General features: G+C 39.9%; 103 protein-coding genes and 2 pseudogenes (2 of these 105 running past the window's edge). 60 read left to right on the plus strand and 45 right to left on the minus strand.

The features are described from left to right. The 11 genes from CMT41_RS18465 to CMT41_RS02535 all read left to right on the plus strand — a co-directional run. Positions 1-77, plus strand: partial view of a DUF4266 domain-containing protein gene (locus tag CMT41_RS18465; protein WP_083494192.1) — the end only. Its footprint begins 163 nt before the window's first position; only the last 77 of its 240 coding nucleotides appear in the window; the start codon falls outside the window, past its left edge; its stop codon occupies positions 75-77. Then, a complete protein-coding gene (locus CMT41_RS02490; RefSeq protein WP_058026248.1) occupies positions 43-1212 on the plus strand; it encodes a DUF3570 domain-containing protein in 1170 nt (389 codons plus the stop codon). The genes CMT41_RS18465 and CMT41_RS02490 overlap by 35 nt, the downstream gene beginning before the upstream one ends. A gap of 95 nt (positions 1213-1307) precedes the next feature. Continuing rightward, complete coding sequence (locus tag CMT41_RS02495; RefSeq protein ID WP_058026249.1) at positions 1308-1868, plus strand: hypothetical protein; 561 nt, start codon at positions 1308-1310, stop codon at positions 1866-1868. Positions 1869-1874: 6 nt separating this feature from the next. Beyond that, on the plus strand, positions 1875-3956 hold the full coding sequence (locus CMT41_RS02500) for a hypothetical protein (RefSeq protein ID WP_058026250.1): 2082 nt from the start codon (positions 1875-1877) through the stop codon (positions 3954-3956). Continuing rightward, positions 3956-7165, plus strand: coding sequence for a tetratricopeptide repeat protein (locus CMT41_RS02505; RefSeq protein ID WP_058026251.1), 3210 nt, complete (start codon positions 3956-3958; stop codon positions 7163-7165). Before CMT41_RS02500 ends, CMT41_RS02505 begins: the two co-directional genes overlap by 1 nt. After that, the gene (locus CMT41_RS02510; RefSeq protein ID WP_058026252.1) at positions 7140-8060 is read left to right on the plus strand and encodes a tetratricopeptide repeat protein; all 921 of its coding nucleotides are present in this window, start codon (positions 7140-7142) and stop codon (positions 8058-8060) included. The genes CMT41_RS02505 and CMT41_RS02510 overlap by 26 nt, the downstream gene beginning before the upstream one ends. Continuing rightward, entirely contained in the window at positions 8053-8382 is a 330-nt protein-coding gene (locus tag CMT41_RS02515) for a hypothetical protein (protein WP_058026253.1), read from the plus strand. Before CMT41_RS02510 ends, CMT41_RS02515 begins: the two co-directional genes overlap by 8 nt. Before the next feature lie 132 nt (positions 8383-8514). Further along, positions 8515-9168, plus strand: coding sequence for a MotA/TolQ/ExbB proton channel family protein (locus tag CMT41_RS02520; protein WP_197410241.1), 654 nt, complete (start codon positions 8515-8517; stop codon positions 9166-9168). 4 nt (positions 9169-9172) lie between these two features. Then, a complete protein-coding gene (locus CMT41_RS02525; protein ID WP_058026254.1) occupies positions 9173-9751 on the plus strand; it encodes a biopolymer transporter ExbD in 579 nt (192 codons plus the stop codon). Next, the gene (locus CMT41_RS02530) at positions 9748-10278 is read left to right on the plus strand and encodes an ExbD/TolR family protein (protein ID WP_058026255.1); all 531 of its coding nucleotides are present in this window, start codon (positions 9748-9750) and stop codon (positions 10276-10278) included. The genes CMT41_RS02525 and CMT41_RS02530 overlap by 4 nt, the downstream gene beginning before the upstream one ends. Before the next feature lie 2 nt (positions 10279-10280). After that, positions 10281-11216 (plus strand): AgmX/PglI C-terminal domain-containing protein, encoded by a 936-nt coding sequence (locus CMT41_RS02535; protein ID WP_058026256.1) that lies wholly within the window; start codon positions 10281-10283, stop codon positions 11214-11216. A gap of 153 nt (positions 11217-11369) precedes the next feature. Here the strand turns inward: CMT41_RS02535 and speD are convergent, their stop codons facing one another. The 10 genes from speD to CMT41_RS02585 form a co-directional block, all read right to left on the minus strand. Continuing rightward, the gene (gene speD, locus CMT41_RS02540; RefSeq protein ID WP_058026257.1) at positions 11370-12140 is read right to left on the minus strand and encodes an adenosylmethionine decarboxylase; all 771 of its coding nucleotides are present in this window, start codon (positions 12138-12140) and stop codon (positions 11370-11372) included. A gap of 14 nt (positions 12141-12154) precedes the next feature. Then, on the minus strand, positions 12155-12559 hold the full coding sequence (locus CMT41_RS02545) for an OsmC family protein (protein ID WP_057179599.1): 405 nt from the start codon (positions 12557-12559) through the stop codon (positions 12155-12157). 136 nt (positions 12560-12695) lie between these two features. After that, positions 12696-13046, minus strand: a complete 351-nt coding sequence (locus tag CMT41_RS02550; RefSeq protein WP_057179639.1) for a DUF3802 family protein — start codon at positions 13044-13046, stop codon at positions 12696-12698. 131 nt (positions 13047-13177) lie between these two features. Then, on the minus strand, positions 13178-14335 hold the full coding sequence (gene astE / locus CMT41_RS02555) for a succinylglutamate desuccinylase (protein WP_058026258.1): 1158 nt from the start codon (positions 14333-14335) through the stop codon (positions 13178-13180). Further along, positions 14336-15814: a succinylglutamate-semialdehyde dehydrogenase gene (astD, locus tag CMT41_RS02560; protein ID WP_058026259.1), complete on the minus strand. Its 1479-nt coding sequence runs from the start codon at positions 15812-15814 to the stop codon at positions 14336-14338. A 149-nt stretch (positions 15815-15963) separates the two neighbouring features. Beyond that, a complete protein-coding gene (gene astA / locus CMT41_RS02565; protein ID WP_057179602.1) occupies positions 15964-16980 on the minus strand; it encodes an arginine N-succinyltransferase in 1017 nt (338 codons plus the stop codon). Between the two features lie 98 nt (positions 16981-17078). Then, a complete protein-coding gene (locus CMT41_RS02570) occupies positions 17079-18290 on the minus strand; it encodes an aspartate aminotransferase family protein (protein ID WP_057179603.1) in 1212 nt (403 codons plus the stop codon). A 362-nt stretch (positions 18291-18652) separates the two neighbouring features. Continuing rightward, positions 18653-19798, minus strand: a complete 1146-nt coding sequence (locus tag CMT41_RS02575) for an HDOD domain-containing protein (RefSeq protein ID WP_083494193.1) — start codon at positions 19796-19798, stop codon at positions 18653-18655. Positions 19799-19925: 127 nt separating this feature from the next. Beyond that, positions 19926-20525, minus strand: a complete 600-nt coding sequence (locus tag CMT41_RS02580; RefSeq protein WP_057179604.1) for an anthranilate synthase component II — start codon at positions 20523-20525, stop codon at positions 19926-19928. 191 nt (positions 20526-20716) lie between these two features. Further along, the gene (locus tag CMT41_RS02585) at positions 20717-21916 is read right to left on the minus strand and encodes an alginate export family protein (RefSeq protein WP_058026260.1); all 1200 of its coding nucleotides are present in this window, start codon (positions 21914-21916) and stop codon (positions 20717-20719) included. A 289-nt stretch (positions 21917-22205) separates the two neighbouring features. Between CMT41_RS02585 and CMT41_RS19445 the strand changes: the two genes are divergently transcribed. From CMT41_RS19445 to CMT41_RS02600, 3 genes are all read left to right on the plus strand, one after another. Further along, entirely contained in the window at positions 22206-22301 is a 96-nt protein-coding gene (locus CMT41_RS19445; RefSeq protein WP_232300000.1) for a glutaredoxin family protein, read from the plus strand. 409 nt (positions 22302-22710) lie between these two features. After that, positions 22711-23049, plus strand: a complete 339-nt coding sequence (glnK, locus tag CMT41_RS02595) for a P-II family nitrogen regulator (protein ID WP_057179606.1) — start codon at positions 22711-22713, stop codon at positions 23047-23049. Between the two features lie 12 nt (positions 23050-23061). Then, entirely contained in the window at positions 23062-24342 is a 1281-nt protein-coding gene (locus tag CMT41_RS02600; protein ID WP_057179607.1) for an ammonium transporter, read from the plus strand. Between the two features lie 358 nt (positions 24343-24700). Here CMT41_RS02600 and CMT41_RS02610 read toward each other — a convergent pair whose 3' ends face one another. Further along, positions 24701-25492, minus strand: a complete 792-nt coding sequence (locus CMT41_RS02610; RefSeq protein ID WP_058026262.1) for a peptidylprolyl isomerase — start codon at positions 25490-25492, stop codon at positions 24701-24703. A gap of 347 nt (positions 25493-25839) precedes the next feature. On the opposite strand from CMT41_RS02610, the gene CMT41_RS02615 reads away from it, so the two are divergent. From CMT41_RS02615 to CMT41_RS02630, 5 genes are all read left to right on the plus strand, one after another. Then, entirely contained in the window at positions 25840-26235 is a 396-nt protein-coding gene (locus CMT41_RS02615) for a hypothetical protein (RefSeq protein WP_057179610.1), read from the plus strand. Between the two features lie 897 nt (positions 26236-27132). Continuing rightward, the gene (ltrA, locus tag CMT41_RS02620) at positions 27133-28332 is read left to right on the plus strand and encodes a group II intron reverse transcriptase/maturase (RefSeq protein WP_232300001.1); all 1200 of its coding nucleotides are present in this window, start codon (positions 27133-27135) and stop codon (positions 28330-28332) included. Between the two features lie 316 nt (positions 28333-28648). Then, positions 28649-28798, plus strand: a complete 150-nt coding sequence (locus CMT41_RS18920) for a hypothetical protein (RefSeq protein ID WP_157447785.1) — start codon at positions 28649-28651, stop codon at positions 28796-28798. A gap of 424 nt (positions 28799-29222) precedes the next feature. Continuing rightward, positions 29223-30419 carry an IS4 family transposase gene (locus CMT41_RS02625; RefSeq protein WP_083494194.1) on the plus strand — a complete coding sequence of 399 codons (1197 nt, stop codon included), beginning with the start codon at positions 29223-29225 and terminating at the stop codon, positions 30417-30419. 33 nt (positions 30420-30452) lie between these two features. Then, the gene (locus CMT41_RS02630; protein WP_157466256.1) at positions 30453-30626 is read left to right on the plus strand and encodes a hypothetical protein; all 174 of its coding nucleotides are present in this window, start codon (positions 30453-30455) and stop codon (positions 30624-30626) included. A gap of 113 nt (positions 30627-30739) precedes the next feature. Here CMT41_RS02630 and CMT41_RS02635 read toward each other — a convergent pair whose 3' ends face one another. Beyond that, positions 30740-32542, minus strand: coding sequence for a tetratricopeptide repeat-containing diguanylate cyclase (locus CMT41_RS02635; protein WP_198149778.1), 1803 nt, complete (start codon positions 32540-32542; stop codon positions 30740-30742). Between the two features lie 450 nt (positions 32543-32992). Here CMT41_RS02635 and CMT41_RS02640 point away from each other — a divergent pair, with 450 nt between their 5' ends. Beyond that, positions 32993-33307 (plus strand): hypothetical protein, encoded by a 315-nt coding sequence (locus CMT41_RS02640; RefSeq protein ID WP_057179612.1) that lies wholly within the window; start codon positions 32993-32995, stop codon positions 33305-33307. Positions 33308-33470: 163 nt separating this feature from the next. Here CMT41_RS02640 and CMT41_RS02645 read toward each other — a convergent pair whose 3' ends face one another. The 13 genes from CMT41_RS02645 to CMT41_RS02705 all read right to left on the minus strand — a co-directional run bounded on the left by CMT41_RS02645 (position 33471) and on the right by CMT41_RS02705 (position 50923). Next, positions 33471-34979 (minus strand): sensor histidine kinase, encoded by a 1509-nt coding sequence (locus CMT41_RS02645; protein ID WP_058026267.1) that lies wholly within the window; start codon positions 34977-34979, stop codon positions 33471-33473. A gap of 28 nt (positions 34980-35007) precedes the next feature. Next, positions 35008-35784, minus strand: a complete 777-nt coding sequence (locus CMT41_RS02650) for a response regulator transcription factor (protein ID WP_058026268.1) — start codon at positions 35782-35784, stop codon at positions 35008-35010. Between the two features lie 92 nt (positions 35785-35876). Further along, the gene (locus CMT41_RS02655) at positions 35877-36632 is read right to left on the minus strand and encodes a spondin domain-containing protein (RefSeq protein WP_198149779.1); all 756 of its coding nucleotides are present in this window, start codon (positions 36630-36632) and stop codon (positions 35877-35879) included. A gap of 9 nt (positions 36633-36641) precedes the next feature. Continuing rightward, entirely contained in the window at positions 36642-37361 is a 720-nt protein-coding gene (locus CMT41_RS02660) for a spondin domain-containing protein (RefSeq protein ID WP_058026269.1), read from the minus strand. 295 nt (positions 37362-37656) lie between these two features. Beyond that, positions 37657-38952, minus strand: a complete 1296-nt coding sequence (locus CMT41_RS02665; protein WP_057179616.1) for a hybrid sensor histidine kinase/response regulator — start codon at positions 38950-38952, stop codon at positions 37657-37659. Position 38953: 1 nt separating this feature from the next. Continuing rightward, the gene (locus CMT41_RS02670) at positions 38954-39565 is read right to left on the minus strand and encodes a chemotaxis protein CheB (protein WP_057179617.1); all 612 of its coding nucleotides are present in this window, start codon (positions 39563-39565) and stop codon (positions 38954-38956) included. Between the two features lie 24 nt (positions 39566-39589). Continuing rightward, a complete protein-coding gene (locus tag CMT41_RS02675) occupies positions 39590-40465 on the minus strand; it encodes a CheR family methyltransferase (protein ID WP_083494195.1) in 876 nt (291 codons plus the stop codon). Positions 40466-40510: 45 nt separating this feature from the next. Continuing rightward, the gene (locus CMT41_RS02680; RefSeq protein WP_058026270.1) at positions 40511-44905 is read right to left on the minus strand and encodes a response regulator; all 4395 of its coding nucleotides are present in this window, start codon (positions 44903-44905) and stop codon (positions 40511-40513) included. A gap of 110 nt (positions 44906-45015) precedes the next feature. Next, entirely contained in the window at positions 45016-46311 is a 1296-nt protein-coding gene (locus tag CMT41_RS02685) for a sensor histidine kinase (RefSeq protein ID WP_058026271.1), read from the minus strand. Between the two features lie 2 nt (positions 46312-46313). Then, positions 46314-47051 carry a response regulator transcription factor gene (locus CMT41_RS02690; RefSeq protein WP_438819278.1) on the minus strand — a complete coding sequence of 246 codons (738 nt, stop codon included), beginning with the start codon at positions 47049-47051 and terminating at the stop codon, positions 46314-46316. Positions 47052-47306: 255 nt separating this feature from the next. Next, positions 47307-47744, minus strand: coding sequence for a DUF3019 domain-containing protein (locus tag CMT41_RS02695; protein ID WP_058026272.1), 438 nt, complete (start codon positions 47742-47744; stop codon positions 47307-47309). Beyond that, positions 47734-48690, minus strand: a complete 957-nt coding sequence (locus CMT41_RS02700; protein ID WP_231732953.1) for a MipA/OmpV family protein — start codon at positions 48688-48690, stop codon at positions 47734-47736. Before CMT41_RS02700 ends, CMT41_RS02695 begins: the two co-directional genes overlap by 11 nt. Positions 48691-48829: 139 nt before the next feature. Further along, complete coding sequence (locus CMT41_RS02705) at positions 48830-50923, minus strand: TonB-dependent receptor (RefSeq protein WP_058026273.1); 2094 nt, start codon at positions 50921-50923, stop codon at positions 48830-48832. A gap of 242 nt (positions 50924-51165) precedes the next feature. Here CMT41_RS02705 and CMT41_RS02710 point away from each other — a divergent pair, with 242 nt between their 5' ends. Both CMT41_RS02710 and CMT41_RS02715 read left to right on the plus strand, forming a co-directional pair. Next, positions 51166-52392, plus strand: a complete 1227-nt coding sequence (locus tag CMT41_RS02710; protein WP_442855062.1) for an acyl-CoA dehydrogenase — start codon at positions 51166-51168, stop codon at positions 52390-52392. A 270-nt stretch (positions 52393-52662) separates the two neighbouring features. Further along, positions 52663-52863, plus strand: a pseudogene (locus CMT41_RS02715) (transposase); the annotation flags it as partial. A 2-nt stretch (positions 52864-52865) separates the two neighbouring features. Here the strand turns inward: CMT41_RS02715 and CMT41_RS02720 are convergent. After that, positions 52866-53786, minus strand: a complete 921-nt coding sequence (locus CMT41_RS02720; RefSeq protein ID WP_057179627.1) for a hypothetical protein — start codon at positions 53784-53786, stop codon at positions 52866-52868. Between the two features lie 259 nt (positions 53787-54045). Between CMT41_RS02720 and CMT41_RS02725 the strand changes: the two genes are divergently transcribed. Next, complete coding sequence (locus CMT41_RS02725; protein ID WP_058026275.1) at positions 54046-55020, plus strand: transposase; 975 nt, start codon at positions 54046-54048, stop codon at positions 55018-55020. Between the two features lie 539 nt (positions 55021-55559). Next, positions 55560-55664, plus strand: a pseudogene (locus CMT41_RS18470) (transposase); the annotation flags it as partial. A gap of 155 nt (positions 55665-55819) precedes the next feature. On the opposite strand, the gene CMT41_RS02730 reads toward CMT41_RS18470, so the two are convergent. Beyond that, positions 55820-58015, minus strand: a complete 2196-nt coding sequence (locus CMT41_RS02730) for a S46 family peptidase (protein WP_058026276.1) — start codon at positions 58013-58015, stop codon at positions 55820-55822. A 317-nt stretch (positions 58016-58332) separates the two neighbouring features. Here CMT41_RS02730 and CMT41_RS02735 point away from each other — a divergent pair, with 317 nt between their 5' ends. The 7 genes from CMT41_RS02735 (at position 58333) to argR (ending at position 68653) form a co-directional block, all read left to right on the plus strand. Further along, positions 58333-59751 (plus strand): imelysin family protein, encoded by a 1419-nt coding sequence (locus CMT41_RS02735; RefSeq protein WP_058026277.1) that lies wholly within the window; start codon positions 58333-58335, stop codon positions 59749-59751. A gap of 206 nt (positions 59752-59957) precedes the next feature. After that, positions 59958-61652: a di-heme oxidoreductase family protein gene (locus tag CMT41_RS02740; protein ID WP_058026278.1), complete on the plus strand. Its 1695-nt coding sequence runs from the start codon at positions 59958-59960 to the stop codon at positions 61650-61652. Between the two features lie 15 nt (positions 61653-61667). Then, positions 61668-63185 (plus strand): di-heme oxidoreductase family protein, encoded by a 1518-nt coding sequence (locus CMT41_RS02745; RefSeq protein ID WP_232300002.1) that lies wholly within the window; start codon positions 61668-61670, stop codon positions 63183-63185. 42 nt (positions 63186-63227) lie between these two features. Further along, a complete protein-coding gene (locus CMT41_RS02750) occupies positions 63228-64385 on the plus strand; it encodes an imelysin family protein (protein WP_198149780.1) in 1158 nt (385 codons plus the stop codon). 10 nt (positions 64386-64395) lie between these two features. Then, positions 64396-66735 carry a TonB-dependent receptor family protein gene (locus tag CMT41_RS02755; RefSeq protein WP_058026280.1) on the plus strand — a complete coding sequence of 780 codons (2340 nt, stop codon included), beginning with the start codon at positions 64396-64398 and terminating at the stop codon, positions 66733-66735. A 163-nt stretch (positions 66736-66898) separates the two neighbouring features. Beyond that, on the plus strand, positions 66899-68035 hold the full coding sequence (locus tag CMT41_RS02760) for a DUF1513 domain-containing protein (RefSeq protein ID WP_058026281.1): 1137 nt from the start codon (positions 66899-66901) through the stop codon (positions 68033-68035). Between the two features lie 141 nt (positions 68036-68176). Continuing rightward, entirely contained in the window at positions 68177-68653 is a 477-nt protein-coding gene (argR, locus tag CMT41_RS02765; protein WP_057179647.1) for a transcriptional regulator ArgR, read from the plus strand. A gap of 119 nt (positions 68654-68772) precedes the next feature. Here argR and CMT41_RS02770 read toward each other — a convergent pair whose 3' ends face one another. Together CMT41_RS02770 and CMT41_RS02775 are read right to left on the minus strand one after the other, a co-directional pair. After that, positions 68773-70014, minus strand: coding sequence for an outer membrane protein transport protein (locus CMT41_RS02770; RefSeq protein ID WP_058026282.1), 1242 nt, complete (start codon positions 70012-70014; stop codon positions 68773-68775). A gap of 107 nt (positions 70015-70121) precedes the next feature. Beyond that, entirely contained in the window at positions 70122-70361 is a 240-nt protein-coding gene (locus tag CMT41_RS02775) for a hypothetical protein (protein ID WP_058026283.1), read from the minus strand. A 382-nt stretch (positions 70362-70743) separates the two neighbouring features. Between CMT41_RS02775 and CMT41_RS02780 the strand changes: the two genes are divergently transcribed. Further along, the gene (locus tag CMT41_RS02780; RefSeq protein WP_058026284.1) at positions 70744-71397 is read left to right on the plus strand and encodes a fumarylacetoacetate hydrolase family protein; all 654 of its coding nucleotides are present in this window, start codon (positions 70744-70746) and stop codon (positions 71395-71397) included. Positions 71398-71491: 94 nt separating this feature from the next. Continuing rightward, the gene (locus tag CMT41_RS02785; RefSeq protein WP_057179650.1) at positions 71492-71890 is read left to right on the plus strand and encodes a YacL family protein; all 399 of its coding nucleotides are present in this window, start codon (positions 71492-71494) and stop codon (positions 71888-71890) included. Between the two features lie 633 nt (positions 71891-72523). Here the strand turns inward: CMT41_RS02785 and CMT41_RS02790 are convergent. From CMT41_RS02790 to CMT41_RS02810, 5 genes are all read right to left on the minus strand, one after another. After that, positions 72524-73795, minus strand: a complete 1272-nt coding sequence (locus CMT41_RS02790; protein ID WP_058026285.1) for an AmpG family muropeptide MFS transporter — start codon at positions 73793-73795, stop codon at positions 72524-72526. A gap of 113 nt (positions 73796-73908) precedes the next feature. Next, positions 73909-74238, minus strand: coding sequence for a hypothetical protein (locus CMT41_RS02795; protein ID WP_057179652.1), 330 nt, complete (start codon positions 74236-74238; stop codon positions 73909-73911). A gap of 241 nt (positions 74239-74479) precedes the next feature. Further along, on the minus strand, positions 74480-75070 hold the full coding sequence (locus CMT41_RS02800) for a peptidylprolyl isomerase (RefSeq protein ID WP_442855077.1): 591 nt from the start codon (positions 75068-75070) through the stop codon (positions 74480-74482). Positions 75071-75108: 38 nt separating this feature from the next. Then, complete coding sequence (locus CMT41_RS02805; protein WP_058026287.1) at positions 75109-75678, minus strand: YajG family lipoprotein; 570 nt, start codon at positions 75676-75678, stop codon at positions 75109-75111. Between the two features lie 17 nt (positions 75679-75695). Then, the gene (locus CMT41_RS02810) at positions 75696-76886 is read right to left on the minus strand and encodes a methyltransferase (protein WP_058026288.1); all 1191 of its coding nucleotides are present in this window, start codon (positions 76884-76886) and stop codon (positions 75696-75698) included. Positions 76887-77024: 138 nt separating this feature from the next. On the opposite strand from CMT41_RS02810, the gene bolA reads away from it, so the two are divergent. Together bolA and fabV are read left to right on the plus strand one after the other, a co-directional pair. After that, positions 77025-77339, plus strand: coding sequence for a transcriptional regulator BolA (gene bolA, locus CMT41_RS02815; protein ID WP_058026289.1), 315 nt, complete (start codon positions 77025-77027; stop codon positions 77337-77339). Positions 77340-77494: 155 nt separating this feature from the next. Next, positions 77495-78685, plus strand: coding sequence for an enoyl-ACP reductase FabV (fabV, locus tag CMT41_RS02820; protein WP_058026290.1), 1191 nt, complete (start codon positions 77495-77497; stop codon positions 78683-78685). A 153-nt stretch (positions 78686-78838) separates the two neighbouring features. Here fabV and trhA read toward each other — a convergent pair whose 3' ends face one another. After that, positions 78839-79498, minus strand: a complete 660-nt coding sequence (trhA, locus tag CMT41_RS02825; RefSeq protein WP_057179658.1) for a PAQR family membrane homeostasis protein TrhA — start codon at positions 79496-79498, stop codon at positions 78839-78841. Positions 79499-79623: 125 nt separating this feature from the next. Then, positions 79624-79842, minus strand: coding sequence for an EF-hand domain-containing protein (locus CMT41_RS02830; protein WP_057179659.1), 219 nt, complete (start codon positions 79840-79842; stop codon positions 79624-79626). Between the two features lie 345 nt (positions 79843-80187). On the opposite strand from CMT41_RS02830, the gene CMT41_RS02835 reads away from it, so the two are divergent. The 12 genes from CMT41_RS02835 (at position 80188) to ribB (ending at position 90981) form a co-directional block, all read left to right on the plus strand. Beyond that, positions 80188-81702, plus strand: a complete 1515-nt coding sequence (locus CMT41_RS02835) for an alpha/beta hydrolase (RefSeq protein WP_058026291.1) — start codon at positions 80188-80190, stop codon at positions 81700-81702. A gap of 2 nt (positions 81703-81704) precedes the next feature. Then, complete coding sequence (locus tag CMT41_RS02840; RefSeq protein WP_057179661.1) at positions 81705-82451, plus strand: ABC transporter ATP-binding protein; 747 nt, start codon at positions 81705-81707, stop codon at positions 82449-82451. Next, positions 82451-82600, plus strand: a complete 150-nt coding sequence (locus tag CMT41_RS18925; protein ID WP_157466258.1) for a hypothetical protein — start codon at positions 82451-82453, stop codon at positions 82598-82600. Before CMT41_RS02840 ends, CMT41_RS18925 begins: the two co-directional genes overlap by 1 nt. Continuing rightward, positions 82600-82749: a hypothetical protein gene (locus tag CMT41_RS18930; RefSeq protein ID WP_157466260.1), complete on the plus strand. Its 150-nt coding sequence runs from the start codon at positions 82600-82602 to the stop codon at positions 82747-82749. Before CMT41_RS18925 ends, CMT41_RS18930 begins: the two co-directional genes overlap by 1 nt. Beyond that, positions 82749-83924 (plus strand): ABC transporter permease, encoded by a 1176-nt coding sequence (locus CMT41_RS02845; protein ID WP_058026292.1) that lies wholly within the window; start codon positions 82749-82751, stop codon positions 83922-83924. The genes CMT41_RS18930 and CMT41_RS02845 overlap by 1 nt, the downstream gene beginning before the upstream one ends. A 60-nt stretch (positions 83925-83984) precedes the next feature. After that, positions 83985-84617, plus strand: a complete 633-nt coding sequence (locus CMT41_RS02850; RefSeq protein ID WP_058026293.1) for an RNA polymerase sigma factor — start codon at positions 83985-83987, stop codon at positions 84615-84617. Next, entirely contained in the window at positions 84610-85335 is a 726-nt protein-coding gene (locus CMT41_RS02855) for a hypothetical protein (RefSeq protein ID WP_058026294.1), read from the plus strand. Before CMT41_RS02850 ends, CMT41_RS02855 begins: the two co-directional genes overlap by 8 nt. Positions 85336-85798: 463 nt before the next feature. Then, on the plus strand, positions 85799-87058 hold the full coding sequence (gene glyA / locus CMT41_RS02860) for a serine hydroxymethyltransferase (protein ID WP_057179665.1): 1260 nt from the start codon (positions 85799-85801) through the stop codon (positions 87056-87058). Positions 87059-87291: 233 nt separating this feature from the next. Beyond that, positions 87292-87789: a transcriptional regulator NrdR gene (gene nrdR, locus CMT41_RS02865; RefSeq protein WP_057179666.1), complete on the plus strand. Its 498-nt coding sequence runs from the start codon at positions 87292-87294 to the stop codon at positions 87787-87789. A 1-nt stretch (position 87790) separates the two neighbouring features. After that, complete coding sequence (gene ribD, locus CMT41_RS02870) at positions 87791-88999, plus strand: bifunctional diaminohydroxyphosphoribosylaminopyrimidine deaminase/5-amino-6-(5-phosphoribosylamino)uracil reductase RibD (protein ID WP_058026295.1); 1209 nt, start codon at positions 87791-87793, stop codon at positions 88997-88999. Between the two features lie 28 nt (positions 89000-89027). After that, a complete protein-coding gene (locus tag CMT41_RS02875; RefSeq protein ID WP_058026296.1) occupies positions 89028-89714 on the plus strand; it encodes a riboflavin synthase in 687 nt (228 codons plus the stop codon). Between the two features lie 157 nt (positions 89715-89871). After that, positions 89872-90981, plus strand: coding sequence for a 3,4-dihydroxy-2-butanone-4-phosphate synthase (gene ribB, locus CMT41_RS02880; RefSeq protein ID WP_057179669.1), 1110 nt, complete (start codon positions 89872-89874; stop codon positions 90979-90981). Between the two features lie 59 nt (positions 90982-91040). Here the strand turns inward: ribB and CMT41_RS02885 are convergent, their stop codons facing one another. Beyond that, positions 91041-92171 carry a hypothetical protein gene (locus CMT41_RS02885; RefSeq protein ID WP_057179670.1) on the minus strand — a complete coding sequence of 377 codons (1131 nt, stop codon included), beginning with the start codon at positions 92169-92171 and terminating at the stop codon, positions 91041-91043. Positions 92172-92293: 122 nt separating this feature from the next. Beyond that, entirely contained in the window at positions 92294-96079 is a 3786-nt protein-coding gene (locus CMT41_RS02890; RefSeq protein ID WP_057179671.1) for a hypothetical protein, read from the minus strand. A 597-nt stretch (positions 96080-96676) separates the two neighbouring features. Between CMT41_RS02890 and CMT41_RS02895 the strand changes: the two genes are divergently transcribed. The 3 genes from CMT41_RS02895 to CMT41_RS02905 are packed head-to-tail and all read left to right on the plus strand — an operon-like array spanning position 96677 to position 99423. After that, positions 96677-97891, plus strand: a complete 1215-nt coding sequence (locus CMT41_RS02895) for a hypothetical protein (protein WP_058026297.1) — start codon at positions 96677-96679, stop codon at positions 97889-97891. Positions 97892-97904: 13 nt separating this feature from the next. Next, positions 97905-98669, plus strand: coding sequence for a PepSY domain-containing protein (locus CMT41_RS02900; RefSeq protein ID WP_232300003.1), 765 nt, complete (start codon positions 97905-97907; stop codon positions 98667-98669). Then, positions 98656-99423 (plus strand): PepSY domain-containing protein, encoded by a 768-nt coding sequence (locus CMT41_RS02905; RefSeq protein ID WP_058026299.1) that lies wholly within the window; start codon positions 98656-98658, stop codon positions 99421-99423. The genes CMT41_RS02900 and CMT41_RS02905 overlap by 14 nt, the downstream gene beginning before the upstream one ends. Before the next feature lie 217 nt (positions 99424-99640). On the opposite strand, the gene CMT41_RS02910 is transcribed toward CMT41_RS02905, so the two are convergent. From CMT41_RS02910 to pepA, 4 genes are all read right to left on the minus strand, one after another. Further along, complete coding sequence (locus CMT41_RS02910) at positions 99641-99850, minus strand: cold-shock protein (RefSeq protein WP_011041587.1); 210 nt, start codon at positions 99848-99850, stop codon at positions 99641-99643. A 475-nt stretch (positions 99851-100325) separates the two neighbouring features. After that, on the minus strand, positions 100326-103196 hold the full coding sequence (locus tag CMT41_RS02915; protein ID WP_058026300.1) for a valine--tRNA ligase: 2871 nt from the start codon (positions 103194-103196) through the stop codon (positions 100326-100328). Positions 103197-103376: 180 nt separating this feature from the next. Beyond that, positions 103377-103859 (minus strand): DNA polymerase III subunit chi, encoded by a 483-nt coding sequence (locus tag CMT41_RS02920; protein ID WP_057179675.1) that lies wholly within the window; start codon positions 103857-103859, stop codon positions 103377-103379. Between the two features lie 98 nt (positions 103860-103957). Then, the gene (pepA, locus tag CMT41_RS02925; RefSeq protein ID WP_057179676.1) at positions 103958-105463 is read right to left on the minus strand and encodes a leucyl aminopeptidase; all 1506 of its coding nucleotides are present in this window, start codon (positions 105461-105463) and stop codon (positions 103958-103960) included. A 228-nt stretch (positions 105464-105691) separates the two neighbouring features. Between pepA and lptF the strand changes: the two genes are divergently transcribed. Genes lptF through lptG form a run of 7 tightly spaced genes read left to right on the plus strand, consistent with a single transcriptional unit; the run spans position 105692 to position 108580 of the window. After that, complete coding sequence (lptF, locus tag CMT41_RS02930; RefSeq protein ID WP_058026301.1) at positions 105692-106873, plus strand: LPS export ABC transporter permease LptF; 1182 nt, start codon at positions 105692-105694, stop codon at positions 106871-106873. Next, complete coding sequence (locus CMT41_RS19675; protein WP_257721032.1) at positions 106873-107001, plus strand: hypothetical protein; 129 nt, start codon at positions 106873-106875, stop codon at positions 106999-107001. Before lptF ends, CMT41_RS19675 begins: the two co-directional genes overlap by 1 nt. Continuing rightward, positions 107001-107129 (plus strand): hypothetical protein, encoded by a 129-nt coding sequence (locus CMT41_RS19680; protein WP_257721032.1) that lies wholly within the window; start codon positions 107001-107003, stop codon positions 107127-107129. The genes CMT41_RS19675 and CMT41_RS19680 overlap by 1 nt, the downstream gene beginning before the upstream one ends. Next, complete coding sequence (locus CMT41_RS19685; RefSeq protein ID WP_257721032.1) at positions 107129-107257, plus strand: hypothetical protein; 129 nt, start codon at positions 107129-107131, stop codon at positions 107255-107257. The genes CMT41_RS19680 and CMT41_RS19685 overlap by 1 nt, the downstream gene beginning before the upstream one ends. Further along, positions 107257-107385 (plus strand): hypothetical protein, encoded by a 129-nt coding sequence (locus CMT41_RS19690; protein ID WP_257721032.1) that lies wholly within the window; start codon positions 107257-107259, stop codon positions 107383-107385. Before CMT41_RS19685 ends, CMT41_RS19690 begins: the two co-directional genes overlap by 1 nt. Next, positions 107385-107513, plus strand: a complete 129-nt coding sequence (locus CMT41_RS19695) for a hypothetical protein (protein WP_257721032.1) — start codon at positions 107385-107387, stop codon at positions 107511-107513. Before CMT41_RS19690 ends, CMT41_RS19695 begins: the two co-directional genes overlap by 1 nt. Then, positions 107513-108580, plus strand: a complete 1068-nt coding sequence (gene lptG / locus CMT41_RS02935; RefSeq protein WP_058026302.1) for an LPS export ABC transporter permease LptG — start codon at positions 107513-107515, stop codon at positions 108578-108580. Before CMT41_RS19695 ends, lptG begins: the two co-directional genes overlap by 1 nt. A gap of 120 nt (positions 108581-108700) precedes the next feature. Here lptG and CMT41_RS02940 read toward each other — a convergent pair whose 3' ends face one another. Then, positions 108701-109201, minus strand: a complete 501-nt coding sequence (locus CMT41_RS02940) for an RDD family protein (protein WP_057179679.1) — start codon at positions 109199-109201, stop codon at positions 108701-108703. Between the two features lie 400 nt (positions 109202-109601). Between CMT41_RS02940 and CMT41_RS02945 the strand changes: the two genes are divergently transcribed. Further along, on the plus strand, positions 109602-110039 hold the full coding sequence (locus CMT41_RS02945) for a hypothetical protein (RefSeq protein ID WP_058026303.1): 438 nt from the start codon (positions 109602-109604) through the stop codon (positions 110037-110039). A 123-nt stretch (positions 110040-110162) separates the two neighbouring features. On the opposite strand, the gene CMT41_RS02950 is transcribed toward CMT41_RS02945, so the two are convergent. Continuing rightward, positions 110163-113246 (minus strand): efflux RND transporter permease subunit, encoded by a 3084-nt coding sequence (locus tag CMT41_RS02950; RefSeq protein WP_058026304.1) that lies wholly within the window; start codon positions 113244-113246, stop codon positions 110163-110165. A 20-nt stretch (positions 113247-113266) separates the two neighbouring features. Next, positions 113267-114367, minus strand: a complete 1101-nt coding sequence (locus CMT41_RS02955) for an efflux RND transporter periplasmic adaptor subunit (protein WP_058026305.1) — start codon at positions 114365-114367, stop codon at positions 113267-113269. A gap of 201 nt (positions 114368-114568) precedes the next feature. Here CMT41_RS02955 and CMT41_RS02960 point away from each other — a divergent pair, with 201 nt between their 5' ends. Together CMT41_RS02960 and CMT41_RS02965 are read left to right on the plus strand one after the other, a co-directional pair. Then, positions 114569-115189: a TetR/AcrR family transcriptional regulator gene (locus CMT41_RS02960; protein WP_057179683.1), complete on the plus strand. Its 621-nt coding sequence runs from the start codon at positions 114569-114571 to the stop codon at positions 115187-115189. A 17-nt stretch (positions 115190-115206) separates the two neighbouring features. Further along, on the plus strand, positions 115207-115343 hold the start of the coding sequence (locus CMT41_RS02965) for a DNA alkylation repair protein (RefSeq protein ID WP_058026306.1). Its footprint extends 988 nt past the window's final position; the window shows 137 of its 1125 coding nt (coding positions 1-137); it begins with the start codon at positions 115207-115209; its stop codon lies beyond the right edge, outside the window.

The raw sequence follows: 115343 nt of genomic DNA on the forward strand, positions 1-115343 counted from the left end.
TTGCTCATGTTTATGAGGCAAGGGAGTCTTCAAGGGGCGCCGATGGCACAGGCGGGGGCGGCTGTGGTTGTAACTAATATGCGTTGGCTGATACTGTTTTCTCTGCTGTTATCTTACCTGCCTTATGGCAAAATCACTGCCGCGGTATTATCGCCGGATCGCGTCGATGTGCTTTATCATAGCTATGATGGTGGTGGTATGAGAATTGATGGACCAGCGATATTATTACGCAAAAAAACCAGTGAAACCCTGGCAGTATCGGCTTATTACTATGTAGATAGTATATCGTCAGCCTCTGTCGATGTGATGAGTACCGCCAGTCCTTACCTTGAAAAACGTAAAGAAGTACAGCTCAGCCTCGAGTATTTACACGACAAAACCTTAATGGACATTAGCGTTAGGCAAAGTGATGAAAGTGACTATTTAGCCAAATCGATCAACCTTAATATATCTCAAGATACCTTTGGTGATTTAACCAATTTAAGTGTCGGGCTAGCGTACAGTGATAATAAAATAAAGCGTAATGGTGATGAGTTTTTCGCTGAGCAAAGTCAGCAATATCGTGTCAGAGCTGGCATCAGTCAAATATTAACGCGCAACCTATCAATGAGTTTAAACTTTGAGGCGGTCGCCGATGAAGGTTATTTAAATAACCCTTATCGCAGTGTCCGTTATATCGATAATAGCCAGCCTGCCGGTGTTGGCTATCAAAGCGAAGTTTATCCTAATACACGTAACTCTTTTGCCAGTAAAATTTCAGCCAGTTACTACCTGCCTTATAGAGCGGCTCTTTTTGTTCATTACCGCTACTTTAGTGATAGTTGGCAAATTGATGCCACCGATATTGAAGTCTCTTATCGGCATCCCATAGCGGATGTTTTTGAAATTGAGCTGAAAATTAGGCACTACCAACAAACACAAGCAAGTTTTTATAGCGACTTATTCTCCTATCGTGATGCACAGAATTACTTAGCAAGAGATAAAGAACTGAGCGAGTTTGAAGATCTTACCTTAGGTTTATCTTTGACTTATCTAGTGCCGCAAAAGTATTCTTTTGGTGACCTACGCTCTGAGGCTTCATTACAATGGGATTATATTAAATTTGATTATAAAAACTTTAGAGATCCTACTGCTGGCGAAGGTATAGGGACAGAGCCTCTTTATGGTTTTTCAGCGAATGTTATTAGGATTTTTTATAGCCTTTACTTTTAAACGTATTTTAATTTAGTTTTAATTTAGTTTTAAATAAGTTTTTACACAAGGTTTAAAGGCCATTTTAAAAGTGGCCCTTTAGGTAGTTAATAAATATGAAATTATGTAATTTGTTCAAAACACTCACTGTCTTGGTCTTGGCACTTAGCTTTAATAGCGTTAGTTTTGCTGAAAGTACTGCCAACGCTAAGAAAGCAACAGAGTCGAGTAGTGAGCTGGCGCAACAACTAGAGCAGTTGAAGTCACAAGTAATACAACTCAATAGGGAGCTATTTATTCTTGAAGAGGATTTATTGTTTCCAGCCAGTACTCAAATCGCTATTTTTGTTTCTGTGGACACTGGCCGATTTTTTGCCCTTGATAGTGTCGAAGTTAAAATTAACGATAAAGATGTTGCCGGCTTTTTATATACCAAACGGCAACGCCAAGCATTGGAGCAGGGCGGTATTCAAAAGCTATATTTAGGCAATTTGAAAATAGGGCAATACCAATTAACCGCAATTTTTACCGGTGTGGACTCGGACGGGCGAATGGTAAAACGAGCCGCAGAGTATCAATTTGACAAAGATGATGAAAGCTTGATGATTGAGCTTAAGCTTGTTGATAATACTAAAAATTATCGCAGCCAAGTTGTTATTGAAGAATGGGTTTTATAATTTACTATGGGCATTAAAGTAAGCTTTACTCTTTTGGCAAAAATGTTGCTGCTGGTATTATTCAGTCAAGCAACGGTTAGCTATGGCCAAAGTAATCAGTACGGCGAAAGTGCTCAAAGTGATGAAAGTAAACTAGTTCTGCAAACAGATCTGCAAGATAAGTATTACCGCCAAGCACTTTATTTTTACTTTCAAGGTGATCATCAGCAAGCTTTAGTGCAAATAGAGCAGAGTAAGGCGAAATTAAAGCGCTTAGATAGTCGTGCCACTTTATTTGCTGCGGGTTTGCAACTTTCTGCAGGCTTATTACAGCAAGCGAAAGCTACCTTAGTCAATTTTGATGCTTTGCTTAACGTTGAAAAACAGCGAGAAAATAGTAGTGAAAAATCAGCTAAGGCGAGTGAATTACGCTTGATTGCTTTACTTTCATTAAGCAATGAATATCTTTCCCAAGGGGAGATAACACAGGCAAAAGATAGCTTAGCTAGCATTGAGTCAGTTTCCTCTACCTATTACCAAGAATATCATGTCCTGACTCAACTGGCTTATTGGCCAGATGATAGTCGTTTATTGTTAGTTAAACCGATCTCAGACCTTGATGATACATCTGCTTATATTCTGCTCAATGAGGCATTACGTCTTATTGAAACGTCACAATATGATTTAGCCATTAACGCATTAAAGACCATTAAAAATAACCAATGGCACCAAGAAGAACATGGCTTTTGGCAGACATTATTTTTAAATGAGGCAAGTTTTTCTTCTCAACGTGATGAACAGCAAATGGCCATTTTACAAGGTCAAGCAATTCAGGATTATGCGCAACTACTGCTGGCACAAATATATATCAGTCAACAACGCTATGACTTGGGCTTCAGTGAATTAAAAACCTTCCCAGAGCAAAGTCCCTATGCAGAGTCAGCATTATTTTTATTCGCTTTTGCTAGCCAGCAAGTGCAGCAATATGATATCGCTTTTAATTTATTAAATTTGCATTATAAAAATTATCCTTACTCCCAACTGGGTTGGCAGTCGGCTGAGTTAATGGCGCAGCAAGTCAGTGACCAGCAATCACTTGCTCAAGGTGTCAGTGCTTATCAAACCGTGGAAAGCTTCTTTCTATTACGCCAGCAAGACTTAGACACGTTTTCCATGGCTTTTAATCAAAGTATTAATTTACTCGATTTCTCACCATCGAGCCAAGGAAGTCAACATAGTCAGCATAAGCCTGAAGGCAATGACCACTACTTGCCCGAGTCGGTTTGGCTACAGCAAGCGCTTTATGATGCCCAACTTGCTAACTTATACCAAGGAGTGATCGCCATTGATGAACAAGCGCAGCAAGTGCAATCATTACTCGATAAAACAACCTGGCTAGCTGAGATTATTACTCTTAATCAAGCACGTAAGAAAAATATTATTGCCGCTCAAGTCGCACAAGCACAGCAAGGTGCTTTTGCACTGTTAAAAACTGAGCGAGACCGTTTAGCTAAATTACTTAACCAACAATTAGCTAACAAGCAAGCTTCAGCGTTTGCCAATGCAGAAGAGCGACAATGGTTAACACGGATAGCGAGGAGCCATAGCGCTTTGACCCAGATTGCTGATAAGAAAAATACAGCAGACTATAAACAGCGTTTAGCGCGAGTAGAGGGCGTATTGTCATGGCAACTAGCACAACAATATCCTCAGCGTGCTTGGCAGCACCGCAAACAATTGTCGCAAGTAGATAATGCCATTGCTGGCGTTACTGCTCAGCAGCAACAATTAGATAAAATAGCCAATTCTCAGCTCTCCCTCGAACTTAGCATCAAAAAGCAACAACAAAGTGTTAAGCAGCTTAACTTGTTATTAACGCAACTGGCTCAGTTACGAGAAAAAATCAGCGTGAAAATAAGGCAGAAAGTTAAACTTTATATCGATGAACAAGGTGTTGTTTTAGCGGAACACCTGCTAAGTACTCGCCAAGGTATGGCGAAAGTTTTAGAGCGTATGGCAAAAGCAGATAAAAGCTTAGCTATTAAGTTAGCGCCGTCTGCTAAGTTAGCTGCTGCTGAAAAAGTATCGACTATAGCGGGTACTTATTAATGTTGTTTTTTTGTCACTTATTCCGCCAGCTTATATCGGTATACTCTTGGTGGCTAAAACTAATCTGTATTGTTGGTTTTTCTGTCGCCCTAGTCGGTTGCCAAAGCACCGAGCAAAATGGCAGTTCGACGCGAAAGACTCTAGCCGACTTGGCTAATGAGCAAGGGCATAGTGACATTGAGAGTATTACTTTAAGTCGCTCACAAAGAGCCAGTAAACTCGCTGAATTATACCAAAACATACTTACCTTAGAGCCTGATGTGGAAGTGAGGGCACAAATAGAATACCGCTTAGTACAAATGAGCAGCCAAGCTTATGAAAGCATTGATGAGCAAGAGTTGACTGATGAGCAAGCCTGGCAAAAATCCGATGATGCACTTAATGCCTTGATATTATCCTATCAAGACTTAATCAGCCGTTTTCCTGAGCGTAGCGATAATGAATGGCTGCAATACCAATTGGCTAAAGCACTTGATTTACAAGGAAAGTCTAAAGCAAGCTTGCAGCAAATGGAGATCTTGCTGGCTAAATACCCAAACAGTCAATACAGCGCCGAGTTGCACTTTAGACGTGGTGATATTTATTATACTTTTCAAGAGTATCCCGCAGCCCTGCAAGCCTATTCCTCGGTAAGTAAGGCTGTTAGTACGGCGGAAAATCATGACGCCTATTATATCAATAGTCGCTATATGTCAGCTTGGGTACTGTTTAAGCTCAATCGTTTAGCCCAAGCTGATATTGAGTTTATCTCCTTACTTGATTATTTAGTCGCTCAGCAAAACCGGCCAGATTATCAGCATGATTTCAGTTTCGATACGCTGGACTCGCGCTACGCTAGCTTAGTGGTAGATGTACAACGGGTATTAAGTATCTCTTTAAGTCAGCAGCAGCAAGCTAAATCCTTAGTTTCCTTGGTAAAGCAGCAACAAGGGCTCACTAACTTAAAGCTATATCAGCATATTCTTTTCAAGAATTTAGCTGAATTTTTAATGAGTAACGAGCTTAAATATGATGCCGAATTAGCCTATCAAGCCTATATCGATATAGCGCCGAATACCATTTGGGCCGCGCGCTATTCGCTGGCATTGATGGCGCTACTTGAACAACAAGGCAAATACCGGGCCAGTAGAGTGTTAAGGCAAAACTACGGCAAACAATTTGGTCTTAATAGCCGGTTCTGGCAGCAGGCATACGCAGCTAAAGGCCATGGGAATTTAACTCAGCGTGAGATAGAGCATGAAATTTTACCTAACTTATTGCGCTTTAGTTACCAGCATAGCCGCCGACTTTATGCGCATGCTCAAGGCTTAACTGCTAAAAGTAAACGCCGTAAAGCTTTTGTAAAGACCAGTCTAGCCTTGGCCACTTATTTAGAGCTGGCGCAGCTGCCACAAGCCAATTACCTGCAGAATAAGCCTAAATTAAGTAAAAGTTTATTAGCGGATGAGTTGTTATTTGCCGATGCCAATTTTGAGGCGCAACAGTATCAACAAGCGTTAACCGCGTACCAAGTTATTGCCTATCGAAAAGAACTAAAGGTTAACTTACAAAGTAGTGATGCTAATAGTAGCCTGCTGCTCAATAATGAACTTACCACAAAAACATTTAAGACAACGGATAACGCTGGAGCTAGATTACGTCTTGAGGCTGCTTATGCAACGACCTTAACTATCCGGGCAATGCTGCAAGTTGCCAAAGTAAAAGCAACGGATACTTTGCAAACCTTAGGCTTGCATGATGAACAAAAAGTGCTGATCTTGACACGTAATCAGTTAGACCAACTTTTTGTCGCCAGTTATCCAAAAGATAGCCGTGTAGTCACCTTAGCAATACAAGCCGCTCAAAACGCTTATAGTGCTAAAGATCATCTAGCGGTCAAATATTACAGCGACTTTATTTTGCAAAGTCATTCAGTAACCTCTAGGGAAAATCCTGCTTCAGCACAACAAATCTTTGTGGCAATTAAGTTAGCTAAAACAGCCTTGAAACAAGTACAAATTGCCAGTCAATTACAGGCGAATAGTCTTTATCGAAGAAAATATTATGTCAAAGCTGAAACGGCTTACCAATTAGCCCTAGCTTATGTAGACAAGACTAATAACGCCCAAGTAAATAAGCGTAAAGAAATGCGTGAGTTATTAGCTTCATGCATTTATTTTCAGGCACAAGGCTTAGCAAAAGAGCAACCACTTTTAGCGGTGGCCGATTATTTGCGCGTGGCTAAAACTGTGCCTGAATCTTCATATGCTCTAACTGCTGACTTTGATGCCGGTAATATATTATTGGCGCAGAAAAAATGGCGACAGGGCATTGAGGTATTATCCCGCTTTAAAAAACGCTATCCAAAGCATGAATATAGTCGCTCCATTTCAGCAAAATTAGCCAAAGCGTATGAAAGTACCGGCCAGTGGCAGTTAGCCGCGGCGCAATTGTTAGCCATGATTAATGGACCAGCCGCTACTGGCTTTTCAGACCAGTTAAAAAGAGAGGCACAATATACCGCGGCAGAGTATTATCAAAAAGCGGGCAATACCGATAAAGCGTTAAGCACTTATCGAACTTATGCCCATAAATACCCTGAGCCTTTTGTGGTTGCCCAAGAAGTACGTTTAAAACTCAGTGAGTTTTATCAACAAAAAAAGGATACCAATAAGCAGTACTTTTGGTATCGAAAAATTGTTAAATACCATGATCGAAAAGTCAGGAATTCGCTAAGCAGTATTACCGCAAGAACAGCATACTTGGCTTCCTTTGCCGCCTTAGGATTAGGTAAGGCTCATCAGCAAACTTTTACTTGGGCAAAACTTAAATTGCCACTGAATAAAAGTTTACAGCGCAAGCAATCGGCAATGAAGTCGGCGATTGGCTACTATCAAAAAGTATTGTCGTATCAAATGGCCGAGTTTGTCCCGCAAGCCTCATTCAATTTAGCCATTATGTATAGCCTTTTGGCGAGTGACATTATGTCTTCAGAGCGGCCAAGGGATCTTGATGAGCTAGCGCTAGAAGAGTATGAATTTTTGCTTGAAGATATTGCCATGCCCTTTGAAGACAAGGCCATTGAAATACATGCCAATAATGCTCAGCGAGCTTGGCAAAATGTCTTTGATGTTTGGGTAGAACAAAGCTTTAGCGCCTTGGCTGAACTAGACCCTGCGCAATATAATAAACAGGAGCGCACCAGTGCAGCTATTCAAACTATTTATTAGCTCGACTGGCGGTAAGCCAGTTTTTCCTTCGGCTAAAATTGTTGTTACGGCTATAACATTATCATTATGCTTAGGTGCTTGTGCCTCAAAGCCAGCAGTGGATAACAGTCAACAAGAAAGTGTCGCAACTGCGGTTGTTACCGATAAAAACCAAAGTATTACCGATAGCAAGGCTAAAGAAAACCACGTCAATAGTAACCATGTTAAAGGCGGTAAGGCGTACAGCAAGTCAGTGCCAGCGATAAACCGTTACTTGCTGCAGCAACAAGCGCAGCAAGCAACAGCTGTGCCTGCCAAGGTACTTAAAGATTACCAACAAGCCCTTAGCTTGATGAAAGCAAAAAAATGGCGGCAAGCACAAGCCTTATTTGACCAAGTAATACTTAAACAGCCACAATTATCAGGCAGCTATGTCAATAAAGCCATCATGGCCAAGCAGCAAGGTCAGCTAGTGCCAGCGCAATTGTTACTGGATAAGGCTCTAGCAGTTAACGACCTTAATCTGTATGCCCACCATTTACAGGGACAAGTTTACCGTTTACAGGGGCAGTTTGATAAAGCTGAGCAAAGTTACTTAGCGGCTTTAGCCATTTGGCCGGACTTTGCTGAAGCTCATGCCAGTATGGCTATTTTATTAGAGCTTTATCGTGGTCGTTTACTTGCTGCCCATGGTTATTATCGCTCTTATCTTTTGCTAAAGAGTGATGACGATGAAGTGAAACGTTGGCTGGCCGGATTAGAGATAAAATTAACACGAGCAGGACTAGACGTTCCTAGCGCTGAACAATCTACACCGCAGATAGCAAAACCGCAGTCCACTGAGCTGCAATCAGTGGCTGAACAAAGGGTTGATAATCAAACTGCATCGCCAAGCAAGGAGCTGAATCATGGATAAGTTTTTACCACCTACAGTGTTAGTTTTGACTGCTGTTATCTTGCTGACTCAAACGGTAAAGGCTGTTGAAGCCAGTAACGTAACCAGCAGTAGCAAGGTTGAACCACTGATCATTCACAGTCAGGTAAAAGGCTCGCAAGAGCAACCCAATGTTATTTACATTATGCCTTGGCAGGGTGTTGATCAGGTTATTGAAGTAAAAGGCAAAGCGCGAACGATAAGTTTACCTCACTTCAAACCGATAAACCCTAGGGTGTTTAAAGAGCAAGTACGTTTTTTTGCTAGCAAGCAATTAGCAGTAAAAGTTGCAGCAACTAAATAGCACTAGCATCAGCACAATAACAACGCTGACTTAAGAATAAAGAATAAAGAATAAAGAATAAAGAATAAAAAATATTAGAAAAATCAGGTAAAACTACAGCAGTAACTGCATAAAAATATAAAAGGAAGCACCATGGGTATTATCGACAGCATCATCAATTTTTTACAAACCGGCGGAGCATTTATTTATCCAATCGCCTTAGTGTTAGTCATAGGTTTAGCCATTACTATAGAGCGTTGGCTTTATTTAAGTTCGGCATTAAGACGTAACCGTAAAGCGTTTTCGCTGTTGCAAGACTCATTAAAAAAAGGTGATCTCGCGGCAATTAGTCAATATGCCAAAGAACATTCGGCGCCAGTACTGGATGTGCTGCAATCTGGTATCGCTCGTTTATCGTCAGTAAAGCGAAGAGAAGATGTCGAATATGCCATGGAAGAAACCATGATGGAATATATGTTACGTCTGGAAAAACGTACGCCATTTTTGGCGATATTAGCGAATGTCGCCACATTACTGGGCTTACTTGGCACCATTATGGGCTTGATTGCGGCTTTCTCTGCGGTTGCCAATGCCGATCCAGCTGAAAAAGCGAACTTGTTATCTGCTAGTATTTCAGTGGCAATGAATACCACGGCTTTTGGTTTAATTACTGCCATTCCGCTTATCTTATTTCATAGTGTCTTAATGGGAAAAACGGCGGCAATTGCTGACTCACTAGAAATGGCAGGGATCAAATTATTAAACTCGCTTTCTTTTGGTCAGTCGTCTGACGAAAAAAGAAGCTAAGAGCATGAGACGTCGTCGTCGCATTAATCCGCCAGAGGCAGAGCTCGACATCACCTCATTTATGAACTTGATGATAGTGCTAGTACCGGTATTACTGTTAAGTTTGGTGTTTTCTCAGGTGCGTATTTTAAACTTACAGCTACCTGTTGCCGGGCAAACCACAGATAACCCCAATGATGAGCGGCAAGTACTGGAATTAGTGATAACTCAAACAGGCTTTGAGTTGAATTATCCCGCGGGCATTTTATTGAAGAAATTTGCTAAAACCGATAGCGGCTATCAGTTTGCTAAGCTATCGCTTTATTTACAAGATTTGAAATTAACTTTTCAGCAAAATAAGCACGAAAAAAGTGACATTGTGTTGTTACTTGCCCCGGAAATTGATTATCAAACCATAGTTTCTACCATGGATACGGTACGCTCTTTTAAAGCCGTAGTTGCGGCCAACTTAGTTGATGCAGAGCTTTTTCCACAGATATCTTTAGGTGATGCACCCGCAAGCATAGCGAACTCTCAAGAAGGCACTAATGCAGGGCTTCAAGCAGGGACCAACGCAAGGACTCAATCAGGAGGAAAGCCATGAAACAGTCTTTTAAAGCGAAACGTTTAGCTAAGCATCATAAGCGTTTTAGTGCTGGCGCTAAATTGAACCTAGTTTCGTTAATGGATATTTTTACTATTTTGGTGTTCTTTCTTATTGTTAATCAATCAGAAATTCGTGTACTGCAAAATATCAAGGAGATAAACCTTCCTGTTTCTATTGCCAAAGAATTACCCGCTGAAAATGTATTAATTACTGTATTACCCCAGCGCATAATGATACAAGAACGAGTCGTTTGGCAGCAAAATAGTGCCTTAACTGAGGTTGGCGTAGATATTAATAGTGACCTTATCGATGCGGTGAAAACCGAGTTGAGTTACCTCGCGACTAAGCGGCCGGTGTTAACTGAAACGGAAAAAGAAAATGGCAGAGCGGTAACTATCATAGGTGATGCCAGTGTGCCTTATCAAGTGTTAAAGCAGATCATGTCAGCTTGCGCGGACAGTAATTACCGTAATATATCGTTAGCGGTTAAGCAAATCGCTAAAAGTAAGTTAAGAGAGGGCTAAATATGACGTCAGCCACTTTCGCAACTAATAGCAATGATGATGTTACTAACGTATTTCAAAATACCGCTCAAGATAAAATTTTCACTCGGATTCTGCAGATACTGATAGGAATTTTTTTATTATTTTCCGTGGTGATACCTTTTATTGAACAAGTTGAAATATCACGCGAGGTGAAAGAGAGGGTTCCGCTGCAACTGGCAAAAATTATGCTTAAGGAAAAGCAATTGCCTAAGAAAGTAGAAGAAAAGCCAAAAGAAAAGCCGCTAGAGAGAAAAAATTCTGAGCAAATAAAAGATAAAGCCGAGCCGCCTAGGACCAAGCGACAAGCAGCGAAAAAAAAAGCACAAACGTCAGGCTTAGCAGCAATGAAAGATGAACTTTTTGCTATGCGTGATGCCTTTGAAATTAAACCGGCTAGCACAACTCAGTTAAATAAAAGCAGTGCTGCTGAGGTTAAAGTTCAGCGTAAGTTACTGGCCAGTACGGCGAGTATACAAAGCAGCAACTTATCTGTGGCTAAAACAACGCAAACAGTGGCGAGTGCTGAGCTGACTAGTCGTAATACTCAACAAGTACGTTTATCTGCAGAAGAAGTGTTAGCCAGCACTGATACCGCTGCTGCCGAATCATTGGCGGCGCAAAAGTCAGGGCATCGCTCTGAAGTAGCATTAAGGCGAACACTAGAAGCGAATAAATCTCGGCTCTATGCACGCTATAATCGTGCCTTGCGTAAAGACCCATTTTTAAAGGGCAAGGTCTTGTTTGAGCTGGTAATTCTGCCTTCTGGCAAGGTCAGTAAAGTAACCATTAAATCAAGTGAATTAAATAATGCCAAATTAGAGCGTCAACTTAGTGCTATTTTACGTGCTATTAAGTTTAGCGCAGAAAATGTAGGCACTGTCGTGACTATCTGGGTAATTGACTTTTTACCGAGTTAGTATCGCTCAGTCGAATTTGGTATAAGTTGTTAACGAGTAATGTCTAAAAGCAGCTAGCAGCTAAGTTAGTTATTTCTTATTAAGCTAACTTAGCTACTTTTCAAGAAAAGCAAAGTTAAATAGCCGGTGTTGACTTAGTTGCTTTTAAGCTCGCTATTTTCCGACAAATAGTTCATCTAACTCTCTGCTTAGTTGTGCGGTTACTTGCCTTGCCTCGATAGCAGTGATTTTATTCATCTTGAAGCCTAGCGCTATGTGTGCGCCTGAGTTGAAAATATGGTGTTTTAAGTCAATAGTCCGCTTGGCTAATTTACAATGAAACAAGTTATTCGTTGCCATAACACTGTCTTTAACTTGGTATTTCTTCAGAGTGTCTTTAGTTAAATGCTCACTGATTTTGACAATGTCATGATCACTGAAGCACTTATCGCCACGCTGATCACGTGTCATGCCTCGGACCCGATAATCTATATCGATAACATCAGCTGAGAAAGCCTCAATGACATAATCTAAGACCTTTAACGGTGAAATGATGCCACAAGTTGATAGCTCAATATCGGCTCTAAAAATGGCAATGCCTTGCTGTGGAGTTTCTTCTGGGTAGGTGTGTATACACAAGTGGCTTTTATCTAAGTGAGCGACTAAAGATTCAGGTTTTGCTTCTTCTGAAATCATTAAGGTGACACTTGCGCCTTGTGGCGTGTAATCTTGGCTCGCTATATTTAAGACATTACCGCCAATGGCATGACAAATCTTAGTAAGTAACACGCCAAGGTGCTCACTATTATAGCTTTGATTGATGTAAGCATTATAGTGAGTAACGGACTGAGCTGACGGTAAATAATGTACTCGGTATAATGAAAAGCTTAAACTTTTGGTTAAATTATTGAAGCCATACAGGGGGATTTTATTGGCGCTATGCATACCGTGATAATTACTTACTGAGTTATAATTTCAAAATCATGAGTAATGTCAACTTTGGCATTAAGCATTAAAGCGACTGAGCAATATTTATCAGCAGATAAACTCACCGCCCGCTCGACATGTTTCGCCGCTATATCGCTGCCGGTAATAATAAAGTGTAGATGTATTTTTTCGAACAGCGCCGGTACGCCATCAACCCGTGTGCCATTTATTTCGACTTGACAGCCAGTAATGTTTTGTCGAGATTTTTGTAAAATACTGACAACATCCACTGAAGAGCATCCGCCTAAAGAAATTAACACCGCCTCCAAAGGGCTAGGGGCTAGGTTACCAGCATTAGCGTCTAAAATCATAGTATGACCACTTGCTGAGGTGCCCATGAATAATTCTTCACCTAACCATTTTACTTGTGCTTTCATTGTTGACTCTATTTTGAATGAATATAGGGGATTCTATCTAAGTTACCGCAGCACCACCAGTGGTAATATGTAATTGAAGATGAGCAGACAATAACGCCGAACTGCCAGGTTAAATAGGGGGGAGAACTTATGCTATTTAGGATTTATCGTTATGAATGACGCTATCAAAGAGGTTTTTGATTAAACCAGCAAACTCACGAATGAAGGCCAATTGCTCATCATTAACCGGATTGTTGATAACACCAGAGAGGATCTCTTCTAGATCATAGACAATGGCATCAACTTCACGAATTATGGCATTACGTTGATTAAAGGTTAAATCCTTATTTTGGCTACAAACGTTAATGATTTGTCCACACAACTCAACTTCAATGGCGGACATTACGGTTTCACTCGCGTGTTCTGGCGCGATTGCATTTTCAAATAAACTGAGATGTTCGGTAAGGTACTCAATGATTTGAATATAACCGTCAGTGTCTGTAACCATAATTGTCTTATTTACCTTTGCCGATGAATTGTACTTTTGTTTGAGTATAGCAGCTAGTGTAGCGTTTTTAGATAAGGCTAAGCAAGCGCCCCCTTTACCTTTATACAAAAAGGGCTCTTAGTATAAAACACTTATAATAGTGTTGTTGGTACCACCATTAACACGGCTCGCTGACCATTACCGACCTTGGCATTAGGGAAGACAATGCTCTCACCTGGTTGCGTAGTACGGTATTCTGCGCCAGTATCGGTTGATAACAAGGTATCAACGGGGTAATCGGTAAAGTTACTGATTTCATCACCGATAAATAGTTTGAAATTATCACTAACTTTAGTGATGTCACCTAGGACTTTAAATAAGTTAAAGTCTTCATTGTTAAAGCTTTTTAAAGTGATTTCATTACCACAGATGAGTGCGCTTAAGTTGTCAGTCATGGCTTGGAAATTAGCCATATTGTTTTCACCAAAGGGTCTGACTTTGCCCAGCTCGACGGTAAAAGCATGTGCGGAAAACTTTGCACTACTAAAATATGAAAAAGTACCTGAAGGACCATGACCAAATAAAATAGTATTAACACCACAAGCAGCCATAAAGGTTAACTGCTCTTTATCCCAGGGTTTATCACCTTGGTAAGGATAAATGGCAAACTTTTCATATTTAGAGTCACGAATAGCGGTATGTAAATCGTAGTGATAGTTAGTTACTTCGTTATTACTATTATTACTACGATTAGTCGTCGCACTTGTGCCTTTATCAGCGCCAGCATTAAAAAAGTCACTAACATAAGTTTCTAACTTTTCAGCGCGATATTTTTCAAAACAAGGGGCTATCTCTTGGTGTTTACCACAAAATAAGCGGTTTAAATTTTCTGTTTGAAAGCGCTTGGAAATATTCATGGCCACGGGGTTACCCATAATGAAAAGGGTAGCATGTTTGACCGGTATTTTTTTCGCAATAATATCACTGATAAGTTGCTGAACAATTTCAATCGGGGCAGTTTCATTACCATGAATGCCCGATGAAATTACAATACTCTTACTTGGCTTCTCTGACGTTGCTGAGCTTTGTGGCTCAATCAACAAAACACCGCTATCAAGTAGACTAACTTTGGCACCATTAACACTAAAGTTAAGGGTATTATCCTTGCCAGTTTGTTTAAAACCTTGCTCAAACTGACGGGTTAACGAGATAAAGTCGCCTTGTTTGATAAACTGCTGATAGGCTTGCACAAAGTTATCATCAGTAATATCAGTTAATACTGGTGCGGTAAGAGTATTGTTATTTGGCATTTAGAATTTCAAACCTGGTGATAATGTTTCAGGTAAGCTTACTTTTGTCGCTTCAACTGAAGCGATAGGGTAAGCACAATAATCAGCGGCATAAAATGCACTGGCTCTGTGGTTGCCACTTGCGCCAATACCACCAAAAGGTGCTGCGCTGCTTGCGCCGGTAATAGGCTTGTTCCAGTTAACGATACCAGCACGAATGCGAGTAAAGAAATGCTTGTATGAATCTTCACTGTCAGACAATAAACCTGCAGATAAACCAAAGCCGGTGTTATTGGCTTCATCAATGGCTTTATCAAAGTCACTGTAACGGTAAACCTTCACTAATGGGCCAAAGTATTCTTCATCAGGGATATCAGCAATAATATCACTGACATCGATAATACCTGGTGAAACAAAACCTGTACCTGCTTCTAAGTGCTTAAGTTCTACTAGTGATGTGGCACCAAGGGCTAGTAATTTAGCTTGGGCAGCAACTAAGCTTAAAGCGGCTTTTTCTGAGATCATTGAGCCCATAAATGGTTGCTCTTCATCGTCATAATAACCAATGGTTAAGTTTTTAGTTACTTCAATAAGACGGGCTAAAATGGCATCGCCTTGTTCATTAGCTTCAATGAATAAACGACGTGCACAAGTACAGCGTTGACCCGTGGTAACAAAAGCAGATTGCACTATGTCATGCACTGCTGCATCAATATCGCTGACACCTTTAACAATCAGTGGATTATTACCACCCATTTCCAGTGCTAGAATTTTACCGGGTTGACCGGCGAATTGTTCGTGTAATAAATGGCCGGTAGTTGAGCTACCGGTGAAAAACAAACCGTCAATAAGTTTATGGCTAGCTAACGCTTTACCTGTTTCAACTTCGCCTTGCACTAAGTTGATAACACCGTTAGGTAAACCGGCTTTTTCCCATAACTTCAGCATTTCTTCTGCTACACGCGGCGTTAATTCACTCGGCTTAAAGACAATAGTATTACCGGCAATTAGTGCCGGTACTATGTGACCATTAGGTAGGTGACCTGGGAAGTTATAAGGACCAAAAATAGCAACCACACCATGAGGCTTGTGACGGATAAAGGCTTTAGCACCCGGCATAGGGTTTTCAACGGTACCAGTACGTTCTTTATAGGCTTTAAGAGAAATAGTTACTTTGGCTATCATGGCGCCAACTTCACCTGTGGTTTCCCATTTTGGCTTACCGGTTTCTAGGGCAATCGTTGTTGCTAAAGCGTCTTTGTTGTCATCTAATAGCGCAGCAAATTTTTTGATCACAGCAACACGCTCTTCTAGGCCAATGTTTGCCCAGCTTTCAAATGCTTGACGAGCGCTTAATACCGCAGCGTTTACTTGCTCGGCACTGGCTGTTTTACCTTGCCAAATGACTTCATTACGAGCTGGGTTTAATGAACTAACATCATTGCCTAAGCCTGCTAGCCATTGACCATTAATATATTGAACTGGATTTGTGTGAGACATGGTATTTCCTTCTCATTGGTAGTGGTGACAGAGAGTGTCGCTGTCACCCTTAGTAACTAGATGAATGGCTGGTGTTAGCCACAATATGTCAGTATGTTATTTGCTCAGGTAATTGCATGAGCTAATTTACCGCGCTTAATTTGCGGTAATTAATTAGCGACTAAACGAACCCAATCGCCTTCACTTACCATTAATGCATCGGCGACAGCTTGGCTAATGACCACTTGTTTAGCGGTTTCCCGTAGTGACAATCGCGTTTGCAGGGCTCTAAAATCAGCAACTTTGCTATTACAGATAATATAATTATCCGTAGATTGCACTTCGTCTATGATTACTTGGCAACGCTTACTATGGTTTACGGTTCTGATATTGTTGACATGTGACTCAACCGTTGGACCACCATCAAAAATATCAACATAGCCACGTCGGGCAAAACCTTCCGCTTCTAATAAGCGCAGTGCTGGCACCGTTTGTGGGTGCACTTTGTCGATGACTGCTTGGGCTTCTTTACTGAGCAAACTAACGTAAATTGGGTATTTAGGCATTAATTCAGCAATAAATACTTTTTTACCTATGCCGGTTAAATAATCGGCGGTCGGAAAGTCCATGGAGAAAAAGTGCTCTTCAAGCCACTGCCAAAATGGCGAATTGCCGTTTTCATCTGAAATACCACGCATTTCTGCAATAATGGTGTCAGAAAAACGCTCTTTGTGTTCGGCGATAAAAAGAAAACGGAAACGCGATAAAAAGCGGCCATTATTATTTTTGCGGTGGCTGTCACTTAAAAATAGTGTACAAATTTCGCTGGCGCCAGTGTAGTCATTACACAAAGACAAGATTTCTACGGTATTGTATATATTTAGCTCGCGTGAGCTATGGACTACTTTACCCAGGTGATAATGATAAAAAGCATCATCTAAACCTACCGCGGCTTCAATGCCACTGGTACCAACTACTTCACCAGTTTCGGTATCTTCCATGACAAAAAGATAGCCTTCGTTGCCAGCTTCTTTCACGTCTTTGGCAAACGATTCCTCAGCGTGCTTGATACGCTGTTGCAGTAATTTTTCATTCACCGGCAGTGAAGTAAAACCGTGGCCAGAGTCTTCCGCAATGCGGTACAAGGCTTTCAGGTCACTTTTTTTAATAGGGCGTACAATGATCATAATTGCTCTCGATGAAAGGGGATGGCTATCTGTTTAACACAAGGTGACTTAAACAGATAGCTATTAGCTTTGACTAGGCTAGGCCAGTCTAGGTTAAGTTAGACTAAGCTAGCGACAGCTTTTTCAAAGCGTGCTAAACCAAGGGTAATATCTTCATCAGGAATAACAAGTGAAGGTGCAAAGCGGACAATGTTTGCGCCAGCAATTAATACCATAAGACCTTCATCCATAGCCGCATTTAAAAAATCTTTTGCTTTACCTTGGTGTTTTTCATTTAAAACGGCACCAATTAATAAGCCTTTGCCACGAATTTCAGAGAAAACATCATATTTAGCATTAATGGCATTTAAGCCATCAGCATAAAGTTTAGCTTTAGCTTTGATGCCGGCATAAACTTCAGGGGTATTTACTGTATCTAGCACTGCTTCAGCAACCGCACAAGCTAATGGATTACCGCCGTAGGTACTGCCATGAGAGCCTAATTTAAGGTGCTTAGCAATAGCTGTGGTGGTAAGCATAGCGCCGATAGGGAAGCCGCCACCTAAACCTTTAGCAGTGGTTAAAATATCAGGCGTCACCCCTAAATCCATGTAGGCGTATAACTGACCTAAACGGCCAACACCTGTTTGTACTTCATCAAAAATTAATAGCGCATTGTGTTGATCACATAAGGCACGTACACCTTTGATAAATTCATCTGTTGGTGCAATAATTCCGCCTTCACCTTGTAATGGTTCAATCATTACCGCACACGTTTTATCAGAAATTAATGCTTTTAAACTAGCTAAGTCATTGTACACCGCATGATCTATATTGCCTGGTTTTGGACCAAAGCCATCGGAGTAGACCGATTGACCACCAACAGTAACGGTAAAGAAAGTACGACCATGGAAACCTTGTTCAAAAGCAATGATTTGTGATTTTTCTTCACTGTGTACTTCTAAGGCCCAACGACGCGCTAACTTAAGTGCCGCTTCATTAGCTTCGGCACCAGAGTTACAAAAGTACACTTTTTCAGCAAAGGTACTATCGACTAATTTTTTCGCTAAACGTAATGCGGGTTCATTGGTTTGTACATTGGACAAATGCCAAAGTTTCTCGCCTTGCTCTTTTAAGGCAGCCACTAAGGCTGGATGACAATGACCTAAAGAACTAACGGCAATACCACCGGCAAAATCAATATATTCCTTGTCTTGTTGATCCCACACTCGAGAGCCTTGACCACGTACAGGAATAATCGCTGAAGGTGCATAGTTGGGTACCATTACTTCATCAAATAAGCCGCGTTCAACCGAAAAATGTTCTGACATTTCAAAAATCCTCATTTATAAGTGGGTTATATTTTTAACAGCTTACTGCATTACTTAGATAAAGCTTAACGAATATCTAAATATAGAGAAAAATAGTAACAGCGAGTTAAAAAATAGAGAGATAGTATGACAGAAATTAGTCGGCTTGTCTTGCTGAGCTTGGCTGCAGCCCAGACAAAACAAAGGCTTAACTACCTTTATTCATAAAATATGAATATTTATAGAGTAGGATTTATTTGTAGAAATAAGGGGGTAAGTGAGGGCTAAGCGCTGGCACGTTGAAAGCCCTTAAGGTGATTTTTTAATAATTAATCAGAAAAAAACATGGAAAAAGCTAAAATATGTGGCAAATAAGCAGTAAATTAACTGAAATTGAGCTTAATATGATCAATATCGCTCTTTTGTAATAGGGTTATTTCAGCCGGTGTTAAATTTGCCGCGTTAAGCAATGCTTGACTCTCATCACTACTTATTAACGCTTCTTTTGCTAGGGCGCGAAAGGCGACATGGGCTTTGGCTTTGGCGACAATTTGAGCGATAGGGTGCATTTTTTCGATGTTATCGGCGTAGGCTAGATCAAATATTGGTTCGGTTATATCAAGGCGTCTAAAGCTCATTTTTTCAATTAAGTCAGCAGACAATTGTGAACTGCGCATGGTAAGTTGCTCAAGGAGTAGCTCTTCACTGGCTTTAATTTGTGATAAGACATTATGCAAGCGTTTGTCTTTACGCTCAAATGCTTGACGTACTTCTTTTTTATACATCTCACTAAATGTAGTTAAATAACAACGGGTAACGGCAAGTCTACCTATATTTGACAACATCCCCGTAGTAAACGCGGTAAATTCATCGAGACCTTGTTCTTTGGCTAACGCACGTGCGGCTAATGCTATAGATAAACTATCATTCCATAGCTTTCGTTTCATCAAGCCGTAAGGTGCGGTACTTGTAGGTAACCAATGTTTCAGGGTAAAGGTGGGCATGAGCAACTTTAAATTGTCTAAACCAATATAACTTAACGCCAGCTTAGCATCGGTAACTTGTACATCAGCACGTTTTCGGTATTGTGGTTTGTTCACTAAGCGTATTAAATCATTGCTTAACCAAGATAAAGAAGCAGCAAGACTTTTGATTTGATTAACTGAAGCGGCACGAGCAGATAAAATATCGAGAATAGCAGGGCAGGCATCTTCAATACCTAGTACGTGATGATAAAGGTGCTCTTTGTTGTCAAAGTCACTATTAATTTTTGTGCGAACCCGGCTAAAGAAGGCCTGTTGGGTTTGTTTTTGAAAATGCTCTTCACCGTGCTTGGCAATAATTTTTTCTTGTTGCGCTTGCACCTCTACAGATAACAGTTCTCGGCGGCGGTTTTCTTGCTCGCTACCTTGTTGGTCAGCTATGGATATTTTTCCACTTTGCTTTTCCGCAAATTTCTTACAGATAGTGAGGCTAGTGGCTCGCTGGTATATAGTGGCGACAGCTTGATTGTTTTCAAAAATTTGCATGGAGGTGTTATTGCTTACCTTTTTATTGCTACTCAGGGATAAAATTGAGCATTGAACGCATTAAGTCTAGTGCTTTAATAGAGTAACGTACTACTCTATCTGGCTTTAATCTAAAAAGCTCTTGTTATTAGCTTATCGGGTGATTTTTAAATTGCTTGATAAAATTTGCTAATAAATTTTGTCCTTGTTCTGTCAGTATGGATTCTGGATGAAACTGTACGCTGCTAATAGCTAGGCTTTTATGTTCTAGCGCCATAATTTCATCAAGCTCACCTTGCTCATTTTGGCTCCACGCCGTTACCGTGAGTTCGTTGGGTAATGATTGCTTGTTAACAATTAAGGAATGATAACGAGTGACTTGTAATGGCTGATTCAAGTCGCGGAATAAACCTTGTTGATTATGAGTAATCTTCGAGGTTTTACCGTGCATCACTTTTTTTGCTTTTTCAACTTTAGCGCCAAAGTGTTGCGCAATACATTGATGCCCTAAGCAGACACCTAATAAGGGTATTTTACCGGCAAACTGTGCAATGACAGCCAGAGAAATACCGGCAGAGTCAGGATCGCAAGGACCCGGAGATATAACAATATATTGCGGCTTTAATTGCTCAATTTCTGTTAGGCTAATTTCATTATTTCTATAAACCACCACCTCTTGACCTAGCGCTTGAAAGTAATGCACTAAATTAAAAGTAAAAGAGTCGTAGTTGTCGATCATTAATAACAAAAAGTTTCGCCTAAGTGCGGGTAAATTTCGCGGCTATTCTAATGCTTTTATCGTTACGGGGCAATAAGGGCTAATGCAGTGGTGGCATAATAAAGTAATAAGCTGGCCTATCGGCTTGCTTATTACTTTATTGAGATAGGTTTTATGCTTTTTAGATTACGTCTTTAAGTGACTATGGTGGTCGTTAGTGCTTAGAACTTAGCCGTCACTTGCAGCCATAATTTATTAGTATCCGTTGGTTTTTGCTCTGCATCGCCTTCAGCATAATTAGCAGCTTTAACTAAAACAGCATAGTTTTTATTGAATTGATAACTGGCTATTAAGTTAAGCTCACTACCAAAATCAATACTACCGACATCAGAGGTAAAATCATGGTAAGTTGCCGCCCATTTAACCCCAGAAATTTCACCCTTAGCAGTTATATAAACATCTTGGAGACCTTCACTCGGAGTACCTAAAAATTTATCCGCCCAACCGTTAAACTTATGTTTGGTGGCTAGTGGTGTGTTAAAACCAACACCATTATCGCTACCTAATAATTCATAACCAGCTAATAGAGTTAGTGGGCCAAAGTTATAACCTGCTTCGGCATTAATATACCTAGCTGAGTAACTCGTTGGGTTATCGGCACTATCGCTTTGGCTGGCTAAACTAGCATTCACTAAAACCTTACCAAATTTACCGTTATATAGTGCCCCTAAGGTAGTGCTAGCCTTGTTATAGTTAGCCATATCGTCATAGTCTAACAGATAGGCAAAAGCGGAGATTTTATGAGTTTTATTGAGGTGGTAATGGACATTTACTAGATGGAAGTCACCTTTAATATTGTTAGCGGTAATGTCATTAATGTTTTGGATATAGCTATAATCTACCGAAAAATTATCGGCTGTATATTGGGTACGAACGCCATCATAAGTTTGCTCATTTTGACGCCAGCTAACACCACCAACAAAGCGTTGATTGTTGTGTAAAATACGTTGGCGACCAACAACGGCGCTAAAACCATCATTTTTATATTGAATATAAGCTTGATTGACATCTGTGCCTTGAGGATCGGCAACCACAGGGTAGTCAGTGTTACCGTTAGTTTTACTATGGTAATCATCTACTAGAGCATCAACTTTATCCACTTCTATGGCCATGGAGAAATTACTGTAACTGCCCGTATTAACCGTGAGGCGACTTTTTAATGTTAACGCGGAAGCATTTTTGTCTATGCCATCTTGATTGACGCTTTCATAGCGGGCCCGTAATTCAATTTTAACCCTGCTATCACTCAGTGCTGCCGTAATGCTGCTGCCATGTTCAGTGTTACCGGCAAAGGCAGCAGGAGCCGCGAAAATAGCGGCGCTGATTAGCGATAAGGTAAACGTGTTTACGGTTGTTTTCATAATAATATCCTAAGGTCATGTTTTTTAAGTGGGTTAGTTAGCTTTGTTATTATTATTATGGGTATTAGTAACTGATGGCATGATTGTTACACCGCATTGCGCTAGCTAGTTTGATTTGAATCAAAGTTTGTTACAACTCTGCTCTAGCTTGGCCTTGTTGGTATTTTATTGGCGTTATTATTAGATAATGGCAGTAAGGGCACCGATAAAGAGTTACAGATTAAGCGAGCAACTAGGGTAAAATAGTGGCTAGCATTTTATGGTATGCCACTCTGAATAGGGCAAAGAAATGAAACGTATTGTCTTGTATACCACAGATAAGTGTCCGCATTGCCAAACGGCAAAACGTTACCTTGCACAGCAAGGTATTGCTTTTAGGTTATGAAACGGCCAAGGGGCAAAAAGAGTTTGCCGCTACTGGCCTACGTGGTGTACCGGTATTGAAGGTAGGTGAGCAACTACTCAATATTTTTCAGTGAAAGCTTTTAGTGCACTTTATAATAGTTAAAGCTTTATAATAGTGAAAAATCATCATAGTTTAAGGCTTTACCTCGTTCCCCCTAGGTAAAGCTATCCGCAAGTATAGTCATTTTTCCTCAGCTTATTATTTAGCCTAGCCTATTGCACCAGATGAACCCAGCGGCTTATCTTTATGCACACTCGTGGTGCATTTTGCTAGCTAAAAAAAACACCATTATATCTAAGTGATTAATTAATAGTGTTATTTTATGTTGGCATGTGAATTGTATTATCAAGTTGTTAGTCATTAAAAAGAACAATAACTAGGGGTAAACATGAAACTAATTAGCGCAATCATTAAACCATTCAAATTAGACGATGTCAGAGAGGCCATTTCTGAAATCGGCGTTGAGGGGATCACAGTCAGTGAGGTCAAAGGCTTTGGCCGTCAAAAGGGTCATACCGAATTATATCGCGGCGCAGAATACCAGGTGGATTTCTTACCCAAGGTGAAGCTGGAGATTGCTGTTAATGATGATATGGTTGAGCGTTTAGTCGAAACTATTACTAAAGCAGCTTACACCGGTAAAATTGGTGACGGTAAGATTTTTGTTTTCAACCTAGAGCAAGTCATTCGTATTCGTACGGGTGAACAAGACTCTGAAGCACTTTAAGGGATAGTAATTATGGAACAAAATATTTTTCAATTACAATATGCATTAGATACCTTTTACTTTCTTATGTGTGGTGCCTTAGTTATGTGGATGGCTGCGGGCTTCTCTATGTTAGAGGCTGGCTTAGTACGTGCCAAAAACACCACTGAAATTCTAACCAAAAATGTCGCGCTTTATGCCATTGCTTGTATTATGTATCTTATTGTTGGCTACGATATCATGTATGGCGGCGGCGTTTTCTTAAATGGCATTGCCCTTGATGGCGCTAGTGATGCTGATGCACTGGTTGCTGCAGTATTAGCCGAGTCTGCTGAAGCCGGCTTTGAGGGTGGCGCTGTTTATTCCAATGCGGCTGATTTCTTCTTCCAAGTAGTGTTTGTTGCCACTGCTATGTCGATAGTGTCAGGTGCTGTTGCTGAGCGTATGAAACTGTGGGCATTTCTTGCTTTTACTGTGGTATTAACGGGTTTTATTTATCCTATGCAAGGTAGCTGGACTTGGAACGGTGAAGCCGTCTTTGGTTTATATACCTTAGCTGACTTAGGCTTTTCAGACTTTGCTGGCTCAGGCATTGTCCATATGGCGGGTGCTTCTGCCGCCTTAGCAGGTGTTATATTATTAGGTGCTCGTAAGGGAAAATACGGTAAAGACGGTAAAGTGAATGCCATTCCTGGAGCTAACTTGCCGATGGCAACCTTAGGTACGTTCATTTTATGGATGGGTTGGTTTGGTTTTAATGGTGGTTCAGTATTAAAACTAGCCGATATTAATAGTGCTAACTCTGTGGCTATGGTGTTTTTAAATACCAATGCTGCCGCGGCAGCTGGCGCAATTTCCGCTTTGGTTTTTGCTAAAATCTTATTCAAAAAAGCCGATTTAACCATGACATTAAACGGCGCTTTAGCAGGACTTGTGGCCATTACGGCTGAACCCTCTACCCCGTCACCATTACAAGCAACTCTATTTGGCGCTATTGCTGGCGTGATTGTGGTGTTATCAATTCTTGCTCTGGACAAAATTAAGATTGATGATCCCGTCGGTGCTATTTCAGTACACGGCGTGGTTGGTTTCTTTGGTTTGTTAATCGTACCTATTACCAACTCATCAGCTAGCTTTAGTGGGCAATTGATTGGTGCTGCTACTATCTTTGTCTGGGTATTTGGTACTAGCTTTGTTGTTTGGTTTGCTCTGAAGAAAATCATGGGTATTCGTGTCAGCGCTGAAGAAGAGTATGAAGGTGTTGATATCTCTGACTGTGGTATGGAAGCTTATCCAGAGTTTACTAGGGGTTAAGCGCACCAGAGGTTAATAGTCTCGTGCTTAAAAAGTCAGAGACTAATAACGCTCTACACTAAACAAAAAAAGCAGCGATATCGAGCACGATACGCTGCTTTTTTATTGGGTTTTTCACTAGCTGCTAGGCATTAGGCTCAAGGCGGCGAACTTGATGGTCATCAGAAACTAAACGTGAGAGTGTCATTCGCTGAACAAAAATGGACAATACATGTTTTACTGCTGTAGGCGCGACTTCAGTCGCGCTTAATGCCTTAATCGATTGCGCGAATAAATTCACGCCTACAAATAAATGACCACTCAAGGCGTAATACAGTTCACTTTCTTAACTGACTGACATTAGCCGGTAAGTCTTTTATTAACGAATAAAACGTTTTCTTGTTGAAACAAGGGCTAACATAACCAGCGAAAGCCAGGTTATAGAACCACCACTGTCTGCATTAATAAGGGTATTTTTAACAGGAATTAAATCGCTGTCAGTTACTTCAGAATTATCAATAATAGTTACATATTCAATAACAACAAAATTATCCATGCCAGGCGCGCCCATGTCATTACATGTTTGATTGTCAGCCATGACCATAGGAATACCTTCTAAATTGTCATAGGTACATAACTTAAGCAGAGCTATTTTTTCTACAATATCCAACCCTTCAATTACTTGACCAAAAACGGTAAAACCACCATTTTGTCGATCTAAATTATCGCTGTTATCGGCTAAGTTAAAAAACCATTGGTTAGTAGCACTATGAACACTGTTGCCTTTTTTCGCCATGGCTATAGTGCCTTTAACATTAGAATAAACAGGTTCGTTTATCACAGCAACATTCGATGAAAGCGGTGTTAATGGCCAGGTACCGGTAAATTGATAACCGCCGCCTTGGACAATAAAGTCGGTAACGACTCGATGAACAACTGAATTGTTGTAATGGCCATCATTTAAATAAGTAAGGAAGTTCTTCACCGTTTCAGGTGTCGTGGTATCAAACAAGTTAACTTTAATGCTTTCTGTACTTAGTGATGTTTTAATTTCAACTATGGTAGCATTAGCCGTATTGGCAAAACCTAAACTTGCCGTGGCGATGCTGAGAAGGGCGAGTACTTTACGGGTGTTTGTTGTTATTGTTTTTTTAGTTATTGGTGTAAACATGGACAGCCTAATAGTGCGGTAAGTGGTTATAAATCGTATCTCATAGTAAAGGCTGTGTTCGATGTTAACAAGTAGCTGTAGCACTTTAGTAACAATAGCAAGATATCACTAATACCATTTTCATTAAGTTTGTGATCTTGTTGTGCTCAGGACAAATATTTCAGCACAAGGCGCTCGATTGACCAATAGCGGGCTATTTTACCCCCACACGTGGGCAAGAACTTAGTGATATTGCTATAATCCAAGGCATAGCTGAAAAGTACTGAGCTTTTTCTTGTTATACACTAAAGGAGGATTACACTAGCAGCTACTTTACTAACAACTTCTTCTAGAATTACGGAGTCCCTATGAAAAAAATATTTTTAGTCAGTATTATTCTGCTTTCATTATCACTATCTAGCCTTGCTCAGGCCAATGTTAAGCTGGGTGTGGCGGTAGACATGGACTTAAGTATTGTTGCCCAAATTGATCGCTATAATATCATCTTAGGTGATAGTGGCTTTGCCGTTGATTATTTAGTGAAAACCGGTAACTTTGATAATAAAACACCATTATCTTGGTATTTTGCGGGCGGTGGCTGGGCTGGTTGGAATCATGGTTATGGTGTACGTGCTCCGATAGGCGTTGCTTGGTACTTTGCTAAAGGTTGGGATGTATATGGGCAAGTACAACCGGTAGCAAACTTTGATAGTGATTTTAAATTCAGTGTTGATGGCGCCGTAGGTGTGCGATTTTCCTTTTAATGAACTAAAAAATTAGTTTGATGAATACATAGCAAGGGCCTTTAAGGCTCTTTTTTATGTTTGCCCAGCGAAGCTGGCAAACCCGACAGGCTGAAAGAAGCCTGATCACCCTGACTAAGGGGAAGATAATCTGAATGGCAAGGGCGTTATTGGCTAACGATAGGGTCTGAAGGAAGCCATAGGAAGATAGATGTACACAACTAACCGTAACCTGTTTCGGCGGTATTGGTGGGTAAGCGTCCATAATAGCGCGAAGCCCTATTCTTAGTCAGACCAATGCTGTGCTTGAGGGTGGCATATCTATCGGGGAGCTAGTGCAGTAACTGGGGAAGCCTGGCATTGTATCCAATCAAAATGATTTGATCAAAAATGGTTGGACGTATTATTCAAGAGGTGACTCAAGAATTTTGCGAGTGTGAGGTGGCAGATGAACCCGCAGTAGTGAGTAAGGCTAGGCCGATGACAGCCAGTAATGGTGTGGAGGATAAAACCAAGCCGACTATCAGCATTGTGTTTGATAGGGTCAATTTGAGTTAAAAGCTTTCATTGATTGCGAAGGGGGAAGTGATTTATAAATCACTCAAGAATAGTGGGATTTGTATCGGGTCTACGAGTTGTCTAATAAGGCAAGGTCTCCTTAATTTACTAAGGGTGAAATCAAGGCTGAGAATGGAACTGGACACGGGGAGTAATTATTTCTCTTTACTAGAGGCAAAATAAAGGCGGTTAAGTACATTGCAATAATAGAGAATAAAATTTCTCTCGCTAGAAGGCTTACCGCGATAATGAAACAAACCTAACCGATGTAAAGGAAGCTAATCCCAAGTGATGTGAGACAGTAATTTGAGAGTACATTTTAGTCTTTATGGACGCATGTTATCACTGCAAGCGCTTTATATGGCTTACAAACAAGTGAAAAAGAATCGAGGCGCTGCCGGTATTGACGGACAGAGTATCGATGATTTCACCCAAAATTTGGAAAAAGAACTCAACCAATTATTGCTTGAACTGCAAGAAAAGCGCTATCAAGCGCAACCAGTAAAACGTGTTGAAATCGACAAAGACGATGGCGGCAAACACTTACTGGGCATTCCAACGGTTCGAGACCGAATTGTTCAACAATGTTTATCGACTATCATGACACCGATATTTGACCCGCACTTTCATCCATCAAGTTATGGCTATCGTGTGGGGCGAAGCTGTAGCAAAGCGACGTTATTTATACGCAGGTATAACAAGCGTCACGTTGTTGATATGGATTTGTCGAAATGTTTTGACATGCTCGACCACGAGTTAATTTTAAAATTCGTAAGAAAGCGCATCACAGACGGCAGTATATTAAACTTGATAAAACAGTTTCTCAACAGTGGTGTAATGGTAGGCTCAACGTTTGAAAGTAGTGAACTTGGTAGTCCACAAGGAGGCGTTATTAGTCCGCTATTATCAAACATCTATTTAGATGAGTTTGACCAAGAAATGATGAGCAGGCAGCACAGGATAGTGCGGTATGCGGATGACATCTTGATTTTCTGCACCTCAAAAGCAGGGGCAGAGAACGCATTAAAAGTAGCAAGCCACTATCTAGAAGTAACACTGAAACTTAAAATAAATGAGCGTAAGACCCATATAGCACATAGCGACACGGGGATAAAATTCTTAGGAGTGATAATTGGCAGCAATTACACCCGTATTCAAGAAAAGAAACTCAACAACTTCAAAGTAAAAGTGAAGCAACTCACCAAGCGTAATGGAGCAGGTAATTTAGTGACAGTGCTAAAAAGACTCAACCCAGTGCTAAGAGGTTTTGTAAATTACTTTAAGATAGCGAATATAAGCTCAATTTTACAACAACTGTCGGCTTGGCTCAGGCGACGATTAAGGGCTGTACAACTGAGGTTGTGGAAAAAGCCGATGAAATTACATCGGCGATTAAAGCAGTTAAAGTTCAAGCCACCCTTTAAGTTTATCAAGATGAACTCATGGCGAAGTGCCAAGAGTCCACTAGCAAACTACGCAATGCCAAACAAATGGTTTAAAGAAATCGGCTTATATCAGATAGATGAAGTGAAGACAGGAGTTCTTGCTTCTTATTATTAGCTTGATGAGAAATAGTAAATTGCATGAGCCGTATACGAGGTCCGTACGGACGGTTCTGTGAGAGGGATGAGGCATGAGCCTCACCCTACTCGATGGTAAATCAATAATTATAAATGCCAAATAAAATACACTCAAGGCATCAAATCAAAGAGAGCAACTCGTTATGCGCTGGCGTTATTTTACTGATTATTATATTACTAGTCGCTTCAGGGCTTGTTTACTTACATAAATATAAAGCTACCTTAGTTAATACTCAGCCAATAGAGCTGGCACTATGGTATAAACCTGAATATAAGCGCAAGTGTGATTGCATAATATGTTTAAACTGCGCAGTGAGATGCAGGCAGTTGAGTTTTATGCGGAAAATGAAGATGCTGAACATTTACATAAATGGACTGGGCAACTTAATGAACATTACCTTAAAATTGGGGATATGCTACACACTTGGCAAAAAAATGGTCGTTGAAAGCCATGTCTGAGATGATCAAAGCGAACGAGCAAGGAGACTTCAACACGGTATTGGCTAAAAATAGCTGTGTTGTAGTTAGGTGTTGGTAATATAGTAAGCTATTGATTTTACAGTGAGTGTTGGTGGTGTGATAAAAGCGAGCGTCACAAGCATGGATGCTTGTGCAGAGCCCCATGGATGCTGACGAATCCCCATAACTTTTTAATCTTAGTTGGGTTTAATTCCCCAGCGCTTACGGTGAAAAAAGATGAGATAAACTAACTAAAGATACCCTCTCTTTTCGCAGAAAATTTCGCCTAAGCGAAACCCTTGGGCCGGGAGACTCATTAAAAAAAGCATAAAAATAGTTAAATAAGGTTAGGTGTACCCATGAATATCGGCGATTATTAAATTCTCTAAAACCCAATTGACGTCAATATTCATGAATACATCCACTATGTTACACACCTTTTTCAAAATGTCTTCTTTTAATGCTATTAATGATAAACGGAGGATCAAAGCTGTTTTAGATTGTACTGACTCACTTGCAATGGATGAAACGCTTACCCTTACAGGTTTAGGCAGAGGTATCATCAATACTAAAGCAAAAGTTAAAAACTCCATTAAACGTGTCTGTCGGCTATTAGGCAATGAAAATTTACACCAAGAGCGGATAGGTGTTTATGCTGCGATTGCTAAAGTCAGCCTCAAGAATATCAAATATCCTTTGATTATTATTGATTGGTCACCTGTAAATAGGCTAGATAAACAAATATTGCGCGCGGTGATCCCTATAGGGGGCAGAGCATTTACTCTTTATGAAGAAGTTTATCCAGAAAAACAACTTGGCACGGTTACCGCTCATAAAGATTTTTTGAATAAATTAGCGTTAGTTCTTCCTAAAAATATAACCCCAATAATTTCAACCGATGCTGGTTATAGGGTTCCGTGGTTTAAAGAAGTAGAAGCACAAGGATGGTTTTGGCTTGGCCGTTTACGAGGTAGAGTGAGTCTTCAAGTTGAAGAGCAATGGCAGAGTGTTTATGAATTATTTTCACAAGTAAAAGTCAATGAAAAAAAGCACTTAGGGACATGTTTGTTGGGAAAGACGCAAAAGCACACTTGCACAGCCGTCCTTTATAAAAAAGCCTCCAAAGGAAGGAGTACGAAAACATTAGACGGTAAAAAAAGTAGAAGAAGCGTAAGCTTAGAGTATGCTAAAGGCGGTAGAGAGCCTTGGTTGTTAGTGAGCAACATGCCTGAATTAGAGTGGCCTGCAGAGCGGATTGTCAACTTATACAATCAACGAATGCAGATAGAAGAAGGCTTTAGAGATACAAAAAATGAACGTTACGGCCTAGCACTAAATTTTTGCCGAAGTTCAAGTTTAGAACGAGTAAATATTTTACTCATGATAGCAATGCTTACCCAATTTTCATTGATATTGGTAGGAAAAATGGCTTACATAAAAGGCTACTATAAAGACTTCCAAGCTAACACGGTTAAATCTAGACGAGTACTATCTTATTTTCGATTGGGAAAGGAGTTAATCAGACGAGAACAATATCAGTTTAATGTTGCTGACATTGCTCTAGCACTAGGAGGGTTAAAGGCATGCGCGGATGCACAATTCAGATAAAGAAATGGGGATCCCTCAGCCATGGATGGGTTTATGCGTCTCGCTTGTTTACTCGCCCATACTAAACAACAACAGAGCCCTAAAAATACAGCCTTGCAGCAAAGTTGTAATGCCTGTCATGATGACTATCAAGCAATTACCGCTTTGACTTACCGAACTCTAGACTTTAGCGGCATTCAAATATTCAACATAACTAAGCCTGGCTGATTTAGTTAAACATTAATTGTTGTCAATACATGTCGCTATAGTACTATCAAGGTGCAAATTAATGGTCAAACACTTTCTTTGGTGAGTGGGCTTTAGCTAGGAATATTGCAGAACTAAGTTTCGTTGGCAATAACAGTTTGGTTTCTGCCTTGATCTTTAGCTTGAAATAAAGCCATATCGGCATTATTAAATAGTTGCTTAAAGCTATCTTGTTTGTCAGTTAACTGTGCAATGCCAAAGCTTGCGGTAATTTGTAGAGGCTTACTGTTGACCATTATTACTTTATGCTCGATAGCATGCCTTATACGTTCAGCTATTTCATATGCTTGAGCAGAAGAAGCTTCGGGTAAAATAAGTAAAAACTCCTCTCCACCTATACGACCTAAAATATCATGTGCTCTGACATATTCATTGGCTGTTGATGAAATTTCCTTTAAAGCGATATCACCACCGGCATGACCAAAACTGTCATTGACCTGTTTGAAATGATCCACGTCGAATATGATCATAGCAAAGTTCTGCTTGGCCTTTATCGCTTGTAGTAACATTTTCTGAGCATAAATAAAGGTATATCGACGGTTTGCTAGTTCAGTTAAGGTGTCAGTGTTAGCTATTTTCTGAAGAGCTTTACTATTAAGTATTTGTCGATAAATAAAATAAAACAGTACCAGCACAAATAATAAAATAATTATGATGATCATATTTTGTAATTTCTGTTGTTGTACCGCATTCTCTAGAGCCGCTTTATTTAATGCCTTATCTTGCTCTAATAATTTGTTGGTCAAAATAGCTTGGTCGGTATCGAACATGACTTTATATTTTGAACGTACAGTTTCGCGCTCAGTGTTATAATAAATTTTTAAAAGTTCTCTTGCTTGTTCTTGTTTGAAGTATGCTGTTTTATAGTCTTCTTTAATAATTGCAACCTTGCCTTGTAAATCATAAAGCTGAATATACCAACTAAGTGCATTATGCTTACCTAAAGGTGCAAGTATCGCTTCAACTCTAGTTAATGCCTCTATTGCTGCATTTATGTTGTCATCAGCAATTTCAAGTTTAGCTGCTAAGACAATTGCGCCAATTTCTGCTGCAGGGTTTTCATAGTCAGGATTTACTTCTTTGTATTTATGCCAAAAGATACGGGCTTTGTCGTGTTGTTGAGAGCGATGATAAGTATCAGCTAACCCTAGATATGCTAAGTAAACGTACTCTGTTTTATTGTTTTCTTTTGTTAATTCGATAACTCTTAGATAAGTCGCCTCAGCTTTTGAGTAATCCTTTTTACGCAGGTGAATTTTGGCTAAAACATTTTGTACAAACAACTCATCAAAATAATATTGATGTTTTTTAAAATAATCACTGGCTTCTGTTGCTAACTTTATTGCATTAATATCGTCAAATAAAAGAGAGTAGGAGTTAGCCATTTCAGCTTTTAAATAAGCTAAGCCTAACTCATCACCTATCTTTTCAAGTTGTAAGTAAGCTTGATGATAATGCTTCAGGGCTAGAGTATCTTTATGATTCATTGAATATGAGTAAGCCATGTAAGCATAGCTTTCAGCAAGGAGTTTTGAGTTTTCATTTGCTTTAGCATACTTCTCCGCGAGCAAGTATTTCTCCATTGCCTGCTCGGAATTACCCAATTCATCCATGATGCTACCTTGAGTCAGTAACATTGAAATACCGGTATCAGTCTTTAAATCTACTTTTAGAGCATATGCTTGGTCTAGTAATCCTTGACTTACTTTGTAGTGCCCTAATATGAGGTTATGTAGTGCCATCTTGCTAAATATGGTGGCTTTATCAAAATCTGTCATTTGTTGATGATGTTCAGCTAAAAGTTTTTTAGAGAAGGCAAGAGCCAATGCCGGATCTTTCTTATTCAACTCATCAATTTGACTAAAAGGCTTTTGCATTCCCGCAGAGGGCTCCTCAAAAGTATAGCTATTACCGTTTAAACTAAAACACATACAAATAATAGCTGCAAAAATGTTAAAGAACTTTGCTCTTATGCTAGCTACTTTGCTTATTTTAATTCTGTTTATCATAGAGCTAGCTCTCGGGCAGTTTTATTTGTTAGTTATTACTTTACTGGAAATGAGCAGATAAAAATAGCGCATTTGTTCTAATTATAGCTGTTTGCCAAATAATAATTTTTAGTCATTATAAAGTCCAAGGATATCGCTTTGTAAACCTTGAAACCTTACTCGGTATAAGTGATAAACATTAATTTAAGCCTGTTGATTTACAAGTCAGTAAAGGCTATATAAGGGTTAAAATGGCAATTCAAGTTAGATGAATCATACTTATTGAGCTAATAGATATACTTTATTAAGTGTGATTTTTTCTCAATTGGAGACATTGTTATGATGATTGCAAGATGGTGTATTGATGCAAAATTTGGCCACAAGCCAGAGGTAGTTGAAGCTCTTAGCCGATGGTTTGATGAAATAGGCTCTCAAATAGGCTGGACTAAAGAGAACTCTCGAATTTTAGTGGGTTCAGTTGGGGCATTAGAGTCGAGTATTATTTCAGAAGTGACCATTGAAAACTTAACTCAGCTCAATGATGCTTGGCAAAAGTTGGCTGAGATTGATGCTCATAAAGAGTGGAGTAAAACCCTAGAACCCCATGTGGTTTCAGGCACAGCAAAATGGGAGATTTATCGCATTATTGAGTGAATTATTGAATGAGTTATTGAATAAATTTCGAGTGAAAGTAAGCTGCTATTGATAAACCTATCGTTATTAATAGCAGCTTAACAGCAGATTAAGAATGATGGGGCATATTCACCAGAAAATCTATTCTCTCCATCAATGTCCTTGCCGACAAAGCGACTCTATTTTAGCTCGATTCTGCCTGTTGAGCTAATACGGGTATCAATAATGAAAAGCTACTGCCATTACCAAGCTCACTTTTAACTATTAATTCCGAATTAAGTACTTGCGATAGCTTTTGGCAAATAGCTAGCCCCAAGCCAGTATGTTGGATATTATCTTCAATGGCATTACTGGCCCTATATCTAGCATCAAATATGTAGGCGATATCCTCTTTACTTATACCGCTGCCATTATCGGTAATACTTACTTTAACTTGTGTGCTGAGCTGCGTAACTGTCATCACTATTTCACCGCCAAGGCCAGTATGTCTGATGGCGTTTTCTAATAAATTGCTCATGATTCGCTCTAATTTAGCTATGTCAGAGTAAACAATATATTGGCAAGGCTGAGGTGTTAACGTTAACGAAATCTGCTTATCGGCAGCTTTTAAGGTGAATTTAGCCAGTATGTCATGTAAAAGTTCGCCAATGACAAAGGTTTCTAAATTAACGGTTACTTGACCATTTTCTAAATGAGCCAATTCAAAAATTTGATCGATAAGGCGCTTTAACTGCTCGACGTTACGCTGCACCGTCGCTAAATAATCTTGTTGTTCGGCGCTGGATAAGTCATCGCCCTTAAGCGCTAAAGTCTCAATATAGCCTTGTATAGTCGCTAACGGTGTCCGTAGATCATGAGACAAGTGTGCTAATAATTCTCGGCGTATTCTGTCATTTTCAGTCAATAATGCAAATTGCTGGTTAATTTGTCTAACCATATCGTTAAAAGTAGCGCCGAGAAAATGCACTTCATTATGGTTAATACCATGGCTGGTCGCTGAACCCCATTGCTTGAGCTGAACTTTAGTTTGATCAAACTGCACCGCTTTAAGCGCTTGCATTTGTTGTGCTAGCTCTTTTACCGGTTGAGTAAAATAGTGAAATACCGCTAGTAAAACCAGCAGCAGTAATAATAAGCTGGCGAGTACAAAGGCGCCGTATTTTTGTAAGTCTTTATCGGCTTGTACTTGGCTAAAAATTGAATCATAAATTTCGCCACCAATAATAATATATAAATAACCCTGTAGTAGTTCACCTTGATAAACAGGGGCGATAGAAAATATTTTTTTATGGTTGATATTTCTAGGGTCATCACCAAAAACCGGGGTTTTTTTCGGGTTAGCAATAAGTTGTTTTAACGGTATTAGCGATACCGACTGGCGTTTTATTTTAGTGGCCTCGGCGGAATAAGTTAAAATCTTACCTTGGGCATCGAGAAAGTAAAATTCAAAGGCTGGACCTAACAGCATTAAGGTATGAAAAAGGTTTGCTAATGCCGCTTTATCATAAACGCCGTCTTGCAATAGTGGATTATCATGGGCTAAATGTTCGGCTAAGTGTAAGTGCAACTTTTGCTCAGCTTGGTACTTAGACTGCTGTACTAGGGAATTACTCCAATAAACCAGTAGTGATGCCATCATCATGAAAGCAGCACAGAGTATTAATGCTAAGCGTTGATAAAGCGATATTTTCATCTAAAGTAAGTCCTTATTATCCTACTAGCTAAGAAGCTGCCGGTGGCATTACCCCGGCTGAATTAAGTTTATAACCAACGCCCCAGACGGTTTGGATTATTTTTGGCTCAGTACTGTTTTCCTCAAGTTTGCTTCTGAGACGATTAATATGAGAATTCACTGTGTGTTCATAGCCATTGTGGTGGTAACCCCAAACACCATCAAGTAATTGCGCGCGCGAAAACACCTGATCAGGGTGTTGGCAGAAAAAATCTATTAACTCAAACTCTGTCGCGGTTAAGTGGATGGTTTTATTTTTATAGGTAACCTGGTGATACCTATGGTCAATATGAAGTTGCCCTATACTTACTCCATTTTTCTCTAGTTCAGTGGAGCCTAGTGGTGTTGCTGTTACCTGCTCTGGCTGATTATGTTTGTCAGCATTTTTGGCCTTAATGGCATGCACTCGGCGTAATTGACTCCTAACTCGGGCCTGTAATTCTCGAATGCTAAACGGTTTAGTCATGTAATCATCAGCCCCTAGCTCAAGCCCCAACACACGGTCTATTTCCGAGGTTTTAGCGGTCAGCATAATAATGGATTGTAACGGTTTAGCTTGTCTAACTTGCCGACAAATATCTAGCCCGCTAATGCCTGGTAACATCACATCAAGTAAAATAAGTTGATAGTCTTGTGTTAAGGCTTGTTGTAGTGCTTGCTCACCTTGGGTACAAATATCACAGTGCAGCTCTAACTCAGACAAGTGCACTTTAATGAGCTTAGCAATATCAATTTCGTCTTCAATGATTAAAATTTTATCTTTCATATGGTGGCCAATAAGTGGCCAAAGCCACCTATAGCAAGCAAACTAATTAACTGTTCAATTAATTAACCCGCTTGCTATCTTGACCTAGCGCACTACTTAGTTCGAGTAATGGTTAATTTAACGGCAGGGTTATCAAAACGATGCGCCTGCGTTAATACTGAGCTAGATAAACCATCATCTTTACTCACCACGCCAGAATGATAGCCGACTAAGTCGGTATCATTGCGAGCTGCATCAAAACCCACGCCGCCGTCTGCAGGTCCTGGAATGGTACCTACGGCTTCGTTATTGAGCTCTGTGCCAGCATCATAAACATTTAACTGCCATGATTTTTCTTGGTTAAGCACTAATGTTGATATATCTACTCCAGTAAGACCCGAGAAAGCATCATTTGTATTCACCAACATAGTGACAACGGTTAAATAATTTGCCATAGGCTCAGTGGTGCTAATATGTAAAGTGACGCTAGCCCCTGGTGGTAAAGGGCCATCACTCATTGTGCTGGCTAGATTACTCTCTAGGGCTAGGAAGTCACTATTATCACCACCTTCGGCTAATTTTTCTAAGGCGACAGAGGCACTTTGGCCCACTTGCCACATTTTACTATCACCGTGCAGTGCCACTGCTATAGGTGATAAAGGTTGGCCATAGGTTAAATTAGTGAGGGTTATTGAATAACTATATTCCATCGGCGGTTGCACCAGCGGAGTATAATTATCATCACCGTTATTGTAGCTATCACCACAAGCGGCTAGGCCTAGCGTCAGTAAACTAGTAATAACAATTTGATAAATAGAGTTTTTAGCTGTATTTCTGTGAATGTTCTTATGAGCGTTAAAGGTTAACATGATGCACCCCTATAGCACGGTAATGGTGAGTTTAGCGACAGGATTTAACCAACGTTGTACGCTATTGTTAATATCGCTTTTGCCAGCTGACATATCATCATCCCCTAGGCTGCCACGGTGAATATGCACTTTGTTATTCGCTTCCATGTCGGTAACGCCAGTGCCATTCATGCCTATGCTGGCATCAAGGGGCGGTGGTACTGGCATGCCTGCTTCTCCTGGAGCGCCACTGCCACGGATTTCATCGTTCGCTTCTGTGCCAGCATCATAGGCATTTAAAAATACCGTATAAGTGCCAGCTTCGTCAGGTATTTCCCAGCTATCTAAGCCAACAAAACCGTCGTTAGAAGGCAATATCATCGCGGCAAGTGACAGATGGGTATTGCCGCTATCGTTGGTTAAGGTAAAGCTTGCTGACATCGCTGGAGCTAATAACCCCCCCGCTGGGTTTTCATTTATATTGGCGTCAGCATTACTTAATAGGCTGACTAAGCCAGATATATCACCGCCTTCGGCCATTGCTTGTAGCTCAGTACTGGCCATATCGCTCAGCATAAAGAGTCGATTTTCATTACTGTGGGCGGCGGTAACCACTGGGGTGAAATGCAATCCCTGGGTTAAATTAGTGACAGTAATGGCTAATTCTTGTGCCATCGTTGTGGTACTGGCTAGCGCGAGTGCTAGCAGAGTTAAGGTGGTTTTTATTGGCGATTGCTTGATTACTTTCATGAGACTTTCCTTGGTAGTTAGACTTATGCGGTTAGCATTTTTCTTGTCAGAGTAAGAGCAAGTATGTCGGTGAATTATCGCTAGCAGATCACGATTTTATCACTTATTAATGAAGAATTAATCACAGAAGTATCACAGCCGTGCATGCGGGCAGGTCTGCTAATATAAAATAATAAGAAATAGAGCTGAGAGGTGGATCATAGTAAGTAATTTAGCAGCCACTATTTTTAACGCCAGTAATTTGTAGCCAAGGTTAGACCAGCGAACAAGTGGCAAATCAACGCAATGCGGTCAATTATTGCTGGTCCTTGTTGTGGTGAATAGGAAATTCTATAATAAATTGTGTACCTTGCCCTAGCTTGCTTAGACAGGTGATTTTCCCACCTAAGCCTTGGTTAACAAGGTTATAGACAATGTACATGCCTAAACCACTACCGCCAGAGCCTCGCGTGGTGGTAAAAAAAGGTTCAAAGACCATCTGACTGACGGATTTTTCCATACCCTGACCATAATCCGTATAGGTGAGTAATACCTTGCTGTGCTTTTGTTTTACCGTGATCAGCATTTTTCCTTGCTCATCATCTTGATAGGCGTGCACAATTGAATTCATGATCAGGTTAGTAATAATTTGTGAAATACCCCCAGGAATGGTATTAAGCTTTATGGTTTGATCACCAGTTACTTCTACCGTGTGCTGAGCTTTATTGATGGCGGGTGATAAGCTGTTGACTACTTTTTGAATATAACTGAGCAAATTGATGTTACGTTTTCTTTCACTGGTTTGATCAACAGCTACCAGCTTGAAGTTGGAAATTTGTTCAGCGGCTCTATCTAAATTGGTTAAAATAATATCAACAGATTTTGGTGCACTGTCAACAAAGTCCGCTAGATCTTTGCGGCTAATTTTACCTTGCTTAAAATTATGTTTTAGCTGTTGCAATTTTTCTTGTAAAAAAGAGGCACCGGTAATGCTAATCCCAATAGGTGTATTTAGCTCGTGGGCGACACCAGCTACTAAACGGCCTAAGGAGGCCATTTTTTCTGATTCGAGCAACTTGTTTTGTGTCGCCATTAAATTTTCAATCGAATTTTGTAATTCCTGCGTGCGTTCTTTCACCAGTTCTTCTAAGTGCTCTTTGTGCACTCTTAGTTCGGCTTCGGCTTTTTCGCGTACTTTACAGGCAATATTTAATAGCTGTTTTTCTTTATGTAACTCCAAAAAAACCGCCACCTTACTGCGGACGACATCTTCATTAATTGGTTTTACTAGGTAATCTACCGCGCCGCTGGCATAGCCTTTAAATTCAAAAGTCTCATCCCGGGCAAAAGCGGTGATAAATATAACCGGAATGTGGCTAGTTTTAGGATGATCAAGAATTAAGGCCGCGGTTTCGAAGCCATCCATACAAGGCATTTGTACATCCATTAAGATCAGGGCAAAATCATGTTTGTGGGCCACGGCAAGTGCCTGTTGTCCAGAGAGTGCTTTGATAATTTCAACATTGAGTGAAGCCAAGGTGCGCTCATAAACGCGCAAATTATTAGGCTCATCATCAACAATCAGAATTTTTGGCAGCGTCTCTAAGTCCATGTTATCCCTTGTCTCCTTGCATGAGGTGGCACAAAAATGGCGCAATATCATTCAAGGGTAATATATGATCTACTGTATGTAAGTAAATGGCTGCTTTTGGCATAAAATCAACTTCAGCAGTTCTTGGCGCTTGTACCAGTGTTAAGCCAGCACGGTCACTAATATTCTTTAGCCCTATACTGCCATCACTACTTGCTCCTGTAAGTATAAGACCAATTAATTGATTTTTGTAGCAAGCACTGGCGCTGTCAAAGAGCACGTCAATTGAAGGTAGCGCAAAATTAACTGGCGGCTCAAGACTCAACGCAAAAATCTTACTTTTTTCAATAAGTAGGTGGTACTTTGCCGGGGCAATGTAAATATTTCCCGGTTTTATTTTTGCGCCTAACATAGCTTCCTTAACCGGCATAGCGCAATCATTGTTAAAATAACTGATAAGAAAGTCATTGTGGCTGGCCCCCTCAAAGACGATTTCGCCTCTATGTTGCAGCACTATGATGGCAAGAGGAAAGTTTATGGGTAGTTTAGGTAATATTTTATGCAGCGCATTAAGACCGCCGGCAGAGACACCGATAACTAAAGCTTGATAAAGGGCGTTATTATTGGCCGCCATTATAAGTGAGTTGCTTGGCGACGATTATTCATAGTTGATTTTTTGATAAATACGCTGGTCTTTAGCAATAGTCTCAAAGTTGTTTCTTTGATTGCTAAATTCCAGTGATTCTTTATCACCTAATAACAGATAACCACGATGTATTAGGCTTTTATTAAAGAGTGACAAGACCTTGTTCTGTAAATTTTTATCAAAATAGATAAGTACGTTACGGCAAAGGATTAAATGCATTTGAGCAAAACATTGGTCTTTTATCAAGTTATGGTGGGCAAAGGTAATATGCTCTTTAAGATCATTATGCATCTTGGCATAACCATGCTTGGCTTGATAATAATCTGCAAAAGATGCTTTGCCACCTGCCTGTTGGTAATTATGGGTATACTCGGTGATTTTTTCTGCTTTATAAATGCCTTGCTCTGCTATTTTTAACGAGTGATTGTTAAAGTCTGTCGCATATATCTGGCTGCGATTGAGTAAACCTTCTTCTTTTAACATGATGGCTAATGAATAGACTTCTTCACCTGTGGCGCAACCAGCATGCCAAATATTGATCCGAGAGTAGGTTTTGAGTTGGGTAAAAACCTTATCTCTGAGCGCTTTAAATACCAGAGGGTCACGAAACATTTCTGTGACTGTTACGGACATTTCTTTGAGGAATAGTTCAAAAAACTCAGGCTGGTATAATATTTTAGGGATCATTTCGGCAACATTGTTTAGTTGCGCCTTTTTTAGGCAGTTGTTTATGCGCCGGGTGAGCGATGCTTGGGCATAATGGCTAAAATCATAGTCATAGCGAAACGCTATTGCTTGTAGTAATAGCTTAATCTCTAGTGCCATTATTTCGTCTTCGTCAGGGCGAGGACTATAAGCTTTGGTCTTTGTTTGAGTGGTAGGTATCAAGAGCTGTTCCTTGTTATTGAATCAAGGTCGCAAAATTAACATTTGCTATGCGTCTTTTTTAAATAACCAAATACGCAAAATGGAAACCAGTTTTTCAAAATCTATAGGTTTAGTTAAATATTCTGATGCACCAGATGTTAATGCTAACTCTCTATCTTCTGGCATCGTTTTCGCGGTTAGGGCAATAATAGGAATTTTTTTATAGTGCTTCATATTACGGATAATTTGGGTGGCTTCATTACCATCCATTACTGGCATCATGGTGTCCATTAAAATAAGTTCAAAATCGTTATGCTCTCTGAGCAGTTCAATCGCCTCTTTACCGTTATTGGCCATTTCTACATCACACCCTATATCAATTAACTTTTTAGATAAGGCATAGCTATTACGCATATCATCATCAGTTAATAATATTTTACGTCCTTGTAAAATGGCATCTTCGTCATGTAAAAGCCGCATAGACTTTTTATCTTTAAGCTTAGTTAACTTACTGGATTTTTCTTCAATGTCGTATAAGAATAACGATATATCATCAAGTAAACGCTCAGGAGAACCTGTGCCTTTTATGACTACCGTAGAAGAGTATTTGTCGAGCTCTGCTTGCTCTTGGTCGGTAATCTCTTTACCGGTATAGACAATTACCGGTGGTAATACTTCTAGGGTGCCAGCATTCACTTGTTTTAATAGCTCAATACCACTCATATCGGGTAAACCTAAGTCTAAAATAACGCAGTCATATTTTCCGGTTAAAATGGCGACACAGCCTTCTTCGCCAGTAGAGACACACGTGGCTTTTAGGCCGATATTTTCCAGTAATCGTCGGGTGGCTTTACTATGGTGCTTATTATCTTCAATAATCAATACTTGGCGAATCTTTGCTGTTGATAAGTTTTCAATTTCAACTAATACTTGGTGCAGCTGCTCACTACTAACGGGTTTGGTTTGTAAGCCAATCGCTCCTTCGGCTAAGGCCTCACTGCGATTTTCACTGTGGGCTGAAATGATTTCTACTGGAATATGCTGAGTTTTTAAGCTGGACTTTAATTGCTCTAATACTTGGTGGCCATCAATATCGGGTAGCATAAGGTCAAGAATAATGCCATTGGGCTGATGATGTTGTGCTAAATATATTCCCGAGCGGCCATCACCGGCCACCAAGCATTTATAGCCACTTTTTCGGGCGTAATCACGTAATATTTTCGCAAATATTTTATCATCATCTATGACTAACAGCGTTTTGTCGCCAGCGTGTATATTGAATCTATCGTCATCAATAAAAATATTTAGCTCTAAATCTATGTCTCTGTCAATACCCGCTAATGCAGATGTGTGAACCGCAGGGGGCTGAGGTAAGGTACTTGCTGCGCTGTTTTTGCTCGCTAGGTTGTGCGTTATTACCTGGGCTTCATTTTTACTGGCGGAGCTAGTGGCATCGTCAGAAGAGAGTGGTAAATACAGGGTAAAGCTACTGCCTTTATGTATTTGGCTGGTCAGTTGTATTTCTCCGCCCAGTAAATGGCTTAATTCTCTCGCTATGGTTAAACCTAAGCCAGTACCGCCATATTTTCGGCTAGTTGAGCCATCGGCTTGTTGAAAGGCCTCAAAAATAGCTTGTAACTTATCTTCCGCAATACCAACACCCGTATCAGTAACTACAATGGCTAGGCTGTTGTTTACGGTTAAATGCTGCTGTCTAAAGTGAGTGTTTTCAGCGGGCAGGCGGAAGTTTATTGTTACTTCTCCCATTTCAGTGAATTTAACCGCATTAGAAAGTAAGTTGCGTAATATTTGCTCGAGGCGTTGACTGTCGGTGATGATGCTATCAGGTATGTTATTGTCTATGCTGGCTGACAATTGAATGTTCCTTTCTTTTGCCAGCGGGGTAAAGAGTTGCAATAACTTATCTTTGACTTGGCTAAGTTGGACATTTTCTCGGTGAATATTTAATTTCCCTGCTTCGACTTTTGATAAGTCGAGAATATCGTTAATCAGGTGCAGCAGGCTTTGACCACCATCATAGATGATATGGGCATCTTCAACTTCAGTTTCATCTAAGTGACCACTGGTATTGTCAGCTAAGCCCTTAGCCAAGAGTAATAAGCTATTCAGTGGCGTTCTTAATTCGTGGCTCATATTCGCTAAAAACTCTGACTTATATTTACTGGCTATCGTCAGCTCTTTGGCCTTGATCGCTAACTCTTGCTCTGAGGCGGCAATCTTGTCTCTTTGCGCTTGTAAATCTTTTTGTCTTTGGCCTAATTCATCATTAGAGGTTTGTAGTTCCTCACTTTGTTGTCTTAATTCCTCTTCTGAGGCTTTTAATTGCTGGGTTTGCTCAACTAAATTTTCATTAGCACTTTTTAACTCTTCTTGCTGCGTTTGTAATTCTTCTGCCTGTTGCTGGGTTTCGTGTAATAGTTGTTTGGTTCTTTGTTGACTGAATAGGTTGTTAATGACTATGCCGAGACTTTGTGCTACTTGCGTTAATGTTAGCTGCTGTTCCTCAGTAAAAACGTGGAAGGAAGCCAGTTCAATAACGGCCATAATTTTGCTTTCAAAAAGTATAGGTAAGAGTATTAAATTAAGGGGTGTTTGCTCACCTAAGGCGGAATTTATTTGAATATAATCACCGGGGACCTTAGTCAGCAGAATAAGTTTCTTCTCTTTAGCGCACTGGCCAATTAAACCCTCGCCTACCTTAATAGTCGCGGCAATATTTTTTCTAGATTGAAAAGCGTAACTGCCGACCAGAGACAAGGTATTACTATCTTGTTGCTCCTTAATATATATCACCCCATGTCCGGCTTGGCAGGCAGTGGCTAAATTACTAATGATGTCATCACTTAGTTTTGTTAGTTCAGTGATACCCTGAGTCAGTTCGTTAATTTCAGCTAATTGATGCTGGCGCTCATTTTGTTTAGATAGCTGGTCGTTATTTTGCTGTAAGTCGGCTTCAAATTTTTTCTCTTGCGATATATCTCGAATAAAGCCAGTGTAAACTCTGTTTTGAGCACCTTGTTGCGTTACTTCGCCGACAGACAGCGCGATAGGAAATATAGTGCCATCTTTTTTAAGAGCCTGAACTTCTCGACCGATACCAATAACTTTTTTGATAGCGCTAGTTTTATAGTTGTTAAGATAACTATCGTGCTCGGCCGCATAAGGCATAGGCATCAGTTTTTTTATATTTCGCCCTATTATTTCCTCTCGCCGATAATGAAATAAACGCATAGTCGAGTTGTTACACGAAAGAATAGTACCTAGTGCATCTATGGTTAAAATAGCATCCATACTGGTATTAACTATGCCCTCATTAAGGGCTATTTTTTCTGCCAAGCTAGCATTTTGCTCAATAATTTGCGCTTTCATATTATGTAAAGCATGACCAAGCTTGTCTTGCTCACCTTTTGGGTGAATTTCCTGGCTGAAATCTCCTAAGGCAATAGCTTCAGCTTGCTCTGCGGCTTCTGCCATTGATTGTATGGTGCTATTAATCGCTAAGGATAACTCACCGAGTTCATCATTGCTGATTTGGCTGATTTGTTGACTTAAATCGCCCCTTGCTACCTTCTTGGCGAGTTCTCTTAATCGGGTGATAGGCAAACTAATGAGCCGAGCAATAATAAAGGAACCTAATGTGGCCAGAATAGTGCCGATAATGATCAGCAAAAGAATTTGTTGAATAGCCGCCTGCTCATGTTCTTCGGCAGCGTAGAGTGACTCTTGGGTAAAATCTTCAATTTCTGTTAATAGCTGCTCAAGCTCATGATCTATATTATCTTCTTCTAATTCAATATCATGAATGAGCCGTTCAAGCCGTTCAAGCTGTTCTCGCTCAGCGAGTAAGTTGTCTTGTTGAACCTTAGCTGATAAGGGCGTGGCATTGATGTCATTACTCACTTGAGGCGTAGCGTAGTTGAATGCAAGACCTTTAAGTTTTGCATTGAGTAGAGCAATAATTTTCATGGCATGTTTTTGGTAACTTTGGTGTTCAGCACTTATATTGATTATCTGTTTTAATACGTATTGGAATTCTTGTTTATCGGCCTCATAAGGGGTGAGCTTAATATCATCATTTACCTTTGACTCTAGCTGAAGCAATTCTTGTTTAACTTGCGCACCAAAGTGGAGAAACTGAGCTTTAGCCATGGCATACTCTTGCACCGTCAACGCTGACTGAAATGTCTGGGTCCCTAAGCGTAATACACGCTCTAAATACAGAGCTTGTTCGAGTTGATGGGTTTCTATTGCGGTAATGCTACGAATTAACGGCATATCAATTTCAGCAATTTCTTCAACTTCTTCACCAATCAGCTTCATTTGATTTAAAGCATAGAGGCCAATGATTAATATTAAGCTAATGTTAATGAAGGCATTAACAATGAGCTTTTTCTTTATGGTGAATTGAAAAGCAGATTTTTGCTTAGAATTATTATGCATAACTGTTGTTAGTCTTTGCTGAGTAAATCGCTATCTACAAAGCATAGTAAAGTATGATAAAAAGCCTAATTTTTATGGGTTTTGTCGTATTTTCAACCTAGAACCGCTGTTTATTTCGGAAAGTTTAAGGTAAAGCAGGCACCAGATAGACGGTGGCTATTGCTGGCGTTAATGCTGCCTTGATGCCAGTCCATGATTTTACTGCAAATAGCTAAGCCTAAGCCAAAATGACCTTGCTCTCTTGACCTATCGGCATCGAGTTTGACAAAAGGGGTGAAGATAATGGCGAGTTTATCATTTGCTATGCCTTTGCCATCATCTTCAACGGTAATGGTCAGTTGTTGGTTGTTATTGGTTAGGGTGAGTAGTACTTGGCTGTTGGCGTAGCCAATGGCATTGCTAATAAGATTGACTAGGGCGCGATAGCTCCAGTGGTAATCTAAGGGATAAAGTATGGTGTTATCGCCCGTTAACTGTACGCTAATGTTTTTTTGCTCTGCCAGTACTTGGCAATCATTGATAGCCGAGGTGATTAGGGCACAAATATTGGTCGGCTGCTTTTTTAAATTTAGCCCTTGGCGTTCCATCGAGGCATAATCAAGAAAAGCACTGGTCATTTCCTCCATGCGTGTTAATTCATTGTCCATGCGCGACAAGTAATTATTTTTCTTTTCAATGGAGTTACTGTCTAAAGCGGCTTCTATACCAAAACGTAAACAAGCCATTGGTGTACGAATATCATGGGATAAGCTGCGAGCGAGGATTTTATTATCGGCGACGAGTTTTTCTAGTTTACTGGCCATGGTATTAAAGCTTTGCTCTAACACTTTTATATAAGATAAGCGGCTACTGGCGATACGCACATCAAGCTGTCCTGAGCCTATTTTAGCGGCGGCATTGTTGAGTAGGTATAAACGTCTAGTTAAGGGGATTAACCATAAAATAAGTATGAAACAAATACTTAGGTAGAGTGTTAACGTTAAAATAAAATTAATGTTGTCGTCATCTGCTGTTTCAGTGGGTAGTTCAAGGCGCAAAAGAAACTCAGGGTGGTTGGCTATGCTTTTTAATAAGTATTGGTTGGCACTTGAGGCTAGCAGTAAGCCTCCTGGCAGGGTTAATTGCGCAATTAGTGAGCTAGGCAGGGCGATTTTTTTGCTCGATGCTAAGCTAGTATCCAGTTGGTAATGTTGTTGAAATTTTTTAACTCTGTCGTTTAACTCTAGACTGCTGAGCGAGCTCAGCTCGCTAGTCAGCCCATTGACTAACTGTCGGTAGATAGTGGTTGTTTTCGTTTCGGTTATTTTATCTTCTGTGGCATATGCCACTAGTTCATCGAGTCCCCAGCCAATAAAAAATAGCGAGCCTAATACGGTGAGAATAATACTGATATAGAGGCCACGCATGGTTATTCGTCAATGCCAAAGCTTGATTGTTCTTGCCAAGCATCACTAACAAATAAATAGCCTTTACCCCAAATTGTTTTAAATTTTTTCGGTTTTTGTGGGTCATCATTAAATAATTTACGTAAAGTTGATAACATCACGTCAAAACGTCTATCTTGACCATCATATTCGCGTTTTTTCAGCGCTTTAAAAACAGAGTCTCGGTCAACTACACTGCCAGCATGTTGGGCTAAATAGGTGAGGAAGGCAAAGAGGCTGGTTGATAACTCTACTTCTTTACCTTGATAAACGACACGTTTTGCTGCTTGGTTTATGCTCAAATCACCAAAAACCAGTTCGTTATTGAGGTTATTGTCTGCTTTGTTTCTATGGCTGAGTTGACGGTTAATGCGCGCTAATAAAGCCCGTGGTCGAACGGGTTTTATTACATAGTCATCCGCGCCAGCTTCTAAGCCAATCACTTCATCAAATTCATCGGCGCGGGCGGTTAACATAATAATTGGCACTTGTTGGCTCGGCTTATGTTGACGAATAAGCCGGCATACTTCTATGCCATTTAAGCCTGGTAACATAACGTCGAGTAAAACGATATCAGTGCTATTTTTCTTAATAACATCTAAGACTAAATCGCCACGGGCGACATGGGTGACATTAAAGCCCTGTTCGGTTAAATATTCACAGACCCAATTAGCCAGGCTAATATCATCTTCCACCAATAAAATATTGTGCATTTTATCTATTCCTACCCTTTTATTTAGTTACCGCTTTAGTGTTTATTAAAGGCTCTGTTCCATAATACTATTGTCTACATTGTAACTATAAGATTTGAGTATTACTGAGGTGATAACAGCGAACTTCACCAGCATGACAGTATATGGATATACCTGATTAGACCGTGCAGGAGCACACTGTCCTGACGCTGGTGTAGAGCCCCATGGACGGTTTTACGCTTTTCGCTTGTTTACTCAGCAACACTAAACTACCACAGAGCCTGGTTAAAACAGTCGCCAACGACGTTTACGTGCGGTATTTTTATGTTGCCAGCTTACCTCAACTTGAGTCTCGGCTATGACTTTATTATCACTGACTGTACGCAGTTGATACTTAATAGTTTTGTTGGATTGAAACTCAACATTTATTAACACTTGGTTATTGTTTTGCCAACAACCTAACTGCTTATTTTTACCTTCTTGATACAAACAAAAACTTTGCTTGGTCGATGAGTGCCATTGCAATTCTACTGTAGCAAAACAATCGCGCCCTTGTCGTAAGGTGACACACTGCTCGGGTAGGGCGGTAAAAGTTACTTCAGCATTGTTAGCCGTTTTGACCTCATTAGCGTTAACTTGCCCGGCCAATAAAAAGCTATAGAGCAAGAATAGCGTTACTTTTACATGAGCTATGGCAATTCCTTTGCCAACATTAAAATACATAAAGTACCCCAAGCATTACTTGGGTTATATTGTTAGTATCAACCAAGGGACTTGCTTTTACATTTTTTGAAAAAAGGCTGTGGGTTATGCCGGTATGAAAAGACCAACTTGCTGATATAGGGTATTGCGCATAAATCTCCGCTTGCCCTCTGAAGCCACCTTTAGCGGTATATTCAGGCCGAGTTTCGCTTACTTCGTTGCTACCAACGCCAATATAGTAATCAATAATATCTTGACTAAAGTAGGTTAAACCGACACCTAGATAAATATCCCAATTTCTATAGGGTAATAAATGGCTGTAAAAGCTATCAATAATTAGGCCACTGACATGATCGCCATACTCATCATCACCGGTATGAGCTGAGGCAAGGTCCAGGGTAAATATGCTATCTTTAAAGTACTGCGAGTAACGTATCGCGAAGCCGATTGTGACTTCACGTTCAGTTAAACCTAACAGTACTTCTTCATCGCCGCCGCCATAGTCAATGAGTGAGTCTGAGTCATAACCTTGCATATACGCCTTGGCTATCAGATCAAGTTGCCAATTCTGTTCAACAACAAGCTGATAGCCAAATTCAGTACCGCCAAGTAAAGCACTTGAGCGTCTTTGATTGCTCTGTAAATAAAATCCTTTATAAGATAGGTCAAATAACAAACCTGGCATAAAGTAGTGCGATAGCCCATCTTGTTCTATACCGGCAATAATTGTCGGGTCATAAACTAAAGAGAAATCAAGGGCAAATTGCCATTCAAACTCATCTTTGAGTACTGGTTTGTTGGCGTTATATTCTTGCTCTGCGCTAAGTTCTAAACTAGCTAGGTGCTCTACGTTATCACTGGTTTCTTGTCCATAACTTAAGCAACTAAACATCAATAAGCTAATGGTAACTAGCCAGTGTAAGCCGTGATTCTGTCTTCGTCTGATATTGGTTTTTTTAAAGGCCATGGTAAAGCACAAAGTAAATTTACAAAAAGTAACTATATGTTACCACTTTGTAATTATTACTTACGCTTAGCGGTGCAATTTTATTGTTTAAAAAGTGTAAGTAAAACCAATGCCTAAACATCTGGGCTGAAAACATTCACTAAAAACTCATTTTTAAGCCGATATAAGGGAACATACCAATATCTTCCTCGCCGCTAATATTAAACTCGGTTAAGGTATCACCGTCTTCTGGCTCATAGTAGTAACCGGAAACATTCTTTTGTGCCATGGCATTAATAATCGCCATGGTCCACTTAGCGTCATTACCCCAGTAGCTAGTTTGGTAATTCGCTTCTAAGTCTAAGCGATGATAAACAGGTAAGGTTTTTGCGTTTAATTCGCCATACTCAGGTAGGAAGTGCTCGTCATAATCAGGATTTTCACGCAAACCAATAATAGGGGTGTATTTCGCGCCGCTGCGCAGGGTAAAGCGTAAACCAAAATCCCAGTGCTCGTTTAACTGATAATTTGCCACGACATTGGCAACCAGAGGTGTATCTAAGTAATAATCGCTGGTGACATCGGTCAAATCATCAGTACGCTGACTTTGTGACCAACTTAACGATGCCCAACCAAACCAACCGTTTTCGCGCTCACGCCTAACCAACCATTCTACCCCTTGTGCATCGCCGGAAGTATCGGCGGTATAATTAGCCTGCCAGTCAGTTTCAGCTGTATGTTGATCAATTGAGCGAGGTAATTTAGTTAACTCTTTATGGTAGATATCAACTGAGGTAAACCATAAGCCGTTTAAGTTATAATCAAAACCTAAAGAATAATGTCTAGCTTGTGGCGATTTTATTTTAGGGTTACCAAGTTTTGGCAGCGCGGTATCTACGTCTGGGAAGCGACTATAGCTTCCTGCTTTTGCTTTTATGGTTAAGCTGTCGGTGGCCAGCCAATCTAAAGCCAGTCTTGGGTGAATGAAATCTTGCCCGGTATAATCATTACGTTCAGCTCTAATGCCATAGGTTAGTTGCCAGTTAGGGCTCATTTGCCAAATGTCATGGACATATATGGCAATGTCTTCGTCGCTCAATGAGGAGGTGTCTTGAATTCTGTCGCCTTTAAGGGCATTACAATCGGCATCGTTTTCGGTGCAAAAATAGGGAATAATATCGTAACTATAATCGATCTCAGTTTTACTGTAATCAACACCAAAACCGAGTTTGTGATTTGTTAGCCAGCTAATTTGTGAGGAAAATCGTACCTGGTATTGCTCCTCTTCGACTTCAATAAACTGTCCTTGACCAAATATCTGCTCAGTTGTTTCAACAGTATGACCAACAACCAGTTGCATGATTTTTTGTTGTTCACCATAGTATTGCCATGAAATGCTTTGACTATCAAAGCCTGTGGTAATTTTAAGGTCACCTATGCTATCAGGATCAATCTTACCTTCTTCTGAGTTTTCAGATATGTTAATGCCGCCAGTATCACTTGCGCCGGAAGCACTCAAGGTAAGCTTATGAGCATCACCGATTAACCATTGATATTTTGCTTGATAATCGTCACTAATAGGCGCTTTAAATATGGTATAACCATCTTCTTCTGTGCCTTCTGGTAAAAACAGGTGAATTTGACTGCGACGATACGATAAATAAAAAGCTTGGTCATCAAAGGTTTCACCTTCAACCATAAAACCACTTTTAAGCATGCTTAAATCAACGGTGGTAGCAATTTCTTGTTGACGAGGATCTCGTAGTTTTACATCGAATATCCCGCCAGTGGCGTTGCCGTATTCACTGCCAAAAGCGGCTGGGTGTAAGGCAAAGTCTTGGATGAGGTTTTCATTAAATATACTGTCACCAAATAAATGAAATATATACGCTACCGGCAGGTCATCAATATAAAAGGCGTTATCATCAGGGGAAGAGCCACGTACGGCCGGTGAGCCACTATCACCGCCAGCATAAACAATGCCAGGTAAGCTATATACTGCGCTTAATGGGTCATTACCAATACCGGCTACACTCATTAATTGTTCGGTTTGTTCAGTCATCTCACTATTGGCTTGGTTACGCTTTGAGGTCACTTCAATAACCTCAATATCTTGTCCAGTTGTTACGTTCTTATTTTGTTCAGTACTACTTTCTTGTTGGCTTTGTGCCACTGCTGCTATGGCTATTTCGGGCACTGCAAAAGTGAACAGCAAAAGTGAGCTGGCCATGCGAGTGACTGATGTTATTTTCATGAGTGAGTTGTTCCTATCGTTTACTAAGGTGTTACCGAACTTTGTTATGGGCTGATTTTGCCAAGCACTGGTGTATTAATCAGTAACCTAAATGTCGAAAAACTGTCAGTTAACTGTAAGTAAGTGTAAGTTGGGGGTGAAATTGATCTAGTTCATGATACTGCTGGCATTGGATTGACTTGTTAAAGCTTTCTATTATTATCTGCTTATATAGGTGTTCAATAGTCATTCAGGTAACTTTTATGTCAAATAGTAAGGTAAAAAAAGTAAGTAAAAACAGCCAAGCAGCTAAGGTGAAGAAAGTACACTTTAACTGGCAAGACCCATTATTACTTGACTCTCTACTAACAGAAGAAGAGCGTTTAGTGCGTGATAGTGCTCATCAGTATTGCCAAGAAAAGCTTATGCCACGTATTTTATTAGCGAATCGCCATGAAATTTTTGACCTTGAAATTATGAAGGAGTTTGGCGCACTTGGTTTATTGGGTGCCACCATTGAAGAAAAATACGGTTGTGCGGGTATTAATTATGTTAGTTATGGCTTAATTGCTCGAGAAGTAGAGCGGGTTGATAGTGGTTATCGCAGTGCCATGAGTGTGCAATCCTCACTGGTTATGCATCCTATCCATGCTTATGGCAGTGAAGCGCAAAAAATGAAATATTTACCTAAATTGGCCACCGGTGAATATATCGGTTGTTTTGGCTTAACTGAACCCAATTCTGGCTCTGATCCCGCCAGTATGGCCAGTAAAGCAGTCGCTGTTGACGGTGGTTATCAACTAAATGGCAGTAAAATGTGGATCACTAACTCACCTATTGCCGATGTATTTATTGTTTGGGTCAAGCTTGAAGGTGTTATTAAGGGCTTTATTCTTGAAAAAGGCATGCCCGGCTTATCAGCACCAAAAATTGAAGGTAAGTTCTCGCTGCGTGCGTCTATAACTGGCGAAATTGTTATGGAAAATGTCTTTGTACCGGCTGAAAATATGTTGCCAAAGGCCAGTGGTTTGTCTGGTCCTTTTGGTTGTTTGAATAAAGCACGTTACGGCATTGCTTGGGGCGCACTGGGCGCTGCGGAATTTTGTTGGCATGGTGCGCGTCAGTACACTTTAGATAGAGAGCAATTTGGTAAGCCCTTAGCGGCAACACAATTGATTCAAAAGAAGCTCGCTGATATGCAAACCGAAATTAGTATTGGCTTGTTGGCTTGCTTGCAAGCAGGGCGCCTGATGGATAGTAATAACTTAGCCCCTGAAGCTATTTCACTGATCAAGCGTAATTCTTGTGGCAAAGCACTAGATATTGCTCGGCAAGCACGAGATATGTACGGTGGCAATGGTATTAGTGATGAGTATCATATTATTCGTCATGTGATGAACCTTGAAGCGGTTAATACCTATGAAGGCACCCATGATGTTCATGCCTTAATTTTAGGACGTGCACAAACGGGCATACAAGCGTTTTTTTAACACTCATTGTGGTACTTACTCCCGCTCGGTTGCATTAATGCCACAAGTACTAAAGTCTCTTAAAAAGGCGGTAAATTATTAATGATAGATCAGAAATAACAGAAGAAATAACAGGGACAGTCGCTCAAAGTTGAATAATGTAAGCGCCTCAACTAAGGTTAATAAATAACCTTTATGCGAGCAGAAATAACAGGGACAGTCGCTCAAAGTTGAATAATGTAAGCGCCTCAAATAAGGTTAATAAATAACCTTTATGCGAGAGGCGTTGACATGACAACCGCTAGAAAGCAATTAATTAGCTTAGAAGACACCCCTTTTTATCATTGTATTTCTCGTTGTGTTCGCCGAGCCTTTTTATGCGGCCAAGATAAAAATACCGGAAAAAACTTTGACCATAGGCGAGGGTGGGTAGAAGATAAGCTGCTTAGCCTAAGTTGTGTGTTTGCTATTGACGTGTGTGCATACGCTATCAACTAAAATTCTATTCGATCTATCCACGTTATAGACTCTAAATAATCAAGCATACCGTCTGACAGAGGGTTACCTTTAAGATTTAAAAGTTCAAGCAGAACATTATTTTCAAGATTTAGAGATACTATTTTATTTTCAACAAGAACAAGAGATCTTAGATCTATAAACGTAGAGGTATCAAGGCTAACAATGTCACTATAATTTATTCCTAAGTGCTGTATTTTAGTACTCCCTATATCAAGTGATTGTATAGTTGAGTAATTTATTTGAAGACTAGTTAATTCTAAATTATTCGACAAATCAAGGTGTTCTATTCCAACAAAAAACATTTCTAAGCTCTCTAATGCTGTAGCTCCAGTCAAATTGATATTTAACTGTGTGTTTTTGTATAGAGCGTCACCAACTATATAAGCTTCCTTTAATAGCTGCTGATTACCTAGGTTAAGATTCATTATTGTAACTTTTGACAAGTTTAACTTTTCTAGTTTAGGGCTATTGGATAAGTCTAACTCAGTTAAGTACGTATTCCCCCATATTTCAAATGAATTAAGTTCGCTATTCTGGCTTAAATCAATACTCTCCAACGAACAATTGTCACATCGAAATGCTTTAAGGGCGGGAAAATTACTGCCATCAAAATGAATAGGGGATTTCATATAATACAGGCTTAAATTTGATAAGTTTTCAAAAAGATTCATTTCGTCAAGTGCGGTTTGGTCAAATGCTTCTTCTGAAACATCGCTACAAGATAGGGTTTCGACATCTGATATAGATTCGTAGCCAAACCTTTCTGCACTTGTACTTAAGCAAGTCGACAATGCTATTGATGTTAAGTTTAGAGTTTCCAGCTCACTCTTATCGTCATTACTTACACCACAAGCGGTTAACATTAACGATAAAGAGATATAAATATATTTTTTCATAATAAGTCCATTTTAAAATTAAAAGAGATCAACAACTTATTGAAGATTCCAATCCTTATTTTCTTGTTTTGTAATTAGAACATCGCCATTTATCTTGTTAGATATGGGTGGCTAAAATTCCTTCAGACAAAACATTACGATCTTGATAAATTGAAGTCAATAAAATAACAGGAAAATAACAGGGACAGTCGCTCAAAGTTGAATAATGTCAGCGCCTCAACTAAGGTTAATAAATAACCTTTATGCGAGAGGCGTTGACATGACAACCGCTAGAAAGCAATTAATTAGCTTAGAAGACACCCCTTATTATCATTGTATTTCTCGTTGTGTTCGCCGAGCCTTTTTATGCGGCGAAGATAAAAATACCGGAAAAAACTTTGACCATAGGCGAGGGTGGGTAGAAGATAAGCTGCTTAGCCTAAGTTGTGTGTTTGCTATTGACGTGTGTGCTTACGCTATCATGAGCAACCACACACATTTGGTGCTTTTTGTTGACGAAGCTACCGCGAAATCATGGTCAACACGTGAAGTAATTGTGCGCTGGCATCAGCTATTTAAAGGCACATTAATTACACGACAATATGGTCGAGGTGAAGACATCCCCGAGTACCAAATGGCTTCTTTACTCGAAACGGTTGAAGTCTATCGCCATCGCTTGATGGATATTAGTTGGTTTATGCGCCTACTCAATCAAAGTATTGCCATACAAGCCAACCTTGAAGATAACTGCACCGGTCACTTTTGGGAAGGTCGGTTCAAATCACAAGCCTTATTAGATGAAGCTGCACTAGCCGCTTGTATGGCGTATGTTGATTTAAATCCAGTAAGAGCCAATAGTGCTAAAACGCCTGAAAGCTCAGCATACACCAGCGTAAAACAACGGGTACTATCAGCAAAAAAAGGGCAGCAACCTATAAGGCTACTGCCTTTTGTCGGTAATCCACGAAAAACCATGCCAATAGGTTTACCATTTGAATTAACAGACTATCTTGAATTAATTGAACTAACAGGGCGTTGCCTTCGTGAAGATAAAGCAGGGTATATTGAAGAAAATCAACCAGCACTGCTAAGTCGGCTTAATATAAGCCCTGAAAACTGGCTGACGCTAAGCAAAGGTTTTAGAAAACTCTTTCATGGCGCGGTGGGGCACAGCGATGTATTGACAGAGTACTGTGAACATAAGGGATTAAAGCGGCGAACCAATGTAAGTTGCTGCAATAAACTCTTTGCTTAATGGCTAAACACTCATCACCTACCTTTATTGTACCGACACATCAAGCCTGGTGTTTTTCCATGTCTAAAAAACTAATTCTGGTGTTTATCTGAAAATTTAGTAGAGATTGTTTTTCATTTGAAAAGTTTGAGGCTATTTTGAGTGAATAAGTAGCATGTGTTATTGTTTTATTTTGGGTTACTTTATAAGCGAGTGTCCTAGATATTCTTTTTGAAAAGTTTGAGGCTATTTTGAGTGAATAAGTAGCATGTGTTATTGTTTTATTTTGGGTTGCTTTATAAGCGAGTGTCCTAGATATTTCCCTAGATATTTCCCCAACTAATCATGAAAGTCGCTTCCCTCCATAGAAAAAGTCATATTTCGAGGGGATTCGTCAGTATTAAAAAGCCAAATGACAGGTGTTTTTCCTGATAAAAATTAAATGGCTTGTGATAACCTATGATTATTATTTTGAGAGGGGTGTCTTCTTTTCTATTTCTATTTTTTCTACTTTTTTTATGTACTATGGTTAAATAATAGCCAAGGGAAGAGGTTTTATTATGACGCAGTCACGCAGTAAGCAAGTGTCTTTACAAGATACCCGTTATTATCACTTAATTTCACGTTGTGTTCGCCGTGCCGACCTTTGCGGTGAAGATGCTTACAAAGAGTAACATCCAAAACATTATCGAGTTTATTAAAATAAAAAATCCGGCAGCTAGCCGGATTTTTATGTACAGGATGTACGGTATTAAGCAATTGCAGGACGCACATTTGCGATAGTTTTTACATTTTTGCTAAGTTTTTACTTATTCAAGTATTACTCAACAATATCCATTTCTTCAATTAAGTTAGTGGCGCCATCTACGTGCTCCATAACCCAAAGCATGTAACGAACATCAACGTGAATTGAACGGTTTAACTTAGTATCGTAATCCCAATCACCAATAATACTTTCATAAACACCGTCAAACACTAAACCAACAAATTCAGCTTTGTCGTTAAGCGTAGGTGAGCCTGAGTTACCACCAGTAATATCTAGAGTACCTAAATAGTTAACAGGAACTGAGCCAAGCGATTTTTTCGCGTACTCGCCGTATTGTTTGTTATTGATCAAATCTAATTGCTTTTGCGGCGCATCAAAAGGTGCCACACCAGTATCTTTAGCCACAATACCTTCAAGGGTGGTAAAAGGCGTAGCCGTTAAACCATCTTGTGGCGAGTAACCTTTAACATTACCGTAAGTGATACGTAAAGTGCTATTAGCATCGGCATATACAGGTAAATCGTTATCGTTGAAGTAAGCAATAAGCGCTGCCATGTACTTAGGACGTAACGCTTGAATATTACCCGCTAACTCTTTTGACTTATCTTCAATGGCTTTACGTTCTTTAAAGCTAGTAACCGCTAATTGAATAAAGGGGTCTTTAGAATTGTTAAAATCGGCTACCGATTTAGTCATCCAGGCTAAACGTTGTTCTTCTGAATTAAGCTGGGTGTTTTTGTACATTTTACTTAACTGTTTACGTAACTTCTGCTCATTAAAGTTTTTAGCTGTAGCATTTGTTAAAACAAAGAACTTATCAAATGACTGCAAACGATCGGCTTTAGGTAAAGCAACGTAGTGTCTTAACATAGCGACAAGGATTTCTTGATCAATTTTCTCATCATAACGACGATCAACTGACTTCATGCCTTGTTCAAAACGGGCGATATCACGTTCTTGATAACCACGTTCACGCTCAAGGTTTGGCTTGGTGTTTTCAATGGCTAAACGGTGTAAGCTTTTAGCAGTAGATAACATTTTACTGTAACGCATATAGCTTAAGATTAAGTCGCGGGCTTGTTGCTTATCATCCATTTTAACTAACTGGTCTAAACCAGATAATGCTTTACCGTATTGTGCTTGACGCTTAGTACTGAGGTATAACCATTTAGTTAAGTTGCTTTCAAGTTCTTGCTTACGTTGTAAAAACGAGCCTTTGTTGTAACTGTGGATCATTGAACCATAGTTTTTAGCATAGTTAGCAAGGCCTGCTAAGGTGCTTTCATACTTAATACGCGCTGCACTGCCTTCTGCTGAATGAGTATGGATTAAATCAATAATCTCTTCGCGGTAAGCTTTAGCTTGTGGGTAGGTCCAAGTGAACGTATTTTCAACTTCATAAGCCGTGCGGTAGCGGTTCGTTCTACCTGGGTAGCCAAGAACCATGATGTAATCACCATCATCAACACTGCTTTTATTTACTTTTAAGTGATGTTTAGGCTTATAAGGTACATTGTCCTTGCTGAAATCAGCAGGTTGACCGTCTTTACCTACATAAGCGCGGTAAAAACCGTAATCACCAGTGTGACGTGGCCACATCCAGTTATCAACATCGCCGCCGAATTTACCAATACTGCTCGCTGGCGCGTGTACTAAGCGAACATCACGTATAGTCAGCTGTTTAAATAAGTAATATTCTAAACCGCCGTGGAAGTTAACCACACTACAACGGTATCTATCATCATTTTCACATTCAGCCACTAATTTTTTTGAATTAGTATCAATGGTTTTATAACGATCGCTACCCGACATTTTTTCGGTAACGCCTGATTTTATTAGTTTAGTTACTTCGGTAATTTCTTCTGTGACATATATGCGACTACCGGGTGTTGCCGGTAACTCTTCAGAGAAATTTTTAGCTAAAAAGCCATTTTTTAGTAAGTTGTTTTCTGCGGTTGAGTTGTATTGCACTGAGCCGTAAACACAGTGGTGGTTAGTGGCAACTAAGCCCTGATCAGATACAAATGACGCGGTACAACCACCAAGACTAACAATAGCGCCCATAGGGAAACCGGTTAGGTCGGTTAAATCATTGGGGTTTAATTTTAACCCAGCTTTAGTTAATTCTTTGGCGATGGTTGGTAATTGGTTTGGTTGCCACATACCTTCATCGGCGAATGTGGTCATGCTGCTAAGCGCTAACATAGGCAGCATTACTTTTAAGGTAAGTAGCTGTTTAATTTTTTTCATAAGTTCCCTAACAAAATTTTTTAGTTGTTTTTTAATAACTCGCCTTTGACGAAGTTACTATTTATACCAAACAAAGCAATAAAGTTATTCGATTGGCATTATTAACACTGGCCAATTTTGCGCTAGTACAGTAGCCGAGTCAAAAAAACAGTCCGAAAATTGCAAAAATCTGTGTAAAGAGCTTCTAAATAGTCTACTTAGCTTAAAAAACCGTAATTTTCTGGGTAATTTGTAACAAAGTGTAGACATAATCACAATCATAGTTATAATGCGAACCATTATCATTTGTAATTCAATTTTTAAGGGTTAGGGTAAACATGAAATTTAGTACTTTTTCAAAAATATCAGCAGCACTCATTGTTGCTTTAAGCTTAACTGCTTGTGTCGAAGACGGCGATGACGGTATAGCTGGTGTTATAGGTGCAGACGGTATGGCCGGCAAAAATGGTGTCAGTACTTTTGTTACCCGTACCGATGTTATTAAAACCAATGCCAATATTGCTTATGCGGCTTATGCAGATTCATTAATTAGTGCTACCACATTAAAAACAGTGTTAGAAACATTTGTTGCTGAGCCGACTGAAGTTACTTTCGCCTTAGCAAAAAAAGCTTGGTTAGATTCACGCGAACCCTACGGACAAACAGAAGTTTATCGTTTCCGTCAAGGCCCTATTGATGAACTAAAAGCTGATGGCACGCTAGGTAAAGATGACGCTGGTGAAGGCCCTGAAGGTTTAATTAATGCGTGGCCATTAGGTGAAGCTATTATTGATTATGTTGAAGCTGTTGATGGTTTATCTGGTCCTGAAAGCCCAGCCAATGCCATAGGTATGGGCGGTATTATTGCGGCTAAGAAAGATGATGGCACATTTAAGTATGCAACTATTGATGCAACTACACTATCAAATCTTTTTGAGCATGGTGAAGATGGTCGTAACGTAACTACTGGTTACCACGCTATTGAGTTTTTACTTTGGGGACAAGATTTAAACAAAGAAGCGGCGCAGTCAGACTCTAAGGTGCATGATAATACCCCTGGTCAACGTCCATTCTCAGACTTTAATACTTCTGGTGGTTGTACTTCTGGTCTTGGTAATGTCATGGCAGATGAAATCTGTACTCGTCGTGGCCAATACCTAGTAACCACTGCTGAATTACTTATTAAAGAATTAACACGGGTAACTGAGCAATGGGAGCCAGTTTCTGGCGCACATTACAAAACATTTGTTGCTGGTGGTGATGTTTCTCTAGCTAAAATTCTTGAAGGCATGGGTCGCTTAAGTTTTGGTGAATTAGCCGGTGAACGTATTAATGTTGCTTTGATTGAAAACTCTCAAGAAGATGAACATTCTTGTTTTAGTGATAACACCCACAGAGATATCTTCTTAAATGCTAAAGGTGTACAAAATAGCTTTAATGCTAAGTATGTGCGTATCGATGGTGAGGTAATTGAAGGTGCTTCAATTTATGACTTACTCGTAGTTGAAGGGCATCATGAATTAGCGAATAAGCTTCGTGGTGCATTAGAAGCGACTATGTCAGCTGCCGCGGTTATTGATACCAAAGCGAAAACAGGTACGCCATTTGATGTCTTGATGCAAGAAGGTATTGCTCAACCAAATATTAAAGCAGTAATTGATGCACTAGTTGCACAAACTGATGATATTGAAGCGGTAATTGATGCACTTGGTGTAACTACAAATGACCTTCGAGATGATACCGAGCAAACTATTTAAAGCTTAATTGATTTAACAAATATTTTGTTTGTCGGTAATGGGCTCTGGTTGAGCCCATTGTCATTATAAAAAATTATATCATCCACATAAATGAGTATTCGTTTATGTGGATTCATTCGTTTAAAGCCAAGCATGTATATACCCAAACAACCTCAAGAAGCAGGATTAAGCTGGAAGTAGCTTGGGTGTAAATTGAGAGCACAATAATGCATAAAAGCGCAGTCGTTATTTTCCTAAGTCTATTTTTACTCAGTTCCGTTTTATCAGGTTGTGGTGGCTCTGATGCAGTAGAAACAGTCACGCCAACGCCACCTACTCCAAAAGAGCCCGTACTTGACCACAGTGGTTTGACACCATTTAATATCGACGTTATTGATAAGTCTGAATACTTATCTGGTGGCGAAGCGACAACTTTTGTCAGTAATAAAAATGCTTTTAGCAGAAAGCCAGCCGCGATTATTGGTGACTTTCAATTAGACGGATTTTTTACTCAAGGTGATCACCTCTTTCGTACCCCTGATGATGACATTGGGCCTATTTTAAGTACAGGTAGTTGTCAAGGTTGTCATTTAAATGATGGTCGTGGCGTAGTCCCCGGAACACCTACTACACCGATGAGCAGTATGTTGGTTAAATTAGCCAATGGTAAAGGTGAAGCTGATCCCATTTATGGCGATCAAATTCAACCGTTTTCCATCCATGGTTTTATCGATGGTAATGCATTAAGCGCAGGTTTTTCTAAACATGATGGTTCTGTCAGCGGTGTCCAGCTTTATGGTGAAGCCTTTCCCTTTATCGTTTTTGAAACAATCACTGGTTCATATCCAGATGGTAGTGCTTATGCATTACGTAACCCAGTTTATAAAGTGCGTGATTTAAGTTACGGCGCTTTTATGGAAGATATACGTTTTTCTGCGCGTGTAGCTCCGCAAGCATTTGGTGTTGGTTTACTTGATGCTATTCCACAAGAAAATTTACTTGCCCTTGTTGATGAAAACGATGCTAATGGTGATGGCATTTCAGGTCGCGCTTCCATGGTGACTAATGTTTTCGCGACTAAAGGCAATGATGAAAAGGTCATTGGCCGTTTTGCCTACAAAGCGCAAAACCCGACAGTGTTACAACAAGTCGCCGGCGCTTATAACGGTGATATGGGGGTTTCTACTAGTATCATTGCTAGTGAGCCGTGTTTAGACACACAACTTGCTTGTTTGCTTGCCGCTGAACAAGAAAATAAAACCGGTGATGAGGTTGATTTGGGTGATCATTCACTTGCCTTAGTTGAATTCTACAACCGTGTTTTAGCCGTTCCTGCCCGCCGTGGTTATGATAAAGATAGCGATATTTGGACTGAGGAAGTGACTGCTGGCCGCAAACTGTTTTTACAAGCAAATTGTAGTGGCTGTCATACGCCGCGTCATGTTACTGGTGATGCTAAAGGCAGCGAATTAGGAGAGTTAAGCTTAGGAGGCTTAACCGCTAATACCGATAGTCAGCATGCAGAAAGTATTGCGGTACTGTCAAATCAGACCATTTACCCTTATACCGATTTATTACTGCATGACATGGGTGGCAGCTGTGTCGTAACTCGCGAAACAACGAATGGTTTATCTTGTTCAACAGGCGCAGAGTGTTTATATGTGCAGCGCTGTGAGGGTTTAGCAGATGGCGTTATTCAAGGCGATGCCAGCGGCACTGAATGGAAAACGCCGGCGTTATGGGGTTTAGGTTTAGTGCAAACGGTAAATAAAGATGCAAGTTTTTTACATGATGGCCGTGCGCGCACTATTGAAGAAGCGGTGTTATGGCATGACGGTGAAGCAAAAGACTCTAAAGAAACCTTTATGAATTACAGCAAAGCTGAGCGTGAACAGCTACTCGCTTTTCTTCAATCGTTATAAAGGCGGCACTGTAGTTTGAATAAGATACAGAATAAAAAATATCTGGCTGTTAGCTTTTTGTTTATGAGGTTATTGCTTATTAGTTTGTTGGCCAGCTTATCTGCTTGTGATAGCAGTGGCAGCGAATCAGCAGGGCTTCAGTTGCAAAATAGGCCAGTAGAGGTACCTGCCTTTGATCTCAGCGAGCAGCAACCGGCTGGTGGCATTACCCATAAACGTTTGTATGCCAGTTACCTTTATCCGGGTGAAAAGCTTAGTAGTAAACAAAAACTCGATTTCTGGACTGGCTTTTCTTTTTTCCGTGACCCTTGGGTGGCAGCGCCCAGTGCTACGGCTAATCGTGATGGTTTAGGACCATTATTTAATACTCGCTCTTGTATTGCTTGTCATACTGCTGGCTCACGCGCCAAAATCGATGAAGAAGGTCATATTTTACCGTTGTCATTAGTGGTGCGTTTAGGCAGTAAAGATGCAAGCATAACTACGGTTGATCCTATCTATGGTGGTCAAATTCAACCTCGGGCAATCAGCTACCGTTTGACAGATGCAGCGCTGGTAAAAAAATCACCTTACACCAACAACGTTGGTGAAGCTTGGTTAGATAAACGTTATGACAAAATACCGGGCAGCTTTGTTGATGGTGAGTCTTATGAATTACTTAAACCGAGTTATAAACTAACAAAGTTAGCTTATGGCGAGCTTGCTGCGCATATCGGTTTGTCGGTTAGGCTTGCGCCTAATATCTTTGGCATGGGTTTACTCAATGCCATTAACACTGCCGATCTACTTAGCCAAGAAGATATCAATGATAGTGATGGCAATGGTATTTCGGCAAAATATAACCGTGTGCCAAATGTTATCACTGGCACCATAGAAGTGGGGCGTTTTGGTTTTAAAGCCAAGCAACCTAATTTGCATCAGCAAGTTGCCGCCGCCTTTCGCGATGACATAGGTATTACTAATAGTAGCTTCCCCGATGAAAGCTGTACTAATACGCAAATGGCTTGTAATCATGCTGCTGAGTATGGCGGCCATAGTTTAGCTGATTTAGAAATACCGGATAATCGCCTCGACTTTACCGTCACCTTTAATGAATTACTCGGTGTGCCTCCTGCTAGAAATCTAAAAAGTCAAACAGTGCAAGCAGGTAGAAAACTATTCTATCAACTGCAATGTCAGCAATGCCATAGACCAAGTTATGTCACCGATGCTGAATATCCAGTGCCCGCGCTCGCCAAGCAAACCATTTGGCCTTACACAGATTTAGCCCTACATGATATGGGTGAAGGTTTAGCTGACGGGGTTTATGAGTTTAATGCCAATGGTCGAGAGTGGCGCACCGCGCCCTTGTGGGGTATAGGCTTGCAGCAATATACAACCGGACAGCAGCGTTTTTTACATGATGGTAGAGCGCGCACGATTAGCGAAGCTATTTTATGGCATGGCGGTGAAGCAGAGCCTGCCAAACAAGCTTATGTCGCACTAAACAAACAACAACGAGATGCCTTAGTGAAATTTGTAAAGGCAATCTAGGACAATTCAATGGACGTTAACCAGACAATGATAAAAACTAATATGAAATTTTTAACGAAAACACCAACTCGACTACTCACTTGCTTGCTAGTTACGGCCGTATTAACCGCTTGTGGTGGCTCTGAAACAATAATAGATGCTATTGATCCTGAGCCGACAACACCAGGCACCACTATCGAAGATGAGTTTGGCTTGTGGCTAACTGATTTAGCCAATAATCATGTTTTGCCAAGTTATCAAAACTTGCAAGCTAGCTCAGCTTCGCTTAGCAGCCAAACTACTGAATTTTGTGCAAAAGCAAGTAATAACAATGACGATCTAGTAGTACTACAGCAATCATGGCGTGCAGTAGTAGCAAGTTGGCAAACCATTGCCTGGTTAAAAGTAGGCCCGATTATGAATGATAATCGCATTTTTAGACTGCATTACTGGCCAGATAGTAAAGACAATGTCGGTCGCGGTGTGACTGATTTACTTGCTAGTAGTGAAGATGTTAACGAAGCTTTTATTGCCAAGCAACGTGTTGGTAGCCAGGGTTTACCCGCACTAGAACTGTTATTATTTCCCGAAGCTAATCAAGATAGCTTGCTTAACGCCAATGATAAAGACAAGCGTTGCCAGGTGTTAACGGCGATAAGCGCTAATGTTGCCACTATCAGTGAGGTAGTAAATAGTGAATGGCAAATAGCTGGCGGTAATTATCATGGACAACTTACTCAAGGTACAGGTGATTTCAGCAGTAAAAAGGATGCCGTTGAAGAGTTAGTGACTAACTGGCTTGAGCAAATTGAACGCGTTAAAGACGAAAAAATGTTAGTGCCTTTGTCGGTTGCCAGTCCAGGCATTCCAACCATTGCCGAGCATGTATTTAGTGATGAATCAGTTCGTAGTATTCAAAAAAATATTGCCACCTTCAAAGTTATCTATAGTGCCGGTGGCGGTCATGGTTTTGATAACATCTTAATTGGTCATTTAAGCCAACAAAATATCGCTACTGAAATGTTAACAGCAATAGATAACGCTATCGTTTCAGCGGATGCATTAACGGGCAGTTATGAAGACTTATTAAAAACCGATGAAGGTCGTGCGCAAATAACCGCGGCTATTGATGCCTTGCGAGCGATTAGAGATGTGCTGACCGTCGACTTTGTCCAAGCCACTGATATTAATATTGGTTTTAATTCAAATGACGGCGATTAGAGGAAAAGAAATGACAAACTTAGTAGTAGAAAAATCACCTGTAGCGCTAGCACTGACTTTAGCTTTCACCTTAGCATTAACTAGTCAACATAGTGTTGCTGCAGACGAGCCAAGCCTAAATGGCGATGAGCAATCATCAATAGTGGCATCAGTTAAGTTATCAGCAGGCTCATCAATAAGCAGACCAACAAGCAAACAAGTAGAAGTGATCAGTATTTTTGGTAGTCATAACCAACTGCAAACGGCAACCGGTTCGGCCGTGGTCATCGGTGCAGCTCAGTTAGAATTATTTGAATTTGATGATATTCACCGAGTATTGCAAGGTGTGCCCGGTGTTTATATTCGCGAAGAAGACGGCTATGGTTTACGCCCTAATATTGGTCTGCGCGGCGCGACTTCAGAGCGCAGTAGTAAAATTGCTTTGATGGAAGATGGTATTTTAATTGCGCCAGCACCTTATGCGGCACCGGCTGCTTATTATTTTCCTATGATGTCACGCATGATACAGGTCGAAATTTTTAAAGGGCCATCGGCCATTCAATATGGACCTAATACGGTTGGTGGTGCCATTAATATGGTCTCCCGCGGTATTACTGAAAACTCAGTAGCGCAGGGTGGCGAAGGCATGTTTGACTTAGCATACGGTCAAGATAACTATCAAAAATCCCATGGTTATTTTTCGACAAATATCGCCAGTGACAATGCCTTAACCGGTAAAGGGAAAATTGGCGTACTAGTTGAGGGTATTCATTTGGGCTCTGATGGTTTTAAAACATTGACCGATGGCCAAGGCAATTCACTCGATACTGGTTTTGAAAAAAACGAAGTAATAATGAAGCTTAACTATGTACCACTTTCATCGGGTAATGGCTCGGCTAGTAACCAGTTCTTCCAATTTAAAATGGGCTATGGTGAAGAAACTTCCAATGAAACTTACCTAGGCTTAACCGATGAAGATTTTGCTGCAAATGGCAAAGTACGTTATCTGGCCAGTCAAAAAGATAAAATGGATTGGGAACACTACCAATTTCAGTTGTCACATTATATTGAGTTAAGCGATGAGTTTAGCTTATTCAGTCAGGCCTATCATAGAGAGTTTGATCGTGATTGGGACCGGTTCAATAGCTTTGTTAGTAACCGCAGTATGCAACGTATTTTAACCGAGCCAAGTCTTAACAAACACTTTATCCAAGTATTACGTGGGGAAAGTGATACTTTTGGCAATGATGATGTCTTGGTTTTTACGCTAAATGATCGCCGTTATTACTCAAAAGGCATTGAAACTAAGTTAACTTGGGATACCAGCATTGCTGCTGCGGAAGTGATTGTCGATAGTGGTATTCGTCTGCATCAAGACAATGTTAGGCGTAAACATACGGCCCGCTATTATGATATGACATCAGCAATTATGGTGCTTAACGGCAGGCCAAGTGAGGTTATTACCCATAACGATGATACGGCGACTGCAGTTGCTGCCTTTACCAATGTTAATGCTGTGATTGATAAGTTTCATCTTACCCTTGGCTTGCGTGTTGAGTACATTGAAGGTGAGGCCATTGATTATTTGCAAAATACCAACAAAGAAAATTCTAATACGGTTTTTTTACCTGGCGCGGGTTTGTTTTATCAGTTAACCGCAGAGCATGGTTTACTGGTTGGGGTTAATAAAGGTTATGTGCCTAATAGCCCTGGACAAGAAAGTGATGTTGACCCAGAAGAAAGTTGGAATTATGAATTTGGCTGGCGTTACAGTACCGATGATATTCAAGGTGAAGTGATAGGTTTTTATAATGATTATAGTAACCTAAAAGGTGCGTGTACTTTTTCAAGCGGTTGTACTGAAAAACTTGATCAAGAGTTCAATGGCGGCGAAATTGATGTCTACGGTATTGAAGCATCGACCAGCATTCGTTGGCAATTAACAAATAGCTTAACCGTGCCGGTAAAAATTGCTTATACCTATAGTCAGTCGGAATTTCAAAATAGCTTTGATTCAACTTTTTCCCAATGGGGCAGTGTTAAGGTCGGCGATGAATTACCGTATTTACCTGAGCAACAATTATCAATAGAAATGGGCTTACAAGCTGAGCATTGGCAAGCCTCATTGTTATTTAAGTATGTCACTGAGATGAGTGAAGCGGCCGGTAGTAATACTGAACTTGAAGGGTTGATGACCGATGAATTAGTGCAAGTAGACTTCTCTGCTTGGTATCAGCTTAATAACCAGATAAAACTATACGGTAAAATAGATAATATAACCGATGAAGAAGTGGTTGTTTCACGTCGTCCATTTGGCGCACGTCCAGGTAAGCCTAGGCAAGTAATCGTCGGTGTTAAATATAGTTTTTAGGGTGTAAGTTTAAATGCTTCTTGCGTTTTTTATCAAAAGTGAGGACGAGGGGTTATCTAGTCAAGCTATGATATTTTCCACGCGCCTCGCTCAAAACGTATTTTATTAAAACAAGAGCTTAATTCAAACAAGCGCTTAATTTGCAGTAAAAGAAGATAAGCATATGATCAGTCGTCGAAAATTTTTATTAGGCCTAGGTGCTGTCGGGGCTGTTAGCGCCATTGGCACTATGAGTGCGCTCAATACTTTAGCTTTTCCTTCATGGCTAAATGGCCAAAAAAATTGGCTAGTGAGTGCTTGTAGTGATAATAAAGGTAATTTTTTTGCTGCCGCTTTTGACTTAACAGGGCGATTAATTAGTAAAGTTGCCCTACCTGCTCGTGGTCATGAGGTGATTGCCATAAAAAGTAAACCTGGCCATGCGTTGGTGTTTGCTCGTCGCCCGGGAAACTATGTGTTGGAGATAGACTTTAATCGTGGTGAAGTGATTAGTCAAATAGCCGTTAGTGCCGGTCGACGTTTTTATGGCCATGGTGTCTTGATAGCAAACGATAGTATTTTATTAACGACGGAAAATGATTACCACAGTGGCAAGGGGCTAATTGTTTTACGCGAGAGAAAAACTCAACAAGTTATTGAACAATATGATTCGGGTGGTATTGGCCCGCATCAGTTAGCGATTATGCCACATTCCAATGAACAGCAGATTGTCATTGCCAATGGTGGTATTCAAACCCATCCAGAGCAAGCGCGTAAAAAATTAAACCTTAGCTCGATGGCACCCAACCTTGCTTATATGGCGTTAGGATCAGGTCACATTGACGGCAAGTTTGAGTTGGACAATAAGCAGCTCAGTATTCGTCATTTAGCGGTTAGTTCACAAGGTAAAGTGGTCGCAGGATTGCAATACCAAGGGGCTTCAACCGATGAAGTACCCCTTGCCCTGTCACATCATGGCGAAGAACAGTTAACCTTACTCAAGGCGGATATTAATACTTGGCGTAGCATGAAGCAATATACTGCCAGTGTCTGCATCAACAGTGACAGTAATACCGTGCTCATTACTTGCCCTAAAGCAGACTTACTGACGTTTTGGCAACTCGACTGCAATGAGTTTATTGCTAGCCATAAATTGAAAGATGCCGCAGGAGCGACCTTAATCGCCGATAATTTTATTGCCTCAACTGGGCGAGGCCGTGTTATTTCACAAAGCGAGCCACTCAAACCCTATCAAGTAAGCGGCGATTTTAACGATCTACGTTGGGATAATCATATGACGGCAATTGCAGCCTCAAGTTAGTGCTAAAGCTAACTTGAGGCTAAGCCTAAGGTAAGGCTAAGGTAAGGCTTAAAATAAAGCGTCACTAAGTGAATAAGTATTCACTTAGTGAGTAGCTATAGTGTAGAATCGACAAATACAATAATTATATGAAGAAGCTAAATGACTAGCAGCCGCAAAGAGAGAGAATCCTTATTAGTTCAGGCATTTAAACGTTTATTAAAAGAACAATGTTATGGCTCTCAAAGTCAGTTAGCACAAGCTCTTGCCCTACAGGGTTTTGATGATATGTCACAAGCGAAAATATCGCGCTTATTATCTAAGCTTGGCGCAGTAAAAACGCGTAATACCAATAACGAAATGATTTATATTCTGCCCGATGAGCTAGCAGTACCTAAGTCTAAGCAATCCATTGAATCAGTGGTGTTGAGTGTTAAGCATAATAATATGCAAATCATTTTAAAGACCGGCATTGGCGCAGCGCCCTTAATTTCTCGTATGCTCGATAGTATGGGTGAGTCTGCCGGGATATTAGGCACACTTGCTGGTGATGATACTATTTTCATTGCTCCGGTTGATATTGCTAATATTGAACAAATAACCATTTCAATTCGTAATCTTTTAGCGGTAAAAGATTAGCCGTTAACTAATAGCTCTTACCTATGCAAGTTAAGTTATCCTCGCCTGCTATTACTAGTTTCGACGAGGATATCATAGCCAGGCGAGTATCATTCACGGCTTAGCTTTTAATTTCTTCTTTAGAATACGTGGTTGTATTGTGCTGAAACAAGGTAAGCATCGCCCTGTGATTCAAAGGTCCAATCTTGCTTAAAATCGTCAGTTTCAGTAAAGGTCTGAGTTTCACCTTTAACAATACTGACACCAAAATCTAATGATGATTTATTAGTGAAAGTGTAATTTAAACCAGCACTTAACCAGATACGGTTGGTATCAGGAATTGAGATAGATAAGTGATCTGCATCGGCTGGTGATTGGTCATAAGCAATACCCGTTCTTAGCTTGAGATTACTGCTCAATTGGTAGGTAGCACCTAGGGCATAACGCATGGAATTGGAAAAGTTCTCTTCTTTTGCAAAAACTGCTTCATCTTGTCCTGCAACATAACCCGCTAGTTCATCAAAACTACTCCAGCCGGTCCACATAGCAGAGTAATGCACAGCAACGGTATCACTCACTTGATGAAGACCAGAAATTTCCATAATAGCTGGTAAGGTAATATCCATAGCACCCGGTACAACGGCGCCGCCAAGTATGACGTCATCACTGTAATTACCTTCAAGCTCTAGTTTGACTTCACTACGGTAACTAAAACCTAAACGATGGTTTTCATTAAAATCATATGATAAGCCCATATTCCAACCATAAGAGATATCATCACCGGCCAAATTTGCCACCTCGGTATGAGCTGGTATACCCAGGTTCTCACCAGCATTACGTATTAATGAGGCTTCGCCATAAATAACATTTACACCACCAGCTATGACAAAGTTATCATTCACTTTGTAAGAAAGGCTAGTATTAAAGTTAACTGTGGTAATTGATGTTTCCCCCGCCAGTTGCCCGGCAGCATAATCGTCATCAAATTCAGTGGCTAAACCAAAGTTAGAGAAGGTGGCAAAACCAAGAGCAAACTTGTCATTTAAGGGCACCACTAAATAGACTGCGGGAATAAAGGCGCTTGGCGCTATGCTGTTATTGTTTAATGCAGCAGGGTGTGTACCGTCTGGCGCACCAATACCGGTTAAGCTGACGTCAGGCATAACATAAGTGCCGGTAACTGAGAATTCCATTTTATCAAATTGAGCCATCAGCGCAGGGTTACGGGCGACAACGGAAGCATCGTCGGCAATGGCTGCTTCACCAGCAAAGGCTCGACCTAAACCTGCGGCACTATGCTCAGCTAGCTGAAAAGCCGCGCCAACACTATAAAAAGATGAGCAGGTTAATGATAGTGCTAATAAAGTTTTCTTGAAAATCATAACTTTTGGACCATTTATAAAAGAATGAACTACTGAGCCTACCGTAAAGGTCAGACCAGAACTGTTATCAATGGTAAAAACTAGTAACTAACTTGTGCAGAAAATTATTATTGCACTGTTATTTGATCGTTAATGATAAAATCGACTTGTCCAATAACGCGTAACTGATTATCATACCCGTAACCATTCAAGAGGCATGTTTCAGAGTGCTTGAGCAATTTCAATTCAAGGCGCTGTGATGAAATAATACCATTTTCATTAAGTTTGTGATCTTGTTGTGTGTAGGGAAAATAAATCAGGGCAAGGCGCTCAATTGACCAATAGCGGGCTATTGGGATTGAGAGCAACGCCGCCTTGGAGTATTTTAACCAGCACAAGTGGGCAATAATTTAATGAAACTGGTATAATGGTTGTTCAGGAGAATATGCTCAGGATAATTGCTCCTGCATTATCCGTATAAGGTACTTCCTGTACCGTCTGCATTCTCTAATAACACCATCCATGCAGCGTCATTATGAGTTACAGTAACGATGAAGTGATGTTGCTCAAACGCTTCTTCGATGGGTTTAAAATGACTTTATACCGCGTTAAATAATTTAACCATAGAGTGACTATGCTTCCATTATTTCCCTTGCCTAAAGCCCTTTTAATACCCACTGAAATCGAGCACTTTGAATGGTGACGGGTATATGCCCGCTAATACCCCTAGTAAGCTCAATAGGTCCTTTTATGAATACTGTTACCTTAGTTTCACTGGATAAATCATTACAACAGATAACACCCTCAAAAGTGCTTTGTATAGGTCGTAATTATGTCGATCATATTAAAGAGCTTGCTAATGAAATACCGGATGAAATGCTGGTGTTTTTCAAGCCCAATTCCGCCATTTGTGCCACGCTTCATGCTATGCATAATGAAGACGCCTTGCACTATGAAGCTGAACTCAGTTTTTTGTATCAAGGTGGCCAGTTTACTGCGGTGGCCCTAGGTCTAGATTTAACTAAACGTGTAATACAAGGCAAGTTGAAAAATAAAGGCCTGCCTTGGGAGCGCGCCAAGGCTTTTGATGGCTCGGTGGTATTTAGTGACTTTGTTGCTATACCTGCCGCAGGGGTTAGCCAGTTAAGCCTGTCTTTAACCATTAATGATGAATTAAAACAACAAGGTAGTGTAGCTTTGATGCTGGTTAAACCGGATGAAATATTAACAGAATTGCAGCGCTTTATTAGCCTAGAAGATGGTGATATTGTTATGACAGGCACACCTAAAGGTGTTGGTGTTATTGGTAAAAACGATAATTTTATTGGCCAAGTTTACTTGCGCCAAGAAGATAGTTTAGTTGCTGACCGTGTCTTACTTGAATGCCAGTGGCAAGCGAAATAAGTTCTTTTAATTTCACTGAATTTGTCGCGAAAGCTAAGTAAAGCTTTGCTACACTTAATGTAGGCTCTTTATACTGCCATTGATAGGAAATGCTATGGAATATGAATTTGTACACGACGCCATCACAGGCGAAGCCAGAGCGCTCTTTTCCTTAGAGCATGAGGTTATAGGTCCATGGATGGAAGTTGAAGTTGGACATGACGTCGCCAAACTTACCGAGTTACTCACCGCGATAGACAATATTGAAACCGGTAAGTCGCAAGAAATACTTATTACAGGCAGTGAATACTCGGTTACCTTAAATAGCGAAGATATCTCGATTCAAACCAATGTAAGTATGAATGGTTCATTAAATGGCAGTGGTGAGGGTTTACCTGAGATGTTAACAGATGAACATATTCACTTAGATCAAAATGAAATAGCGGCTTGTGGTTTAGATGATTTTAGAGCCTTACTTCTTTCTTGGGGCCAGTTCACCAACGGCTTGTCTTAACGCTAATGACCCTCAAAGCTAGCCTAAGGTGCTGATCGCTTTAGTCGTTAAGCTGAACTCGGGCTGCGGTACTTGCTCAACCTCCCCCTTTATTCCATTCTCTGCGTTACAATGTCGATAAATAGCGGCACTTAGCGCAAGATTTTTACTAATAGCATTAACTTATAGTGTAAACATTTGTCTGTATTAGTCTATGACGCAAGGTAATGACTCTTTAATGAACAGTGTGTTGCTTAGCTTAAGTGTCACACTGTGTCGTTAACTCAGTGAGTTACATAAATCATCATCACGAAGAATCCAATAATGATAGTATTGAAGGCAATAATGTAGCTAAAACCCTTGATGCCTTGCCTTAAGGAAAAGTCATTAGCGTTAAGATACCAAGTCCAAATGGCGCACATAATAATGGGCATTAAAAAGAAAAATTTCATCATATAAATAACCTCTGCTGGGTTTAATAAATACTGCTATAGCGATCATTTTTACTGACTTCATCGTTAAGTTTTTGCAATAGCTTAACTATTGACAGATAAACTTGCCTTGAATTAAGCAAAAACACCTCACTATAAGCAGTTAAAGATAAATCATTGTATTTCAATTAGCCAACCATTGCTAAAACCGAGTTGAGGTTCATTAACTTGTACTCGATTTAATGGCGGTTTCATGCCACGGGGCAACTTTCACTAGCATTAACATGCCAGGGATAGCTAACGCCGTGCAAAGAAAATAGAAATTTGTCCAACCAATCTGCTCGATAATAACCCCAGTAGTTGCGTTGGCAAAGGTGCGCGGTACTACTGCCAACGCGGTAAATAAGGCAATTTGAGTCGCGGCAAAAGCTGGGTTTGTTGTTTTGGCAATAAATGCGGTAAAAGCCGCAGTGCCTAAACCAACACCTAAATACTCAAAACCCATGGCTACCGCTAAAGCATAGTTGTTATGTCCTATTTCAGCTAGAGCGGCAAAGCCTAAAATACTGAATATTTGCACAAAACCAAATAACCATAAGGCACGATTAATACTGAGCTTAATCATAACTAAGCCACCAACAACTATACCTATGGTCATGGCTATTAATGAGGACGTTTTGGCAATAACACCGATTTCAGTCATGCTAAAGCCCATATCAATGAAAAAGGGTGTTTGTAATGCCGTCGCCATATTGTCCCCTAACTTATAAAGCACCAGGAATAATAGCGTGTAAGCTGCGGACTTAAGCCCTTTGCTGGCAATAAAATCTTTAAAGGGTAAGACAATGGCTTCTTTTAGGGTTCTTGGCGCACTATGCTTGGACTCTAATTCCTTAATGAATAGTGTTAACAATACGCCTATTAACATGAACGCCGCGACTATGATAAAAACGGATTGCCAGCTCATCTGATCGGCCAAAATAAAGCCCAGTGAGCCAGGTACCAGTCCCGACAGTCGGTAGGCTTGTACATGAATGGAGTTGCCTAAGCCCAGTTCATTGTCGGGTAATAATTCTCGTCGATAGGCATCAAGCACTATATCTTGGCTAGCACTAAAAAAGGCCACTGCTGCCGCTAAATAGGCAACAGACCATATATCCATTATTGGGTTAACGAAGCCAAAGCCGGCAATAGAGCCTAGCAGTAGTATTTGTGTTGTTAACATCCAGCTTCGGCGTCTACCAAGTATGCCGAGAGAGTAGCGGTCCATGAGCGGCGACCAGAGGAACTTCCACACATAAGGGATGCCGATGAGTGAAAATAGACCGATTTCAGCTAGGCTAACACCTTCATTACGTAGCCAGCCAGGTACCAGCTGATACAAAACAAACAGCGGTAAACCTGAACTAAAACCGGTAAAAATACAAATAAGCATACGCTTATTTAAAATGGCTTCTTTAAAAGTGCTGGTCTTTGCTGGAGAGGTCGTTGGCATTAACAAGTAATTCAGGTGATAAAAGGTAATACTTTCAAGTCTATCAGAGGCTTGTCATTTGCAGAAGAGGCTGACGCTATTTGAGTGATTATTTAATCATTAGTTGTGCTTAGTTAAGCGATGGGACGCCAACCGATACAGTCAATAGGGTAACTACCTGAGCCGTTGAAAAAATCCAAACAGGTATTCATTTCACTTTTGAAAAAAAGATCTTGGTTTAGTGCTTGCGCGCCATGCAAGCTAACTTCATGCATCAAGTGCCAAAATACCCGCTCTTTAGCGCTATGCGGGGTTTCATCTACAACACTTAATAAGGTCCACTCTGACATGGTATCTAAAATAAAACGGTCTAACTCGGTATAATGAAGCTTTTGTTCGATGACTGCATTTACATAGGCATGCATTGCTAATATTTTTTGATCGATAAACTGCTCAATTATCATGACGTCCCCTTAAAGCACATACTACTTGGCACTACAAATGGCGGTGTTTAGCTAGGGTTATATTTATCACCGACAATGAATTAGCGCCTTATTATTGATTCACTTTTTTAATTTTTATTGGTGATTTTTTATTGGCTATCTTATTTATCGGTGATAATTGAATTTTTGTCAAAAAATAGTGCTATGTTTTTTGTTACTTTTTTGTAAAAAAACTGTTTAGTTAAGAGAAAACAAACTTGATCTAGTTATCCATGGGTAAAAGTGTTGCTTTGATTAACATGACTGGCTTTACCGGTACATCATTCCAAGCCATAGCTTCGTGGTAATCTGTCGGCACCTTAGCAATGGCTTCTAGTACTTCCTCACCTTCAATAATAGCGCCAAAAACAGCGTAGCCCCATTTTCTACCAGGGTCTAATGTGGTGTTATCTGCTAGGTTAAAAAAGAATTGACGATTGGCAGTATGAGGTCGATTTTCTTTCGCCATGGCAATGGTACCCACTTCATTTTTTAAGCCATTGCCCGACTCATTAACAATGTTCTTACCTAACTTTTTGGCGGTAAACTCAGCGTCATAACCACCACCTTGCACAATAAAGTCATCAATAATACGGTGAAAAATGGTGTTATTATACTCACCTTTTACTACATATTCTAGAAAATTATCCACGGTAATTGGGGCTTTAACTCTATCAAGTTCAACAATAATGACCCCCATAGAGGTTTGCAACTTTACTTTAGGATATATGTTAGTTGGATCAACCGCATAGCTAAAAGCACTACTGATTAGCAAGGTGGTGATGATGATATATTGCCATAGTTTTTTCAAAATTAGCTACCATTCATTGGTGGAAGCAACGTGGTACGCTGCTATAAAAAAGTTTTAATATCGTTACTGGATAAAATTTGTTTTAACAAGCTGCTTAAATGCTGATTAAACTCACGCTCTAACACCGCGATATCCGCATTAAGGGCACCTTCGCTATGGCCACGGGTTTTAAAGCGGCTGGTCAGGGTTTGTTTGCCATTGTCTATGCTAACCTTGATAATAATTTCACTTTGGGTGTTATAGCTAACAGTTTCCTGCTCAACACTGATAACCGCTTTTTCTATAGTGACCGTCATCTTATTTTTTGCGCTATCGCTAAAAGCTAAACCTTGCTGTTGCCACTGTTTAGCTAAAAGAGCTTCAATAATTTCTTCAAGACGTTGCTTAGATGAAAGAATTATTGCCGCTTCATCTTGCTCGAGTATTTGAATGATATGGGTGCTGGTACGCATATCAATAACCGTGAGTTGTGCTTGTTTATGAGATAACTGGTTCGATGGCGAAAGATACACTTGGGGTGAGACAATTAAATGAGTAGGTGCGGCACTACAGCCGGCAATAGCTATAAGTAATGATGCTAGGGCGATAGACTTTAATTTGTTTAGGTTCATTGTTTTATCAAGCCTTTTTATTTTTTAATTGCTGAGTGCGTGACAAACTTATTATTACTGGCGATTAAGGTTTCATTACCAAAAAGGCGCTGTAATTTAATATGATAAGCTAACTGTCGGTTGCCAATAATCCGTAATTCTCCGCCTTTTTTGAGTACTCTGTGGCTATCTCTAAACATCTGCCAAGCAATATGATCTGTGGTAGCGGTATTTTGATGAAAAGGTGGATTACACAAAATTAAATCAACACTACCACCTTCTATATCGGTTAAAGAGTCGTTAAGGATAAACTCACAATTTTCAATCGATTCAGGTAGATTTGTTGTTATATTCTGTTCAGCAGAAGCGATGGCCATGGTTGATTCATCAATAAACTGAACATGCGCTTCAGGTTGGTTAGCCAATACGGTTAGCCCAATCACGCCATTACCACAGCCTAAATCAATTACTTTGCTGTTAGCTGCCACTTTAGGTAGATTTTCAATAAAGTAGCGAGCGCCAATATCTAACTTTTCTCTGGCATAAACATTGGCATGATTACTAACGCTAAGTTCACGTGACGGCGAGTCATTGGTAGATTTATGCGTTATGGTCCATACCGTTGGAAAAGGCGAGTGATTTACTTGTTTATTGTTTATATGACAGTCAAACTGGCAAAATACTAAACGCGCTTTTTTTACCGCTAAAGAGGTCTTTGTGGTGCCTAAATATTTTTCAAACACTTTTAACGTTGCGCTGTGTATTTCTTTAGCGCGATCTGCGGCGATAAAAATACAGTTATCGCTAACCGATTGCTTAATTTGAATAAGCTGTTCAATTAACATTGCTTTGCTTTTAGGGATTTTATATAAAATGACATCAATGTCATTAGGTAAGGCATCAAGCGAGTTTAGCTGGGTAATATTGCTATCATCGAGGGAATTTTGCTCAATATTATAGCTTATTCCTTGGCTACTGATATAAGAGTCATTAATACAAACCACTTCAGCATTCTCTCTACCAGAATGGCAAAAATTCGTCGTCAATGCGCCAAAGGCATCATTAAAAATAGCCACCTTGGTATTAGCGTTAATTAAACCTTGTTCTTCAATATGGTTTATCAGGTATTCATCGGCTGAGTCCCATGCTTGTAAGCTACGGTTTACTTGCGCAGCAGGGAAGCGGCTGAGGAATAAGTTTCTATCATTAACAATAAAGGGGCTGATCATAAAAATGGCTAAAAGGGCAGGGAAAATTTGCCCGCTATTGTGGCATAATTGACAAGATATTGTTGGTCTATCCACTTAAATCGGCTAAAATATTTGCCAATATAAATACTTAATAAATTTACCTTCAGCGAGAGAATAATGACTGTAGCCGCTATTATTGAACAAAAACTACGTGATGCCTTTCAGCCATCACACCTAGATGTGATTAATGAAAGCAATAACCATAATGTACCACCGGGCAGTGAGTCACACTTTAAAGTAGTGATAGTTGCTAAAGCGTTTGAAAATGAACGTTTAATAAAACGCCACCGTTTAGTGAATGCTGTGCTCTCAGAGGAGTTAGCCGAAAAAATTCATGCGCTGGCATTACATACTTATACAGAAAAAGAATGGCAAGAGCAGTACGCTAACAATACACCAAGCTCACCAAACTGTTTAGGTGGCGGGAAATAAACGAGAAAAAACCGCCTTCTGGTCGTACCTCTTTATGCCTAAGGCAGGGTACAATAGTAACAATTTTTTGAAAATGTCTTTCAAACCTTAGCTATGATTTATGCAAAATGGCATCACTCTAGCTGAGTCACTAATATAAATAAAAAGGTTTACTTATGGTTATCAAACCAAAAATTCGTGGTTTTATCTGTACTAATGCTCACCCAGTAGGTTGTGAAGCCCATGTAAATGAGCAAATTTCTTACGTTAAAGCGCAAACATCAGCGACTTCTGGTCCTAAAAATGTTTTAGTTATTGGTGCTTCTACTGGTTATGGTTTAGCTTCACGTATCACCGCTACTTTTGCTTATGATGCACAAACCTTAGGCATTTTCTTTGAAAAACCGCCGTCAGAAAGAAAAACAGCATCTGCTGGTTGGTATAACACAGTAGCATTTCAAAAAGCAGCTGATGCAGCCGGCATTTACTCTAAAAATATTAATGGTGATGCTTTCTCTCATGAAATAAAAGCCAAAGCGATTGCAGCCATTAAAGCTGATATGGGTAAAGTTGATTTAGTGGTTTATTCATTGGCATCGCCACGTAGAACTGATCCAGATACCGGTGAAGTATATGTATCAACGTTAAAGCCAATAGGTCAAAGTGTTACCACTAAGAACCTAAATACCTCAAAGCGTACTATAGATGAAATCTCTGTTGAAGCAGCAAATGAGGCTGAAATTCAAGGTACTATTGATGTCATGGGCGGCGCTGATTGGGAACTGTGGATGAACGCGCTTGCTGACGCCGGTGTCTTAGCCGAAGGTGTTAAAACCGTCGCTTACACCTACATTGGTAAAGAGTTAACGTGGCCAATTTACGGTAAAGCGACTATTGGTAAAGCGAAAGAAGATTTAGACCGAGCAGCAACGGCAATTAATGCCGCAACCGCTGATTTAAACGGTAAAGCCCGCGTTACTTCATTAAACGCTGTGGTTACCCAAGCAAGCTCAGCTATTCCAATTATGCCGCTATATATTTCAGCTATGTTCAAAGTGATGAAAGCTGATGGTACATATGAAGGTTGTATCGAACAAATTTCGAACTTATTTAAAGAGAATATTTATAGTGACTCTCCTCGTCTAGATGAGCAAGGTCGTTTCCGTCAAAACTATAAAGAATTAGAAGATAGTGTTCAACAACGTGTTACCGATATTTGGAACAGTGTTGATACTGATAGCATTGATGAATTAACCGATTACGTCGCTTATCATCAAGAATTCTTAAAACTGTTTGGTTTTGGTATTGCTGGTGTTGATTATGACGCTGACGTGAATCAAGAAATAGCTATTAATAACTTAGTCTAGTTAAGTCTAGCTTAAATAAACTTTAGCTAAGTGTCATTGTTATTGCCTGGGGGCATTAACAGCTAAACATTAAAAAGCCGCACTCTTTATTACTAGTAATAAAGAGTGCGGCTTTTTTTTCTTTAAATTAGACTTTTAACTATATTCTAGATGTTAAACATACCAATAAATCATCAAAAAGTGACAGGTAGCGCCACCTAGAACAAAAAGATGCCAAATAGCATGAGTGTAAGCCACTGTTTTTTTGACATAGAAAAATACGCCCAGACAATAAATCAGCCCGCCTAAGGCTAACAAATTAACGGCCTGCTCAGGTAATGCCTGATATAATTCAGCTAAAACTCCTAAGGAAATAAAGCCCATGGCTAAATAAGTGCATAAGGATACTTTCTTGTACTTATTGCCAAATTTTATTTTAAAAATAATCCCTGCAAGCGCAAATAGCCAAATCAATGCTAATAAGGTATAGCCAAGTGGGCCTGCTAAAGTGATGGCGAACAGTGGTGTATAGGTGCCAGCAATGAGTAAATAAATTGCGCAGTGATCGAGTAGTTTGAAGACACTTTTAGCGCGTTCATTGGTTAAACTATGGTAAAGGGTTGATGCTAAAAAGAGTAAAATACCACTGCTAGCAAAGACACTGAAGCTGATGATGCGGTTAATATCACCCTGACTGTTTTTTAATAATAAAAACAGTGCTAAGCAACTGAGTATTAGGCCAAAGGCATGGCTGATGGCATTTAGAGCTTCTTCACGACGGCTATAGGACGTGGGCTGACAATTGTCTGTAGGACTGTTTTTCTGGGAAGGCATAGTTAATCGCTGCAATTAATTGAGTGTACAAGTGTACGCTCAATTATAAAGCAAAGAAAGAGTTTTGTTTGAAGAGTAAGTTTAAGGCTAAAGCTCGTTTAGCCATGCAGTGCCAGCGCTATTTATTACAGGGCTAACTCAATAACCATGTCTCTTAATTCATCTTTAGAGATAGAGTTACTGTGATTTTTATCAAAGCGATTAAAGATGGTCTCACACATGCGAATACCTTTGTCTTGCAGTAATACATCAATCAACTCAACAAACTCAGTACGATTAATTACGCCATCTTTATCTTCATCAAACACTTCAAATAATTCATCTACCCACTGATTTAAGTCCATATGTAATCCTTAGCACCAATTTAAATAAGAGATGACTAAACCATATCCCTTATTTAGGTGTTTGGGAATGGCTATTTAATCTTTTTTATCCTTATGATGGATAAAGACACAATTTACTTGCTTGTTGTTAACTTTCGGGGGGATTAAGCATTAACTGGTCGGATTTCTTTATTGTTGATTTCATCTCTATAGCTAGCGATAAATACTCAATAGTGGTGTTTCTTGTTAGTTATTCTTTATATTTTATCTTGATGTTATCTTTATTTTGAGATTTTTTTATATTTTTTGTAATAAATTTGAAAAGGTGAAGACTAACTGTTGGATGCTTTATTAAGGAAAGATAAAATGAAAACGATGTGGGAAAGAACGTGGAAAAAACTTTTTACTCTCGGCTTGTTATCCATTAGCGCAACAAGCTGGGCGAGTGATAATAAATTAACATTAGAGAATTGCCATTTAGGCGAAATACGCTCACAAGTGAAATGTGGGACATTGCAAGTACCTGAAAATTACCAAAAACCGCAAGGCAGACAAATCTCAGTAAACTTTTCAATACTGCCAGCCATTAATAATAGTGATAATAAAGTTCCGTTAATGTTTCTTGCTGGTGGGCCAGGCCAAGGCGCAGTTGAGTTATCAGCGCATATATTTAGAAATTTCAATGAAATTCGTAAATCTCGCGATATTATTTTAGTTGACCAACGCGGTACAGGTGCTTCTAGCCCCTTACAGTGTCAAGATAAGGTTGGCATTAACCCTTACACTAGCTTGATTGAAGACTTTACTAACGAAGAAGTAAAAGATTGTTTAGCGCAGTTAACCGCAGACGACAAGCTTGACTTAGCACAATTTACCTCTGAAAACGCTGTTCGAGATTTTGATGCTGTGCGCGCGGCTTTGGGTCATGAAAAAATTAATATTTACGGCGGCTCTTACGGTACTCGTGCAGCACTAGTGTATATGCGTTTGTTTCCACAATCGCTCAATAGTGTGGTACTAGACAGCGTTGCACCGGTAGAAGTGCCTATTGGTCTTTTTGGTCAAAGCGCCGCGAGATCGTTCAAACTGTTATTAGAAAATTGCCAAAAAGATAAAGCGTGCCAGCAAGCCTACCCCAATTTAGCACAAGAATTTAAAAATGTGGTTGCCAAGTTAGCGCAAAGCCCTGCTAAGGTGATTATTAGCCATCCAAGGCTTGGCACGGCAACGGAATTTATTATTAACGACACTAAGTTTATTTCTACCTTGCAAATGCAGCTTTATTCGTTAACAGGTCGCTCACTGGTACCTTTAATCATTCATCAAGCCAGTATTGGCGATTTTAAACCACTCGCAGGGTTAATTGCGCAAACTGATACCGATGAAGGTATGGGTATTTATATTGGTTTGCATCTGAATATTGTTTGTAATGAAGATATGCCAAGAATGTCTGAGCAGATGCTTAAAGATGATGCCATTAATGATTTTGCTAAAGATTTTAGCAACAAAATTATGCAAGATGCTTGTGCAGTGTGGCCAACGTACTCCGTAAGTGATGATTTTTATATGCCGATAACGGCTAATATTCCAACGCTTATTTTATCAGGTGAGTTAGACCCTGTTACCCCGCCAAGCAATGGTGAAAAGTCAGCGGCAACCTTGCCCAATAGCCATCATATTGTTGTTAAAAATACTGCGCACATTGTGGCATCAACAAAATGTGCGGTTGGCCTTGTTAATGAATTTTTAAGCAGTTTAATGCCGAAGACATTAGATGAAAGTTGTTTAAGTGAATTGCCTGAGGAGTCCTTTATGACCGGCTTAAATGGCAGCGTGATCAGTACGGTTGAAAAAAACATTGCTCAAGCAGTAAAGGAATAATCATGATTGAAGTAAAGAATTTACATAAAAGTTTTGTCTCAAAAAAGACTACAGTAAAAGCCTTAGACGGTTTATCTTTTACCGCTAAAGATGGTGAAATTACTGGCATACTCGGACCTAATGGCGCGGGTAAAACCACTTGTTTGCGTACCTTGTATGGTTTATTAAAAGCCGATGAAGGCTCAGTAATTGTTGATGGCATTAATGTTGCGGAAGATCCATTAGCAGTGCGAAAAAGTTTGGGCATATTCCCTGATAAATTTGGTTTGTACGAGCGCTTAACGGCGTATGAGCAAGTGGACTATTTTGCCAGTATTCATGGTATGCACGGCGCAGCTAAGCATCAGGCTATCGAAACCGTTTTTAAAGAATTAGAAATGACTGAACTAGCGCACCGTAGAACTACAGGTTTCTCACAAGGTCAACGTATGAAAGTTACTCTGGCACAAGCCTTGGTACATCAACCAAAAAACTTTGTCTTGGATGAGCCGACCCGTGGTTTAGATGTAATGAGTACCCGTATTTTGCGTAACTATTTAGCAGCGCATAAAGAAAAAGGCCACTGCATTTTATTTTCATCACATGTAATGCAAGAAGTAGCTGCTTTATGTGATCGGGTCATTATTGTTGCTAACGGCAAGTTGGCCGCAGAAGGTACACCACAAGAGCTGTGTGATTTAGCCGGTGAAAAATTATTAGAAGATGCCTTTGTTAAGTTAATTGGCTCAGATGAAGGAGTAGCAGCATAATGAATGCGAGCATAAGACAATTTAATGCCTTGTTAATTAAAGAATTTAAAGAAGCATATCGTGATAAACGTGCCTTGATGGTCGCGTTGTTCGTACATGAGTGCATTATTTTTAAGTTAATTGGCTCAGATGAAGGAGTATCAGCATAATGAATGCGAGCATAAGACAGTTTAATGCCTTGTTAATCAAAGAATTTAAAGAAGCATATCGTGATAAACGTGCCTTGATGGTCGCGTTGTTCGTACATGAGTGCATTCTTTTTAAGCTCATTGGCTCAGATGAAGGAGTAGCAGCATAATGAATGCGAGCATAAGACAATTTAATGCCTTGTTAATTAAAGAATTTAAAGAAGCATATCGTGATAAACGTGCCTTGATGGTTGCGTTAAGTATGGCCTTTTTTGTACCCGTGCTGATGGTAATAGTGGTTAACATTCTGATCGCAAAGAATGTTGACAACCCAGCGATTTATGTACACTTTACTGGCACTGAATACGCGCCGAAGTTAATTAAATCACTACAAGATAAAAATATATTAGCATTTGCCGATGTGCCGAGCGAGGATAAACGTCAGTGGCAACAGCAAAGCATTGAGCTGATCATCCCTGAGCATTACAGTGAACGCATGGCGCAGGGTAAAGTGATTGATATTATTTTACGAGCTGATTTTACCGAGCAATCATTAGCGCCGCCACTAAGGCGTATTGATGGTGTTATACAAAAGCATTCACTAGAAATTGGTTATAAACGTTTATTGGTGCGCGGTATTGATACCAAGTTATTACAGCCTATTGCGCTGCAAATACAAGATACTGCTCTGCCTAGCTCTAATGCTATGATGATCTCTATAATGTTAGGTATTTCCCTTTTACTGGTCGCTTTTGTATCAGGTTTATCTATTGCTATTGACTCAAGTGCCGGTGAACGTGAACGTAATATTTTAGAAATGTTACTTTGCCAACCGGTAAGCACCTTAAAAATAGTGTTAGCTAAAATGACCTGTGTTAGTTCTGTTAGTATTTTGTCTATCGCTATTATGCTCAGCTTGACGTCGTTTGCCACGAATTTTATTGATTTAAGCAAACTAGGTATGTCTTTTAATATAGATTTAGCAACATTTTCTGTATTGATGTTATTGCTTATTCCAATATGTTTTTTCGCGGCAATTTTACAGTTGTTTTTTGCTTTTCAAGCCAAAAGCTTTAAAGAAGCGCAAGCAACGGTGAGCATGTTAATTGTGGTACCAACCACTATTCCTTACGCAATGATGTTTATGGACAGTAAACCTGCTTGGTTAAATTACGCACCGATCGCGGGGCATTCATTATTAATGGAAGATATCTTTAAAGGTTTACCTATTGACTGGTTTGCCTTTGCTGCAACAACTGCAATTACTGTCGCGCTTATCGCTGCGTTAGTTGTTATTTTGTCTGTGCGCTTGAAATCAGAAAAAGTGGTGATGGCGTTAAGCTAGTAAAGGTCTTGATGATTAAATGCAAGTAACTGAATAAGAGCTGAGCTAAAAGCAATTAATATGTTAAATTCTAGTAAATTAATATTATCTAAAGCTCAATTATCTTCCGCTACGGCTGAGGGGATTGAATACAAGGAAAGTAGTTTGGAATGCTCTTATTCAGAGGTTAAATATGTAGATAATCAAGCTGTATTTACCGAGTGGATGACGGAGCATGAAAAACTGCTTCGTCATATTATTACCGGTTTTGAAGCAAAACTTGCTATACAAGATGAACTTTTTCAAGAAATAGCGTTAAACATTTGGCGTGCCTTGCCTAAGTTTCGTCAAGACGCTGCGGTTAAAACCTTTGTCGCGCGTATCGCTCATAATGTTTTAGCTACCCATGTTGCCAAAGCGGTGAAAACAGTTAAAACCTCGGATATAGAAAGTTGTGCTGAAGTTGAAAATATAGCAACAACACAGAAAACGCCTTATCAATCACTTAACCAGAGTCAGCGACAACAAAAATTAGCTAATGCAATTCGTCAGTTAAAACTTGAGCAACAACAAGTGATAACCCTGGCTTTAGAAGGTATGAGTTATCAAGAAATAGCGGATATTTTAGTGATAACTACCAATTTAGTGGGTGTGAGGTTACAACGTGCTAAAACATTATTAGCACAGTTGTTGGAGGGAGCAGAAAATGGATAAATCAGTATTGGAAAATGAAGATACATCATCGGTAGAGCCCAATAAACTAGAAACTACTGATGGAGTTATTGTTAAAACAAACCAGATTGATGTACTTTCATTACCTCGCCAAAAAAATGTACCTCGTTCAGAAAAAGATAAAAAATCTCCGCCAGCAGATGAGCCAGCATTAGATGAAAACTGGCTATTACTTGCTCGAGACTGGCAAAGTCAGCCTTATGAAAAAACTGATATTCAAGCTTTGCTTAAGCAAACAAAAAAGCGCACTTTTTGGGCTAAGTTTTTGTTAGGGCTTAATGTTGTTGCAACATTAGGGCTTATTGGCTTTTTTCTTGTCGGCTTACTTCAAGGTGCGTTTGATAAAGCAACGATTATTTATTTAGGTGTAGGTAGTCTTTTATCGCCAGTGTTTGTTTATTATGAAATAAAAATTCGATTACGAACTTGGCAGCAAAGCTGTGATAGTCCTGATAGAGCTGTAAGTAATGCAATTGCAGCCTGTGAATCATCAATAAAATATTATCAGTTGAGTAAATATTCTGGAGTATTTAGCGTACCTTTTGTTAATGCTTATTTATTTGTTCTGGGTAGTGAGTCTGAAAAATCTCCATGGCCATATATTGCAGTCTTCAATCTATTTGTTTTGCTCATGTGGTTTGTTACTCACGCTATCCAACAAAAGCGAAAAAAAGAGTTAACACAGCTTTCTTCTGTATAGACTAAGTAACCAATCTCTCATAGGTAAAGATCAAAGTACTGACAAGTAACAAAGAACTCATGAACGGCGCTATCGTGTAAATATCGATAGCGCCGTTTCATTATTAATAAGGTAATGAATTTATCATGCAGCATGAAATATTTGCACTTTACTAATTTAGTTGTTTATTGTTCGGATTTTTATTGTTTAAGCTGTTTTATATTCGTTGTATCTTGGTTTTTTATTGGTTATAGTCTGTTTGCTTATTTTGGTGAAAGCTTTTATCGCACTTCTAAGTACTATGCTTAACAAATTACGCTATATAACAGTATAATTTGTACTAAAACTAGCCCGTTTTGCCGTGTACATACTGGCAAAAATCAGGCAGTATACTGCCACTAATTTTTGTATGTCCTCATTGCTTTATAAAGAAGTAGTAGGGCATAGTTTGCAGCCTTGGGCTGAAATACTTAAGGAATAAAACATGTTTACTCGTGATATGAATATTGCCGATTTTGATCCGGAACTTGCTCAAGCAATAAGCAATGAAGTTGTTCGTCAAGAAGAGCACATTGAGTTAATTGCGTCTGAAAACTACTGTAGCCCGCGTGTTCTTGAAGCACAAGGCTCTCAGCTTACTAACAAATACGCTGAAGGCTATCCGGGTAAACGTTATTACGGTGGTTGTGAGTATGTTGATGTTGTTGAGCAATTAGCCATTGACCGCGCAAAAGAATTATTTGGCGCTACTTATGCCAATGTTCAACCTCACGCGGGTTCACAAGCCAACGCTGCTGTTTTTCAAGCCTTAGTTACACCAGGCGGAAAAGTATTAGGTATGAGCTTGGCACATGGTGGTCACTTAACTCATGGTTCACATGTAAACTTCTCTGGTAAGTCATATGAAGCATTTCAATATGGCCTTCACCCAGAAACTGGCGATATTGATTACGAAGAATTAGAGCGTTTGGCGCTAGAGCACAAACCAGAAATGATTATCGGCGGCTTCTCAGCATTCTCAGGTGTTGTTGATTGGGCACGTATGCGTAAGATTGCTGATAAAATTGACGCTATCTTCTTCGTTGATATGGCTCATGTTGCCGGTTTAGTGGCGGCAGGTCTTTACCCTAGCCCATTACCACACGCTCATGTTGTTACCACAACTACCCATAAAACATTAGCTGGTCCACGTGGCGGTTTAATTGTTTCTGCTTGTGATGACGAAGCTATTTACAAAAAACTTAACAGCGCAGTTTTCCCTGGTGGCCAAGGTGGCCCATTAATGCACATCATTGCTGCGAAAGCGGTAGCATTTAAAGAAGCATTAGAGCCTGAATTTAAAGTTTACCAGCAAGGTGTTTTAGATAACGCTAAAGCTATGGTCGAGGTATTACAAGAACGTGGTTACAAAGTTGTTTCTAACGGTACTGAAAACCATTTATTACTGCTTGATTTAATCGATAAAGATATCACAGGTAAAGATGCTGATGCTGCTTTAGGTAAAGCAAACATCACGGTAAACAAAAACTCAGTACCAAACGATACTCGTTCTCCGTTTGTTACTTCAGGTTTACGTTTAGGTACACCAGCAATCACTCGTCGTGGTTTTGCTGTAGAAGAAACTAAAGCGTTAACTGGTTGGATTTGTGACATTCTTGATGACATCAACAATGAAGACGTTATTACCCGTGTTAAAGGTCAAGTTAAAGAGTTATGTAGCCGTTTCCCTGTTTACCAAAAATAGCTACTCGGGATAACTAAGTTAATAACAAACTACCGTCATTGCCGAAGTCTTTTGTCGGACGTGGCACGGATGCTACTTATTAGACAATGCAGGGAGCATATTGTCCTGAATCCAGTTTCTTTAGCTTAATCACATGTTTTATATTAAAATGGTCGCCTTGAGCGGCCATTTTTCGTTTTTCTCCATAAACTATCCGCTTGTATCTTTTAGTTTATAATTTTCGTAGGTAATCTATGTATTGTCCATTTTGTTCAGCTGTTGACACTAAAGTTATTGATTCACGCTTAGTTTCTGGCGGCCATCAAGTACGCCGTCGCCGAGAATGCTTAGCTTGTCATGAACGTTATACCACTTTTGAAAATGCAGAGTTAGTTATGCCACGCATAATTAAACGTGATGGCAGCAGAGAGCCCTTCAATGAAGATAAGATGCGCAGTGGTTTAAGCCGTGCGCTAGAAAAACGCCCGGTTAGCATGGAACAAATAGAGTTGGCGATTAATAAGTTAAAATCGCAAATGCGCGCTACCGGTGAGCGAGAAATAAGCAGTGAAATGTTAGGTGATTTAATCATGGCACAGCTTAAAAAATTAGATAAAGTTGCTTATTTACGTTTTGCCTCGGTGTATTTATCTTTTGAAGATATCAGTGAGTTTGCCGATGAAATAACGCGCTTAGGTAAAGAAAAAAACGGCAAGGCACAGAAAAACAAACAAGTTAAAGTGGTTAAATAATATGAATGTTAGTGTGGCTGATAGCCCTTTTACTGCGCAAGATCACCTGTTCATGTCTCAGGCGCTAGCGTTAGCGAAAAAAGGCCATTTTACTACCTCGCCCAATCCTAGGGTAGGTTGTGTATTAGTGAGCTATAAAGGCGGTGTTGGTAAAGTTATTGGTACAGGTTACCATGAAAAAGCAGGGCAGGGCCATGCAGAAGTGAATGCCTTAGCCGAGGCCAACGTTAACCATAGCGCTTTAATTAAAGGCGCTACGGCGTATGTTACTTTAGAGCCTTGCAGCCACTTTGGTCGCACGCCACCATGTGCACAAGCATTAATTGCTGCCGGTGTTGGCCATGTTATTGCTGCCATGGTTGACCCAAATCCACAAGTTTCCGGTAATGGTTTAACCCTGTTAGAACAAGCCGGCATCAAGGTCCAATCAGGTTTGTTAGCGCAAGGTGCAAAAGCACTTAACGTCGGCTTTATTCATCTGATGGAAAATAAACGTCCTTATGTGCGCTGTAAATTAGCAGCTAGCCTTGATGGAAAAACCGCCATGGCCAGTGGCGAAAGTCAATGGATAACGTCAAGTGCTGCTCGCCAAGATGTGCAACGTTTAAGGGCGCAGAGTTGCGCTATTATTAGCGGTGCCGATTCAATCATTTTTGATAATGCTAAAATGACGGTACGTTGGTCTGAGTTAGGTGAATTAAAAAATAGCTATGCAAAAGAGACGCTGCGTCAACCATTACGTGTTGTTATCGACAGTCAAAATAGGCTAACGCCGGATCTCGCTTTATTCGAACATGACTCGCCAATTTTGATTATTCATGCAAAAATTGAAAATAAATGTGCAACAAATCTTGAAAACTTACCAAAATGGCCTCATTTCGTAGAACAAGTGCAATTACCTGTGGTAAAAAACGCCCAGGGAAAATTTAAAATAGATTTGCCCGCTTTGTTAACACTACTAGCAAAGCGAGGACTCAATGATATTTTAATTGAGTCAGGCGCACAGTTAAGTGGTGCCTTTATTGAGCAAGATTTAGTTAATGAACTTATTCTTTATCAAGCCCCTAAGTTAATGGGGGGTGACGGTAAAAATTTAGTGGCAATGCCAGTGATAACAAAGTTAAATCAAGCTAAGGCATTAACCATTAGTGATATTCGTATGGTCGGTGGCGATATTCGTATCACTAGCCAACTAACAGCTAATAAATAAACAAACAAAAAATTAAATAGAGAAGTCTATGTTTACAGGAATTATCGAAGCGGTTGGTGTTATAAAAACCATCAATGTTAATGCCCAAGGTGCTCGTTTAGTTATCGCTACCCATGATTTGGATATGAGTGATGTTAAACTGGGTGACTCCATAGCAACTAATGGTATTTGTCTTACTGTGGTTGAGGTTAATAACAGCAAAGGCAATGGTAGTTATAGCGCCGATGTTTCTAATGAAACCTTACAGCGCACCGGTTTTGTCAACTATCAAGTGGGTAGTAAAGTGAACCTAGAAAAAGCTATGTTAGCAAGCACACGTTTTGGCGGCCATATGGTTTCAGGTCATGTCGATGGTGTTAGTGAAATATTAGCGATTAATAACAATGGTAACAGTATTGAATACTGGTTAAGCATGCCAGGTGATTTAGCACATTATATTGCTGAAAAAGGTTCAGTAACTATTGATGGTACTAGCTTAACGGTAAATGCGTTGGCTGAGGATGGTTCAGTAGGTAAATTTCGACTGACCATAGTGCCGCACACAGTAAAATCAACCATCTTTGGGGACTATCAAGTGGGTACTAAGGTGAACATTGAAGTGGATTTAATTGCCCGCTACCTAGAACGCTTACTCACTAAAAGTGAGCAAAAAGAGTCAGCACCACGGTCAAACGTTAGTGAAGCTATGTTATTAAAAGCGGGCTTTATCAAATAGCCAGGTTTTAAAATAAAGCTAAGCAACTAATTAAAGTGAACAACTTAAGCTAAACAAACAAATGATGAGTGCATATAATGGATGAACTCACTAAAATATAACAAATACGCACAGTAAAATGGCGCTAACAATATAGCTAGCCATCAAAGAGGCCGAAATGAAATTAAATACCCCACAAGAAATCATCGCAGACATCGCCCTAGGTAAAATGGTTATTTTAATGGATGATGAAGATAGGGAAAATGAAGGTGACTTCATTATGGCCGCTGAACAAGTGACCTCTGCAGCGATTAACTTTATGGCAACCCATGGGCGTGGTTTAATTTGTATGCCAATGAGCCGTGAAAAATGTGAAGCATTAAAAATACCCTTGATGGTAGATAAAAATGATGCACAATTTAGCACCAACTTTACCGTGTCAATTGAAGCTGCAACGGGGGTTACTACGGGTATCTCTGCCGCTGATCGCGCTACGACGGTACTTGCTGCCGCCATTAAAGGCGCAACACATCTTGATATCGTGCAACCGGGTCATATTTTCCCCTTAATTGCAAAAGATGGCGGTGTGTTAAATCGTGCCGGGCATACTGAAGCAGGTGTTGATCTAGCACGCATGGCGGGTTTTGAACCTGCGGCTGTTATTGTCGAAATTTTAAATGAAGATGGCACCATGGCACGTCGTCCGGATTTAGAAATTATCGCACAAAAACATGATATTAAAATGGGCACCATAGCTGATTTAATTGAATTTAGAAATGCCACTGAAACGACTATCGAGCGTATATCGCAGTGTAAATTACCGACGGCTTTTGGTGAATTTGATTTAACCGTATTTAAAGACACCATCGATGGTCAAGCACACTTTGCTTTAACTAAGGGTGAAATTAAGGCCGATGAGCCGACACTTGTACGTGTGCATTTAGAAAATACTTTCCGTGACTTACTCTTTAGCCAGCGTGAAAGTGTGGCTACTTGGCCAATAGCAAGTGCTTTGGAAAAAATTGCTAAAGAAGGTGGTGTACTGGTATTACTAGGTAAACATGAATCACCAACTGAGTTAATTAATTTGGTAGAAAAATATGCCCAAATTGATGCCGGTGAAGTGGTAAAAGAAATTAACCGTCATGTTGGCTCACGTAATGTTGGTGTTGGTTCACAAATACTGGCTAACTTAGGTGTCAGTAAAATGCGCTTATTAAGTTCACAAACCAAGTACCACTCACTGTCTGGTTTTGGCCTAGAAGTTGTTGAATATATTGCGGATTAGCCACTTACATTGGTATTAATGATTAAAGTAAAGGGTGCTTGTAGTAAGTACCTTTACTTTTAAAAAGTATAGTGTCCTGATAACCCCAAAGAAAACTGCATCGCTTTCTCTATATCAATATCATCAATAGCAAACTTCAGAGCAAACCATGAGTTGCTATATTGAATTTCAGGAGATAGGTGTTCTAAATCTAGCAATAGTCTGATGTTACTTTGCTTATAAGTAAAACCTACACCGGCATAATAAAAGTTAACTTCACCTTGACGTTTATAACGAACAATATAGCGGCTAGCAATAGATTTAGTAGATATATGCTCTGCTTGATAATGGGCAAATAAGTTAACGTTTTCTGGCAGATCGAATTGATAATCTTTATAGCCAGCGACTCCTCTATATAAAGGTAAGTAAGACTTGCCCCCTAAACTATTAATAAAAGTGCCATCGGTATCCACCGTACCTTCACTATAACCTAATTTTTTCATGTTAAACCGTGAATATAAATCTTTTATATCAAGGGTAAATGCTAGGTCATTATTGACTTGCCAATGAACAAATAAATCAACTGTTACGCCATAACCATCAATGTCCCAGCTATCATTATTGCCACGTTTTAAAAAATTTTTATCACTGTAAAGCTCTCTTAGCTGAGCTGTGCCAGTAATATTATTATCTTCATCACCAAAAATTTCACCGGTAATTTGTGACTCTCTGGTGGCGCTAACATCCCAGTAGCCGACATTAATTTCAGTAGAAAAACTTTCAAACTGCCATTGATAACCTAGCCTAAATCCATTGCTACGTTGGTGATGTAATCTCAATGCAAGTTGATAACTATCTTGTGTGGTTAGTGCTTGGTCAGTGCGCTCTAAATAGAAAGCTTGCGCGGTATCGGGGTTGGTAAAAACAAAATAATCGACACGGTGAGCAATATTAAAAGATATATTTCCCCAATAAGCTTTTAAGCCAGTTTCATTTTGAGTAAAACCAATACTTGAATCTGTTGCGGGGGCTTGTTGCCACTCATCATCAATAAGTTGTTTTATCGGTAAAATATTACTAAATGACTCACTTAATACATAAGCTGAAACATGATCGTTATTGAGTTGTTTATTATTTGCGTAACCCTTATCTGCCCAAAGAGTGGTAAATAAAAAAGTTAAAGTAACAGCACAAAGTAAATTAATCTTCACTAATACTCCTTATTGGCAGAAAATGATCATTTGTTAGCTTATAAAAAATGCCAGTCATTACTGACTGGCATTTTAATTTAACTTAAATTGCTATTGTTTAGTAGTTAATAGCAACGTAAAAGTTATAAAGTTTCTTCTTCATGTATACCATCACCGTCAGTATCAGCATATACAATCATGATTATACCATCTCTATCTTCAATCGTTGCAGCTACTATCGCTGTTGGACCAACAAGTATATGCCCTAGTATTTGTATACCTGTCGCATCTTCATCTGGCTCATTAAGTACTAATACTACACCTTCAAAGTTATTGGCGGTTAATCTGCCTTCTTCTTCGGTATTGTAATGTACTGTGAATGAACGCTGTGCGTTTTCACCGGGTAAACGATAACTCATGGCAAGATCGAAAATACCTGCTTCAAGTGCTGTGCGCTCACCTGAAAGTTGTATCTTCACTTCATAATCCCCTAAGATAGCTTCTAAGGTTAATGCTGCATTAACGTTCAGGAAGGTATCTTCGTCTTCAAAAACGTTGTCAGAATCAGCTTCAGTGTTATAGCCATCAAACATGGTGGTGCTGTCGGCAACCAGCAAGTCAAGTTTGTCTTCATCAAAGTTAACTTCAACTTTACCAATGTCATCAATGTAGTCGCTGATGCTATTATCCCAATCATTCATGATTAAGGCTTTATAAACATCTAAGGCACTAGCTACTGTTAGTGGGTTAAAGGGTAGTGGATTCCACCCTATGTGACCCCATGATGCTTCAGTCCAAAAGAAGTTAGCGTAAGCATCATTAGGGACAGTATCGAATTGGGTGATCGGCCAACTTTGGTCGTTAAACGCATTAATATCACCATTGCCATCGATTAGCACGCCATCATCATTGAAGGTATTACCCCAACCACCAATATAATAAACTTCTATTCTATCGGCTATACCATCAGGGCCTGCTTCACCGTTTGCTTGTTGATCATCCACCGGCATGAATTTAAGTTGTATACTCAATTCATTCCATGGAAATTGGATCATGTGGCTGATAATTACTTGCGGAACATCTAAACCGTCAATGGGGGTTACCTTAGACCAGATTGATCTGTTATTACCATTGTCATTGTCTGAATTGAAGTTAAAGTCGCTACCTTTTCCACCGGTAAAAGTGAAGGTCTTTGTACTGGCATCATCAAAAGAGGTTGTTACTGTATTTGTATCAGCGCTAACTGCAATAGTTAAGGCGTCTTTGATTAAAGGTTGCGTTAGGTATGATATCGGGTTTAATTCAGTAAACTCTCCTGCAGCAATATCAGTCAATTCATCTTCGTTAAAGAAGAAAGTAACCTGACCAAGTTCATCAATCGTTAAGCTGCGTTGATCTTGCCACCAGTTAGTAATAGTTTGCGATAATAACTCGGCACCATTAGTTACTGTTAATGGGTTGGCAATAAGTTGATAAGAATTATTTTTCATAAAGGCTTCGATACTATCGAATTCATCTAGTGACCAAACAGTGTCCCAGTTATGTGGGTTACCATCACTGGTTAGTATATTGCCATTTGCATCCATTAAAGTAGCAAAGCTTGTACCATCATACTCTTTATCATCCCAAAAATTACTTATTGCTTCAAAATAATAAGCATCTGTTGTGCCATTACCGTCATGATCTACAGGAGTGATGCGAACTGATTTTACCCCATAACTACTTTCTTCTTCACCGGTGATATAAGCACGGGTATAAAGAATACCTTGCTCTTCTATACCAGAATCGAAACGTTTAGTAATTATCTTACGCTCAATACCTGTGCCCCAGTAATGTTTTTCAGGATTAGCGGTTACAACAGAGCTTGTCGCGCTCCACTCTCCAACTGTTTGTCCAGATGTAAATACTCGCGTTTCTACAGTTTGTTGTTCATCTGAAACCTTATCTGCTTCGGTGATCACTATAGTATTTAAGTCAGCGGAGAAAGTAATGCTAACCACGTCAGCAACTTCTTTACCTATATATTTAAACTCAGGCGCTTTATAAGTATCTAAGCCATTAATATTTACCGTTAAGGTGGCACTGATTAAATCACCTTTAAGTGAGCTAAAAGCGCCACTTAAGGTTAACATTTCAGGTAATACAAAGGTTTCTAGTTCAGGGCGGCCATAGCTGATTATATCTTGTTGGTTTTGGTTGTCCCAATCCCAGCGTTCATTAAGTACACGCTCTTCTACAAGTAGTAACTTAGTTTTTACCATACCTTCAAAGGTTACTGGGTTAGGTACTAAGTCTGTGGCTTTTTGTGCTAATGATAAGGTCAGCTCTAGTTCACCAGAGATGATTTTACCTTCATAAGTATCATTTTCTAATGCATCTCGAGACGTTGTTGTATCTAAATTAACCCGAGCGAAACTGCCTTCATGTAAAGTAAATACAGCACCGGCAGACTCAAGTAAACCCTCAATTGTTAAGGTAATACTTTTCTTGTCATCTGAGAATTCAGCAGATGCAGTTAATGTTGCCTTTTCATTACCGGCTACGGCATTAACTTTAAACAGAATGCCATTAGTTGCTGTGCGTTCATCAAAAGTGATAGTACCAACAGCCCCCGCAGTTGTTAGGTAACTAGCAATAGATACCCCTGCAGCTGCTGATGTAGGGCTTAGAGTTCCTGCATCGTATTGCAAGCTTAGATCGGCTAAGGCATTGCTAATTTGGGCAAGCAATTCAAAGTTTTCAATTTCTGCTTGGATCATGATGCCGGCATTATTGAGCAGAGCAACATACTCATCACCTTGGGTTTTTATGCCAGCACCTTCGCTTGTTTCGTCATTAAACAAATGGCTAAACAAGCGTATATCGCTGACCATAGCTTTCGCTTTAGCTACAGCATCACCTTCGGTAGGTACATCAATAACAACGGTGGCAAAGCCATCTTCACCGACATTTGCTTCTTGATAAGCTTGTTCATTGACAAGTTGTGTTTCGAGTTGTACCAAGTTCAAGGTAGTTGTTAAAGTATCGTCAGCTGCAATTGTATCTGCTGCTAGTTTGGCTGCATCGCTGGCACCGGCAAGCACATCTGACAAGGCTAATTCAAAACCATCATCTTCATCTTGGATAACTAAGAAAGCACCATCATTTGCTATTAAATCAGCAGCCACTTGCGCAAGCTTACTTGATAACACACCTGAGTCATCGGTTTCTCCGGAGAATAATGCTGCCATAATCCCCGCATTAATTAAACCATATCTTAACTCAGCCGCATTGTCTTCTGCAGCAACTGCGCTGGCATCATCGGTGACTGTTGGCTCTAATTGAGTTATATCTCCGTCAATACCAAATGTGCTGGCAATTAGTGCTGATTTCTCGGTTACTGTCTCGGCAGTAACACCGTCATCGCTTGCTTCGATTAATACTGAGGCTAGATGGGTTAAAGCGGAAATATTAACTTTAACTTTGCCATCACTGTTACTATCAACTATTGAAATAGCAGATAATTTGAAGTCAGGATCAACAGCCGTTAAATCAATTTCCTTGCCAAAAGCTGTATCACCACAGCCTGCAGGAGCATCACAAGTCATAGTGGTTGGATTAGCAGGATCAGTACTTGGAGATAGTTCGATTTTAATTGGGCCATCATAATCTAATACGGTAAAGGTATAGTTACCTTCCCCGTCGGTGCTTATATTAGCCTCTTTAAGTTCTGTCTCTGATAAGGCAATGGGGCTACCATCAACAAACTTGTACACTGTTACAACAGCATTGGTTAAGACACCCTTAATGCCTTTACCATTAATGGTGGTTTCAATTATAACAACAGGTTCAGGTATAATAATAGATTTAGGTATTGCATCAGAGCTATCTGAGCAAGCGCCAAGAGCAGAAGCAAGTGCTAGCGCTATTAGGTGTTTATTACAGTTCACAGTATATCCTTATGAGGTTAATAGTTCTCTTCAAGATAGTTAATGGCAGAGGAAAACTATGTTTTTTGTATAGATAATTCGTACACATACTAATTTGTTACATTTGTAAAGGCAATGTAATTCATTGGACTATTGGTATGTTTTTTGATCAATCTTGGTGGTTAGGTTTACATATATGCTGGTTAGTCATTGTAATTAAAGTTTAAACTTATAATAAAATAAAGTTTTATATTTTTTAATTTATATAGGTCCTTTATATAGCTACAATCGATAAAACTTTAGTGCTAGCCTAAGTGGTATTTACATACCAGTTACAAGGTATGCTTAATAGATGTTTACAATTGGCTCTGTTGTAGCTTGGTGTTGTTGAGTAAACGAGCGAGACGCATAAACCTCCATGGGGCTCCACACAAGCATCAGGACAGTGTGCTCCTGCACTGTCTAATAAGGGTATATCCATATACCGTCATGCTTGTGAAGCTCGATCTTATCACATCAGCAACACCTTCTTTTAAATCAGTGTGTTACATTATAGACAACAGTGTTCTACAACAGAGCCTTACAATTACATTTTTAACCTTGATATATTGGAGCCTTATGAGACTTTTGACCGTATTTTTATTTTCACTATCGACCGCTAGTCTAAGTGCAGTAGCTCTAGCATCTGTTGATAATCATTCAGATAGTAGCACCCAAATTACCTTAACCATTGAAGAGCAGCGTGTAGCAAAAGCGCAACTGGCTATGCCGGAGCTAACTGATTACTTTGACTGGTCTGCTTTTAAGGGGAATTGGTTAAAAGTTACCGATTATGCTGTTGCTCAACGCGCGGTGAATCAACTGGGTGATGAACTTTGGCAATACAGCAAGGTTCAAGCTCAAAGTGGCAAGCTAGTAGATGACAGGCCTTTATACTGGACCAGGTTAGCTATGCTTTCCTTTATCAAAACTTCGCTTAGCAGCTTTACTACATCTGAGTTGGCTGTTTTATTGGAAGTTTTTGAAAATAGCTCTCGTGGCCGTAGTGATTTAGCTTATAGCAAGGCTACGGATAAGCGTATTTTATTAACCGGCTTCGACCCTTTTTTTCTTGATATAAATATTAAACAGTCTAATCCATCGGGTTTAGCCGCTTTATTACTTGATGGTACCGTTATCGAATATCAGGGCATCATAGCTGGGGTTAAAAAAACAATCACCGCAGAAATTAATACCGCTATGATACCGGTGCGTTATGGCGATTTTGATCAAGGAGAAATTGAAAGCCTACTGGCGCCTTTTTATGCCCTTAATAGTGTTGACTTGATTGTTACCATCTCAATGGGGCGTAGTGATTTTGATTTAGAGCACTTTCCAGGGCTAAGACGCAGCGCAACCGCACCTGATAATGTCAATGTTTATACTGGCGCTAATAAAACTAATCCCTTAGTACCAAGCTTACTTAGAGTGCCACTAAGGGGAGATGAATTTGTCTTGTTTAGTCTACCTTATCAAGCGATGATGAAAGCTAACGGCAAGTATAAAATTAATGATAATCGTGGCGTAACAATACTCGAATCAGGTAAAGCGAAAGATATTAGCGCCAATAGCTTAAGGGAACTTAGCGATAAAGTGTCAGTGCAGGGCGGCGGCGGTGGCTACCTTTCTAATGAAATTTCTTATCGTAGTATTGTGCTGCGTAATAAGCTTGATTCAACTATTCCCACCGGCCATATCCATACCCCGCGTATAAGTGATTTTGATGGTAAAACAAATCAAGCTATTATTGAACAAATAAAGGCAATGTTAGTTAATGCTTTAAGCGAAATTTAGGCGTTTATCCTCAGTGACATTACATCGTAACAGTCGGAAATATCATAAATGGTTGATGTTATTTGTTGGCCTGCAATTTATCGTTTGGTCCGCTTCCGGGACTTATATGGTGTTAATGGATATTGATTATATTCATGGTGATTCCTTCGTTGCAGCAAAAAAACAAAGTTTAAAGCCAGAGCAAGTTCAATATAGCTTTCGGCAGTTATTGGCAGAGCATGCTCAGGCCAAAAATATCGAACTTGGTTTTATGTTAAAGCAAGCGGTCTACCGTTTTAGCCTTAATAAAGAAAAAGTGATCATCTCTGCCAAAGATGGTCAGCAACTTTCGCCGATCAATAAGAGCCTAGCGACTGAAATTGCCAAGCAAAACTATGCGCATAAAAATGCAGTGATCAGTAGCGTGCAGTTAATTACAGCAGAGCCACCCAGAGAGCTAAGTGCTCGCCACCTGCCGGTGTGGCGTATCGATTTTGATCACTTTGCTAGCCCAAGTTTTTATATTAGTGCCAACTCTGCTCAGCTAGTGACCAAGCGGCATAGCTTTTGGCGAATATTCGACTGGATGTTTGCTTTTCACGTGATGGACTATATTGATGAATCGCCAGACAATAAACTATTACTTATTGTCTCTGTATTGGCTTTTCTCGCCAGTATATTTGGCCTAGTACTGACTTACTATCGTCTTGCTCCTGCACAGAACAAGCGTAATAAAGGCAAGTCTCGTCGAATTAAGTTAAGCCGACTGGGAGGAGGGGCAGCTAATGAAAAAACCTAATAAAAAACGTTCTAAATTATTTACGCTTTCGACAATCAAGTCACTGCATAAGTGGTTATCCTTACTGGTCTTTATGCAGTTATTTATTTGGCTTGGCACTGGGTTGTTTTTTAACTTGATGGATCATGATAAAGCGGGTGGGAATCAATATAGGCAAGCATTAGTTAGCCAGGATATAGATCATCACCGCTTGCTTAACCCTCAACGGGTGTTAAGAGCCAGTAATTCACCTGCTAGCGAGATAACCTTGGTGCAGCGACTTGGACAGCCATATTATTTACTAACCCATGATAAAGGTTTATATAGTCATTTTGACAGTCACTTTAGCTTAGTTGATGCTTATACGGGCACAGTGAAATTAATAGATATTGACATGGCGTCAGCGCTGGCACAATCGAGTTACCGTGGCTCAGGAAAAATAGCTGAGGTATTGCTGGTTATGCCACCCATTGCTGATTTTTTAAAGGAGCAGAATAATTTATGGCGAGTAAACTTTATTGATGAACTGGATACCAGTGTCTATATCAATGTCAGCTCCGGTCGTTTAGTGGGCCACAGTAATGAAGATAAACGTTTTGTTGATTTTTTCTTTATGCTGCACTTTATGGATTACCCAATTCTTTGGGGAAAGCCTAGTGGCGGTTTTAATCATTGGCTGATCAGCTTTTTTGCCATATTAACTTTTTTGTTCTGTTTAACCGGTTTGATTTGGACTGTGCAGTTATTAATAAAAGGACGGTATAAGGTGAGCTAGAGTCGTCAAGGAATCTTTGGCGGTAAGGGTATCGATTGTTGAGGCAGTAGAACTTTACACAGCAATCACGGTAGGTAAGCTAATGAGCTAAAGTCGCCGAGGTAATGCTGCAGCGTTTAAGTAGAGAGGAAGGGAGAAATAAAGCAACAGACACAAAAAAACGAAGGACGAGTTAAACTCATACTTCGTTTTTTTAGATTAGCTTAATAAGTTAAACTTATACAGCTAGTACGTTTTCTGCTTCAGGGCCTTTTTGACCTTGTTTAACAGTAAAAGTAACTGCTTGACCGTCAGCTAGAGTACGGAAACCGTCTCCAGAGATAGCGCTGAAGTGAACAAACACGTCAGGACCATTTTCTTGCTCTATAAAACCGAAACCTTTAGTTTCGTTGAAAAATTTAACTTTACCAGTAACTGTATCAGACATACTAACATTTTCCCGTAGTCATAAAATAATAATGTGGCTCTAGTCCAAAATGGCTAGAATCCGTTTTTACCCGAGTAAATGCCCTCTACCAAAAAGTACAGGAAGAGGAAGGAAACAAACCAATATTCGACACAATCATTGTTTCAAACAATAGTTTGCATTGTTTAAATCCGCCTGTGTAGAATATTCAAGTATATCAGTACACTTTAGTGCATCAGATAGAAAACCTACAACAAAAGTCAGTATAAACCTTCATCTGCAACGCAAGAACTCAACGCAAAAGTAGTCTAGCATAGTTATTTTTAATATGCTTTATAAAAAACTGGATTAGTTCAACATTTCTTAGTTTTAAATGAGAGTAGTTATCAAAGTTAGTGGCAATACAGTGATGGGATATCTGAGCAGGGGGGGGGAATAAAAAAGTGACAACTCGTTAGACCAGTTGTCACTTTTTAAACTTGAGCACTGTTATAAATTAGAGTGCGGCTATTTGCTCTTTTTGCTCAAGCATTTTGGCAAGAGCCGATTCAGCTTCGGCCAATTTTGTCTTTTCTTTTTCAATAACCGCTGCCGGTGCTTTACCAACAAAGTTCTCATTACTAAGCTTACCACGTGTTCTCGCCGCATCTTTTTCAAGCTTATCCATGGCTTTATCTAAACGAGCTAGCTCAGCTTCTTTATCGATTAAACCTGCCATTGGTATAAGTACCGTTAGCTCACCGATAACCGCTGATGCGGACGCTGGACCTTGTTCGTTGTCAGCTAATAGAGTAATACTGTCAAGTTTGGCTAGTGTTAATAAAAATTGCTCGTTGTTGCTTAAACGACGTTGATCTTCTTCGCTAACGTTTTTAAGTAATACCGGTAATGCTTTACTGGGTGATATATCCATTTCGCCACGGATATTTCGAATGGCAACAATAAATTGTTTTACCCACTCTAAGTCATCAATAGCTTGTTGATCGCACTTACTCTCATCAAACTGAGGGAATGCTTGAATCATAATAGAATCACCAACCTTGGCAAAGTCGCTTAATGGCTGCACACGCTGCCAAATAGTTTCCGTGATAAAGGGCATAATGGGATGCATTAAGCGTAATAAGCTTTCCAATATATTGACTAATGTATGACGAGTACCACGTTGCTGTGCTTCATTACCTTTGAATAATACCGGCTTGGTTAACTCTAAATACCAGTCACAAAATTGATTCCAAGTGAATTCGTAAAGCGCTTGTGAAGCTAAGTCAAAGCGGAATGAGTCAAAGGCTTCATGAACAGTTTTAACTGTTTGCTCAAATTGGCCGATGATCCAACGATCAGCCAGTGATAATTCCATTGCTCCCCTAGCTCCATTCTCTGAAGCTTGACCACAATCGAACTCTTCGGTATTCATCATTACATAACGACTAGCATTCCATAGTTTATTGGTAAAGTTACGGTAACCTTCAAGACGTTTCATATCCCAGCTAATATCACGGCCAGTGGTAGCAACTGAGGTTAAGGTGAAACGTAGCGCATCAGTGCCGTGTGCTTCAATACCGTTTGGATATTCTTTTTTCGTTAGTTTTTCAATTTTAGCGGCCATTTTAGGCTGCATCATATTGCCGGTACGTTTTTTCAAAAGGTCTTCAAGGGATATGCCATCAATCATGTCTAATGGATCAACCACATTGCCTTTAGATTTACTCATTTTATCGCCATTTTCATCGCGAATAAGACCGGTCATATAGATTTTTTTAAATGGAATTTGTGCTTTACCGTTTTCATCTTTGTTAAAGTGCATGGTCATCATGATCATACGGGCAACCCAGAAGAAAATAATGTCAAAACCTGTTACCAGTACATCGGTAGGGTGGAAAGTTTTTAAGTCTTCAGTCTCTTTTGGCCAACCTAGGGTTGAGAAAGTCCACAGTGCAGATGAGAACCAGGTATCAAGTACATCCTCATCTTGGCGTAGTTTCATGTCGTCGCTAATGGGGTTATTAGCACGTACTTCTGCTTCAGTACGACCAACATACACTTTACCGTTCTCGTCATACCAAGCTGGGATTCGATGTCCCCACCACAGTTGGCGTGAAATACACCAATCTTGAATGTTGTTCATCCACGCGAAATACATGTTTTCGTATTGTTTTGGTACAAATTCAATTCGACCATCTTTCACGGCATCAACGGCAGGACCTGCTAGCTTTTCTACCCGCACATACCATTGGTCTGTTAATAATGGCTCAATAATAACACCAGAGCGATCGCCGTAAGGGGCAACTAAATCATGATCTTTAACTTCAACCAATAAACCGAGTTCATCAAATTTAGCAACAATGGCTTTACGGGCAACAAAGCGGTCCATACCGGCAAATTCGCTAGGCAATTCAGTGCTGTAAACATCAGAAATTTCGCCTTTGGTATCATATACTTCAGCGTTGGCTAAAATAGCGGCATTTTTATCTAGAATATTGATTTGTGGTAGCGCATGACGTTTACCCACTTCATTATCGTTAAAGTCATGAGCGGGAGTGATTTTTACACAACCGGTGCCCTTGTCCATATCGGCATGGTCATCACCAACAATGGGAATTAAGCGATTCACTAAAGGTAACAATATGTTTTTACCAATAAGATCTTTATAACGTGGATCTTTAGGGTTAACAGCAACGCCAGTATCACCTAACATGGTTTCTGGACGGGTAGTGGCAACCACTAAGTAATCAAGGCCTTCGGCAGTTTTTTCGCCATCAGCTAATGGATAGCGCAAGTGCCACATGTGACCCTTTTTATCTTTGTTTTCTACTTCTAAATCTGAAATAGCGGTATGTAATTTAGGATCCCAGTTAACTAAACGTTTACCACGATAAATTAAATCATCTTCGAATAAACGCACAAATACTTCTTGTACCGCTTCTGACATACCATCGTCCATGGTAAAACGTTCACGGCTCCAATCAATGGAGTTACCTAAGCGACGCATTTGTTTACTTATGGTGCCACCAGACTCTTCTTTCCACTGCCAAATTTTATCGATAAAGCCTTCACGACCATAATCATGGCGAGTTTTGCCTTCTTCGGCGGCAATTTTACGTTCAACTACCATTTGTGTCGCTATACCGGCATGGTCGCAACCTGTTTGCCATAAGGTGTTTTTACCTTGCATACGTTGGTAGCGAATAAGGGTATCCATGATGGTTTGCTGAAAAGCATGACCCATATGTAAGCTACCCGTCACATTGGGTGGCGGAATCGCAATGCTGTAACTGTCACCTTTACCTGTAGGGCTAAAGTAACCTTGCTCTTCCCAGCTAGTATAAAGGGACTGTTCAATGTCGGTCGGGTTAAAGGTTTTTTCCATCATAGTTTCCGCTAATAGGTTTAATAGTTGTTCGTTGTTTTGCTGTCGTACTCTTTATCAGTAAAAGCTTATCAGTTAAGCTCAACAAGGCAAAAGTGCAGCAAAGTAAAATTCATTTTTTATGGTATTTGTGTTAGCTTTCGAGCTTGTCTTGGTGTTTATTTTTGTGCAAGGTGGCGGCTACTTAGTGGCTTCGCTTGAGACATCACTTGGCACGGTTACCGCTTGGTTATCTACTTGAAAACCCCATTGTCGGCAAGTTTTAAAGCGTTCTCTCGCTTGTTGCTTAAGTGTTTCATCACTAGGTACAAAATCAACGATAAATTGAAATTGATTAGCAAAGTTAGGCACAGTACTGGTCAAGTTAATAAGCACAGAGCGACGCCCTTGCGGTGCTTGAAAACCTATTTCAACAGCTGCGCCTTGTTTTGGACCTTCACCAACGAGGTTATGCGGGACAAAACTGTCGCTATCAAATGCCCACAGCATTTCATCAATTTGTTCAGCATGTTGCTGGTCTTGTGTATAGATATAGACCCGCTGCTTTTGCCGATAAAAATAGCTGGCTTGCAAACAGGCATGATAGAGCGCAGAACGAGACTCTTGGTCCGAGTCGTCTGTTACCTCATCTTTAAGTAGATAAAACATTACTTGGGTTTGCATGTCATTAGCCTAAGTTAATTTGTAGTAGTGGCTTTAACCGCGATTAAGCTCATACTTGTGTATGAGCGTGACAATCTGGAATAAATTCCCTGCTACAATTACTCGCCTTGTTCTTGACCAGCACGGTTAAGCAAAAATTGCGTTAACATGCTTACCGGGCGACCTGTTGCACCTTTGTTTTTACCACTGCGCCATGCGGTGCCAGCAATATCTAGATGTGCCCAGTTATATTTTTTAGTGAATTTTGATAAGAAACAAGCGGCGGTAATAGCGCCAGCCTCTTTGCCACCTAGATTGGTAAAGTCAGCAAATGGGCTATCAAGTTGATCTTGATAATCATCCCATAACGGCATGCGCCATGCTCTGTCACCACTTTGCTCTGAAGCATTTAAAAGCTCATGGGCAAGCGGGTTATGACTAGTGAATAAGGCAGTAGCGTGTGCACCAAGTGCAACAACACAAGCACCGGTTAAGGTAGCCACATCAATTACTATATCAGGGTCAAAACGCTCAACATAGGTAAGCGCGTCGCATAATACTAAGCGGCCTTCGGCGTCGGTATTCAATACTTCAACCGTTTGACCCGACATAGTGGTTAATATATCACCTGGGCGGTAAGCGTTACTGCTTGGCATGTTTTCACAGCCGGCTAAAATACCGATAACATTGATTGGTAGGTTAAGCTCGGCTAATGCATGCATAGCACCCAATACACTGGCAGCACCACCCATATCATATTTCATTTCATCCATGCCAAGGCCTGGCTTTAATGAAATACCGCCACTGTCAAAGGTTAAACCTTTACCGATTAAAACTAATGGTTTCGAGTCATCCTTTGCGCCATCATATTTAATAATACTCATCAATGATTCATTCGCTGAACCACGACCAACGGCAAGGTATGAGCCCATACCAAGTTCTTCCATTTCTTTTTCGTCAACAATGGTGGTGGTTATCTTGTCATAATCAGTATCAAGAATCTTCGCTTGCTCAGCCAGATAAGCTGGATTACAAATGTTTGGTGGCATGTTAGCAACATTTTTACAGGTAGTAATACCTTCAGCAATGGCTAATGCATGGGTAACGGCACGTTCGCCAATAGGCAGTTCACGGCGAGTTGGCACATTAAAAACAATTTTACGTAAAGGGCGTCGTGGCTCGGCAATGCGAGTTTTTAAACTATCAAAGCTGTATAAGGCATCTTGGGCTGCTTCTACTGCTTGACGTACTTTCCAGTAAATATCACGGCCTTTAACATGTAACTCGGATAGGAAACATACCGCTTCCATAGAACCTGTTTCATTTAAGGTATTAATTGTTTTGGTAATTATTTGACGATATTGACGTTCATCAAGCTCGCGTTCTTTACCACAGCCAACTAATAACACCCGTTCACTTAAGATATTAGGCACATGATGTAATAATAACATCTGTCCTGCTTTACCTTCTAAATCACCCTTACGTAAAAGGTTGCTAATGTAGCCTTCACTTATTTCATCAAGCTGCTCTGCGGTACCGCTAAGTCTGCGTGGCTCAAAAACACCAACAACAATACAAGCGCTACGTTGTTTTTCGGGACTGCCGCTTTTTACACTGAACTCCATGACTTTTCCTTTTACAATTTTATAGGGTAATTATTTAGCTTAACTTGCTAAAATAAGTAAAAAATAGCACTCTTGTCTATTCAATTGATATCGCTAAGGGCTATAATTATAGTCGCACTCATCAATATTAGTTACTCACTGACTATATAGTTTACTTATGAAAACGACAAGTTTACTCAATATTTGCCAATATGTCAGAAAAAAACTAAGTTTTTACGGGATCTTTTTGTGATCATTTTTCGTTATTTATTAAAAGAAGTCGCCAAAACACAATTAGCAGTATTTTTTGTGTTAATGACTATTTTTATCAGTCAAAAATTTGTCCGTGTGCTCGGTGATGCGTCAGAAGGCAGTATACCAGGGCAACTAGTGATGACTTTTATCGCTTTGAAAATCCCCGACCTTGCTGGTTTTATTCTGCCACTAAGCTTATTTTTAGGGGTGTTACTTGCTTATGGCCGGATTTATGCGGACAGTGAAATGACAGTGTTACACGCCTGTGGTGTCAGCGAGTGGTATGTCGTTCGAGTGACGTTAGTACTGGCAGTTATTACCGCCATTGTTACCGGTATTTTCACTTTATACCTTGCGCCCCTGGCCTCTGAATATCAATATCAAGTAAAGGAACAACTTGCCGCCGACTCTGGCTTAAGTGCCCTAGTTTCAGGACGTTTTCAGCAAACGGGTAATCAAGATGCCGTGGTATTTATTCATGATAAAGATCGAGAGACCAATAGCTTTAATAAAGTTTTTGTCGCCCAGTTACCCAAGGGTGAGCATAGTGGCGCAAGCATTATCAATTCAAGTTTAGTGTACGCTAGAACAGGCCGAGTATATGAAGATGAATCGGGCTCACAACAGCTAGTACTAGGTGATGGTATTCGTTATCACAGAGATGCTGATAGCGGTGAATTCCAGTCAGTGGCCTTCGACAAATACTATATTCAAATTAAAGATCAAGAAGTTGAACATCAACATCGTAAGTTAAGTGCGTTAACCACGCTGGAGTTATATAACAATGATAACCCAGAGTTAGAGTCAGCTTACCGCGCTACTATTCAATGGCGAATGTCTTTTCCTTTAATTTGTATCATTCTCATTTTTATTGCCGTGCCATTAAGTGTAGTCAACCCTAGGCAGGGTAAATTTGGTAAGTTGCTGCCCGCTTTAATGTTATTTTTAGGATATTTATTATTGTTAACGTCAATGCGTTCAGCCATAGAAAAAAATGCCATTCCTAGTGTTATTGGCTTATGGCCAGTACATATCAGTGCCTTATTTATCGGTATAATGCTGTTAATGAAGGAGCGTAGTACTGGGCGAATTATCAAAGCAAAACTACCTAGCTTTAAACTACCTAGCTTTAAACGTAAAACTAAAGCTAAAAGCAGTCAAGGTAAGGGTAATTAATGCGTATTCTTGCTTTATATATTGGTCGTTTTACTCATAATAGCGCTGCTACTATTTTTATTCCCCTAGCCGTATTTATTAGCGTCAGTGGCATCATTAAATTTGTCGAACAAGGTAAGGGTAATTAATGCGTATTCTTGCTTTATATATTGGACGTTTTACTCATAATAGTGCTGCTACTATTTTTATTCCCTTAGCCGTATTTATTAGCGTCAGTGGCATCATTAAATTTGTCGAACAAGGTAAGGGTAATTAATGCGTATTCTTGCTTTATATATTGGACGTTTTACTCATAATAGTGCTGCTACTATTTTTATTCCCTTAGCCGTATTTATTAGCGTCAGTGGCATCATTAAATTTGTCGAACAAGGTAAGGGTAATTAATGCGTATTCTTGCTTTATATATTGGACGTTTTACTCATAATAGTGCTGCTACTATTTTTATTCCCTTAGCCGTATTTATTAGCGTCAGTGGCATCATTAAATTTGTCGAACAAGGTAAGGGTAATTAATGCGTATTCTTGCTTTATATATTGGACGTTTTACTCATAATAGTGCTGCTACTATTTTTATTCCCTTAGCCGTATTTATTAGCGTCAGTGGCATCATTAAATTTGTCGAACAAGGTAAGGGTAATTAATGCGTATTCTTGATTTATATATTGGACGCATCATAGCTTCTACTACTTTTACTACCTTAGCCGTATTTATTAGCGTCAGTGGCATCATTAAATTTGTCGAACAAATGCGCGCTATCGGACGTGGTGATTACGATCTTGCCCACGCCGCCTTATATGTACTTCATATGGTACCACGTGATGTGGAAGTGTTTTTTCCTATGTCAGCGCTTATTGGCGGCTTAATTGGCATGGGCATGTTAGCCAGTAATAGTGAGCTGGTGGTGATGCAAGCAGCAGGTTTATCAAAGTTAGATATTATTAAGTCAGTAATGAAAACAGCCATTTTATTGATTATTGTTAGTATGGCTATTGGCGAGTGGTTAGCGCCAAGTGGTGAAGCTAAAGCCCGAGAAATTCGTGCACAAGCTATTTCTGGCGGCAGTTTAATTTCAGCTAAAAATGGTGTCTGGGCAAAAGACGGTGATTACTTCGTCAATATAGGTGAAGTACTGGATAAAGGTCGATTAAAAAATATTCAAATATATGGTTTTAATGAGCAATTAAGAATTGATAGTTGGATTGCGGCTAAAAGTGCCATTTATCAAAATGATGCTTGGCTGCTCTCGGATGTTGAGGAGTTTATATTGCTTGAAGATGAAATTATTACGAAGAACTACAGTCAAAAAGTTTGGAAATCGTCGTTAACACCGAAAAAGCTAGGGGTGGTGACCGTTACTCCCGAGTCACTTTCTTTACGAGGTTTGATTGATTATTTAGATTATTTAGAGGCTAATGAACAAGACACTAGCCGCTATGAACTCGCTTTTTGGCGAAAACTAATGCAACCATTGACGGTAGCGGTAATGCTGCTGGTGGCACTGTCGTTTGTTTTTGGTCCGCTTCGCTCAGTTTCTATGGGGGCGCGCATTATGATGGGGGTTTTTACCGGTATTCTATTTTTCATTAGTAATGAAGTATTGGGCTCGATGAGTTTGGTCTATCAACTTCCGCCAATACTGGGGGCAACGATGCCGAGTTTGCTCTTCATTAGCGCTGCTTGGTACTTTATCAGTAAGAAACCCAGCTAACAGCTCAGCGCTTAATTTTTCGCTATTAACCGGTTAATCAATTAGGGTTAATAGCGAAAATGTCGATAAAGATAACTTACCTTAGACTAGTTAGGTTAAAGGAAAAGCCCCGCTAAGCTGTTATAAACGACCTCGGTTAGCCTCTAGCGATAACACCACAACTTCTGTGTTAGTTAATCTATCTTGTAAGCTCAGTTTGTTTTTTCTATCAAAAGCAACCAAAATAGTACCTAAACCGAATAACGTTGGTACTAGTCGTTTAATGCCAGTGTTTATACTTAACAGTGAACCATCAAGGTTTTGTACGCGTAAACGCCATGCTTTCATCCCTAATGTTTGGCCACTCTTACTCCAGAAATAAACAAAGAAAAAACTGACCCAAGCCATTTTCCATAATTCATTAGGCCACTTTAACCAAGCCGTATTGGCTATGGTATCGGAAAAATGTTGTTGGCCTTGCATATCAAATAAGCCAAAATGATGCCCAATAAACATTAATAAAAAACTAAAGGCTCCAGCTGCCATATAAACAGCAAAAGCGATAAGAAAGTCATAGACCCATGAGCCGAAGCGACGTCTAAAGCCAGCGCGAGGAAAAATTACAGGTGTGGTATCAGTCATTGAACCTTCTATATATTAAGTTATTGCAAATTTAAACAGCGAAAAATAATTTTTGTAGTTTAACAAAATTTATCTTAATTGAGTATCCCTATGAGCTAGGGTAGAGTCGGGAAGTATTCAACCCGCTAGGTTTATCTGTGGTGTCATTGTATTAAACGTCAAGGAGCAAGTACTGGCCTAGTTAATTAATGAGTAATAAAAGCAACTAAGCTCGGACATTTTGTAAATATAGTATTACTAATTGGTTGTCTTATGCGTTTTAGTTATATACGACTCTGCTCACATTGATGTCGGCCGCTACTTGATTAGTATATAATCTGCGCAAACTATAGCTGTTGCCATTTAGCGACAGATACAAACATACAATCATAGAAAGTAGCTATCAAAGAAAAGGGCTAGCATGAGTAGTAAATTTTTATCTGGAAGTGCATTTATTGTTGCCGTACTTATAACCGTGCCAACATTAGCCGAGCAAATCGGCGTTACCCGAGCAGACGCTGACACTCTAAGCCGTGTGGCCGTTGGCGGAGACATCGTTATAGCTGGCAATGTTAGTAAAATTGATAATGCTAGCCTCAATGTTACTAAAACTGTCCAAGAGCAACCTACTCGTGCCGGGGAATTGGTTTCCCTAGGTAAAGTGATGAATAGTGGTGGCGAAATCACCTCTGCGGTAAATGGTCAAGTTGCAGCTCAGCTCAGTCAAGTAAAGAAGACGCAAATACTTACTCCCATTAGTATCTGGTTATTTGTTTTAGCTATGACCTTAGTTTATGTCAATAGAAAAACGCTGTTGCCAAAACAGCTTACAATGTTGAAAAAGCCTGCTAAAAAGTAAGTTTTAGATAGCGAACGACTTAATTAAAAAGCCACTTTTTTTGTCAGGTATTCCTGGTCAAAGAAGGTGGCTTTTTTGTTGGTATAGTATTTTGCTTGCTAATTCCTTAGCAAGCAAGGCGATTTAGGCTGAACTTGGCTGAGTCGCCTTAATTTTATAAAAGCCACAATACAGTGCTGGTACTACCGCTAAGGTTAAAATGGTACCTATGCCTAAGCCAAACGCAATCACATTTGCCATACCGTAAAACAAGGGATCTTTACCGATAATTAACGGCAATAATCCCATCACGGTAGTGATAGTGGTCATTGCTATGGGGCGTAACCTAGTTAAACAGGCATCAATCACAGCCTGATAGTCAGACTTACCTGCCGCGGTTTCTATTTGAATTCTATCAATCAATACTATGGCGTTATTAATAATGATACCGGCTAGGCTGTACAGCCCTAGGGTAACCATAAAGCCAAAGGGTGCCTGCATCAGAAATAAACCTAATACTGCACCAATAAACGCTAATGGAATGGTAAGGGTGATCACTGCTGCTTGTCTAAAAGAATTAAATTGTGCCACTAGCAACATCAAAACAAGTCCTAATACTATCGGCATACTTGCCCCTAAGGCCTTTTGAGCCTCTCGAGAGTCTTTAATTACCCCATCATATTCAATAATATGGTTAACCGGTAAGTCGAGTTTTAGCGCTTGAATTCTAGCATCGATTAGCGATTTTAAGTCTTCTGCTGCCATCTCTGTATTTCGAGCTTGAATACTCACGGTTCTAAATAAATCTTCATGTTGAATAATAGAAAATTGATTATTGGGTGCCAGTTCAGCCACTTGAAATAACGGTACACTTTTTCCTGTTTTTTCAGAATAGATGGTGAGGGTCCTTAACCGGTCTAAGTTTTCTCGTTCAGCTTGCTCGGCTCTGAGGATCACTGGAATAATTTCATCACCTTCACGGTACTCAGTGATTTGTGTACCGGAAAAATAGGTTTCCAGTGCTTGCGCTATTTCAGATGAAGTGAGTCCTGAGCGTTTTGCTCTGTGTTGATCAATTTTCACATCAATTTTAACAATCAGGTTTTCCCAGTCGGTTCTGATATCTATGGTGTTTGGTGTGTCATGGAGTACATCCATGATCTGTTGGGCTTTTCTATAGATGACATTTTTGTCTGGGCCCTTTACCTGAATCTTAATGGTATTGGAATCTGATGGCCCTAAAAACATCTTACTTACCCGAGCCGATACATTAGGGAAGTCATGCTCTATATCACGGCCTAACATGAGAACCTTAGCGGAAATATCGGTTTCATCTTTTACATTGAGTACAATAAAACCTTTATTTTTCGCAGGGTCTTCCGGCGCTAATGACATCACGAAACGTGGACCACTAAAACCAACATAACCAGAGTAGCTGTCGATAAAGGCAAAACGTGTTTTGTTATCTAACCATGAGAATATCTCTTTCATCTGGCGGTTAGTTTCTTTTGAAGACGTGCCATTAGGTAAGTCGATATTGATAATAATTTGTGTACGATCAGAGTCGGGGAAAAACTGCTTTGAAACCGAGCCCATGGCTATTATAGAAATAACAAATAACATCAGCATAGCGCTGATAAACAGTGCTTTATGTCTTAATAACCAATGTAAAAACATTTCGTAGTAGCGATAAAATTTTCCGGAAATAGCATCTTTATTGTTGGTCAGTAAAGCCTTACCATCAGATTTTTTTGGTGGCTTAATGAAAAAATAACATAATAATGGCGTGACACATAAGGCTAATATCCAGCTGGTTAATAAGGTAATTAAGATCACCAAAGAAATAGAGCGGGTATATTCACCAGCAACATGCTCAGCCAGCATTAGGGGTAAGAAAAATAAAATTGTGGTGACAGATGAACTCAGTAGGGGAATGGCTAATTCTTGACTGCCTTGTAACATAGCATCATAACGGGCAATGCCTTTTTCGATACGACGCTTAAAATCTTCTGCGATAACAATGCCGTTGTCTACCAATAAACCTAAGGAAATAATTAAAGTCGCTAAGCTCATACGCTCTAATTTCATATCGGCAAATTGCATTATGGTGAGTGTAGTAAGCATAACAAAGGGCACAATAGCGCCAACAATAAGTCCTACTCGCAGTCCTAAAAATAAAATAACCACTACCAATACAATCGCCAGTGTTTGCAATACATTAACCGATACACCTCTAATGGTTTTCTCTACCTGCTTGGCTTGGTAAGTGGCAACATTGATGGTATATCCTACCGGTAAGGTGCTGGCTACTTCATCCGATTTTTTCATCATTCGCGGGGCAAATTCTAATAAGTTAAATTCGGGTAACTTTGAAATCGCAAAAAATATTGCCGGTTGGCCATTAAAATAGGCAAGTTTATCAGGGGGATCAATATAGTCTCTGCGCAGGGTGACAATATCTTTTAGCGCGATAAAATTCTCGCTATTAGGGATGTTGATATAGGTATTGCCAATATCTACTATGCTATCAAAGTTACCGGAAGGCTCTACGATAAAACTGATGGCTCCTGTGTCTATTTGCCCGCCTGAGCTAATAATATTTTGATTTTTCAGCTCCATTATTAACGCCTTGGGCGAGATGCCCAGTTGCGCTAACTTGGCATTAGACACTTCTAGGAAAATTCGCTCTTCTTGACGGCCAAGAATTTCAATTTTTTTAGTGCCTGGCACGCCATATAAACTATCACGTATATGTTGGGCAATATCATACATTTCACCCATGCTAAAACCGTCGGCGGTTAAGGCTAGAGTGATAACCGAGACATCACCAAATTCATCATTAACATGAGGAATATGTGTGCCTGAGGGCATTCTTTGATGGGCTGCCGTGGTTTTATTACGTACGTTTTGCCATATATCGTCAAGGTTAAAATAACGGTCATAAACTTTGACATGAATAATGGATAAACCTATGGTGGAGGTTGATTTAATTTCCTCAACTTCAGGGATTTTTCGTAGCTCTTCTTCCAGTTTTTTGGTGATAAGTTGTTCAATTCTGTCAGGAGACATACCGGGGAAAGAGGTACTGATAATAGCTTCACGTATGGTGATAGTGGGATCTTCTTGCGCAGGCAAGGTGAAGTAGGCAAACACACCATTAACTAACATAACACCAAGCAGTAAAAAAACACTTTTACGATACTTAAAGGCGATTTTGGTTAAATTCATTATTATTCCTTAGGCTCGGCTTAGTTAAATCGCTTAGTTTTAGCGTCTAGCAAGCTAACTTTTTGGCCATCTCTAAGGAAGGCAACTCCGGCTGTGGCGATTATGTCACCCGACTGTAATCCAGCAGAGATATATACTTGGTTGTTTAAGATGTTTTCTGTTTTTATTTCTATACGATGAACTACTTTTTCATCGGTGTTATAGACAAAGACAAAAACCTTTTGCTCTAGTCCGGCGCTAATGGCGGTAAGTGGTATCTTGATTACAGGACCTTTATGTCCTGATCTGCCTATACCCTCAAAAATAAACTCTACTTCAGCGGTCATGCCGGCGCGTAATAAAGGGTTATTACCTTGCAATACTACGGTGACTGGAAAGGCGTTGGCAGACTCTGCTCTGGTACCTATTTCGGTGATACGACCCTTCATTTTGATATTAGGCAATACCGGAAATCTTATTGGTAAAATGGCATTTTGGGTTAATTCTTGAATTAAGGTTTCGGGCACCATAATCTGAATTTCTAGGCCATGTTTACCTTCAATTTCGAAGACCGATTGGCCGGAAGTAATCTGCTGAGACGGCTCAAATAATCGTCGGGTAATAATGCCATCATAAGGCGCACGTAAAATGCTGTCTTGTAGGTTTTTATTGGCAATATCTAATTGTGCCTGTGCAACAGCGACGGCACTATTATTGGCATCATAATTTGCTTTAGCATTATCAAAACCTGATTGTGAAACAACGCCCTGTTTTAGTAAGGTTTGATAACGAGCATAAGTGTTTTTAGCATCGGCTAAACTCACTTTTGACTGTTGATATTTTGCCTTAGCGGATTGCAGCTCTAAGTTAAAACTACGTTTATGTAAATGTGCTAAGGGCTGACCTTTACTGACATGTGCACCCAAGTTAACGTTAACCTGCTCAATTTTACCGCTAACTTCAAAGCTAAGTGTAGTGGCTTCAACGGGAGCAACAATACCGGATAATACCCGTATTTGTTCTAGTGTGGAAAGACTTACTTGTGTCCATTTAATGGGGCGAATGGCTGTTTCAATTTGCTTAGTTTGTTCATTACACCCTAGGAGAAATAGGGCGATAAAAAGTAGCGATATGGTGCGCATGGTTGTTCCTTCATTCACTCTTGTCTTGATAGCATTATAGGCAAAAGTATATTGTTCAAAGTATTATCAAAAGTATTGTTGTAACCCAGTAGGTTAGCTTGATAATGCCAGCAGATTGACAAATGGTACTGCTCAGTACCGAAATAGTTTGGTACTATGTAGTACCAATGTCAACCCTATTTAATGTTTACGGTAAAAATAATGGCAAAACCTGTTAGCGAAGAAAATGAAACCTTAAGTGATCGAGGCCTGTTAATACGGGACGCGGCTGAGCAGTTGTTTTTCCAACACGGTTTTGATGAAACCTCTCTAGAAATGATCATCAATGAAACTGGAGGTTCGCGTCGTTCTATTTATAATGAATTTGGTAATAAACAAGGATTATTACTCGCGGTTGTTAATAGGCAAGTATACAAACAAGCCCATACATTAACCGATATTCACCGTGAATTGTCAGCCAAAGCTGCGCTTAATGATGTGTGTTTTCGCTTTGCCCAAGGCATGTTATCACCAACAATGATGTCGCTATTTCGCTTAGTGGTACAACAGGTGGTTAAATTTCCAGAGTTGGGTGAGGTCATTAATCAAAGAGGGCGGATAATGGGGATTTTACCTTTAGCCGATTACTTGTACTGGTTAACTGAGCAGCAAGTATTAACCATAGAGGATTGTCATTTTTCTGCGCAAATGTTGATAGAAATGACCAAAGGGCCATTACATACCCAGGCCTTATTGTTACCAAACACAGTAATCACCGATGATGAAATAAGACAACAAGTGCATAGCGCAGTGGATATTTTTTTCAAGGCACATCAAATATAAAAGAGTATTAGAGGACCATGGCGGCACAAAGGTTAATGAAAGACGGCTTAAATACGGCCTCGGCACAGCGAATTGCCCAGGCAATAAATCAGGTTTATCCTGAATTTAATGTCGAGCAATTTATAGCGCAAATTGACTCGGGCTTAGCGGCCCT

Origin of the sequence: Colwellia sp. MT41, from assembly GCF_001444365.1 — a bacterium.
In the GTDB taxonomy this organism is placed as follows: domain Bacteria; phylum Pseudomonadota; class Gammaproteobacteria; order Enterobacterales; family Alteromonadaceae; genus Colwellia; species Colwellia marinimaniae.

Coding starts and splice junctions, on each gene's coding strand:
- CMT41_RS02490 (WP_058026248.1), top strand. CDS start 43: ATGGCACAGGCGGGGGCGGCTGTGGTTGTAACTAATATGCGTTGGCTG.
- CMT41_RS02495 (WP_058026249.1), top strand. CDS start 1,308: ATGAAATTATGTAATTTGTTCAAAACACTCACTGTCTTGGTCTTGGCA.
- CMT41_RS02500 (WP_058026250.1), top strand. CDS start 1,875: ATGGGCATTAAAGTAAGCTTTACTCTTTTGGCAAAAATGTTGCTGCTG.
- CMT41_RS02505 (WP_058026251.1), top strand. CDS start 3,956: ATGTTGTTTTTTTGTCACTTATTCCGCCAGCTTATATCGGTATACTCT.
- CMT41_RS02515 (WP_058026253.1), top strand. CDS start 8,053: ATGGATAAGTTTTTACCACCTACAGTGTTAGTTTTGACTGCTGTTATC.
- CMT41_RS02520 (WP_197410241.1), top strand. CDS start 8,515: ATGGGTATTATCGACAGCATCATCAATTTTTTACAAACCGGCGGAGCA.
- CMT41_RS02525 (WP_058026254.1), top strand. CDS start 9,173: ATGAGACGTCGTCGTCGCATTAATCCGCCAGAGGCAGAGCTCGACATC.
- CMT41_RS02530 (WP_058026255.1), top strand. CDS start 9,748: ATGAAACAGTCTTTTAAAGCGAAACGTTTAGCTAAGCATCATAAGCGT.
- CMT41_RS02535 (WP_058026256.1), top strand. CDS start 10,281: ATGACGTCAGCCACTTTCGCAACTAATAGCAATGATGATGTTACTAAC.
- speD (WP_058026257.1), bottom strand. CDS start 12,140: ATGCATAGCGCCAATAAAATCCCCCTGTATGGCTTCAATAATTTAACC.
- CMT41_RS02545 (WP_057179599.1), bottom strand. CDS start 12,559: ATGAAAGCACAAGTAAAATGGTTAGGTGAAGAATTATTCATGGGCACC.
- CMT41_RS02550 (WP_057179639.1), bottom strand. CDS start 13,046: ATGGTTACAGACACTGACGGTTATATTCAAATCATTGAGTACCTTACC.
- astE (WP_058026258.1), bottom strand. CDS start 14,335: ATGCCAAATAACAATACTCTTACCGCACCAGTATTAACTGATATTACT.
- astD (WP_058026259.1), bottom strand. CDS start 15,814: ATGTCTCACACAAATCCAGTTCAATATATTAATGGTCAATGGCTAGCA.
- astA (WP_057179602.1), bottom strand. CDS start 16,980: ATGATCATTGTACGCCCTATTAAAAAAAGTGACCTGAAAGCCTTGTAC.
- CMT41_RS02570 (WP_057179603.1), bottom strand. CDS start 18,290: ATGTCAGAACATTTTTCGGTTGAACGCGGCTTATTTGATGAAGTAATG.
- CMT41_RS02575 (WP_083494193.1), bottom strand. CDS start 19,798: ATGCAAATTTTTGAAAACAATCAAGCTGTCGCCACTATATACCAGCGA.
- CMT41_RS02585 (WP_058026260.1), bottom strand. CDS start 21,916: ATGAAAACAACCGTAAACACGTTTACCTTATCGCTAATCAGCGCCGCT.
- CMT41_RS19445 (WP_232300000.1), top strand. CDS start 22,206: ATGAAACGTATTGTCTTGTATACCACAGATAAGTGTCCGCATTGCCAA.
- glnK (WP_057179606.1), top strand. CDS start 22,711: ATGAAACTAATTAGCGCAATCATTAAACCATTCAAATTAGACGATGTC.
- CMT41_RS02600 (WP_057179607.1), top strand. CDS start 23,062: ATGGAACAAAATATTTTTCAATTACAATATGCATTAGATACCTTTTAC.
- CMT41_RS02610 (WP_058026262.1), bottom strand. CDS start 25,492: ATGTTTACACCAATAACTAAAAAAACAATAACAACAAACACCCGTAAA.
- CMT41_RS02615 (WP_057179610.1), top strand. CDS start 25,840: ATGAAAAAAATATTTTTAGTCAGTATTATTCTGCTTTCATTATCACTA.
- ltrA (WP_232300001.1), top strand. CDS start 27,133: ATGGCTTACAAACAAGTGAAAAAGAATCGAGGCGCTGCCGGTATTGAC.
- CMT41_RS18920 (WP_157447785.1), top strand. CDS start 28,649: ATGTTTAAACTGCGCAGTGAGATGCAGGCAGTTGAGTTTTATGCGGAA.
- CMT41_RS02625 (WP_083494194.1), top strand. CDS start 29,223: ATGAATACATCCACTATGTTACACACCTTTTTCAAAATGTCTTCTTTT.
- CMT41_RS02630 (WP_157466256.1), top strand. CDS start 30,453: ATGCGTCTCGCTTGTTTACTCGCCCATACTAAACAACAACAGAGCCCT.
- CMT41_RS02635 (WP_198149778.1), bottom strand. CDS start 32,542: ATGCAAAAGCCTTTTAGTCAAATTGATGAGTTGAATAAGAAAGATCCG.
- CMT41_RS02640 (WP_057179612.1), top strand. CDS start 32,993: ATGATGATTGCAAGATGGTGTATTGATGCAAAATTTGGCCACAAGCCA.
- CMT41_RS02645 (WP_058026267.1), bottom strand. CDS start 34,979: ATGAAAATATCGCTTTATCAACGCTTAGCATTAATACTCTGTGCTGCT.
- CMT41_RS02650 (WP_058026268.1), bottom strand. CDS start 35,784: ATGAAAGATAAAATTTTAATCATTGAAGACGAAATTGATATTGCTAAG.
- CMT41_RS02655 (WP_198149779.1), bottom strand. CDS start 36,632: ATGTTAACCTTTAACGCTCATAAGAACATTCACAGAAATACAGCTAAA.
- CMT41_RS02660 (WP_058026269.1), bottom strand. CDS start 37,361: ATGAAAGTAATCAAGCAATCGCCAATAAAAACCACCTTAACTCTGCTA.
- CMT41_RS02665 (WP_057179616.1), bottom strand. CDS start 38,952: ATGGACTTAGAGACGCTGCCAAAAATTCTGATTGTTGATGATGAGCCT.
- CMT41_RS02670 (WP_057179617.1), bottom strand. CDS start 39,565: ATGGCGGCCAATAATAACGCCCTTTATCAAGCTTTAGTTATCGGTGTC.
- CMT41_RS02680 (WP_058026270.1), bottom strand. CDS start 44,905: ATGCATAATAATTCTAAGCAAAAATCTGCTTTTCAATTCACCATAAAG.
- CMT41_RS02685 (WP_058026271.1), bottom strand. CDS start 46,311: ATGCGTGGCCTCTATATCAGTATTATTCTCACCGTATTAGGCTCGCTA.
- CMT41_RS02695 (WP_058026272.1), bottom strand. CDS start 47,744: ATGTATTTTAATGTTGGCAAAGGAATTGCCATAGCTCATGTAAAAGTA.
- CMT41_RS02700 (WP_231732953.1), bottom strand. CDS start 48,690: ATGGCCTTTAAAAAAACCAATATCAGACGAAGACAGAATCACGGCTTA.
- CMT41_RS02705 (WP_058026273.1), bottom strand. CDS start 50,923: ATGAAAATAACATCAGTCACTCGCATGGCCAGCTCACTTTTGCTGTTC.
- CMT41_RS02710 (WP_442855062.1), top strand. CDS start 51,166: ATGTCAAATAGTAAGGTAAAAAAAGTAAGTAAAAACAGCCAAGCAGCT.
- CMT41_RS02720 (WP_057179627.1), bottom strand. CDS start 53,786: ATGAAAAAATATATTTATATCTCTTTATCGTTAATGTTAACCGCTTGT.
- CMT41_RS02725 (WP_058026275.1), top strand. CDS start 54,046: ATGACAACCGCTAGAAAGCAATTAATTAGCTTAGAAGACACCCCTTAT.
- CMT41_RS02730 (WP_058026276.1), bottom strand. CDS start 58,015: ATGAAAAAAATTAAACAGCTACTTACCTTAAAAGTAATGCTGCCTATG.
- CMT41_RS02735 (WP_058026277.1), top strand. CDS start 58,333: ATGAAATTTAGTACTTTTTCAAAAATATCAGCAGCACTCATTGTTGCT.
- CMT41_RS02740 (WP_058026278.1), top strand. CDS start 59,958: ATGCATAAAAGCGCAGTCGTTATTTTCCTAAGTCTATTTTTACTCAGT.
- CMT41_RS02750 (WP_198149780.1), top strand. CDS start 63,228: ATGAAATTTTTAACGAAAACACCAACTCGACTACTCACTTGCTTGCTA.
- CMT41_RS02755 (WP_058026280.1), top strand. CDS start 64,396: ATGACAAACTTAGTAGTAGAAAAATCACCTGTAGCGCTAGCACTGACT.
- CMT41_RS02760 (WP_058026281.1), top strand. CDS start 66,899: ATGATCAGTCGTCGAAAATTTTTATTAGGCCTAGGTGCTGTCGGGGCT.
- argR (WP_057179647.1), top strand. CDS start 68,177: ATGACTAGCAGCCGCAAAGAGAGAGAATCCTTATTAGTTCAGGCATTT.
- CMT41_RS02770 (WP_058026282.1), bottom strand. CDS start 70,014: ATGATTTTCAAGAAAACTTTATTAGCACTATCATTAACCTGCTCATCT.
- CMT41_RS02780 (WP_058026284.1), top strand. CDS start 70,744: ATGAATACTGTTACCTTAGTTTCACTGGATAAATCATTACAACAGATA.
- CMT41_RS02785 (WP_057179650.1), top strand. CDS start 71,492: ATGGAATATGAATTTGTACACGACGCCATCACAGGCGAAGCCAGAGCG.
- CMT41_RS02790 (WP_058026285.1), bottom strand. CDS start 73,795: ATGCCAACGACCTCTCCAGCAAAGACCAGCACTTTTAAAGAAGCCATT.
- CMT41_RS02795 (WP_057179652.1), bottom strand. CDS start 74,238: ATGATAATTGAGCAGTTTATCGATCAAAAAATATTAGCAATGCATGCC.
- CMT41_RS02805 (WP_058026287.1), bottom strand. CDS start 75,678: ATGAACCTAAACAAATTAAAGTCTATCGCCCTAGCATCATTACTTATA.
- CMT41_RS02810 (WP_058026288.1), bottom strand. CDS start 76,886: ATGATCAGCCCCTTTATTGTTAATGATAGAAACTTATTCCTCAGCCGC.
- bolA (WP_058026289.1), top strand. CDS start 77,025: ATGACTGTAGCCGCTATTATTGAACAAAAACTACGTGATGCCTTTCAG.
- fabV (WP_058026290.1), top strand. CDS start 77,495: ATGGTTATCAAACCAAAAATTCGTGGTTTTATCTGTACTAATGCTCAC.
- trhA (WP_057179658.1), bottom strand. CDS start 79,498: ATGCCTTCCCAGAAAAACAGTCCTACAGACAATTGTCAGCCCACGTCC.
- CMT41_RS02830 (WP_057179659.1), bottom strand. CDS start 79,842: ATGGACTTAAATCAGTGGGTAGATGAATTATTTGAAGTGTTTGATGAA.
- CMT41_RS02835 (WP_058026291.1), top strand. CDS start 80,188: ATGAAAACGATGTGGGAAAGAACGTGGAAAAAACTTTTTACTCTCGGC.
- CMT41_RS02840 (WP_057179661.1), top strand. CDS start 81,705: ATGATTGAAGTAAAGAATTTACATAAAAGTTTTGTCTCAAAAAAGACT.
- CMT41_RS18925 (WP_157466258.1), top strand. CDS start 82,451: ATGAATGCGAGCATAAGACAATTTAATGCCTTGTTAATTAAAGAATTT.
- CMT41_RS18930 (WP_157466260.1), top strand. CDS start 82,600: ATGAATGCGAGCATAAGACAGTTTAATGCCTTGTTAATCAAAGAATTT.
- CMT41_RS02845 (WP_058026292.1), top strand. CDS start 82,749: ATGAATGCGAGCATAAGACAATTTAATGCCTTGTTAATTAAAGAATTT.
- CMT41_RS02850 (WP_058026293.1), top strand. CDS start 83,985: ATGTTAAATTCTAGTAAATTAATATTATCTAAAGCTCAATTATCTTCC.
- CMT41_RS02855 (WP_058026294.1), top strand. CDS start 84,610: ATGGATAAATCAGTATTGGAAAATGAAGATACATCATCGGTAGAGCCC.
- glyA (WP_057179665.1), top strand. CDS start 85,799: ATGTTTACTCGTGATATGAATATTGCCGATTTTGATCCGGAACTTGCT.
- nrdR (WP_057179666.1), top strand. CDS start 87,292: ATGTATTGTCCATTTTGTTCAGCTGTTGACACTAAAGTTATTGATTCA.
- ribD (WP_058026295.1), top strand. CDS start 87,791: ATGAATGTTAGTGTGGCTGATAGCCCTTTTACTGCGCAAGATCACCTG.
- CMT41_RS02875 (WP_058026296.1), top strand. CDS start 89,028: ATGTTTACAGGAATTATCGAAGCGGTTGGTGTTATAAAAACCATCAAT.
- ribB (WP_057179669.1), top strand. CDS start 89,872: ATGAAATTAAATACCCCACAAGAAATCATCGCAGACATCGCCCTAGGT.
- CMT41_RS02895 (WP_058026297.1), top strand. CDS start 96,677: ATGAGACTTTTGACCGTATTTTTATTTTCACTATCGACCGCTAGTCTA.
- CMT41_RS02905 (WP_058026299.1), top strand. CDS start 98,656: ATGAAAAAACCTAATAAAAAACGTTCTAAATTATTTACGCTTTCGACA.
- CMT41_RS02910 (WP_011041587.1), bottom strand. CDS start 99,850: ATGTCTGATACAGTTACTGGTAAAGTTAAATTTTTCAACGAAACTAAA.
- CMT41_RS02915 (WP_058026300.1), bottom strand. CDS start 103,196: ATGGAAAAAACCTTTAACCCGACCGACATTGAACAGTCCCTTTATACT.
- CMT41_RS02920 (WP_057179675.1), bottom strand. CDS start 103,859: ATGCAAACCCAAGTAATGTTTTATCTACTTAAAGATGAGGTAACAGAC.
- pepA (WP_057179676.1), bottom strand. CDS start 105,463: ATGGAGTTCAGTGTAAAAAGCGGCAGTCCCGAAAAACAACGTAGCGCT.
- CMT41_RS19675 (WP_257721032.1), top strand. CDS start 106,873: ATGCGTATTCTTGCTTTATATATTGGTCGTTTTACTCATAATAGCGCT.
- CMT41_RS19680 (WP_257721032.1), top strand. CDS start 107,001: ATGCGTATTCTTGCTTTATATATTGGACGTTTTACTCATAATAGTGCT.
- CMT41_RS19685 (WP_257721032.1), top strand. CDS start 107,129: ATGCGTATTCTTGCTTTATATATTGGACGTTTTACTCATAATAGTGCT.
- CMT41_RS19690 (WP_257721032.1), top strand. CDS start 107,257: ATGCGTATTCTTGCTTTATATATTGGACGTTTTACTCATAATAGTGCT.
- CMT41_RS19695 (WP_257721032.1), top strand. CDS start 107,385: ATGCGTATTCTTGCTTTATATATTGGACGTTTTACTCATAATAGTGCT.
- lptG (WP_058026302.1), top strand. CDS start 107,513: ATGCGTATTCTTGATTTATATATTGGACGCATCATAGCTTCTACTACT.
- CMT41_RS02940 (WP_057179679.1), bottom strand. CDS start 109,201: ATGACTGATACCACACCTGTAATTTTTCCTCGCGCTGGCTTTAGACGT.
- CMT41_RS02945 (WP_058026303.1), top strand. CDS start 109,602: ATGAGTAGTAAATTTTTATCTGGAAGTGCATTTATTGTTGCCGTACTT.
- CMT41_RS02950 (WP_058026304.1), bottom strand. CDS start 113,246: ATGAATTTAACCAAAATCGCCTTTAAGTATCGTAAAAGTGTTTTTTTA.
- CMT41_RS02955 (WP_058026305.1), bottom strand. CDS start 114,367: ATGCGCACCATATCGCTACTTTTTATCGCCCTATTTCTCCTAGGGTGT.
- CMT41_RS02960 (WP_057179683.1), top strand. CDS start 114,569: ATGGCAAAACCTGTTAGCGAAGAAAATGAAACCTTAAGTGATCGAGGC.